Annotated in this window: 89 protein-coding genes and 9 pseudogenes; 62 read left to right on the forward strand and 36 right to left on the reverse strand. The window is 69.8% G+C overall.

All coding sequences use genetic code 11. The features are described 5' to 3' along the window. Nucleotides 1-135 precede the first annotated feature (135 nt). The 4 genes from AB0I83_RS28230 (at nucleotide 136) to AB0I83_RS28245 (ending at nucleotide 4,650) form a co-directional block, all read left to right on the forward strand. On the forward strand, nucleotides 136-1,479 hold the full coding sequence (locus AB0I83_RS28230; RefSeq protein WP_363306636.1) for a sensor histidine kinase: 1,344 nt from the start codon (nucleotides 136-138) through the stop codon (nucleotides 1,477-1,479). Next, a complete protein-coding gene (locus tag AB0I83_RS28235) occupies nucleotides 1,464-2,144 on the forward strand; it encodes a response regulator transcription factor (RefSeq protein ID WP_356533572.1) in 681 nt (226 codons plus the stop codon). The genes AB0I83_RS28230 and AB0I83_RS28235 overlap by 16 nt, the downstream gene beginning before the upstream one ends. A 257-nt stretch (nucleotides 2,145-2,401) precedes the next feature. Next, the gene (locus AB0I83_RS28240) at nucleotides 2,402-3,445 is read left to right on the forward strand and encodes an alpha/beta hydrolase (protein ID WP_363306637.1); all 1,044 of its coding nucleotides are present in this window, start codon (nucleotides 2,402-2,404) and stop codon (nucleotides 3,443-3,445) included. Continuing rightward, on the forward strand, nucleotides 3,442-4,650 hold the full coding sequence (locus AB0I83_RS28245; protein ID WP_363306639.1) for an acyltransferase: 1,209 nt from the start codon (nucleotides 3,442-3,444) through the stop codon (nucleotides 4,648-4,650). The genes AB0I83_RS28240 and AB0I83_RS28245 overlap by 4 nt, the downstream gene beginning before the upstream one ends. 30 nt (nucleotides 4,651-4,680) lie before the next feature. Here AB0I83_RS28245 and AB0I83_RS28250 read toward each other — a convergent pair whose 3' ends face one another. Next, nucleotides 4,681-5,700, reverse strand: coding sequence for an aldo/keto reductase (locus AB0I83_RS28250; protein WP_363306640.1), 1,020 nt, complete (start codon nucleotides 5,698-5,700; stop codon nucleotides 4,681-4,683). A 3-nt stretch (nucleotides 5,701-5,703) separates the two neighbouring features. Next, nucleotides 5,704-6,159: a MerR family transcriptional regulator gene (locus tag AB0I83_RS28255; protein ID WP_363306641.1), complete on the reverse strand. Its 456-nt coding sequence runs from the start codon at nucleotides 6,157-6,159 to the stop codon at nucleotides 5,704-5,706. Nucleotides 6,160-6,245: 86 nt separating this feature from the next. Here AB0I83_RS28255 and AB0I83_RS28260 point away from each other — a divergent pair, with 86 nt between their 5' ends. After that, entirely contained in the window at nucleotides 6,246-7,067 is an 822-nt protein-coding gene (locus tag AB0I83_RS28260) for a serine hydrolase domain-containing protein (protein ID WP_363306642.1), read from the forward strand. 2 nt (nucleotides 7,068-7,069) lie between these two features. Here the strand turns inward: AB0I83_RS28260 and AB0I83_RS28265 are convergent. Next, nucleotides 7,070-7,414: pseudogene (locus AB0I83_RS28265) on the reverse strand (ATP-binding protein); the annotation flags it as partial. Between the two features lie 148 nt (nucleotides 7,415-7,562). On the opposite strand from AB0I83_RS28265, the gene AB0I83_RS28270 reads away from it, so the two are divergent. Beyond that, complete coding sequence (locus AB0I83_RS28270; RefSeq protein ID WP_363306643.1) at nucleotides 7,563-8,411, forward strand: helix-turn-helix transcriptional regulator; 849 nt, start codon at nucleotides 7,563-7,565, stop codon at nucleotides 8,409-8,411. Then, complete coding sequence (locus AB0I83_RS28275) at nucleotides 8,371-8,649, forward strand: DUF397 domain-containing protein (RefSeq protein WP_363306644.1); 279 nt, start codon at nucleotides 8,371-8,373, stop codon at nucleotides 8,647-8,649. Before AB0I83_RS28270 ends, AB0I83_RS28275 begins: the two co-directional genes overlap by 41 nt. A 244-nt stretch (nucleotides 8,650-8,893) precedes the next feature. On the opposite strand, the gene AB0I83_RS28280 is transcribed toward AB0I83_RS28275, so the two are convergent. After that, complete coding sequence (locus AB0I83_RS28280) at nucleotides 8,894-9,292, reverse strand: VOC family protein (protein WP_221354536.1); 399 nt, start codon at nucleotides 9,290-9,292, stop codon at nucleotides 8,894-8,896. A gap of 92 nt (nucleotides 9,293-9,384) precedes the next feature. On the opposite strand from AB0I83_RS28280, the gene AB0I83_RS28285 reads away from it, so the two are divergent. Then, complete coding sequence (locus AB0I83_RS28285) at nucleotides 9,385-10,374, forward strand: YafY family protein (RefSeq protein WP_363306645.1); 990 nt, start codon at nucleotides 9,385-9,387, stop codon at nucleotides 10,372-10,374. A gap of 100 nt (nucleotides 10,375-10,474) precedes the next feature. After that, entirely contained in the window at nucleotides 10,475-11,197 is a 723-nt protein-coding gene (locus AB0I83_RS28290; RefSeq protein ID WP_363306646.1) for a VOC family protein, read from the forward strand. 24 nt (nucleotides 11,198-11,221) lie between these two features. Here AB0I83_RS28290 and AB0I83_RS28295 read toward each other — a convergent pair whose 3' ends face one another. Continuing rightward, nucleotides 11,222-12,022, reverse strand: a complete 801-nt coding sequence (locus tag AB0I83_RS28295) for a CPBP family intramembrane glutamic endopeptidase (RefSeq protein ID WP_363306647.1) — start codon at nucleotides 12,020-12,022, stop codon at nucleotides 11,222-11,224. Nucleotides 12,023-12,443: 421 nt separating this feature from the next. Between AB0I83_RS28295 and AB0I83_RS28300 the strand changes: the two genes are divergently transcribed. Then, nucleotides 12,444-13,076 (forward strand): DUF4232 domain-containing protein, encoded by a 633-nt coding sequence (locus AB0I83_RS28300; protein ID WP_363306648.1) that lies wholly within the window; start codon nucleotides 12,444-12,446, stop codon nucleotides 13,074-13,076. Between the two features lie 70 nt (nucleotides 13,077-13,146). On the opposite strand, the gene AB0I83_RS28305 is transcribed toward AB0I83_RS28300, so the two are convergent. Both AB0I83_RS28305 and AB0I83_RS28310 read right to left on the reverse strand, forming a co-directional pair. After that, nucleotides 13,147-13,731: a hypothetical protein gene (locus tag AB0I83_RS28305; RefSeq protein WP_363306649.1), complete on the reverse strand. Its 585-nt coding sequence runs from the start codon at nucleotides 13,729-13,731 to the stop codon at nucleotides 13,147-13,149. Nucleotides 13,732-14,486: 755 nt separating this feature from the next. Then, nucleotides 14,487-15,158 carry a pirin family protein gene (locus AB0I83_RS28310; protein WP_363306651.1) on the reverse strand — a complete coding sequence of 224 codons (672 nt, stop codon included), beginning with the start codon at nucleotides 15,156-15,158 and terminating at the stop codon, nucleotides 14,487-14,489. Between the two features lie 78 nt (nucleotides 15,159-15,236). Here AB0I83_RS28310 and AB0I83_RS28315 point away from each other — a divergent pair, with 78 nt between their 5' ends. From AB0I83_RS28315 to fabF, 5 genes are all read left to right on the forward strand, one after another. Then, entirely contained in the window at nucleotides 15,237-16,436 is a 1,200-nt protein-coding gene (locus AB0I83_RS28315) for a helix-turn-helix domain-containing protein (protein ID WP_356533554.1), read from the forward strand. Nucleotides 16,437-16,525: 89 nt separating this feature from the next. Next, nucleotides 16,526-17,440, forward strand: a complete 915-nt coding sequence (locus AB0I83_RS28320; protein ID WP_363306712.1) for an ACP S-malonyltransferase — start codon at nucleotides 16,526-16,528, stop codon at nucleotides 17,438-17,440. Between the two features lie 13 nt (nucleotides 17,441-17,453). Further along, entirely contained in the window at nucleotides 17,454-18,485 is a 1,032-nt protein-coding gene (locus tag AB0I83_RS28325; RefSeq protein ID WP_356533550.1) for a ketoacyl-ACP synthase III, read from the forward strand. Between the two features lie 64 nt (nucleotides 18,486-18,549). Then, nucleotides 18,550-18,798, forward strand: a complete 249-nt coding sequence (locus AB0I83_RS28330; protein WP_356533548.1) for an acyl carrier protein — start codon at nucleotides 18,550-18,552, stop codon at nucleotides 18,796-18,798. A gap of 79 nt (nucleotides 18,799-18,877) precedes the next feature. Further along, nucleotides 18,878-20,140, forward strand: coding sequence for a beta-ketoacyl-ACP synthase II (gene fabF / locus AB0I83_RS28335; RefSeq protein WP_363306652.1), 1,263 nt, complete (start codon nucleotides 18,878-18,880; stop codon nucleotides 20,138-20,140). Nucleotides 20,141-20,324: 184 nt separating this feature from the next. On the opposite strand, the gene AB0I83_RS28340 is transcribed toward fabF, so the two are convergent. After that, nucleotides 20,325-20,819 carry a DUF3145 domain-containing protein gene (locus tag AB0I83_RS28340; RefSeq protein ID WP_356533545.1) on the reverse strand — a complete coding sequence of 165 codons (495 nt, stop codon included), beginning with the start codon at nucleotides 20,817-20,819 and terminating at the stop codon, nucleotides 20,325-20,327. 361 nt (nucleotides 20,820-21,180) lie between these two features. On the opposite strand from AB0I83_RS28340, the gene AB0I83_RS28345 reads away from it, so the two are divergent. Further along, the gene (locus AB0I83_RS28345) at nucleotides 21,181-22,098 is read left to right on the forward strand and encodes a GDSL-type esterase/lipase family protein (RefSeq protein ID WP_363306653.1); all 918 of its coding nucleotides are present in this window, start codon (nucleotides 21,181-21,183) and stop codon (nucleotides 22,096-22,098) included. Nucleotides 22,099-22,103: 5 nt separating this feature from the next. After that, nucleotides 22,104-23,102 carry an aldose epimerase family protein gene (locus AB0I83_RS28350; RefSeq protein ID WP_356533541.1) on the forward strand — a complete coding sequence of 333 codons (999 nt, stop codon included), beginning with the start codon at nucleotides 22,104-22,106 and terminating at the stop codon, nucleotides 23,100-23,102. Nucleotides 23,103-23,138: 36 nt separating this feature from the next. Here the strand turns inward: AB0I83_RS28350 and AB0I83_RS28355 are convergent, their stop codons facing one another. Beyond that, nucleotides 23,139-23,933, reverse strand: coding sequence for an EI24 domain-containing protein (locus AB0I83_RS28355; protein ID WP_363306654.1), 795 nt, complete (start codon nucleotides 23,931-23,933; stop codon nucleotides 23,139-23,141). A 111-nt stretch (nucleotides 23,934-24,044) separates the two neighbouring features. Between AB0I83_RS28355 and AB0I83_RS28360 the strand changes: the two genes are divergently transcribed. From AB0I83_RS28360 to mmsB, 6 genes are all read left to right on the forward strand, one after another. Next, nucleotides 24,045-25,199 carry a mandelate racemase/muconate lactonizing enzyme family protein gene (locus AB0I83_RS28360; RefSeq protein WP_356533538.1) on the forward strand — a complete coding sequence of 385 codons (1,155 nt, stop codon included), beginning with the start codon at nucleotides 24,045-24,047 and terminating at the stop codon, nucleotides 25,197-25,199. Further along, nucleotides 25,196-26,215 (forward strand): alcohol dehydrogenase catalytic domain-containing protein, encoded by a 1,020-nt coding sequence (locus AB0I83_RS28365; protein ID WP_363306655.1) that lies wholly within the window; start codon nucleotides 25,196-25,198, stop codon nucleotides 26,213-26,215. Before AB0I83_RS28360 ends, AB0I83_RS28365 begins: the two co-directional genes overlap by 4 nt. A gap of 99 nt (nucleotides 26,216-26,314) precedes the next feature. After that, nucleotides 26,315-27,298, forward strand: a complete 984-nt coding sequence (locus tag AB0I83_RS28370; protein ID WP_363306656.1) for a hypothetical protein — start codon at nucleotides 26,315-26,317, stop codon at nucleotides 27,296-27,298. Between the two features lie 128 nt (nucleotides 27,299-27,426). Further along, entirely contained in the window at nucleotides 27,427-28,536 is a 1,110-nt protein-coding gene (gene chvE / locus AB0I83_RS28375; protein WP_363306657.1) for a multiple monosaccharide ABC transporter substrate-binding protein, read from the forward strand. A gap of 32 nt (nucleotides 28,537-28,568) precedes the next feature. Continuing rightward, nucleotides 28,569-30,119, forward strand: coding sequence for a multiple monosaccharide ABC transporter ATP-binding protein (gene mmsA, locus AB0I83_RS28380; protein WP_363306658.1), 1,551 nt, complete (start codon nucleotides 28,569-28,571; stop codon nucleotides 30,117-30,119). Then, nucleotides 30,116-31,360: a multiple monosaccharide ABC transporter permease gene (gene mmsB, locus AB0I83_RS28385; protein ID WP_363306659.1), complete on the forward strand. Its 1,245-nt coding sequence runs from the start codon at nucleotides 30,116-30,118 to the stop codon at nucleotides 31,358-31,360. The genes mmsA and mmsB overlap by 4 nt, the downstream gene beginning before the upstream one ends. Nucleotides 31,361-31,488: 128 nt before the next feature. On the opposite strand, the gene AB0I83_RS28390 is transcribed toward mmsB, so the two are convergent. Both AB0I83_RS28390 and AB0I83_RS28395 read right to left on the reverse strand, forming a co-directional pair. After that, nucleotides 31,489-31,917 carry an organic hydroperoxide resistance protein gene (locus AB0I83_RS28390; RefSeq protein WP_356533527.1) on the reverse strand — a complete coding sequence of 143 codons (429 nt, stop codon included), beginning with the start codon at nucleotides 31,915-31,917 and terminating at the stop codon, nucleotides 31,489-31,491. A 90-nt stretch (nucleotides 31,918-32,007) separates the two neighbouring features. Then, complete coding sequence (locus AB0I83_RS28395; protein WP_356533525.1) at nucleotides 32,008-33,030, reverse strand: NADP-dependent oxidoreductase; 1,023 nt, start codon at nucleotides 33,028-33,030, stop codon at nucleotides 32,008-32,010. A gap of 115 nt (nucleotides 33,031-33,145) precedes the next feature. Here AB0I83_RS28395 and AB0I83_RS28400 point away from each other — a divergent pair, with 115 nt between their 5' ends. Then, nucleotides 33,146-33,580, forward strand: coding sequence for a MarR family transcriptional regulator (locus tag AB0I83_RS28400; RefSeq protein ID WP_356533523.1), 435 nt, complete (start codon nucleotides 33,146-33,148; stop codon nucleotides 33,578-33,580). Between the two features lie 13 nt (nucleotides 33,581-33,593). Here AB0I83_RS28400 and AB0I83_RS28405 read toward each other — a convergent pair whose 3' ends face one another. After that, nucleotides 33,594-34,313: a hypothetical protein gene (locus AB0I83_RS28405; protein WP_363306660.1), complete on the reverse strand. Its 720-nt coding sequence runs from the start codon at nucleotides 34,311-34,313 to the stop codon at nucleotides 33,594-33,596. A 123-nt stretch (nucleotides 34,314-34,436) separates the two neighbouring features. Between AB0I83_RS28405 and AB0I83_RS28410 the strand changes: the two genes are divergently transcribed. The 3 genes from AB0I83_RS28410 (at nucleotide 34,437) to AB0I83_RS28420 (ending at nucleotide 37,702) form a co-directional block, all read left to right on the forward strand. Next, nucleotides 34,437-35,009 carry a hypothetical protein gene (locus AB0I83_RS28410; protein WP_363306661.1) on the forward strand — a complete coding sequence of 191 codons (573 nt, stop codon included), beginning with the start codon at nucleotides 34,437-34,439 and terminating at the stop codon, nucleotides 35,007-35,009. 132 nt (nucleotides 35,010-35,141) lie between these two features. Then, a complete protein-coding gene (locus AB0I83_RS28415) occupies nucleotides 35,142-36,179 on the forward strand; it encodes a rod shape-determining protein (protein WP_363306662.1) in 1,038 nt (345 codons plus the stop codon). 17 nt (nucleotides 36,180-36,196) lie between these two features. Next, a complete protein-coding gene (locus tag AB0I83_RS28420) occupies nucleotides 36,197-37,702 on the forward strand; it encodes a GAF domain-containing protein (protein ID WP_363306663.1) in 1,506 nt (501 codons plus the stop codon). Here AB0I83_RS28420 and AB0I83_RS28425 read toward each other — a convergent pair. Then, the gene (locus AB0I83_RS28425; RefSeq protein ID WP_356533514.1) at nucleotides 37,680-38,111 is read right to left on the reverse strand and encodes an Lrp/AsnC family transcriptional regulator; all 432 of its coding nucleotides are present in this window, start codon (nucleotides 38,109-38,111) and stop codon (nucleotides 37,680-37,682) included. The two genes, AB0I83_RS28420 and AB0I83_RS28425, sit on opposite strands and share 23 nt — an antisense overlap. 271 nt (nucleotides 38,112-38,382) lie before the next feature. On the opposite strand from AB0I83_RS28425, the gene AB0I83_RS28430 reads away from it, so the two are divergent. The 3 genes from AB0I83_RS28430 (at nucleotide 38,383) to AB0I83_RS28440 (ending at nucleotide 42,124) form a co-directional block, all read left to right on the forward strand. Continuing rightward, nucleotides 38,383-39,840 carry an acyl-CoA synthetase gene (locus AB0I83_RS28430; protein ID WP_363306664.1) on the forward strand — a complete coding sequence of 486 codons (1,458 nt, stop codon included), beginning with the start codon at nucleotides 38,383-38,385 and terminating at the stop codon, nucleotides 39,838-39,840. Nucleotides 39,841-39,859: 19 nt separating this feature from the next. Next, nucleotides 39,860-41,188: a carboxyl transferase domain-containing protein gene (locus AB0I83_RS28435; protein ID WP_363306713.1), complete on the forward strand. Its 1,329-nt coding sequence runs from the start codon at nucleotides 39,860-39,862 to the stop codon at nucleotides 41,186-41,188. Nucleotides 41,189-41,326: 138 nt separating this feature from the next. After that, nucleotides 41,327-42,124: a VOC family protein gene (locus tag AB0I83_RS28440; protein WP_363306665.1), complete on the forward strand. Its 798-nt coding sequence runs from the start codon at nucleotides 41,327-41,329 to the stop codon at nucleotides 42,122-42,124. A gap of 51 nt (nucleotides 42,125-42,175) precedes the next feature. On the opposite strand, the gene AB0I83_RS28445 is transcribed toward AB0I83_RS28440, so the two are convergent. The 16 genes and pseudogenes from AB0I83_RS28445 to AB0I83_RS28520 form a co-directional block, all read right to left on the reverse strand. After that, nucleotides 42,176-43,471, reverse strand: coding sequence for an MFS transporter (locus AB0I83_RS28445; RefSeq protein WP_363306666.1), 1,296 nt, complete (start codon nucleotides 43,469-43,471; stop codon nucleotides 42,176-42,178). A gap of 205 nt (nucleotides 43,472-43,676) precedes the next feature. Next, nucleotides 43,677-43,817, reverse strand: a pseudogene (locus AB0I83_RS28450) (VapC toxin family PIN domain ribonuclease); the annotation flags it as partial. Nucleotides 43,818-43,952: 135 nt separating this feature from the next. Next, on the reverse strand, nucleotides 43,953-45,014 hold the full coding sequence (locus tag AB0I83_RS28455; protein ID WP_363306667.1) for a 2-aminoethylphosphonate ABC transporter substrate-binding protein: 1,062 nt from the start codon (nucleotides 45,012-45,014) through the stop codon (nucleotides 43,953-43,955). Between the two features lie 42 nt (nucleotides 45,015-45,056). Then, nucleotides 45,057-45,854: an ABC transporter permease subunit gene (locus tag AB0I83_RS28460; RefSeq protein WP_363306668.1), complete on the reverse strand. Its 798-nt coding sequence runs from the start codon at nucleotides 45,852-45,854 to the stop codon at nucleotides 45,057-45,059. Beyond that, nucleotides 45,841-46,695: a 2-aminoethylphosphonate ABC transporter permease subunit gene (locus AB0I83_RS28465; protein ID WP_363306669.1), complete on the reverse strand. Its 855-nt coding sequence runs from the start codon at nucleotides 46,693-46,695 to the stop codon at nucleotides 45,841-45,843. Before AB0I83_RS28465 ends, AB0I83_RS28460 begins: the two co-directional genes overlap by 14 nt. After that, nucleotides 46,688-47,791 carry an ABC transporter ATP-binding protein gene (locus AB0I83_RS28470; RefSeq protein ID WP_363306670.1) on the reverse strand — a complete coding sequence of 368 codons (1,104 nt, stop codon included), beginning with the start codon at nucleotides 47,789-47,791 and terminating at the stop codon, nucleotides 46,688-46,690. The genes AB0I83_RS28465 and AB0I83_RS28470 overlap by 8 nt, the downstream gene beginning before the upstream one ends. After that, entirely contained in the window at nucleotides 47,788-48,495 is a 708-nt protein-coding gene (locus AB0I83_RS28475) for a phosphonatase-like hydrolase (RefSeq protein WP_363306671.1), read from the reverse strand. Before AB0I83_RS28475 ends, AB0I83_RS28470 begins: the two co-directional genes overlap by 4 nt. Next, nucleotides 48,492-49,616 carry a TIGR03364 family FAD-dependent oxidoreductase gene (locus tag AB0I83_RS28480; RefSeq protein WP_363306672.1) on the reverse strand — a complete coding sequence of 375 codons (1,125 nt, stop codon included), beginning with the start codon at nucleotides 49,614-49,616 and terminating at the stop codon, nucleotides 48,492-48,494. Before AB0I83_RS28480 ends, AB0I83_RS28475 begins: the two co-directional genes overlap by 4 nt. A gap of 135 nt (nucleotides 49,617-49,751) precedes the next feature. Then, a complete protein-coding gene (locus tag AB0I83_RS28485; RefSeq protein WP_363306673.1) occupies nucleotides 49,752-50,516 on the reverse strand; it encodes a GntR family transcriptional regulator in 765 nt (254 codons plus the stop codon). Between the two features lie 134 nt (nucleotides 50,517-50,650). Continuing rightward, nucleotides 50,651-52,147: an alkaline phosphatase family protein gene (locus tag AB0I83_RS28490; protein ID WP_363306674.1), complete on the reverse strand. Its 1,497-nt coding sequence runs from the start codon at nucleotides 52,145-52,147 to the stop codon at nucleotides 50,651-50,653. Nucleotides 52,148-52,470: 323 nt separating this feature from the next. Then, nucleotides 52,471-53,061, reverse strand: a complete 591-nt coding sequence (locus AB0I83_RS28495) for a hypothetical protein (RefSeq protein WP_363306675.1) — start codon at nucleotides 53,059-53,061, stop codon at nucleotides 52,471-52,473. After that, the gene (locus tag AB0I83_RS28500) at nucleotides 53,062-55,473 is read right to left on the reverse strand and encodes a glycoside hydrolase family 3 C-terminal domain-containing protein (protein WP_363306676.1); all 2,412 of its coding nucleotides are present in this window, start codon (nucleotides 55,471-55,473) and stop codon (nucleotides 53,062-53,064) included. A gap of 576 nt (nucleotides 55,474-56,049) precedes the next feature. Next, nucleotides 56,050-58,644 (reverse strand): family 78 glycoside hydrolase catalytic domain, encoded by a 2,595-nt coding sequence (locus AB0I83_RS28505; protein ID WP_363306678.1) that lies wholly within the window; start codon nucleotides 58,642-58,644, stop codon nucleotides 56,050-56,052. Between the two features lie 63 nt (nucleotides 58,645-58,707). Continuing rightward, entirely contained in the window at nucleotides 58,708-59,616 is a 909-nt protein-coding gene (locus AB0I83_RS28510; protein WP_363306679.1) for a carbohydrate ABC transporter permease, read from the reverse strand. A 5-nt stretch (nucleotides 59,617-59,621) separates the two neighbouring features. Further along, on the reverse strand, nucleotides 59,622-60,506 hold the full coding sequence (locus AB0I83_RS28515) for a sugar ABC transporter permease (protein ID WP_363306680.1): 885 nt from the start codon (nucleotides 60,504-60,506) through the stop codon (nucleotides 59,622-59,624). A 107-nt stretch (nucleotides 60,507-60,613) separates the two neighbouring features. Further along, complete coding sequence (locus AB0I83_RS28520; RefSeq protein WP_363306681.1) at nucleotides 60,614-61,933, reverse strand: extracellular solute-binding protein; 1,320 nt, start codon at nucleotides 61,931-61,933, stop codon at nucleotides 60,614-60,616. Nucleotides 61,934-62,186: 253 nt separating this feature from the next. Between AB0I83_RS28520 and AB0I83_RS28525 the strand changes: the two genes are divergently transcribed. Continuing rightward, nucleotides 62,187-63,236 carry a LacI family DNA-binding transcriptional regulator gene (locus tag AB0I83_RS28525; protein WP_363306682.1) on the forward strand — a complete coding sequence of 350 codons (1,050 nt, stop codon included), beginning with the start codon at nucleotides 62,187-62,189 and terminating at the stop codon, nucleotides 63,234-63,236. Between the two features lie 87 nt (nucleotides 63,237-63,323). Beyond that, on the forward strand, nucleotides 63,324-64,349 hold the full coding sequence (locus AB0I83_RS28530) for a LacI family DNA-binding transcriptional regulator (protein WP_363306683.1): 1,026 nt from the start codon (nucleotides 63,324-63,326) through the stop codon (nucleotides 64,347-64,349). A 273-nt stretch (nucleotides 64,350-64,622) separates the two neighbouring features. Here the strand turns inward: AB0I83_RS28530 and AB0I83_RS28535 are convergent, their stop codons facing one another. Continuing rightward, nucleotides 64,623-65,552, reverse strand: a complete 930-nt coding sequence (locus AB0I83_RS28535; RefSeq protein WP_363306684.1) for a LysR family transcriptional regulator — start codon at nucleotides 65,550-65,552, stop codon at nucleotides 64,623-64,625. Nucleotides 65,553-65,679: 127 nt separating this feature from the next. Between AB0I83_RS28535 and AB0I83_RS28540 the strand changes: the two genes are divergently transcribed. The 14 genes and pseudogenes from AB0I83_RS28540 (at nucleotide 65,680) to AB0I83_RS28605 (ending at nucleotide 79,393) form a co-directional block, all read left to right on the forward strand. After that, nucleotides 65,680-66,678, forward strand: a complete 999-nt coding sequence (locus AB0I83_RS28540) for a fumarylacetoacetate hydrolase family protein (RefSeq protein WP_363306685.1) — start codon at nucleotides 65,680-65,682, stop codon at nucleotides 66,676-66,678. Further along, the gene (locus AB0I83_RS28545; RefSeq protein ID WP_363306686.1) at nucleotides 66,675-67,637 is read left to right on the forward strand and encodes a cyclase family protein; all 963 of its coding nucleotides are present in this window, start codon (nucleotides 66,675-66,677) and stop codon (nucleotides 67,635-67,637) included. The genes AB0I83_RS28540 and AB0I83_RS28545 overlap by 4 nt, the downstream gene beginning before the upstream one ends. Nucleotides 67,638-67,665: 28 nt before the next feature. Continuing rightward, the gene (locus AB0I83_RS28550; RefSeq protein ID WP_363306688.1) at nucleotides 67,666-68,796 is read left to right on the forward strand and encodes an FAD-dependent oxidoreductase; all 1,131 of its coding nucleotides are present in this window, start codon (nucleotides 67,666-67,668) and stop codon (nucleotides 68,794-68,796) included. Further along, nucleotides 68,793-69,791, forward strand: coding sequence for an amidohydrolase family protein (locus AB0I83_RS28555; RefSeq protein ID WP_363306689.1), 999 nt, complete (start codon nucleotides 68,793-68,795; stop codon nucleotides 69,789-69,791). Before AB0I83_RS28550 ends, AB0I83_RS28555 begins: the two co-directional genes overlap by 4 nt. A 4-nt stretch (nucleotides 69,792-69,795) precedes the next feature. Further along, a complete protein-coding gene (locus AB0I83_RS28560; protein WP_363306690.1) occupies nucleotides 69,796-70,728 on the forward strand; it encodes a VOC family protein in 933 nt (310 codons plus the stop codon). Nucleotides 70,729-70,924: 196 nt separating this feature from the next. Then, a complete protein-coding gene (locus tag AB0I83_RS28565; RefSeq protein ID WP_363306691.1) occupies nucleotides 70,925-71,896 on the forward strand; it encodes a fumarylacetoacetate hydrolase family protein in 972 nt (323 codons plus the stop codon). 80 nt (nucleotides 71,897-71,976) lie between these two features. After that, nucleotides 71,977-72,647 (forward strand): annotated as a pseudogene (locus tag AB0I83_RS28570) (SDR family oxidoreductase). Nucleotides 72,648-72,851: 204 nt separating this feature from the next. Next, nucleotides 72,852-73,610 (forward strand): CoA transferase subunit A, encoded by a 759-nt coding sequence (locus AB0I83_RS28575; protein ID WP_363306692.1) that lies wholly within the window; start codon nucleotides 72,852-72,854, stop codon nucleotides 73,608-73,610. Beyond that, nucleotides 73,607-74,266 (forward strand): CoA transferase subunit B, encoded by a 660-nt coding sequence (locus tag AB0I83_RS28580; protein ID WP_363306693.1) that lies wholly within the window; start codon nucleotides 73,607-73,609, stop codon nucleotides 74,264-74,266. Before AB0I83_RS28575 ends, AB0I83_RS28580 begins: the two co-directional genes overlap by 4 nt. A 188-nt stretch (nucleotides 74,267-74,454) precedes the next feature. Continuing rightward, nucleotides 74,455-75,669 (forward strand): FAD-dependent monooxygenase, encoded by a 1,215-nt coding sequence (locus AB0I83_RS28585; RefSeq protein ID WP_363306694.1) that lies wholly within the window; start codon nucleotides 74,455-74,457, stop codon nucleotides 75,667-75,669. Nucleotides 75,670-75,698: 29 nt separating this feature from the next. Further along, on the forward strand, nucleotides 75,699-76,739 hold the full coding sequence (locus tag AB0I83_RS28590; RefSeq protein WP_363306695.1) for a cupin domain-containing protein: 1,041 nt from the start codon (nucleotides 75,699-75,701) through the stop codon (nucleotides 76,737-76,739). A 35-nt stretch (nucleotides 76,740-76,774) separates the two neighbouring features. Then, complete coding sequence (locus AB0I83_RS28595) at nucleotides 76,775-77,641, forward strand: fumarylacetoacetate hydrolase family protein (protein WP_363306696.1); 867 nt, start codon at nucleotides 76,775-76,777, stop codon at nucleotides 77,639-77,641. A 100-nt stretch (nucleotides 77,642-77,741) separates the two neighbouring features. Beyond that, the gene (locus AB0I83_RS28600) at nucleotides 77,742-78,191 is read left to right on the forward strand and encodes a MarR family transcriptional regulator (protein WP_363306698.1); all 450 of its coding nucleotides are present in this window, start codon (nucleotides 77,742-77,744) and stop codon (nucleotides 78,189-78,191) included. 863 nt (nucleotides 78,192-79,054) lie between these two features. Next, on the forward strand, nucleotides 79,055-79,393 hold the full coding sequence (locus AB0I83_RS28605) for a MerR family transcriptional regulator (RefSeq protein ID WP_363306699.1): 339 nt from the start codon (nucleotides 79,055-79,057) through the stop codon (nucleotides 79,391-79,393). 192 nt (nucleotides 79,394-79,585) lie between these two features. On the opposite strand, the gene AB0I83_RS28610 is transcribed toward AB0I83_RS28605, so the two are convergent. Continuing rightward, entirely contained in the window at nucleotides 79,586-80,608 is a 1,023-nt protein-coding gene (locus AB0I83_RS28610; RefSeq protein WP_363306700.1) for a LacI family DNA-binding transcriptional regulator, read from the reverse strand. 166 nt (nucleotides 80,609-80,774) lie between these two features. Between AB0I83_RS28610 and AB0I83_RS28615 the strand changes: the two genes are divergently transcribed. From AB0I83_RS28615 to AB0I83_RS28625, 3 genes are all read left to right on the forward strand, one after another. After that, a complete protein-coding gene (locus AB0I83_RS28615) occupies nucleotides 80,775-81,587 on the forward strand; it encodes a phytanoyl-CoA dioxygenase family protein (protein ID WP_363306714.1) in 813 nt (270 codons plus the stop codon). A 401-nt stretch (nucleotides 81,588-81,988) separates the two neighbouring features. Further along, nucleotides 81,989-82,303, forward strand: coding sequence for a hypothetical protein (locus AB0I83_RS28620; protein WP_363306701.1), 315 nt, complete (start codon nucleotides 81,989-81,991; stop codon nucleotides 82,301-82,303). 181 nt (nucleotides 82,304-82,484) lie between these two features. Then, a complete protein-coding gene (locus tag AB0I83_RS28625; RefSeq protein ID WP_033300540.1) occupies nucleotides 82,485-82,877 on the forward strand; it encodes a hypothetical protein in 393 nt (130 codons plus the stop codon). A gap of 470 nt (nucleotides 82,878-83,347) precedes the next feature. On the opposite strand, the pseudogene AB0I83_RS28630 reads toward AB0I83_RS28625, so the two are convergent. From AB0I83_RS28630 to AB0I83_RS28645, 4 genes and pseudogenes are all read right to left on the reverse strand, one after another. After that, nucleotides 83,348-83,460 (reverse strand): annotated as a pseudogene (locus AB0I83_RS28630) (MerR family transcriptional regulator); the annotation flags it as partial. Between the two features lie 60 nt (nucleotides 83,461-83,520). Beyond that, nucleotides 83,521-83,685 carry a hypothetical protein gene (locus AB0I83_RS28635; protein ID WP_363306702.1) on the reverse strand — a complete coding sequence of 55 codons (165 nt, stop codon included), beginning with the start codon at nucleotides 83,683-83,685 and terminating at the stop codon, nucleotides 83,521-83,523. After that, complete coding sequence (locus AB0I83_RS28640; protein ID WP_145801666.1) at nucleotides 83,686-83,889, reverse strand: cold-shock protein; 204 nt, start codon at nucleotides 83,887-83,889, stop codon at nucleotides 83,686-83,688. 607 nt (nucleotides 83,890-84,496) lie between these two features. Next, on the reverse strand, nucleotides 84,497-85,636 hold the full coding sequence (locus AB0I83_RS28645) for a helix-turn-helix domain-containing protein (RefSeq protein WP_363306704.1): 1,140 nt from the start codon (nucleotides 85,634-85,636) through the stop codon (nucleotides 84,497-84,499). Nucleotides 85,637-85,722: 86 nt separating this feature from the next. Between AB0I83_RS28645 and AB0I83_RS28650 the strand changes: the two genes are divergently transcribed. The 6 genes and pseudogenes from AB0I83_RS28650 (at nucleotide 85,723) to AB0I83_RS28675 (ending at nucleotide 91,817) form a co-directional block, all read left to right on the forward strand. Beyond that, on the forward strand, nucleotides 85,723-86,778 hold the full coding sequence (locus AB0I83_RS28650) for a ferredoxin reductase (RefSeq protein WP_363306705.1): 1,056 nt from the start codon (nucleotides 85,723-85,725) through the stop codon (nucleotides 86,776-86,778). Nucleotides 86,779-86,785: 7 nt separating this feature from the next. Further along, nucleotides 86,786-87,904: an acyl-CoA desaturase gene (locus AB0I83_RS28655; protein WP_363306706.1), complete on the forward strand. Its 1,119-nt coding sequence runs from the start codon at nucleotides 86,786-86,788 to the stop codon at nucleotides 87,902-87,904. Between the two features lie 993 nt (nucleotides 87,905-88,897). Next, entirely contained in the window at nucleotides 88,898-89,179 is a 282-nt protein-coding gene (locus AB0I83_RS28660) for a type II toxin-antitoxin system prevent-host-death family antitoxin (RefSeq protein ID WP_164493698.1), read from the forward strand. Next, complete coding sequence (locus AB0I83_RS28665) at nucleotides 89,176-89,439, forward strand: Txe/YoeB family addiction module toxin (protein ID WP_185301023.1); 264 nt, start codon at nucleotides 89,176-89,178, stop codon at nucleotides 89,437-89,439. The genes AB0I83_RS28660 and AB0I83_RS28665 overlap by 4 nt, the downstream gene beginning before the upstream one ends. A gap of 417 nt (nucleotides 89,440-89,856) precedes the next feature. Next, nucleotides 89,857-89,967 (forward strand): annotated as a pseudogene (locus AB0I83_RS28670) (WD40 repeat domain-containing protein); the annotation flags it as partial. Nucleotides 89,968-91,067: 1,100 nt separating this feature from the next. Further along, nucleotides 91,068-91,817: pseudogene (locus tag AB0I83_RS28675) on the forward strand (transposase family protein). On the opposite strand, the pseudogene AB0I83_RS28680 reads toward AB0I83_RS28675, so the two are convergent. Continuing rightward, a pseudogene (locus AB0I83_RS28680) lies at nucleotides 91,736-91,924 on the reverse strand (ISL3 family transposase); the annotation flags it as partial. The pseudogenes AB0I83_RS28675 and AB0I83_RS28680 sit on opposite strands and share 82 nt — an antisense overlap. 368 nt (nucleotides 91,925-92,292) lie before the next feature. On the opposite strand from AB0I83_RS28680, the gene AB0I83_RS28685 reads away from it, so the two are divergent. The 7 genes and pseudogenes from AB0I83_RS28685 to AB0I83_RS28715 form a co-directional block, all read left to right on the forward strand. Further along, the gene (locus AB0I83_RS28685; protein WP_363306707.1) at nucleotides 92,293-92,487 is read left to right on the forward strand and encodes a hypothetical protein; all 195 of its coding nucleotides are present in this window, start codon (nucleotides 92,293-92,295) and stop codon (nucleotides 92,485-92,487) included. Nucleotides 92,488-92,690: 203 nt separating this feature from the next. Further along, nucleotides 92,691-93,950, forward strand: a complete 1,260-nt coding sequence (locus AB0I83_RS28690) for an AarF/ABC1/UbiB kinase family protein (protein ID WP_363306708.1) — start codon at nucleotides 92,691-92,693, stop codon at nucleotides 93,948-93,950. A gap of 653 nt (nucleotides 93,951-94,603) precedes the next feature. After that, nucleotides 94,604-94,978 (forward strand): annotated as a pseudogene (locus tag AB0I83_RS28695) (UbiA family prenyltransferase); the annotation flags it as partial. 305 nt (nucleotides 94,979-95,283) lie between these two features. Then, on the forward strand, nucleotides 95,284-97,155 hold the full coding sequence (locus AB0I83_RS28700) for a 1-deoxy-D-xylulose-5-phosphate synthase (protein WP_363306709.1): 1,872 nt from the start codon (nucleotides 95,284-95,286) through the stop codon (nucleotides 97,153-97,155). Continuing rightward, on the forward strand, nucleotides 97,152-98,291 hold the full coding sequence (gene ispG / locus AB0I83_RS28705) for a flavodoxin-dependent (E)-4-hydroxy-3-methylbut-2-enyl-diphosphate synthase (RefSeq protein ID WP_363306710.1): 1,140 nt from the start codon (nucleotides 97,152-97,154) through the stop codon (nucleotides 98,289-98,291). The genes AB0I83_RS28700 and ispG overlap by 4 nt, the downstream gene beginning before the upstream one ends. Further along, complete coding sequence (locus tag AB0I83_RS28710) at nucleotides 98,288-99,202, forward strand: polyprenyl synthetase family protein (protein ID WP_363306711.1); 915 nt, start codon at nucleotides 98,288-98,290, stop codon at nucleotides 99,200-99,202. The genes ispG and AB0I83_RS28710 overlap by 4 nt, the downstream gene beginning before the upstream one ends. Then, a pseudogene (locus AB0I83_RS28715) lies at nucleotides 99,199-99,563 on the forward strand (4-hydroxy-3-methylbut-2-enyl diphosphate reductase); the annotation flags it as partial. The gene AB0I83_RS28710 and the pseudogene AB0I83_RS28715, both read left to right, overlap by 4 nt.

Here is a 99,563-nt window from a genome sequence, read left to right on the forward strand (position 1 = left end):
CTGGCCGGGCCGTGCGGGCCCGCGGGGGGCCGCCCCCGGCCCCCCCCCCCCGCCCCCCGCGGGGGGGGGCCCGCGCGGCGCCCCGCCCCCGGTATGACGCGGGACGGCACCCGCCGCGCCTACGCTGACCCGACCATGTCCCCTTCTCACGCCGACGGTCCGCCGGGCGCCGCCCGCCGCGAGCTGCGCGAGCTCGCCCACGGGCTGTTCCACCCGTCCCATCCGCCGACCGCGCTGTTCGCCGGGTCCCCGAGGCGCTGGCTGCGGCTGCTGCCGTACGCCGTCGTACTCGCCCTCGTCGGCGTCTTCCTCCCCGTCACGATCCAGGTGCTGACCGGCGACTACGGGGTGGGCGGCGGGGTGGCGGGCGCCCTGGCCGTGGGGCAGGCCGCCCCCCTCCTGATGCTGGCGCACCACCCGCTGCGGGCCTGGTGGATCGTGTTCACCGCGGACATCGTGGGCGCCCTGGTGCTGCTGGGGCGGCCCGACCAGGGGAGCATCTGGCCGTGGACCCCGCCGGCCGTCGTCGGTTACCTCTTCGTGCTGCTCGCCCTCGGACTGCGCGAGAGCCGGCGGACCGTGATCGGTGTCGGGCTGGCGACGGGCGCGGCCGGACTCCTCCTGCACCTGATCGCTCCCTCGCGCAGCGACGGCGGCGCCCTCCTGCTGTTCGTCCTCGGCGGGGTGGTGCTGGTGATCGGGGCCGCGGTACGGGAGCGGAGCGAGGCTCAGCGCCGACTGGCCGAGCAGGAGTCGATCAGCGAGGAGGAGCGGGCGCGGCGGACGCTGCTGGAGGAGCGCACCCGGATCGCCCGTGAGCTCCACGACGTGGTCGCGCACCACATGTCGGTGATCACGGTGCAGGCCGACTCGGCTCCGTACCGGGTCGGCGGGCTCTCCGAGGAGGCGCGGGCGGAGTTCGCGTCGATCGCGGCCGGTGCCAGGGAGTCGTTGGCCGAGATGCGCCGGCTGCTGTCGGTGCTGCGCAGTGACGGCAGCCCCGGCGAGCTGGCCCCGCAGCCGGGCCTCGACCGGGTGCAGCAGTTGGTGGAGGCGACGGTACGAGCGGGTCTCCCCGCCGAGTTGTCGCTGGCGGCCGACGTGGTGGAGGCGCTGGAGCGGGGCGGTGTGCCGCAGGTGGTGAACCTGTCGGCGTACCGCATCGTGCAGGAGGCACTGGCCAATGTCGTCCGGCACGCGCCGGGGGCGCGGACGCGGGTGTCGGTCACGGCTCGCGACGGCCGTCTGACGGTACTGGTCGTCAACGGCGCTCCACCGGAGGAGGGTTCGCCGCTGGAGACGTCGGGGACGGGACACGGGCTGGTCGGCATGCGGGAACGCGTACGGTTGACCGGCGGCACACTCGACACGGGCCCCCTGCCCGACGGGGGGTTCCGGGTGGCCGCGCGGCTCCCGCTGCCGCCGCCCCAGCCGCCCTCGGCATCCCTGACTCCGGAGGAACCGTGGCCATCCGCGTGATCATCGTCGACGACCAGGCCATGGTGCGGGCCGGATTCGCCGCGCTGCTGGCGGCGCAGAGCGACATCGACGTGGTGGGCGAGGCCCCCGACGGGCGCAAGGGCGTCGAGGTCAGCAGGACCGCGCACCCGGACGTGGTCCTGATGGACGTGCGGATGCCGGAGATGGACGGACTGGCCGCCGCACGGGAGCTGTTGAGCCCGCCGGTGGGTGTCGTCCACCGCCCGAAGGTCCTGATGCTCACCACGTTCGACGTCGACGACTACGTGTACGAGGCGCTGCGCGCGGGGGCGTCCGGGTTCCTGCTGAAGGACGCCCCGCCGGCGGACCTGATCTCGGCCGTGCGGGTCGTGGCGGCGGGTGACGCGCTGCTGGCGCCGTCGGTGACCCGGCGGCTCATCGCGGACTTCGCGCGTCAACGGCCGGCACCGCCGTCGGGCGGTCCCGCCCTGCGGCTGAACGGCCTGACGCCGCGTGAGACGGAGGTCCTGGAGCTGATCGCCCGGGGCCTGTCGAACCAGGAGATCGCGACGCGGCTGGTGTTGGCCGAGCAGACGGTGAAGTCGCACATCGGCAGGGTGCTCGCCAAGCTCGGGCTCAGGGACCGCGCACAGGCCGTGATCTTCGCGTACGAGTCGGGGCTGGTGGCTCCCGGGGAGGCCTGAGGACCGACCCGGCGTCCCCGGACGCGGTGCGGGTCTGCCCCGCTGTCCCTGTCGCCTGTCCCCTGCCCCTCTCCCCTGCACGGTGTGAGGCTGTCCCGGTATCCCCCGACGTGGCGTGGGGCCGGCCCCCGGTACACCCCCTACCGCGGTATCACCGGCAGGTTGGCTCCGAGGGGTGACGCCCCGCCACCCCTCGTCCTCCTACTTTCCTCCCCGGCACACCGAACGGCGTGCACAGGTCATACGGGGAGGGCACCATGCGCCGATTCACGAGGACGCTGGCCGCGGTCGCGCTGGCGACCACGGTGGTGGCGGGGACGGCCGGCTGGGCGTCCGGAACCACTCAGCGGGCGGTGACGGGGCCGCCGCCCGGCAGCGCCTCGTGGCGCGCCGACGGGGTGCTGGGGCGGGAGCTACCCGACCCCGCTTCGGTGACTGCCCGTCAAGTACACGTTTTCTTCTCAGGGTTGAGCACCCTCGAACAGCAGGAGCTGCTCGAACGGCACCCGTTGGTGGTCGGCAATCTGGACGGAGTGCCGCTGGAGCTCCGCTACCGCGCCAACGCCCGTGCCCTGCGGGCCTTCCACGACTCCCGGTACGCCTCTCTCGCAGCACCCGGCCGGCAGATCCTCGCGTTCGACCCGCGAGGGCGCGGCCAGGTCGCCGAGGTGTTCGGGGACCTGCGCTCCGCACGTCACGTGTCGGTCGTGGTGCCCGGGTCGGACATCGACGCCGGGACCTTCGACCGGCGCGGCGACGTGTACGGCACTCCGGCGGGCATGGCGAGGTCGCTGTACGCCGAGACGGGCCAGGGCGGCGCGGTGATCGCCTGGGCGGGCTACACGACGCCGGTCGGTGTCGGCCTGGACGCGGCGACGGGAGATCTGGCCGAGGCGGGTGCGCACCGTCTGACCCGCTTCACGGCGGGGCTGGCGGCCGACGGGCTGCCCTCGCCGGTCGTGTTCTGCCACAGCTACGGCTCGGTGGTGTGCGGACTCGCGGCCTCCGGGCTCGGGGCCACGGACCTGGTCGTGCTCGGCTCCCCCGGCATGCGCGCCGACGACGTGGCGGATCTGCGTACCGGGGCGCGGGTCTGGGCGGCCAAGGACGACTCGGACTGGATCGACGACGTGCCGCACGTCGAGGTGGCGGGCCTCGGGCACGGTCCCGACCCCACCGACCCGGAGTTCGGCGCGCGCCGGGTGCCGGCCGAGGACGCGGCGGGCCACACCGGCTACTTCGCTCCCGGCACGGACTCCCTCCGGGCCTTCGCCGCCATCGCCGAGGGGGAATCCCGATGAGCGTGCGGCAGTCGGCCTCCCGGATCGACGCGGCCACCCCGGCCCACCGGGACCGTGCGGTCGACGGGTTGCGCGCCCTGGCGCTGATGGCCGTACCGGCGGGTCACTGGCTGCTCGGTGGTTTCGACCTGGACGGTGCGGGCGGTCTGCACAACGCCAGCCCGCTCTCGACGTTCGCGGTGTTCTCGCCGGTGAGCTGGGTGCTCCAGATGCTGGGCGTCTTCTTCCTGGTCGGCGGCTACGCCTCCGTCCTCTCCTACGACCGCAGGCCGTCCACCACCGGGGCGTGGCTGCGCGGCCGGATGACCAGGCTGGGCAGGCCGGTGCTCGGCGTGACCGCCGTGTGGGCGCTGGTGGTTCCGGTGCTGTACGCCGTGGGCGTGCCCGAGGCCACCCTGCGCACGGGGGCGAAGCTGGTGATCCAGCCGCTCTGGTTCGTCGGGGTGTACGCCGTGGTCACGGTCCTCACGCCGTACTGCGTGCTGGTGGCCGGGCGGCTCGGCGGCTGGGCGGCGGCTCCGCTGCTCGGCTCGGTCGCCGCGGTGGACTTCCTGCGCTACGGACCGTACGCGGACGCCGTGCCGTCCTGGCTCGGCGTGCTGAACATCCTCCCCGGCTGGCTCTTCGCGTACCAACTCGGCGTCTGCTGGGGCCGGGGCCGCCTCTCCCCGCGCGGCGCCCGGTTCCTGCTCGTCGGCGGTACGGTCCTGTTCGCGGTGCTGCTGGCGGTCCTGCACTACCCGGCGTCGATGGTCGGCGTGCCGGGTGAGGCGCGGACCAACTCGCATCCGCCGTCGCTGCTGGTCCTCGCGCTGGCCTCGGCGCAGAGCGGTGCGGCGATCCTGCTGCACGGGCGGATCGGCAGGGTGCTGCGCCGCCCCGTGCTGTGGGCGCCCGTGGTGGTGGTCAACCTGTCGGCGATGACGATCCTGTGCTGGCACCAGACGGCGATGCTGGCGGCGGCGGTCCCGGCGGCGTTCACCGGCGTGGTGCCGGGCCTGACGACGAGCCCGGACTCGGTCGGCTGGATCCTGGCCCGGCTGGCGTGGATGCCGTTGTTCGCCGCCGTGCTGGTGCTGATCTCCCGGTACGCCCGGCGGTTCGAGGCGCCCTGGGAGACGGGCAGCAGTGCCGGGAAAGCCCGCCGGGCGGTGGCGGGGCTGCTCGCGGCGGGCTTCGCGGTCTTCGCGCTCCGGCTCGCCTGAGAACGCGAAGACCGCACCGGGCCACGCCGGCTACTCGCGTGCGGTGGCCGTGCTGCTCATGTCCGGGTAGCGGTCGCCGGCCACCTGGCCCGCGATGGGCTCCAACGCGCCGAGTTCCCGCTCCGTCAGCGTCAGCCGGGTCGCCGCGACGTTCTCCAGCAGACGGCTGCGCTTGCGCGTTCCCGGGATCGGCACCACGGTCAGGCCGTGCACCAGCGCCCGCTGCTGCACCCAGGCAAGAGCCACCTGCGCGGCCGTCGCACCGTGCGCGGCCGCGATCTTGTGCACCGGCTCCAGCAGGGCCGCGTTGGTCTTCGCGTTCTCACCGCTGAAGCGGGGCTGGTTCCTGCGGAAGTCACCCTCGCTCAGCTCCTTGCCCGCGTCCGCGAACGCGCCGGTCAGGAAGCCCCGCCCGAGCGGCGAGTACGGGACGAGCGCCACCCCGAGCTCGACGGCGGCGGGGACGGCGCTGTGCTCCACGTCGCGGCTGAACAGGGACCACTCGGACTGGAGGGCCGCGATCGGGTGTACGGCATGGGCCTGACGGAGTTCGGCCCCGGTCACCTCGCTCAGCCCGAGCTGCTTGACCTTGCCCTCCCGCACCAGGTCGGCCATAGCGCCCACCGAATCGGCGAGCGGCACGAGGGGATCGCGGCGGTGCATGTAGTAGAGGTCGATGACATCGGTGCCCAGCCTGCGCAGGCTGGCCTCGACGGCCTGGCGGATGTACGCCGGGTCGTTGCGCACCGCGCGGTGGTTCGGGTCGGTGTCGCTCCGCTCGATGGCGAACTTCGTCGCCAGCGTGATCTCGTCGCGGTGCGCCCCCACGAACGGTGCGAGGAACGTCTCGTTGGCCCCGCTCCCGTAGATGTCAGCGGTGTCGAAGAGCGTCACGCCCGCCTCCAGGGCCGCCTCCAGGGTGTCCCGGGCGGCTGCCTCGTCCGTGTCCCCGTAGAACTCGCTGATCCCCATGCATCCGAGTCCCTGCACACCGACCCGCGGACCGCCGCCGCCGAGCTCCGCTGTCGCGATCTTTCCGGTGTCACTCATGGTTCAGACCCTTTCCGACGCCGCACGGGCGCCGCCATAAAAGTCGATCTTGAAGTCGAGTACGGCCAGGGTTCCCTGGAGTTCGGCGATCCGCGTCTTCACGTCGCGCCGGGTCGCCTCCAGCAGCTCCTGTCGTTCGGCGAAGGTGTGGTCGCCCTCGCGGAGGAGTTCGGCGTACCTGACCATGTCGGCGACCGGCATTCCGGTCAGCCTCAGCTTGCCGACGAAGGCGAGCCAGTCCAGGTCGCGGTTGCTGAAGCGGCGCTGGCCCGTGTGGGAGCGGTCGACGTGGGGCATCAGCCCGATCCGCTCGTACCACCGCAGCGTGTGGGCGGTGAGCCCGCTGTGGGCGACGACCTCGCTGATGGTGTAGCGGTCCTGGCCCTCGGGGCGCGGATGCGCCTTCGGGGCGGACGCGCAGGCGTCCGTCCGTGCGGAAGTGCTGTCCATCACCGTCATGCCTCCACGCTAGAACCTTGGAGTGCACTCCAAGCAAGCGCGAACGGGTGGCGATCTCGGTTTCGGGTCCCGTTAGGCTCGTACGCATGCAGAGCCTGGCGATGATCGAGAACTGGCCCGTCCCCACCGCGGCAGCCGCCGTCGTCACCTCGGACGGCACGCTCCTGGGTACCCATGGTCCCACCGCGCACCGCTTCCCGCTGGCTTCGGTGACCAAGCCGCTGGCGGCCTACGCGGCACTCGTGGCGTACGAGGAGGGCGCCGTCGAGCTGGACGAGCCGGCCGGACCCGAGGGCTCGACCGTCCGCCACCTCCTCGCGCACACCAGCGGCCTCGCCTTCGACGAGCACCGGACCACGGCGGCTCCGGGCACCCGCAGGCTGTACTCCAACGCCGGCTTCGAGGTGCTCGGCGACCACATCGCGAAGGCGACGGAGATCCCGTTCCCCGAGTACGTCCGCCAGGCGGTCCTGGAGCCCCTGGGCATGACGGCGACGACCCTGGACGGCTCCCCCGCCAAGGACGGAGTCTCGACCGTGGACGACCTGGTGCGGTTCGCCGCGGAGGTGCAGGCCCCGCGGCTGCTCGACCCGCGTACGGTCCTGGAGGCGCAGACCGTCGTGCACCCCGGCCTCAAGGGCGTGCTCCCGGGCTACGGCCATCAGAACCCGAACGACTGGGGACTCGGCTTCGAGATCCGCGACTCCAAGTCCCCGCACTGGACGGGGCTTTCGTCGTCCCCCGCCACCTTCGGCCACTTCGGCCAGTCCGGCACGTTCCTGTGGATCGACCCGGCGGCGGGCGCGGCCTGCGTGGCACTGGCGGACCGCGCCTTCGGGCCGTGGGCGGCCGAAGTCTGGCCGCCGTTCACCGACGCCGTGCTGGCGGAGCTCGCCGACGCGCGCTGAGCGCACTCGAACCACACCGTCTTCCCGCGACCGTCCCCGCGCACCTCCACACCCCAGGCGTCGGTGACGGCGTCGACCAGCAGCAGCCCGCGCCCGCCTTCGTCCAGCGCGTCACGGGCGACCGGGCGGGGCAGCCGGGGACAGGCGTCCGCGACCTCGACACGGACGCCTCCGCCCGGGAGGCGGATGATGAGCGTCTGGCAGCGGCGGCCGGGAACATGCCGTACGACGTTGGCGATCAGCTCGGTGAGGGCGAGTTCGGCCGCGTCCACGACCTCGGGTAGACCCCAGCCGGTGAGGTACAGCCGCAGGATGCGGCGCAGATGGCGGGCGGAGTGCTCGCCCATCGCGAGCTCGGCGCGGTAGACCGCGGCCTCGGCGTCACCGGTCCGGGTGCCGGATGCGTGATTCATGCCATCAGCGTGCAGTGCTTTGACTACTCTCGGCCACGACCTGAAACGAACGCCACCAGGCGTTGAGCGAGAGGCCCCCGCCGTGGCCAACGTGCAGTCACTCGACCCCAGCGCCTCGCCACTGGACTACTACGGCTGGGAACTGCGCCGCCAACGAGAGGCCAACGGCCTTCGGCAGGGCCAGCTCGGCGAGATCATCTTCTGCACGGGCTCGCTGGTCGGCCAGATCGAGACCACGAAGAAGGTGCCGACCCGCGACTTCTCTGAGCGCCTCGACGCGGCACTGGGCACGGACGGGGTCTTCTCGCGACTGGTCGGCCTGGTGCTGCGGAGCCGACTGCCGACCTGGTTCCAGCCTTACGCGGAGATGGAGGCGCGGGCGACGTACATCTCCACGTACCAGGCGCAGTTGGTGTACGGGCTGCTACAGACGGAGGAGTACGCGCGGGCCGTCCTGGCCACCGGTATGCCCGACGACCTGGAGGGGCTCGTCGCGGCCCGGATGGAGCGCCAGCGCATCCTGGAGCGCGAACAGCCGCCGCTGGCCTGGGCGATCCTGGACGAGGCGGTGCTGCACCGGCCGATCGGTGGCCGCGAGGTCATGCGTGACCAACTCGCCCGCTTGTTGGAGTTCACCAGGCACCGCTGGATGCGGATCCAGGTGTTGCCCTTCGCGGCGGGTGAACACTCAAGCCTTGCTGGGTCGTTCACGGCGATGCGCTTCGAAGGCGACCCGGACCTGATCTACACGGAGGACCTGATCTCCGGCCACATGACTGCGAACCCCGAGACCACGAGAGAGGCCGCGCGCCGCTACGCTCACTTGCAGGCCGCAGCCCTCTCCATCGAGGACTCCGCGGCACTGATCGCCCGTGTGACGGAGGAGCGTTATGGCAACCGGCCCGAATCTGAAGAGCACGGCATGGCGTAAGTCCAGCTACAGCGGAAACACCGGCGGCGAATGCGTCGAGTGCACCGTCACCGGCGGCGCGACGTGGCGGAAGTCCTCCTACAGCGGAACCAACGGCGGCGACTGCGTAGAGGTGGCCGACGGCTGCTCCGCGTCCGTCCCCGTCCGCGACAGCAAGAACCCGGCCGGTCCCGTGCTGCTCCTGGGCGCGGGCGCCTGGCAGGCTTTCGTGGACGGGCTGTGCCGACCCGCACGGTAACCCGGGTGCGGGCTCCACGCGGACACGCCCAGGTGTGGTGTCTCAGGACGTTGGTTCCACGGCGTCCTCGAAGGTGAGCTGCTGCGGGATCGTGTCGAGTGGCTTCGGCGGCTGGTCGAACACGATGCGGTAGTCGCTGCCGGAGGTCCGGCTGATGTGCTGGTGGCGCTCCTGGACTCGGCGGCCGCGTTCACCGGGAGCCCCTGAGACTTCGGGGCTCCCGCGTGAGCGGCTGTGCGTGGCGTCAGCGTGCGAACTTCTCGATGGCCTCCGGGGTGACGGGGGTGAAGAAGTTGACGAGGTTGCCGTCGGGGTCGCGGAACAACAGCGACCGGTTGCCCCAGGGCATCGTGGTGGGCTCGTTGACGAAGTCGGTGACGAAGCCGGTCAGGTTCTGGTGAACGCGGTCCACGTCGTCGACGAGGAACTCGATGATCACGCTGTGGTTGTCCGCCGGGCGGGCAGAGCCCGGGGCGAACAGCGGGACGGTGCGGGTGCCGGCGATCGCGAGGGTTGCGCCCGCGGTCTTGAGTTCGGCGAAGTCCTCGGTGGCCCGTATCGCCTGCATCCCTGTAGCTCGCTCGTAGAACTCGACGAGGCGTGCGACGTCGCTGGTGATGATGCGGATCGAGACGAAGTCCATGGGTATCTCCTTGGCTGTGCTGGGGGCGTGCAGCCTCAGGCTAGGAGAAATAGTGGACAGAATCGGTCCTGTATTCGCGTTAGGCTGCGGACATGTCACGACCCACCGGCCGCGTGCTGAGACTCCTGGAGCTACTGCAGTCGGGCGGCACCCGGACTGTGGCCGAGCTCGCCGACCGTCTCGGCGTCGAAGGGCGCACTGTGCGGCGGTATGTGGACCAGCTGATCGACCTGGACGTGCCCGTGGAGTCGGTGCGCGGCCGCTACGGCGGGTACCGGCTGGCTCCCGGGTACCGCTTGCCTCCGCTCATGCTCAGCGACGACGAGGCGCTGGCCGTGCTGCTCGGCCTGGTCGCCGGCCGCCGGGCGGGGCTGACGACGACGGAGCGCACGGCAAACGAGACGGCGTCAGCGAAGATCCGGCGGGTGCTGCCCAAGCACATCGCCCGCCGGCTCGACACACTCCTGGAAGCTCTCGCCTTCACGGATCAGCCCGGCGAGTTGGACCACCCGGACGCCGGGCTCCTGCTCACCATCGCCGATGCGGTGCGCCACCGCCGACCGGTCTCGATCCGCTACACCGACCGCGACGGACGGCGCAGCGAACGCACACTGCACGCGTACGGGATCGTCGCCCATGCGGGCCGGTGGTACGTGACGGGCAAGGACGCCCAGGTCGGCGAGGACCGAACCTTCCGGCTCGATCGCATCGCAGCCGCGAGGGCCCTGCCCGGCTCATTCGAAGCGCGCGTGGGTCCCGGTCCGGCACAACGCGTGTTGTCAGGATTCGCCACGGCCGAGTACAGGCATCAGGTCACCTTGCGGATCCACGGGACAGTTGAGCAGATCCGCGCCCACCTCCCCGCCGGCGTCGCGAGCCTGGCGGAACACGAGCCCGCGGCCGGCCAGGACCCGGAGGCCGAGCACTGGCTGCGCGTCGAGCTACGGGCGGAGCGGCTCGACTGGTTGCCTCCGGTACTCGCCTCACTCGACCGGCCGTTCACCATCGAGCACCCCGATGAACTCCGCGCCCTCGTCATCGCGCTCGCCGATCGCTTCACGTCCTATGCCCGCCAAGCCTGACAGGCGAAGAACCAATGTCATGAGACGGCACGCCTAGGCTGCACCCGAGGGCAGTGCGAGCCGCCGCATCGGCCGTCAGTGGATCGGAGACGCACCGGGTATGACAAGTCAACTGTTCGCGATCTGCTTCAACGCCACCCGACCGCCGGACCTGGCGCGGTTCTGGTCCGGTTTCCTGGGCTGGGAGTTGGACGCCGGTCAGGAGGGCGATCTCGCGATCCTGCCCCCGGACGGCAAGGGGTTCCGGATCCGCTTCCTGCCGGGCCGGGAGCCGAAGACCGGCCAGAACAGGGCGCACTTCGACCTGACGAGCGCCTCCCCGGAGGCCCAGGCCCGGACGGTGGCCAGGGCACTGGAACTCGGCGGGTCGCACATCGACGTGGGCCAGCTCCCGGAAGAGGGGCACGTGGTGCTCGCCGATCCGGACGGCAACGAGTTCTGCGTCATCGAGGCAGGCAACAACTTCCTCGCCGACACCGGCTTCGTCGGGGCACTGGCCTGCGACGGTACGCGGGAGGTCGGTCACTTCTGGAGCGGGGCGCTGCGGTGGCCGCTGGTCTGGGACCAGGACCAGGAGACCGCGATCCAGTCGCCGGACGGCGGTACGAAGATCACCTGGGGTGGTCCCCCGGTGGCTGCCAAGACGGGCACGAACAGGCTGCACTTCGAGCTGGCGCTCCCCGCCGGCGCCGACTGGGAGGCGGAGGTCGACCGCCTGGTCTCGCTCGGCGCGACGCGCACCGACATCGGTGAGGGCGACGGCGTCCGGGCGCTGATGCTCGACCCCGACGGCAACGAGTTCTCCGTACGCAGGCCCCGGTAGCGGCAGCGGACTCCGGGCAGGGGGTCAGCTCGGGAGGCCCGGGGGCGCGGTCTCGATGCTGCGGCGCCTGACGAGCAGCACCACGATGAGCACGACCTGGAGGACGATGACGAGGACCATGCCCAGGGACGCCTGGGGCTCGTCGCCCACGAGGTTGGAGATCAGGCTGACGTCCCAGAGGCCGTGGACGAGCATCGGCAGCAGGATGACGCCCCCGACGCGGAGGCACAGGTAGAAGAAGTAGCCCGAGGTGGACACCACCAGAGCCTGCACGAGGGCTTGCGCTCCCTGGCCGAAGGCATTGCTGACGTGCACGAGGCCGAAGACGAGCGAGGAGTAGAGAGCTACCTTGCCCTCGGTGAGTCCGGCCCGGCGGAAGACATGCACGCCGATACCTCGGAACATGAGCTCTTCGCCGACGCCGACGAACAGCCCGAGCAGCAGCAGGCAGGCCACGAGAGAGGCACTCTGATCGGCGAGGTGGCCGTAGTTCAGGCCGATCAGGGCGACGGCGATCATCGAGACCGGCACCCAGCGAACCCAACTCCGCACGGGCGCACGGTAGTGGAGGACCTCGCCCCACCAGCGGAGCCAGGTGACGACGGCCGCGGCGAAGACGATCGACGCTCCGATCGGGATCAGTGCGTTCCGTACCAGGGACTCGGTGGTCGGGAACTGGCTGTCGGAGTAGCTGGTGTCCACACCGGTCAACCGTCCGACACCCTGGATGACGGCGGCGTACACGATCACCACCACCAGGAACCAGGGCCACGACAGTCTGCGCCCCGGCAGGCTGTCCTGCGTCGGTTCCTTCCCGTCCTGCATGAGCGTCTCCTTCGTCCGGTGACGGGATTCCCCGCCCTGCCGGCCCGGCCACACGTCGCCTCGGCTTCCCGCGAAGAATCTCATACGGAATAGAACAAAAGTCACGGACCGCCCTGACCGGCGCTACGTCGGGAGAGGTGTGGCGCAGGTGAAGGGGTTGTGCCGCCGGTGATGTTCAAGGGTCGGCGGGTCACAGGTCTGTCGCAGCCGTCGGCCGTGACGGAAAGCCGTGGCGGGGCCGCGACGGGGTGGTGCGCCCGGCGGTTGCACCACCGCACCACCGCCCCACACCGAAGATCGCTTGTAACAGGCATGTATTAGGCGGCGATCAGGAGCAACGTCCCGCCGTCCGGGGCCGGTCCTCTCGGTCAGCAACGCTCACCGTGCCGGGCAGACGGCACCGACCGCAAGGGAAGACACGATGCGCCGCAAGAACCTCAGCCTCGCCGCCCTGGCCCTCGCCGCAGGCCTCTCGCTCACCGCCTGCCAGGGGAACGAGGACTCCGCCGCGAGCACGGACGACTCCGGGGCCGCGTCCTCCTCGTCGGCCTCCTCCGGCAACTCCGACGACAGCGGTGCGGCCGACGAGAACACCTCTGCTGCCGACAAGGACACGACAGCCACGAAGTCCGTCGAGGGCAGCGGAGGCGGGCAGGTCAACACCGGCCCGTGCAAGACGGCGAACCTCGAGTTCAGCAGCTCGCACGGCATGGGCGAAGGTGACCTCCTGGTCAGCCTCAAGAACACCGGCGACGCGTGCTCGCTCAAGGGCTTCCCCGGAGTCGACCTCAGGTCCCAGGACGCCTCCGGCCCCCTCAGCGCCAAGCGCAGCGACCGCGCCGCGCCGGCCGTCGTCGTCAACACCGGCGAGTCGACCCGCTTCACCCTGCACTACCCGCCGGCCGAGGGATCGGGCACATACGTCAGCGCAATCGAGGTCACCCCGCCCAACGAGACCCACTCCAAGGTCCTGTCGGTCTCCCTCCGCCTCCAGGTCTCCGACGGCGCCGACCAGGAGGTCGTGGTCGACCCCGTCGGCACCGGCAAGCAGTGACGCGCGGCCACCGACCGGCGCCCGGTCCGTACTGGCCGCTGCAACCCACCTCCCGTCTCGGTCTTGTTGTTCAGCGGCCGTGCTTCTTCTTCTTGTGGCCGTGCCCGCGGGTGCTCGGGTCATGGCGACGGCTGGATGAGGGCCCGCCCGGGTCGTGCGAATTGTCGCCGGGTAGGTAGTTGCGCGCGTGCCCCGCGAGCCTGTCCTGCTTCGCCATCTCTCTCTGCCTGGATTCCTCGGCCAAGATGTTGTTTCTCACCGCTTCTACATAGCCTTGCTGCACTGCTTCGTGGCGACGCATGTTGCGCTCGTGGGCACGGGCGGCCTCCACTGTTCCCGCCAGGGAAGTGACGTACTGTGTATGGACTTGCTGTACGTCTGCCATTGACGCGCCTCCCTGCTGGTAGGACTGCCGCCATTGTTCGTCGCGCTCACGCAGAACACCGGTGACGCTTCTGGATTCACCATATGTTTGACCGGTGGCCTGTTCCGCATCGTAAGCCTGGCGGAGCTGGCCGTTTCCCTGGTAATCGAAATACTGACCCATTTGTGTAATCGCATCGGCATGGTTTTGCTGCCATCCGCCGACGCGGTCCATGTCGTCTTCAATGTTTTCCAACTTCTGTTCCAGTTCCCTGGCGCGTTCTGACGCCATCTCACCTCTCCTGACCGAATACGCTGACGGGCATGACGTGAGCTGCAACGGTCTCGTCGTGCCAACGGTTCACACATCGACGGCAACCCGTCCCGCCCCTGCCCCCGAGACCGGCCGGGCACGGACTTCGGGCCCCGCGGACCGCCAGGTGGACCGGGACGGCCGTCCGGAATCCCGCACCGGCACCCGGGCCGGCCATGGAACCGGGCCTGTGGTGCGGTGCCGACGCCGCAACCGGATCCCGCCGATGCCGGACCGCCCGCATGATCCGGGCGACGCACTGTGATCGAGTGCTTACCGCACCCCGGGCCACGCCGCGAGGACCGGCTTCGTCGTGTGTGACCGCGCGGGTGGCGGAGCCAGGCTCCGCACCGCACCTCCGGCGATCCCGGCAGCGGGTCGAAGGCCCCCGACGAGGCGCTCGCAGGCGCCGACGGCGAGCGGTGCTTGGTCAGCCGTCATGGCCGGAAGGCTTTCGGCCTTCCCGGGTAAAGATCGAACCGGCCTGTCCGCAGGGACCGCATGCGCCGTAGTGATTTACGAATATCACTGTCCAGATTGATGGAGTGGACTGATCGTGAAACGGAAAATCAGTGGGATCGCACGCATTCCGGTAGTCGGTACGGTGGCTGTGGCCCTGGCGTTATCCATGAGTTCATCGGCTTCCGCCGGTGCCCGTAGGAAGCAGCGGGGCGCGAACACCGGGATCCCCCGGCGGGTGGGCGGTATCGCCGGCCACCCGGGGCCCGGCGCCCTCACACCGCGGCGAGCTCCCAGAGCAGGGTCTCGGCGGGCTCCAGCGCCTCCAGCTCCAGCCCCCGGGACTCCGTGATCCTCGCCGAGTCGCCCGGCCCGAGCTCCTCGCCGCCGACGAGTACCCGGCCGCGTACGACATGGACGTAGACCCCCACCGCGTCCGGCACCGCGGTGCGTTCGCCCGCCGACTGGCGCCGCACGTGGAGCATCGCGCCCGCCTCGGGAAGGGCGTACGGCGTCGAGTCGGCGATCCCCGCGACGTGCGTGTACGAGGGCTCCCCACCGGGCGTCAGCGGTGCCAGCCACATCTGAATGAACGTCAGCGGCAGTTCCCCGTCGTTGCGTTCGACATGCCGCACCCCGCCGGCCGAACTGAGGTGCTGGACGTCACCGGCCCGTACGACCGTGGTGTGCGCGGCCGAGTCCCGGTGCGTGAGCTCGCCCTCGACCACCCAGGTGACGATCTCGGTGTGGCTGTGCGGATGCTCGTCGAAGCCGGCGCCCGGGACGAGACGCTCCTCGTTGCACGCCAGGATCGGCCCGAAGCGCAGATTGTCCGGATCGTAGAACCGCCCGAAGGAGAATGCGTGCAGCGTCTCGATGCCCGCGGAGTCACCCGTGGCCGGGTCCCCGCCCCGGAAGCGGTCGGCGGAGCGGCGTACGTCCATCACGTCCCCAAGGTATCCCCGCCGGGTGGTCGCCCGCCCCGCCCCTCCGGGTTCCTGTCACGATAAGGCAGTCTTGTGTGCGTGCCCCGATCCGATCCTGAGCAGCCCGCAGCGAACGACGCCCATCTCCACGCCGCGACCCTGAAACGGCTGGAGCAGTCCTCCGGCAGACTCGCCGCCAACGCCATCGCCCGCATGGACGAGACGCTGCCCTGGTATCGGGCGATGCCACCGGAGAACCGGTCCTGGATCGGCCTGGTCGCCCAAGCGGGTATCGCCGCGTTCACGGAGTGGTTCCGGTACCCGGAGGCACCGCAGGCGATCTCGACCGACGTGTTCGGCACCGCTCCGCGCGAGTTGACCCGGGCCATCACCCTGCGGCAGACGGTGGAGATGGTGCGTACGACGATCGAGGTCATGGAGACCGCGATCGACGAGGTCGCGGCTCCGGGCGACGAGTCGGTGCTGCGCGAGGCGCTGCTCGTGTACGCGCGTGAGATCGCCTTCGCGACCGCCCAGGTCTACGCCCAGGCCGCCGAGGCCCGCGGTGCGTGGGACGCCCGGCTGGAGTCGCTCGTGGTGAACGCGGTGCTGTCCGGCGAGGCGGACGAGGGCGCGGTGTCCCGGGCCGCCGCGCTCGGCTGGAACTCCCCCGAACACGTCTGCGTGGTGCTCGGCACGGCTCCGGAGGGGGACAGCGAGCTCACCGTGGAGGCCATCCGGCGGGCCGCCAGACACGCCAAACTCCAGGTCCTGACGGGGGTGCTGGGACACCGGCTGGTGGTGATCGCCGGCGGCAGCGACAACCCCCTGAACGTCGCGAAGTCGCTGATCGGCCCGTACGCGGCCGGCCCCGTCGTCGCCGGACCCGTGGTGCCCGACCTCCTCGCGGCCACCCGGTCCGCCCAGGCCGCCGCGGCCGGTCTCAAGGCCTGCTCGGCGTGGCAGGACGCTCCGAGGCCCGTCCTGTCGGACGATCTCCTTCCTGAGCGCGCGATGGCCGGAGACCCCGCCGCGCGCGATCAACTGGTGGAGGAGATCTACAGACCGCTCGAAGAAGCGGGATCGGCACTTCTGGAGACGCTGAGTGTGTATCTGGAGCAGGCGAGCAGCCTGGAGGGCGCGGCAAGGATGCTGTTCGTCCACCCCAATACCGTGCGCTACCGGCTCCGACGTGTGACCGACGTCACCGGGTGGTCGCCCTCGGACGTGCGTTCAGCGTTCACGCTGCGGATCGCCCTCATCCTGGGGCGCTTGGCCGACGGCGACTCCCAGCCCTAGACTTTTGTCGAACTTCAACAATTCCCCTGACGGTTCTTCGTCCTTGTCCCCACGGGCGTCCGGGGCCGTCCACAAGAGAGAGTGTGAGGGTGCTCGTACTCGTCGCTCCCGGCCAAGGCGCTCAGACGCCCGGCTTCCTGACTCCCTGGCTCGAACTCCCCGGTGCCGCCGACCGCATCGCGGGATGGTCCGAGGCCATCGGGCTCGACCTTGCCCACTACGGCACGAAGGCCGACGCGGACGAGATCCGCGACACGGCGGTGGCCCAGCCACTGCTGGTCGCCGCGGGTCTCCTCTCGGCGGCCGCGCTGGACGCCTCCCCCGGCATCGTCGCGGGCCACAGCGTCGGTGAGATCACCGCCGCCGCGCTCGCCGGTGTCATCGAGGACGAGGCGGCGCTCCGTTTCGTACGAACCCGGGGGCTCGGCATGGCCGAGGCCGCCGCGGTCACCGAGACGGGCATGGCCGCCCTCCTCGGCGGCGAACCCGACGTGACGGTGGCGCACCTGAAGAGGCTGGGGCTCACCCCGGCCAACGTCAACGGCGCCGGTCAGATCGTCGCCGCCGGCACCGCGGCGCAGATCGCCGCACTGGTCGAGGACAAGCCCGAAGGCGTACGCCGGGTGGTGCCCCTCAAGGTGGCGGGCGCGTTCCACACGCACCACATGGCTCCGGCCGTGGACAGGCTGCGTGAGGCCGCCGCCTCGCTGACGGTCACGGACCCGACGGTGACGTACGTGTCGAACGCCGACGGCAGGACGGTCGCCACCGGTGACGAGGTCATCTCGCGGCTCGTCGGCCAGGTCGCCAACCCGGTCCGCTGGGACCTGTGCATGGAGACCTTCAAGGAACTCGGTGTCACGGCCCTCGTCGAGGCCGCGCCCGGTGGCACGCTGGTCGGGCTCGCCAAGCGCGCGCTGCCCGGTGTGCGGACTCTCGCGCTCAAGACCCCCGACGACCTCGACGCCGCCCGCGCGCTCATCTCCGAGCACGCGGGTGCCTAAGGAGCCCGAGAGCATGTCGAAGATCAAGCCCAGCAAGGGCGCCCCGTACGCACGGATCATGGGTGTCGGCGGCTACCGCCCGACCCGTGTCGTGCCCAACGAGGTGATCCTCGAGACGATCGACTCGTCCGACGAGTGGATCCGCTCCCGCTCCGGTATCGCGACCCGGCACTGGGCCTCCGACGAGGAGACCGTGTCGATGATGTCCGTGGAGGCCTCCGGGAAGGCGATCGCGGACGCCGGGATCTCCCCCGAGCAGATCGGTGGGGTCATCGTCTCCACCGTCTCGCACTTCAAGCAGACTCCCGCCGTCGCGACCGACATCGCGCACAAGGTCGGCGCGGGCAGGCCCGCGGCCTTCGACATCTCGGCGGGCTGCGCGGGCTTCGGCTACGGCCTCACCCTCGCCAAGGGCATGGTCGTCGAGGGTTCCGCGGAGTACGTCCTCGTCATCGGCGTGGAGCGGCTCAGCGACCTCACCGACCTGGAGGACCGCGCGACGGCCTTCCTGTTCGGCGACGGCGCGGGCGCGGTCGTGGTCGGCCCGTCCCAGGAGCCGGCCATCGGCCCCTCGGTCTGGGGCTCGGAGGGCGACAAGTCCGAGACGATCAAGCAGACCGTGGCGTGGAACGACTTCCGCCTCGGCGACGTCTCGAAGCTGCCGCTCAACGAGCGGGGCGAGGTCAAGTTCCCGGCCATCACGCAGGAGGGCCAGGCGGTCTTCCGCTGGGCCGTCTTCGAGATGGCGAAGGTCGCCCAGCAGGCGCTGGAAGCGGCCGGGATCACCTCGGAGGACCTGGATGTCTTCATTCCGCACCAGGCGAACATGCGGATCATCGACTCGATGGTGAAGACGCTCAAGCTGCCGGACCACGTCACGGTCGCCCGTGACGTGGAAACCACCGGTAATACGTCGGCCGCCTCGATTCCGCTCGCGATGGAGCGGCTTCTGGCGACCGGCCAGGCCAAGAGCGGCGACACGGCGCTCATCATCGGCTTCGGGGCGGGTCTCGTCTACGCCGCGACGGTCGTTACCCTCCCCTAGGCACACCGGACCTTTCGGTCCGCTCACCCGAACCCACGCAGAAACACATAGAAGGAGCGCCAACATGGCCGCCACTCAGGAAGAGATCGTCACCGGTCTCGCCGAGATCGTCAACGAGATCGCCGGTATCCCGGTCGAGGACGTCCAGCTGGACAAGTCCTTCACCGACGACCTTGACGTCGACTCGCTGTCCATGGTCGAGGTCGTCGTCGCCGCCGAAGAGCGCTTCGACGTCAAGATCCCCGACGAGGACGTCAAGAACCTCAAGACGGTCGGCGACGCAGCCGGCTACATCCTGAAGCACCAGGGCTGATCCCAGCCCGTCCCGTGTGTCGCCACCCGGCGGTGGCGCCGCTGATTCACGACCCTCTACACGTGGAGAAGATTTTCCAGTGAGCCCGACCAATCGCACCGTGGTCGTCACCGGTATCGGCGCAACCACTCCGTTGGGTGGCGACTCCGCTTCGACCTGGGAAGGTCTGATGGCCGGTCGTTCCGGCGTCAAGCCTCTCGAGGGCGAACGTTTCGCCGAACTGCCCGTCCGGATCGCCGCCCTCGCGGCTGTCGACCCGAGCGAGGTTCTGCCCCGTCCGCTCGCCCGCAAGCTGGACCGCTCGGCGCAGTTCGCGCTGATCGCGGCCCGCGAGGCGTGGGCGGACGCGGGATTCACCGGCAAGGCCGGTGAGGACGAGAAGATCCAGCCCGAGCGTCTGGGTTCGGTCATCGCCTCCGGCATCGGCGGCGTGATCACCCTGCTCGACCAGTACGACGTGCTGAAGGAGAAGGGCGTACGCCGCGTCTCCCCGCACACCGTTCCCATGCTCATGCCCAACAGCCCGGCGGCCAACGTCGGCATCGAGGTCAACGCCCAGGCCGGTGTCCACACCCCGGTCTCGGCCTGCGCGTCGGGTGCCGAGGCCATCGGTTACGCCGTCGAGATGATCCGCACCGGCCGTGCCGACGTGGTCGTCGCCGGTGGCACCGAGGCGGCGATCCACCCGCTGCCGATCGCGGCGTTCGCCAACATGATGGCGATGTCCAAGAGCAACGACGACCCCGAGAAGGCCTCGCGTCCGTACGACACCGGCCGGGACGGCTTCGTCCTCGGTGAGGGCGCCGGCGTCGTGATCCTGGAGTCCGCGGAGCACGCAGCCGCGCGGGGCGCCAGGGTCTACTGCGAGGTGCTGGGGCAGGGGCTGTCCGCCGACGCCCACCACATCGCGCAGCCCGAGCCCAGCGGGCGCGGTATCGCCGCGGCGATGCGGAACCTGCTGGACTCCACCGACCTGAAGCCGTCGGAGGTCGTGCACCTCAACGCGCACGCCACCTCCACGCCGCAGGGCGACGTCGCCGAGATCAAGGCGCTGCGCCTGGTGCTGGGCGACGACCTGGACCATGTCGCCATCTCGGCGACGAAGTCGATGACCGGTCACCTGCTGGGTGGCGCGGGCGGTATCGAGACCGTGGCGACCGTCCTGGCGCTGCACAACCGGATGGCGCCGCCCACCATCAACGTCGACGACCTCGACACCGAGGTCGACGCGGATGTCGTGCGCGGTGAGCCGCGGGCGCTGCCGGAGGGTTCGATCGCCGCGATCAACAACTCGTTCGGCTTCGGTGGCCACAACGTCGTGCTGGCGTTCCGTTCGGTCTGACCGTCCGTCCTGCCGCGAGGCCCGTCTCCCTTCCGGGAGGCGGGCCTTCCGCGTTCCGGGACCCGGGTGCCCCTCTCGGCGCCCGCCCAGGCCACGGAGCGGGTGGATCAGACCCGGCGAACGGGCGACGCCGGGCGTGCCAGGGCGTGCGCCGGTACGGACGCGAGCGCGGCCCCGCGCGCGGTCACACGACCTGGTGCAGCCAGCGGACCGGCGCGCCCTCTCCGGCGTGGCGGAAGGACTCCAGCTCGTCGTCCCACGGCTTGCCCAGGAGTGCCGCGACCTCGGCCTCCAGGTCCGTCTCGCCGCGCAGGGACCGTGCGAGCGCGGCCCGCAGCCGGTCCTCCGGGACGAGGATGTCGCCGTGCATGCCGGTGACGGCGTGGAAGATGCCGAGGCCAGGGGTGGAGCTGTAGCGCTCGCCCTCCGCCGTGGGGCACGGTTCCGCGGTCACCTCGAAGCGCAGCAGGTCCCAGCCGCGGAGGGCCGAGGCCAGCTCCGACGCCGTACCCTCGCGGCCCTTCCAGGAGAACTCGGACCGCCAGGTGCCGGGCGCGGCCGGCTGTCTGGTCCAGTCGAGCTGGACCCGCACACCGAGAACGCCCGCTACCGCCCATTCGACATGGGGGCACAGCGCGCGCGGTGCTGAGTGGACGTACAGGACTCCGCGTGTCGTCACCAGGACCTCCAGTGTGGGACGAGGTTCGCCTTCACCTGCGGCCTCGCGCCCGTACCGCCTCTTCCCGGCCGGCTCCCGAGGTTGTCATCAGTAAACAGCATCGGGAGTTAATCTCCTGAAAAGGGACAGTATGTGACGTGAGTTAACTTACCGGACCTGCCGACTCGTGCGAGGGCCGGTCGGGCGCCACTGGTTCGACGGGGAAAAGCTACCGTGCGCCGGGGCCGGGCGTGTGACGTACCGTCGGTCCCGGGCCCATGATTCGCCGAGCATTCACCCGCGAGGGCGCGAGGGCCCGCCACCTGGGACGTCGGGTTGTGCCAGGGGCACAATCACCCGTGCGAGTGGAGGGGAAGCAGGGATGCGCGAGCATGCGCCACGCCGCCGTGTACGTGGCGCCGGAGCCACTCTGACGGCGGTAGCCATGGCCGGGGCCCTCGCTCTCACCGGCTGCACGGCGTCGGGCGGGGACGGCGCGGTCCGGAGCGCCTCCGGCTCCCCGGGCCCCTCCCCCTCGCCGACGCCGGCGTGGGACGCGAGCCCGGCCTCGGTCGCCGCCGTCGGGGACTCCGTCACCCGGGGCTTCGACGCCTGCTCGGTGCTGGCCGACTGCCCGGAGGTGTCCTGGGCCACCGGGACCGACCACGGGGTGCGAAGTCTCGCCGTACGTCTGCTGGGGGCGGCGAAGGCGTCCTCGCACAGCTGGAACCACGCCGTGTCGGGCGCCAGGATGGCCCAGCTGCCGGAGCAGATGGCGCTGGCGGCGAAGGAACGGCCGGAGCTCGTCACCGTGATGATCGGCGCCAACGACGCCTGCCGGGACTCGGTGGGCCTCATGACCCCGGTGGCGGACTTCCGGGCCTCGTTCGAGGCATCGGTACGGCGACTGCGCGCAGCCGCCCCGAAGGCGCAGCTCTACGTGTCGAGCGTCCCGGACCTCAAGCGGCTCTGGTCGACCGGGCGTGAGAACCCGCTGGGGAAGCAGATCTGGAAGCTGGGGATCTGCCGGTCGATGCTGGGCGACGCGGACGACATGGGCGCGGCGGCGGTGGCGCGGCGGGACACGGTCCTGGCGAGGGTCGTCGCGTACAACGAGGTCCTGCGGGAGGTCTGCGCCGGGGACGAGCTGTGCCGTGACGACGGCGGAGCGGTGTTCGACTACCGCTTCACCGGGGAGCAGCTCAGCGAGTGGGACTGGTTCCATCCGGGCAGGAACGGCCAGGCCAGGCTGGCGGAGATCGCTTACCGCAATGTCACGGCGGCCGGGCCGCCCGCGTAAGGTCCTTGATCGTGACGACGGGTACAGCGGTGCGCAGCGAAGACTTCTCCACCCTCACGGACGGCACGCCGGTCCGGCGCTGGACCCTGGAACGCGGCGGCACCCGGGTGCGTGTGCTGACGTACGGCGCCGTGGTCCAGTCGGTGGAGGTGCCCGGGAGGGACGGCGCACGGGCCCAGGTGGCCCTGGGACTGCCGGACGCCAGGAGCTACGAGGCGTGCCCCGGACCGTACTTCGGCGCCCTGGTCGGCCGTTACGCGAACCGGATCGCGGGCGGCGCCTTCGAACTCGACGGACGCGCGCACCGGGTGACGCGGAACGAGGGCCGCAACCAGGTGCACGGCGGCGCACGCGGCTTCGACAAGCGTGTCTGGGACGCCGACGAGGTGCCGGACGGTGTGCGGCTCTCCCTGGTCGCCGAGGACGGCGAGGAGGGCTTCCCCGGCCGGCTCGCGGTCACGGTGGCGTACACCCTGGACGAGGACGGCGCCCTGCGGATCGGCTACCGGGCGACGACGGACGCGCCGACCGTGCTGAACCTGACGAACCACACCTACTGGAACCTGGCCGGGGCGGGCAGCGGCAGCGCGCTCGGGCAGCGACTGCGGCTCGCGGCCGCGCGGATCACGCCGACGGACGCGGAGTCGATCCCGACCGGAGAGCTGGCGCCGGTGGACGGCACCCGCTTCGACTTCCGCGAGCCGAAGCCGGTGGGCCCTGGGTACGACACGAACTACGTCCTGGAGGAGACCGGCGGGGAGCCGGTCGCCGAGCTCCACGACGCCGCGTCCGGGCGGCTGCTGACCGTCCGCACGACGGAGCCCGGGCTGCAGCTGTACACCGCCGACCACTTCGACGGTGACCCGTTCGGGCCGTGTGCCGGGATCGCGCTGGAGACGCAGCACTTCCCCGACTCGCCGAACCGGCCGGAGTTCCCGAGCACGGTACTGCGGCCGGGCGGGGAGTTCGTCTCCACGACGGTGTACGGCTTCTCGGTGCGCTGACGTCACCGGGAGGGGGCCGCCGGCTCCCCCGGCGTCTCAGGCCTTGCGCAGGGAGTGCGGAGCCGGGACCGGCGACGGCTCCGGGCCGTTCCCGGGGGTCGCCGTGAGTTCGCGGACCATCAGCGTCGCCCCGGCGACGGCGCCCGGCATCAGGAACACGGCGACGAGCGGGACGAGGAACGCGAGCACGAGCGGGACCCCGAAGCCGAGGACCATTGTGCGGCGCCCGCGCAGCAGGACGAGCCGGTCCTTGAGGACCATGCCCCGGCGCTGGAGGGCGACGGCGGTGAGCTCCTCGGCCAGGAAGTAGCCGGAGACGCAGAATCCGAGGGCGGGGATCACCGTCTGCCCGATGACGGGTACGAAGCCGAGGGCGAAGAGGAGCACCCCGTACACCGCGACGCGCACCAGGATACGGACGGAGTCGCGGGCGGAGATCCAGAGTTCGCGCCAGAGCGGCAGGCCCGACTCGGGCACCTCACCGCCCTCGCTGCGGTCGACCTCCTCGGAGAGCGACTCGTAGAACGGCTGGCCCACCAGGAGGGTGACCGCGGTGAACGTGATCACCGCGAGGAACAGTCCGAGGACGAAGACGAGGACGACAAGGGTTCCGCGCAGGAGCGACTGCCAGGGCGAGGACCAGTCGTCGGCGAACGGGGTGACCCAGCCCGCGAGGTCGTCGGCGCCGTATCCGAGTCCGACCAGCGCGCCGGCGTAGAGGACGAGGGTGACCAGGGCCGGCAGGAGGCCGAACCCGAACCACCGGCCGTGCCCGAAGGCCCAGCGCTGCCCTTTTATCAAGTAGCCGAAGCCCGCCCCGAGATCGCTCATGGCGTCAGCGTACTTGCGCGAACCATTGACACCGCCCCTGGCCCGTCATTACGGTCACGCCAGCATTTCGAACGAGGGCCGAAATACCGAACACCAGGAGAGGCAACACCCGTGCGCATCACCGGAATCAGCACGCATGTCGTCGGCACACCTTGGCGCAACCTCACCTACGTCCAGGTGCACACCGACGAGGGCCTGACCGGGGTCGGTGAGACCCGGATGCTGGGCCGCACCGACGCGCTGCTCGGCTATCTGCGGGAGGCGTCGGCCAACCACATCGCCGGCTCGGACCCGTTCGCGATCGAGGACCTGGTGCGCCGGATGAAGTACGGCGACTACGGGCGGGCCGGGGAGATCGTGATGTCCGGCATCGCGGTGGTCGAGATGGCCTGCTGGGACATCAAGGGCAAGGCGCTCGGCGTCCCGGTCTGGCAACTGCTCGGCGGGAAGGTGACCGACCGGGTCAAGGCGTACGCCAACGGCTGGTACACCACGGAGCGCACCCCGGAGGCGTACCACAAGGCCGCGCAGGGGGTCGTCGAGCGCGGATACCGGGCGCTGAAGATCGACCCCTTCGGAACGGGCCACTTCGAGCTGGGCCAGGAGGAGACCCGTTACGCGGTGTCCCTCATCGAGGCCGTGCGGGACGCCATCGGCCCCGACACCGAGCTGATGCTGGAGATGCACGGGCGGTTCAGCCCGTCGACGGCGGTACGGATCGCACGCGAGATGGCGCCCTTCGAGCCGGCCTGGCTGGAGGAGCCGGTGCCGCCGGAGAACCTCAAGGCGCTCGCCAAGGTCGCGGAGAAGGTGGACCTGCCGATCGCGACCGGTGAGCGCATCCACGACCGGATCGAGTTCCGCGAGCTCTTCGAGTCACAGGCCGCCGACATCATCCAGCCCGACGTCGGCCACATCGGCGGCATCCTGGAGACCCGCAAGCTCGCGGCGACCGCGGAGACCCACTACACGCTGATCGCCCCGCACAACGTGGGCGGCTCGGTGCTGACCGCGGCGAGTCTCCAGGTCGCCGGCTGCACCCCCAACTTCAAGATCCTGGAACACTTCAACGACTTCGCGGACGCGGACATCAAGAAGGTCGTCAAGGGCGCCCCGGCCGTCGACCCCGCCACCGGCTGCTTCGAGCTCTCCGACGCACCCGGGCTCGGTGTGGAGCTGGACGTGGACGCGGCGGCCGAGTTCCCGCAGCAGCAGGCGCGATTCGACCTGTGGGCGGACGGCTGGGAGAAGAGGCAGCCCAAGTGACCTCGCCATCGCGCTCGTTGACCATCGAGAGGCCCGGCACCCACACGCTGACCGAGGGACCGGTCCCGCAGCCGGGCCCCGGTGAGGTCCGGGTGCGCGTCGCCGCGGCCGGGATCTGCATGAGCGACCGCGAGGTCTACGACGGCCACCGCGACCCGGCCTATGTGCGCTACCCCGTGGTGCCGGGCCACGAGTGGTCCGGGACGGTGGAAGCGGTGGGCGAGGGCGTCGACCCCGAGCTGACCGGACGGCGCACGGTCGCCGAGGGCTTCCGGGCGTGCGGGCGCTGCGAGCGGTGCAGGTACGGGGAGACCTCCCTGTGCACGGCGGGCTACGACGAGACGGGCTTCACCCGGCCCGGCGCGTTCGCCGACCACGTGGTGGTCCCGGCGCGGCTGCTGCACCCGCTGGCCGACGACGCGGACCTGCGGGCGGCCGCCCTGCTGGAGCCGGCCGCGGTGGTCGCGGCAGCGGTACGGGCCGGGGCGCCCGAGCCGGGTGAGCGGATCGCCGTGCTGGGCGCCGGCACGCTCGGGCTGCTCGCGGTCCAGCTGCTGGCGGCGGTGTCGCCCGCGGAGCTCGTCGTGATCGACCCGCGGGAGGGGCGGGCCGCCCGGGCCCTGGACTTCGGCGCGGACGAGGCACGGGTCCCCGAGGAGGCGAAGGAGCTCCGGGGCCGCTACGACCTGGTCGTGGAGACGGCCGGAGCTCCGTCCACCGCGGCGGACGCGTGCCTGCTGGCGCGGCGCGGCGGACGGGTGGTGCTGACCGGGATGTTCACGCCGGGTGCCGTGGGGATCGACCCGGTGCACCTGTCGCTGAGCCAGCTCACCGTGCGCAGCGTCTTCGGCGCTTCCTCGGCGGCCTGGTCCCACGCGGTGCGGGCGTTCACGGCGGGGCTGCTCGATCCGGCCCCGCTGATCACCCACGAGTTCCCGCTGGAGCGGTTCGCCGAAGCGGTGGCACTGGTGGGGTCCGGTGATCCGGACACCGGGAAGGTGCTGCTGCGGCCGTGACCGCGCCGCCCTGATCCGCAGGGCGCCCGACCGCCTCCGCGCCGGCGCCCACCCAGAGATCCGAACCTCGTCCGAGATACCGAACGCGAAGGACCTGCCGTGACTGACGCCCCTGCCCCTACCCCCGGTGAGGCCGGCCCCCGCCGCCCCGGCGGCGCCGCGCTCACCGCGCTGGGCCTCGGCCCGGCGCCGCTCTCCCCGGCCGACGCCTCCGCGCACTCCTTCCCCGACGGCGGGAGCTGGCGCACCGAGGTGCCGTCCGTGGAGGGCCCCGAGGCCCTCGGCGTCGTACTGAAGGAGTCCGCCAGGCTCGACGTCCCCGTCCACCGCATCAGCCAGGGCAGCGGGATCTGGATGCTGACCGACGCGGAGATCACCGAGATGGTGGAGGGCTGCGCCGAACGGGACATCGAGCTCTGCCTGTTCACGGGGCCGCGTGGCACCTGGGACACCGGCGCCTCGGTCCGCACCGACTCCGGCGGCGCCGGGCTGCGCTCCCGCGGCCACGACGCCCTGGCCGGCTGCGTCGAGGACGCCCTGCGCGCGACCGGGCTGGGGGTCAAGTGCCTGCTCGTCGCCGACGAGGGGGTGCTGTGGACGCTGCACCGGCTCCGCGGGCAGGGCGCCCTGCCCGCGGACACCACCTTCAAGGTGTCGGCGCTCATCGGGCCGGTGAACCCGGCGTCGTACGCCGTGTTCGAGCAGCTCGGCGCCGACTCGATCAACATCCCCTCCGACCTGACGCTCGCCCAGCTCACCGAGATACGCCGCGCCTCCCGGGCCCCGATGGACCTCTACATCGAGGCCCCGGACGACCTCGGCGGCTACGTCCGGATGTACGAGGTCGCCGAACTGATCCGGCGCGGTGCGCCGTTGTACCTCAAGTTCGGCCTCTCCAGGGCGTCAGGGATCTATCCGTACGGCCAACACCTCCGGGAGTTGGCCCTGTCCACCGCCAAGGAGCGGGTGCGGCGCGGCCGGCTCGCGCTGGACCTGCTCGCGCGGCACGGGGCGGACGGTGGCATGGCTTCGCTCGGCAGCCGGCTGCCGGGCCCGCTGAACCGCTTCGAGATCTCGTCATAACGTTCCGGAAACCTTCTCCCCAAAAGAAGACACAGCCGCGCACAATCCCACACACCTGTTCGGCCCGATCCGCCATCGGGATCCGGCGCCACCGGACCGAGCCCTGACCCACAACAAGGATGATGACCATGCGCAACCGCAGAGCCGCACTCGCCGCCGTCGCCTCCGCCGCATCCCTCGCCCTCACCCTGACCGCCTGCGGCCAGAGCGGCGAGGGTGGCAGCGAGGAGAAGAAGGGTGGCTCCGAAGACGCCACCATCGGCATCGCGATGCCGACCAAGTCCTCCGAGCGCTGGATATCCGACGGCGCCAACGTCGTGAAGGAACTGAAGACCAAGGGCTACAAGACCAAGCTCGCCTACGGCGAGGACGACCCGGACCAGCAGGTCTCGCAGATCGAGAACATGATCACGCAGGGCGTGGACGCCCTGATCATCGCCGCGATCGACAACAAGTCCCTCGACAACGTGCTGCAGCAGGCCAAGGACGCCGACATCCCGGTGATCTCCTACGACCGGCTGATCCTCGGCACGGAGAACGTCGACTACTACGCCTCGTTCGACAACGAGAAGGTCGGCGAGCTCCAGGGCACGTACATCGTGGACAAGCTCGGCCTGGAGGACGGCAAGAAGGGCCCCTTCAGCATCGAGCTGTTCGCGGGTTCCAACGACGACAACAACACCAAGTACTTCTTCCAGGGCGCCATGAACGTCCTCAAGCCGTACGTGGACAAGGGCGACCTGGTCGTCAGGTCCAAGCAGACCGCCCTCAACCAGGTCACCACCCTGCGCTGGGACGGCGGTACCGCCCAGAAGCGCATGGACGACCTGCTGACGTCCAGCTACCGCAGCGCCAGGGTCGACGCCGTGCTGTCGCCGTACGACGGCATCTCCATCGGCATCCTCTCCGCCCTGAAGTCGGACGGCTACGGCTCCGGGGCCAAGCCGATGCCGGTCGTGACCGGCCAGGACGCCGAGCTCGCGTCCGTGAAGTCGATCATCGCGGGTGAGCAGACGCAGACCGTCTACAAGGACCTGCGCAAGCTCGCCAAGGTCGCGTCGAACATGGTCGAGGCCGCCCTGAACGACAAGAAGCCCGAGGTCAACGACACCAAGTCCTACGACAACGGTGTCAAGGTCGTCCCCGCCTTCCTGCTGCAGCCGGTCAGCGTCGACAAGGCCAACTACGAGAAGGCCCTCATAGACGACGGCTACTACACCGCGAACGACCTCAAGTAACCGGGCTCCCACAAGGATTGGAAGGCAAGACCATGGCGGGACCCGTCCTGGAAATGCGCTCGATCGTCAAAACCTTCCCCGGCGTCAAAGCGCTCTCGGACGTCACACTGACCGTCCGTCAGGGCGAGGTCCACGCCATCTGCGGAGAGAACGGCGCCGGCAAGTCGACCCTGATGAAGGTGCTCTCGGGTGTCCACCCGCACGGCAGTTACGAAGGGGACGTCCTCTTCGAGGAAAGGACCTGCCGGTTCAAGGACATCAGGGCCAGCGAACAGCAGGGCATCGTGATCATCCACCAGGAGCTGGCGCTGGTGCCGTACCTCTCCATCGCGGAGAACATCTTCCTCGGCAACGAGCACGCCAGGCGCGGACTGATCAACTGGAACGACACCCTCAGGCACGCGGGCGAACTGCTGCGCAGGGTCGGTCTCGACGAGCACCCGGAGACCCGCGTCGCCGACATCGGCGTGGGGAAGCAGCAACTGGTCGAGATCGCCAAGGCGCTGTCGAAGAAGGTGAAGCTGCTCATCCTCGACGAGCCCACGGCGGCGCTCAACGACGAGGACAGCGGCAAACTCCTCGACCTGATCCGCTCACTCAGGGACCAGGGCATGACCTCGATCATCATCTCGCACAAGCTGAACGAGATCCGCCGGGTCGCCGACTCGGTCACGATCATCCGCGACGGGCGCTCCATCGAGACGCTCGACGTGAAGGCGGCGGAGACGACCGAGGACCGGATCATCAGCGGGATGGTCGGCCGCGACCTGGAGAACCGCTTCCCGGAGCGGACACCGCACCAGCCGGAGGAGGGCACCGCGCCCGCCCTGGAGATCCGCAACTGGACCGTGCACCACCCCATCGACCAGCAGCGCAAGGTCGTCGACGACGTATCGATCGAGGTGCGGCGCGGTGAGATCGTCGGTATCGCCGGGCTCATGGGCGCCGGCCGCACCGAGCTGGCGATGAGCGTCTTCGGCCGCTCCTACGGCCGGTACGCGGGCGGCACCGTGCTTCGGGACGGCACCGAGATACGTACCAGGTCCGTCCCGGAGGCGGTCGGACACGGCATCGCGTACGCCACCGAGGACCGCAAGCACTACGGCCTCAACCTCATCGACACCATCAACCGGAACATCTCGCTGACCGCGCTGGGCAAGGTCGCCAGGCGCGGTGTGGTCGACGAGCACGGGGAGCGGCAGGTCGCCGAGGGCTTCCGCAAGTCCATGAACATCAAGGCGCCGACCGTCTTCGAGCCGGTGGGCAAGCTGTCGGGCGGCAACCAGCAGAAGGTCGTCCTCAGCAAGTGGATCTTCGCCGGTCCCGAGGTGCTGATCCTCGACGAGCCCACGCGCGGCATCGACGTGGGCGCCAAGTACGAGATCTACACGGTCATCGACCGGCTGGCCGCCCAGGGCAAGGCGGTCGTCTTCATATCCTCCGAACTGCCGGAGCTGCTCGGCATGTGCGACCGCATCTACACGATGGCCGCGGGACGGCTGACGGGTGAGTTCTCGCGGGCCGAGGCCTCGCAGGAAGCGCTGATGCGTCAGATGACGAAGGACAAAGAGGTAACCCGATGAGCACGGACGTGACCGCCAAGACCTCGGCCCCCGCGCCGCCCGGCAAAGGCGGGTCGGCCGCCGGGGAGAGCCTGCTGCAGCTGATGCTCGGCGGAATGCGCCGCAACATGCGCCAGTACGGCATGCTGATGGCCCTGGGCCTCATCGTGGTGCTGTTCGCGGTGTGGTCGGGCGGTGACCTGCTGCTGCCGCGCAACGTCTCCAACCTGGTGCTGCAGAACAGCTACATCCTGATCCTCGCGATCGGGATGATGCTCGTCATCATCGCCGGCCACATCGACCTCTCGGTCGGCTCGCTGACCGCGTTCATCGGCGCGATGGCAGCCGTGCTGATGGTGGAGCACCATCTCGCCTGGCCGCTCGCGGTGGTGCTGTGCCTGGCCATCGGCGCCGTGGCGGGCTCGGTGCAGGGGTTCTTCATCGCCTACCTCGGCATACCGTCGTTCATCGTGACCCTCGCGGGCATGCTGCTCTTCCGGGGGCTGACGGAGATCTTCCTGAAGGGCCAGACCCTCGGCCCCTTCCCGAAGGACCTTCAGAAGATCGCCAACGGCTTCCTGCCCGAGGTCGGCCCGAACACCAACTACCACAACCTCACCCTGCTGCTGGGCTTCGCCCTGATCGTCTTCGTGGTCCTCCAGGAGGTCCGTGACCGCAAGCGGCAGCAGGAGTTCGCCCTGGACGTGCCGCCGGTCAAACTGTTCGCGCTGAAGCTGGTCGCACTGGTCTCGGCCGTCCTGGTCGTCACGCTGCTGCTCGCCAGCTACAAGGGCGCCCCGGTGGTACTGCTCATCCTCGGCGTGCTGGTCGTCGGGTTCGGCTACCTGATGCGCAACGCGATCATCGGCCGCCACATCTACGCCATCGGCGGCAACCTGCCCGCGGCCAAGCTGTCGGGCGTGAAGGACAGGAAGGTCACTTTCCTCGTCTTCCTGAACATGGGCATGCTCGCGGCCCTGGCGGGCCTGGTCTTCGCGGCCCGCTTCAACGCCGCCTCGCCGAAGGCGGGCCTCAACTTCGAACTGGAGGCCATCGCCGCCTCGTTCATCGGCGGCGCGTCGATGAGCGGCGGCGTCGGCACGGTCCTCGGTGCGATCATCGGCGGTCTGGTCCTGGGCGTGCTGAACAACGGCATGAACCTCGTCGGCATCGGCACCGACTACCAGCAGGTCATCAAGGGGTTCGTCCTGCTGGCGGCGGTCGGCTTCGACGTCTGGAACAAGCGCAAGGGCGGCTCGTGACAGCTCGCCCCACGGGCTGAGCGGTTCACTTGCGCGGACACGGCCGAGGGCCGCACCCCTGTGACGGGATGCGGCCCTCGGACGCGTACTACCGGGCTTCCGGGCTTCCGGGCTTCCGGGCTTCCGGGTCAGCCGACGGACAGCTCGACCTTGATGTTCCCGCGGGTGGCGTTCGAGTACGGGCACACCTGGTGCGCCTTCTCGACGAGCGCCTGGGCGGTGGCCTTGTCGACGTTCGGGATGGAGGCGCTGATCGCCACCTCCAGGCCGAAGCCGCCCGCCTCCGTCTTGCCGATGGAGACCGAAGCGGTCACCGTCGAGCCGGAGATGTCGGCCTTCTCGCTGCGGGCGACCACTCCGAGCGCACCCTGGAAGCAGGCGCTGTAGCCGGCCGCGAAGAGCTGTTCGGGGTTGGTGCCCGCGCCGCTGCCGCCCATCGCCTTCGGCGGGTTGACGACGACGTCGAGGTTGCCGTCGTCGGAGGAGACACGGCCGTCACGGCCGTTCTCCGCGGTGGCGACGGCGGTGTAGGCCACGTCGATGTGCTGGATGGTCATACCGGTGATTCCTCCTGCTGATACGCCGCGGCTCGCGCCCACGACCGCGACGGCCTGTGCCGAGCCTAACGGGTGGGGGTTCGGGACCCGTCAGGCGTCCAGCGAAACGATCATCTTCCCGGTGTTCTCGCCGCGCAGCAGACCGACGAACGCGTCGTAGGCGTTCTCGATGCCCTGGACCTTCGTCTCGTTGTACTTGAGCTCACCGGAGGCGAGCCAGCCGGCCACCTCCTGGACGAACTGCGGCTGGAGCGCGGCGTGGTCGCCCACCAGCACGCCCTGCAGGCGGAGCCGCTTGCCGATGACGAGGGCCAGGTTGCGCGGGCCCGGGGTGGGTTCCGTGGCGTTGTACTGCGCGATCATCCCGCAGATGGTGGCGCGGCCGTGCACGTTGAGCGCGGAGATCGCCGCCTCCAGGTGCTCACCGCCGACGTTGTCGAAGTAGACGTCGATGCCGTCGGGCGCGGCCTCGGCGAGCTGCTCCCTGACGGGACCGTTCTTGTAGTTGAAGGCCGCGTCGAAGCCGTACTCCTCGACGAGGAGCTTGACCTTCTCGTCGGAACCGGCCGAACCGATGACCCGGGACGCGCCCTTGAGCTTCGCCATCTGGCCGACCTGGCTGCCGACCGCGCCGGCCGCGCCGGAGACGAAGACCGCGTCGCCCTCCTTGAAGGAGGCGACCTCGAACAGGCCGGCGTAGGCGGTGAGCCCCGTCATGCCGAGCACACCGAGGTAGGCGGAGAGGGGGGCGAGCGAGGCGTCGACCTTGACCGCGTGCTTGGCGGGGACGTCGGCGTACTCGCGCCAGCCGAGACCGTGCAGGACGTGGTCGCCGACGGCGAAGCCCTCGGCGTTCGAGGCGATGACCTCGCCGACCGCGCCGCCCTCCATGGGGTGGTCGAGCTTGAAGGGCGGGGTGTACGACTTCACGTCGTTCATCCGGCCCCGCATGTAGGGGTCGACCGAGAAGTGGAGGTTGCGGACGAGGACGCGGCCCTCACCGGGCGCGGTCACCGGCGCCTCGCGCAGCGCGAAGTCCTTGGCCTCGGGCCAGCCGTGCGGGCGGGCGACGAGGTGCCATTCGCGGCTGGTCGTGGGAAGTGCTGCAGACATGGGCTCGGGTTCTCCTCGAAGTCGTACGGTGCGGGAAGCCGAAAAGCTTCAGGACGTGAAACAACCATGCGTCGACATATTTCATCTTGTCAAGTAATTCGGTAGGCTGGCCGTCATGGCCACCTCGCGCACGGACCCACTCACCCTCGACGTCATCGAGCTCATCGGCGGCGTCGTGGCGCGCTACCACGAGGAGTACGACCGGGCCGCGGCCGCCCACACCCTCACCGGCGCGCAGGCGCGGGTGCTCGGGCTGCTCTCGCTGGAGGCCATGCCCATGCGCAAGGTCGCCCTCAAGCTGAAGTGCGAACCGTCCAACATCACCGGCATAGTCGACCGGCTGGAGCTCCGCGGCCTGGTGGAGCGCCGCCCGGACCCGGCCGACCGGCGGGTGAAGCTCGCCGCCCCGACCGAGGAGGGCATCCGGACCGCGCGTCAGCTGCGGGACGCCCTGGACTTCGCCCGGGAGCCGCTCGCCGAGCTGTCGGAGGCGGAGCGGACGGTGCTGCGCGACCTGCTGCGCAGGATGCTCGGCGAGCAGGCGGCCTGAGGCGTCACAGGCCTCAGACGCACCACCACAGCCACGGGGTGCACGTCGCGGAGGGGGACGGAGCGGGCTCCGGATCACCGCTGGGCTCCGGCTGCGTCGGCTCCGCGGGCGGCTCCGTGGAACCCGACGGCTCCGCGGGCGCCACGGTTCCGCCAGGATCGGCGGGCCCGTCCGGTTCGGCGGACGAGGACGACGGCCGGGGGTCACCTGGGGCGTCGGCCGACACGGACGCCCGGGGCACCCCGGGCGCCGTCGAGCCGGAGGGTCCGTCCGTGGCCCCGGCGGAGTGGGAGTCGGTCACCCGTACGACGGTGGGCGTGTCCACAGGTCCGGGCTCGTCGTCCGCCTCGCCCGCCGAGGCGGAGGGAGGAGGTTCGGCCGCGGTGGTGGCCTCGCTCACGTAGTCGGAGGCGCCGCTGTCGCCTCCGGGCTCGATGGCCAGCTCCGCCAGGCTCAGCGCGCCCACGGCCAGCACCACGCCCGTGGCCGTCAGCAGCAGTGTGCGGCCACGCCTGCGGTGCCCGCGGCGCCCTCGGCGCCGCGAGGCGGTCTCCCGGGCGCGTCTGCGGTGTCCTGAGACGCCTGCGGTCCCGGCGGCCGCGTCTTCGGGACCGGCGTCATGGGCGGGGTACTCAGGGGCGGCGTAGGGGACCAGCGCGTCGGCGGGGGTCCCGCAACCGGCGCAGGCCAGAGCCCCGTTGAGGTGCCGTCGGCACGGGTGGCAGTAATCCATGGCGCCCGCAGACTAGACGCGCGGAGAACGGCACCGGAAGCCGCGCAGGTGAGGATCCTGTGTGGAATCACAGACTCCGGGGCGCTCCGTCCGATACGCGGGACACGCGGGAGGATGGGTCCCATGACCGCTCCCGCCCCGTTCGGGCCGCTCCAGTTCCAGCTCGTCCTGCTGCGCCGGATGGCCGACCACCAGCCGGACCTGGTCGAGGACGCACGTATCGAACTGGGGGCCTCCCTCGCGGAGATGCGGGAGGCGAACCGCCGCTGGCAGGCCATGCTGCGCGCCCCGCGCGGCCGGGGCGCGCTGCGCCGCTACCGCACGGTGCTGGGCGCACCCGAGACGTCCGTACGCCGCACGGTCGGCGACCTGGAGTGCGACGCGCTGCTGTGGCCGCTGCCGCTCTGGCCGGACCTGCGGTTCGAGGTGATGGCGGGACCCGGCGGGGCCGTGTGGAACGAGTGGCTGGTCCGCGCACCCGGCGCCACCGGCCCCGAGCCGGGCGGCGCCGGGGACCTGGCCCCGTGGTCCTGCACCGTGGACGAGGTGGCCAGGGCCTTCGCCCCGGCGCGGCCGATGGAGGGCAGCGCACCGACCCGCTGGGCACTGGCCTTCACCGACCCGACCGACGGACGGCCCTGGGTCGCCGAGTTCACCTGGGGGCTGTTCCAGCGCCTGCTTCCCGGCCACGCCTGACATCTGTCGCGCCGTCAGCTCCGGGTCCCCCCTACGGCTCACCCAGCGCGCGCCGCACCGGCCTCGGCGCGACGATGCCAGGAGGGCCGGCTGCCGCCGGTGCCGCCGCCAGCGCTCTCGGGAGACCCTGCCGTGACCGTCAGTCTCGATCAGTTGCGCCGTTGCCATGTCGCCGTCGATCTCGGGGCCGCGAGGACCCGTGTGTACATCAAGGGAGTGGGGCTCGTCGTGGACGAGCCCAGTGTCGCCGCCGTGAACACACGCACCGGCTCGCTCATCGCCGTCGGCGCGCTCGCCGAGCAGATGACCGGCCGTACACCCGCGTACATCCGGGTGGCCCGCCCGGTGTCCGGCGGCACCGTCGTCGACATCGACATGGCCCAGCGCATGCTGCGCCACCTCCTCGGCGAGAAGCTCCGGCGCCAGCTGCGCCACAAGCCCAGGCTGCGGGCTGCCGCGTGCACCCCGCACGACGCCGACCCGCTGGCCCAGCGGGCGACCGTCGAGACCCTCGTGGGACTCGGGGCGCGGCGGGTCGAGCTGGTCGACACCCTGATCGCGGCGGCCATCGGCTGCGGGCTGCCGGTCGAGCAGCCGACCGCCACCATGATCATGATGTGCGGGGCCGCGTCCACCCAGATCGCGGTGCTCTCGCTCGGCTCGATCGTCACGGCCGTACGCATCCCCATCGGCGGCGAGGCCATCGACCACGCGGTGATCCAGCACCTGCGCCAGCACCACGAGCTGATGCTGGCCAGCCAGTCCGTGCGCCCCCTGCAGCTGGCGCTCCGGGGCAACGGCCTCACGCTCAGCGGACCCTCGATGACGGAGATCCACGGCCGGGACGTGGCCACGGGTCTGGCCCGTTCGGTGCAGGTCGACACCGCCGCCGTACGCCAGGCGATCCACACCCCGCTCACCGCCGTGCTCGACGGACTCGGCAAGGTGCTGCGCGACTGCCCGCCCGACCTTGTGGCCGACATCGCGGACTCCGGGATCATGATGGTCGGCGGCAGCGCCCTGCTGCCCGGCCTCGACCAGATGCTGCGCGAGGCCACGGGCGTGCCCGTGCACATCGCCGAGCGGCCGGACGTGTGCTCGGTGCTCGGGCTCGGCGCGATGCTCGACGGATCGGTCCAGCCGCTGGTCCTCGCCCCGATCGCGGGCTGAGGGCCGCAGGCTCGCCGGTGACCGGGACAGGGCTCGACCTGCGGACCACCCTCCAGCACATCGTGGACACCGCCACGGCGCTGGCCGGTGCGCGGCACGGCGCGCTGGCCCTCCTCGCCCCGGAGGACCGCCGCGTCACCGACCTGTTCACCACCGGCATGACCGACGCCGAGCGGCTGGGCGCGGGCCCGCTCCTCGACGGCCGGTCCGGGGCCCTGGGGGTCCTGGTCGACGACGCGCAGGCGGTGCGGCTCGACGACCTGCCGGCCGGTACCGCCTCCGAGGACACGGCGTCCCCGCTGCTGAGGACGCGTTCCTTCCTCGGTGCCCCTGTCCGGGTGGGTTCGGAGGTGCTCGGCAGTCTGTGCCTCACCGCGGACGAGCCGGGGCGCTTCACCGACACCGATCTGGCGCTGCTGAGGCTCCTCGCCTCCCAGGCCGCCGCGGCGATCGGCGGTGCCCATCTCTCGGAGGCGGCACGGCAGCGCGAGCGCTGGATCGAGGGGGCCGCCGCCGTCACCCGGGCGCTGCTGACCGGCGCCGGCCCGACCGACGCCCTGACGACCGTGGCCGAGCGGGCCCGGGTACTCGCCGGCGCTGCGGCCGGGGTGATCCTGCAGCCGACCGGTGACGGCGGGATGGAGATCGTCGCGGCCTCCACCCTCGACGATCCCGCGGGGCTCGTCGGCACGGCCATCGAGCCGGGCTCCCCCGTCCTCGTGCAGCTGCTGAGCGGCGAGGAGGTCTTCATCGACGACTCGTCGACGGACCCCCGGATGACGACCCCGGTACGCTCCCGGTTCGGCCCCAGCATGATGCTGCCTCTGGAGAGCGGCGGGCGGCTCATCGGCACGCTGGCCCTGCCCCGGCGGCGGGGCGGACTTCCGTACACGGCCATGGACCGGCTGCTGGCCTCGCAGTTCGCCTCCCAGGCCGCGCTGGCCCTGGTGATGGCCGACGCGCAGCACTACCGGGAGCAGCTCGCGGTGTACGAGGACCGCGACCGTATCGCCCGTGACCTGCACGACCTCGTCGTACAGCGGCTGTTCGCGACGGAGATGATGCTGGAGTCGACCCGCCGCAAGGACGTGTCGGGCGACGCGGAGACCGCCGAACTGCTCGCCAGGGCCGTCGACGAACTCGACTCCACGATCCAGGAGGTCAGGACCGCGATCTTCGCCCTCCAGCAGCCGCCCGCCGAGGCTCCCGCCACTTTCCGCGGACGGGTGCTGCGGGAGACGGGGGGCGCCGCGGCCGTCCTTGGCTTCCAGCCGTCGGTGCACTTCGTCGGCGCGGTCGACACCCTGATCGGGAAGCCGGTGGCGGGCAGGCTGCTCGACGTACTGCGCGGGGCGCTGGCCACCGCGCACCGGCGGGCGGGTGTCTCGGCCATCGAGGTGGAGGTGGACGCGACGGCGAAGGAGGCCGACGGGCGGGCCGCGGTGCGGCTGGTGGTCGCGGACGACGGACGCGCCGAGGACGGCGCGCGGTCGCCGACAGTCATCTGGCAGGTGCCGCTCTGAGCGCGATGCGGGTGTTGGAGTGGGCGACGCCCGCGTCCTTCTTCAGCCGGCGCAGCAGACTGTCCAGGGAGCCGGGGTCGGCGGCCGTGGCCCGCACGAGGTAGTCGTGGCCGCCCGTCACGTGCACCACCTCGGTGATGCCGGGCAGTGTGAGCACCGCGCGCTCGAACTCCTCGTTCGAGGTGTCGAGGCGCAGTGACACGTCGATGAAGACGACGAGGCCCGAGCGGGTGTCGGCGGCCGGGTCGACGATGACCGTGAATCCGCGGATCACCCCGTCGCGGCGCATGCGACGCACACGGTCGCCCGCCGCGTTGGCGCTGAGCCCGACGCGTACACCCAGATCGCGGTACGAGATCCGGGCGTCCTCCTGGAGGATTCCGAGGATCTCTCTGTCCAACCGGTCCATACCGGCGATTGTGGCAGCCCCGGACCCGAAGCGGCGGTCGAGCGGCGTCCGGTGGGGGTGCCCGGGCCCCTTCCGCCTAGGGGCGTCTGTGGTGCGGGGGCCTTACCCGGATGGCCCAGTCCGCCGCGCCCCGCCCTGCGGTAAGGCGCCGGGCAGAGGTTCCCGTCGTCCCGACACCGACGATCGTCCCGGTCCTCGTGCTCACGCGTCGCGACGGCTGAAGTGGCGGGCTCCAGGGAGGGTCAGGCAGGGACGCCCTAGGCTGCACCGGGTGACCTCTCTACTGCCCGCGCTGAGCGGAGCGTCCCGTCGGCCGGACTCCCCCGAAGCCGTCCGGTTCGGCGAACACGTCCTGACCTACGCCCGGTTGGACGAGGCCTCGGCCTCACTGGCCGCCCGGATCTCCGGTTCCGGAAGGGTCGCGGTCTGGGCCACGGCGACCCCGGAGACCGTGGTCGCCGTCGTGGCGGCCCTGCGGGCCGGGGTGCCCGCCGTACCCCTCAACCCGAGGACGGGCGAGCGGGAGCTCGCGCACATCGTCGCCGACAGCGCGCCCCGGTGCGTACTGGCCGGGGCGGACGACGAACTGCCGCCCGCGCTCGGCGGCACGGAGCGGCTGGATGTCGACACGGCCGCCCTTGCCCCGGAGCAGGCGCTTCCCGAGCCCGCCGCGGACTCCCCCGCCCTGGTCGTCTACACCTCGGGCACGACCGGCGCGCCCAAGGGGGCGGTCCTGCCGCGCCGGGCGATCGCCGCGTCGCTGGACGCGCTGGAGGACGCCTGGCAGTGGACGGGCGAGGACGTCCTGGTCCATGCCCTGCCGCTCTTCCACGTGCACGGTCTGATCCTCGGCGTGCTCGGCCCGCTGCGCCGGGGCGGTTCCGTGCGCCACCTGGGCAGGTTCTCCGCCGAGGGTGTGGCGCGGGAGCTGCTCTCCGGCGGCACGATGCTGTTCGGCGTGCCCACGATGTACCACCGGCTGGCGGGCGCGCTGGAGGAACCGGAGGGTTCCGGAGCCCTCCGGAAGGCACTCGCGGGGGCCAGGCTGCTGGTCTCCGGATCGGCGGCGCTCCCGGTCCACGACCACGAACGGATCGCGTCCGCCACCGGGCGGCGGGTCGTCGAGCGGTACGGAATGACGGAGACCCTGATGAACACGGGCGTGCGGGCGGACGGCGCACCGCGCGCCGGCACGGTCGGTCCGCCGCTCCCCGGCGTGGAGCTCCGGCTCGTCGAGGAGGACGGGAGCGTGATCGGGGACACCGCCTCCATCGGTGAGATCCAGGTGCGCGGCCCGAACCTGTTCACCGGATACCTGAACCGGCCGGACGCCACGGCGGCGGCCTTCACGGACGACGGCTTCTTCCGTACCGGTGACATGGCCACGGTTGATTCGGACGGGTACGTGAGGATCGTCGGGCGCAAGGCCACCGATCTGATCAAGAGCGGTGGCTACAAGATCGGGGCGGGCGAGATCGAGAACGCGCTGCTGGAGCACCCCGGTGTGCGGGAGGCGGCGGTCACCGGTGAGCCGGACGCGGACCTCGGCGAGCGGATCGTCGCCTGGGTGGTGCCTGCGGATCCCGGATCGGTGCCTGGCGAGAGGGAGTTGGCTGACCATGTGGCGGGTCTGCTGGCCCCGCACAAGCGGCCGCGCACGGTGCGCTACCTGGACGCGCTGCCCCGCAACGAGCTCGGCAAGATCATGAAGAGGTCGCTCGGTGTCTGACGGCCGCGGCGGCGTCCGCATGTCGGCGCGGGAGGCCGTCGCCTCCGTCACCGGGAGCTTCACGGAGCACCGCCCGGCCGTGCGCCCGGCGGCCCCGGACGGGCCTCTCGACTGGACGGGCTACGCCGAGTCCAGGGCACGTGCCTCCGCGAGGACCGGCGAGGAGGAGTCCGTCCTGTACGGGACCGCCTGGATCGGCGACCGCGAATGCGTCCTGGTCTCCTTCGAGTTCGGCTTCCTGGGCGGCTCGCTGGGCGGGCGGACCGGGGACCGGCTGGAGGCCGCCTACGCACTGGCACGTGAACGGCGGCTGCCTCTCGTCTCGCTCGTCGCGACCGGGGGCAGCCGGATGCAGGAGGGCATGATCGCGCTGATACAGCTCCAGCGGGTCGCCCGTGCCTCCACCCTGCTCAGGGCCGCGGGGCTGCCGCAGATCGCGGTGGTGCGGGACCCGACGACCGGGGGTGGCTGGGCCACCGTCGGAGCGGGCGCCGACGTGGTGCTGGCGCTGCCGGGCGCGCAGATCGGCTTCGCGGGGTCCCGGGTGCGCCCGGCCGACGCGGACCCGTACGCGTACACCGCGGAGGGGCAGCTGGCTGCGGGCCAGGTCGACGCCGTCGTCCCGCCGGACGAACTGCCCGGGACGCTGAACCGCTGGCTGACCGCGCTGACGGTGACGGGCCGGACCGAGGCCGCCGCCGTCCCGCGCGCGCTGTCGGCCACGGGGCTCCCGGCGACCGGCTGGGACGCGGTGGAGCAGGCCCGCTCCGCGGCGCGCCCGCGGGCCGAGGCCTATCTGGACGCCTACTTCGAGTACCGGCTGCCGCTGAACGGCGACCGCTGCGGCGGCACCGACGCGGGGCTGCTCGCCGGGGTCGGGCTGCACGACGGGCGGCCCGTGGCGTACGTCGCCCAGTGCGGCACGGCGACCCGTCCGGCCGGCTACCGCACGGCGGCCCGGGTCGTCCGGCTCGCGGACCGGCTCGGCCTGCCCGTGCTGACGCTGGTGGACACGCCGGGCGCGGCGAACGACGCCGAAGCCGAACGGGCGGGCGCGGGTGCGGCCATCGCCGACGCCTTCGCGGCGGTCGCCGCCGCCGGGGTGCCCGTGACCACGCTCGTCATCGGCGAGGGCGGCTCGGGCGGTGCGCTGGCCCTGGCGGCCCCCGGCAACACCCATGTCACCTCGGACAGCTACTTCTCTGTGATCGCGCCGGAACTGGCGGCGGCCATCCTGAAGCGCGGCCCCGACGAGGTGCGGTCCACCGCCGACCAGCTCGGGCTGCGCCCGCAGGACCTGGTGGACCTGGGGATCGCCCGCTCGGTGGTCGGCCCGGCCGCCGCCTGATCCACGCGCGGCCGGTCGGACGCACCGGCGCGCGGCACCGAAACGGGAAGGGTGTGACGACGCGTTCGGCGCGACGTTCGGGCGGTGGTTGGTTAGCGTGACGAAAGGGACATCCACCGAGTGAGGAAGGTCCGAGCCATGGCCGCAGAATCCGAGGGCACTCCGTGCTGGGCCGACGGGACGTTCGGCGACCTCGAAGGGGCGAAGCGCTTCTACGGCGAGCTCCTGGGCTGGTCGTACGCCGACTCCATGCCCGAGTACGGCGACTACACCCAGGCCTACGTGGACGGGAAGGCGGTCGCCGCCCTGTCGCCGCCCATGCCGGGCCAGGAAGTGCCGTCCGCCTGGTGCCTGTACCTCGCGACACCTGACGCCGCCGCGACCGCCGAGAAGATCCGCGAGCAGGGCGGGCAGGTGCTGGTGGAGCCCATGCAGGTCGGCGACTTCGGGACGATGGTGCTGGGCCTCGACCCCGGCGGGACGCCCTTCGGCGTGTGGCAGGCGGGCAGCCACGAGGGGTTCGGGGCGCGGACGGTGCCCGGCGCCTACAGCTGGGCCGAGGTCTACACCCGCGAGCCGGAGAAGGCGGACGCGTTCTTCTCCGCCGTCTTCGGGTACGGGGTGAAGCACCTGGAGGACGACGCGATCGACTTCTCGCTCTACGACCTGGGCGCGGACCCGGTGCTCGGCAGGATGAAGATGACGCGGGACTTCCCGCCCCAGGTGCCGGCCCACATGAACGTGTACTTCACCGTGGCGGACTGCGACGCGGCGGTGGAGAAGGCGAAGTCGCTCGGGGCCGAGGTCCGGTTCGGCCCGATGACCATCCCGTACGGGCGGTTCGCGTCCCTGACGGACCCGCAGGGCGCCGTGTTCTCGGTGATCGACAGCACGACGACGGCGGGCGAGATGCCCAAGATCTCGAAGGTGTCCTGACCGGCCCGCCCCGGCCCCCTGGGACCTGGTGCCCCCGGAGGCGCCGGGTCCCTACGGCTGCGGGTCCCGCGCGTCGTACCGGGCGAAGCCGCGCCAGCGCAGCCCCAGCAGGCAGACCACCAGGACGCACGCGATGCCGCCGCCGGTCACCGCCACCGCCGGGGACGTCAGGTCGGCCACCGAGCCGGCCACCAGGTCGCCGAGCCGTGGCCCGCCCGCCACGACGACGATGAACACACCCTGTAGCCGGCCGCGCATCTCGTCGGGCACCGCCGCCTGGAGCATGGTGTTGCGGAAGACCATGGAGATGGAGTCGGCGCATCCGGCGAGGGCCAGCAGGACCAGGCCCGGCCAGAGCTGCCGGGTGAGCCCGAACGCCGCGATGGCCGCACCCCAGCAGGACACCGCGATCAGCACCGCGAGTCCGTGCCGCCGCACCCGGCTCAGCCATCCGGAGAAGACGCTGCCGAGCAGGGCTCCGAGCGCCGGTGCGGCGACCAGCAGTCCGGTGGTCTTCGCGTCGCCTCCGAACCAGACCACGGCGATCACGGGGAAGAGCGCGCGCGGATGGGCCAGCACCATGGCGCTCAGGTCGCTGAAGAAGGTCATCCGCAGGTTCGGCCGGGTGCCGAGGAAGCGCAGGCCGTCGAGGACGGAGGCCCGCCCGGCGGTCCCCTTCTCCCCCTTCTCCTCACCCTGCTCACCCTTCTCCCCACGGCCTGGCAGCATCGAGGGCAGCCGCCACATCGCGTACAGCGAGGCGGTGAAGGTGACGGCGTCGACGGTGTACGCCGCCCGGTAGCCCCACCAGCCGACGATGAGTCCACCGAGCATGGGCCCGGCGAGACCGCCCGTGGTGGAGGTCATCGCGTTGAGCGCGTTGGCGGCGGGCAGTTGTCCGGCCGGCAGCAGCCGGGCGATCATCGAGCTGCGCGCCGGTGAGTTGAGCGCGAAGCACACGGCCTGGAGGGCGACGACCGTGTAGAGCAGCGCCACGTTCTCCACCCCGGCGAAGGTGACCGCCGCCAGCCCGACGGAGAGCAGGAACGATCCCCCGGCGCTGAAGAGCCCCAGTTTGCGGCGGTCGACGGTGTCGGCCACAGCCCCGCTGTACAGGCCGAGGAGCACCAGGGGGACGAGCGAGCAGAGACCTATCAGGCCGACGGAGAACGCGGACCCGGTGATGTCGTACACCTGGAGGGAGACGGCCAGCGCCGTCATGCCCTGCCCGATCCAGGAAACGGTGTTCCCGAACCAGAGCCGCCGGTAGTCGGGTGAGGTACGCAGCGGCGTCAGGTCGGCGAGTATGCGCGTGCGGGGTACACGCTGTTCGGCGGTTTCGGTCACAGGGGATGGTAACGGGACGGGTCCGCGCACCGGTCGGCCGAGGGTGGGTGGTGTCGGCGGAGAAGTCGACATGGGCCCGGCCGAATCCTCTGGTCCCGGCGCGCCGGCCTGAGGTACGCGTGGAGGGGGAGCCTGCGGGCTCCTCTCCCGCACGGAGCCCTGGGGGCGCTCAGGCGCCTACGTCACGTTGCTGCGCCTCCTTGGGGACCGCCGTCGCACAAACCAGGAGGTCGATGGCTCCGGCGGCGCGGTGCTGGGCTCGCTGGGTGAGCTTGTACTGATCATCCAGCTCTTCGGCCAGCTCGTCCCGATGGGCCGGGCTTGTGGCCGGGTGGAGGAACTCCGCCCCCGCCCGTGCGGTCACCACCTCGGAAGACGTCGCGCTCGGGAGCAGGAGCGACGAACACGATCTCTCAGGACTGCACGGTGCTGCCCGGGTCCAGCACCGTCAGCTCCTCTCGGATCAGATGGTCCATGCCGGTCAGCTGCCGGTCGCCGACTTCCAGGCGTCGATGTACTCGTCGAGACCGGTGCTGATGGCCGACCAGTCCGGCTCGAAGATCTCCACGCCCTTCATCAGCCCGGCGAGTTCGACGGCGTTGGCGTCGGTCGCCTCGATGTCCCTGCGGGCGCTGAAGCCGCCGCCGATCGCGCTGACGTCCTGCTGGGCCTGTTCGGAGAGCATGAAGTCGAGCAGCTTCTTGCCGTTGGCGCTGTGCGGGGCCTTCTGGACGAGCCCCGCGGCGTACGGGAGGGCGAAGGTGGTGGGCTTTCCGCCGTCCTTGGCCGGGAACCATATGCCGAGGTTCGGCATGTCCTTGGCCTGGGCGAAGTTCATCTGCACGTCACCGTTGGCGACGTACAGCTCGCCCTTGTCCACCTTGGGGGCGAGCTTGCCGGTGGAGGCGGACGGGCCGACGTTGTTGGTCTGCAGCTTCTTCAGGTAGTCCATCGCCGGCTTCCGGCCGCCGAAGTCGTGCACGGCCTTGATGAGCACGGCGGTGCCGTCGCCGGCGACTCCCGGTGTGGAGTACTGGACCTTCTCCTTGTACGAGCTGTCCAGGAGCTCCTCCCAGGTCCGGGGCGGGGTCTTCAGCGCCTTCGTGTTGTAGACGAACCCGAAGTAGTTGTTGACGACCGAGGTCCAGGTGCCGTCGGTGGCCTTGTCCGCGGCGGCGACCTGGTCGGAACCGGCCGGTTCGTACCTTTGGAGCAGGCCCTTGGCTCCGGCCTGCTGGATGAACGGCGGCAGGGTGACGAGGACGTCGGCCTGGGTGTTGGACTTCTCGCGGACGGTGCGCTGCACCACCTCGCCGGAGCCGCCCTCGACGTATTCGACCTTGATGCCGGTCTTCTTCTCGAAGTCCTCGAAGACCTTGTCGTACCAGCCCTCACCGTTCTCGCCCTTGAGGCCGTCGGCGCTGTAGACGGTGACGACCTTCTCGTCGGAGGCGGCCGAGGAGCCGCCGCAGGCGGTGAGGGTGGCGGCCAGGGCGAGGGTTGCGGCGAGTGCCGTCGCCGGCTTCAGGATGTGGGTGCGCATGGGTGTCGTGTCTCCTGGAAGTACGGGTAGGTCCGGGGTTGTTCAGCGGTAGGAGGCTCGCGTCCGGATGCGGGAGACGGCGAGCAGGACGAGCAGTGTGGTGGCCATCAGGACCACGGAGACGGCCGCACCGGTGAAGAGGGCACCACGGTCGGTGGCCGCGAAGATCTGCACCGGCAGGGGTGTCCAGTCCGGCGGGTAGAGCATCATCGTGGCGCTCAGCTCGCCCATGGAGAGGGCGAAGCAGAGCCCGGCCGCGGCCGTGAGGGACGGGAGCAGGAGGGGCAGCTTGATCCGCCACAGGACGTATCCGGGCCGGGCGCCGAGGCCGGCCGCCGCCTGCTCGTACACCGGGTCCAGGCGCCGGATCGCGGCCGACACCGACTGATAGGCGAACGCCGTGACCAGGACGGTGTGGGCGAGGACGACGATCCACCGCGTCCCGTTGAGGAGCACCGGCGGCCGGCTGAACGCGACGAGCACGGCGAGGCCGACGACGACGGACGGCACGGCGACCGGCAGCATGAACAGGGCGTCCAGCAGCCTCCTGCCGGGCTTGCGCAGTGAGGCGGCGGCGACGGCGGCCCAGGCGCCGAGTGCGAGGGCCAGCAGGCTCGCGCACAGGGCGGTGACCAGGCTGGTGGTGAGGGCCTGGAGCGAGTCGCCGCTTGTGGCGGCGGCGTAGTGCTCGGCCGTGGGTCCGGACGGGAAGGCGCCGGACCAGTTCGTGGAGAAGGACGCGGCGACGATGACCAGGAGCGGCACCGCGAACAACGGGACGAAAAGGAGGAGGAAGAGGGCCCAGGTGGCCCATTTCCCGGCTCGGCTATGCACCAACACGGCGGCTCACCGTCCGATACAAGATGTAGAGGCCGACGGAGAGCGCGATGTTGACGACGGCGATGGCACAGGCGGCCGGGTAGTCGGACTCCAGGATCGCCTTGCCGTACACGAGCATCGGCAGGGTGGTGACGTCCTTCGCGCCGGTGAACAGCACGATGCCGAATTCGTTGAGGCACATGACGAGGACGAGGCTGCCGCCCGCCGCGAGTGCCGGCAGGGCCTCGGGGAGGATCACCTTCCGCACGATCCGGGCAGGCCGGGCGCCAAGTGAGGAGGCCACTTCGATCTGTGCGGTGTCGAGTTGGGAGAACGCGGCGAGCAGGGGCCGCATCACGAACGGGGTGAAGTACGTGATCTCGGCGAGGAGTACGCCCCACGGTGTGGTGAGGAAGCGGAAGGGCCCCTCGGAGGCACCGGTGGCTTCGGTCCACACGCCGTTCGCCATGCCGACCGTGCCGTAGACGAACAGCAGGGCGAGCGTGATCAGGAACGACGGGAAGGAGAGGAACACGTCGATGAACCTGGCGACCGCCTTTCCGCCGGGGAAGGGCACGAACGCGATGACGAGCGCGAGCGCGAAGCCGAGCACGAGGCAGCCGACCGTGCTGCCGACGGCGAGCCAGACGGTCGTGCCGAGTGCCGAGCGGAAGGACTCGGAGGCGAATACGTCGGCGTACGGGGTGAGTGAGGTGCCGCCCTCGTCGGGGGTGACGGACTGCTGGAGGACGAGGGCCAGCGGGTAGAGGAGGACGAGGGCGAGGACAGCGACGGGGGGCAGCGCCCAGATCCAGCCGGTCCGGCCCCGGCGCAGGCCGGTGGTGGCGACGGCGCTAGCCATGGGCCGCTCCCGCCACCGTCTCGGCCTCGTGGTCCGCCGCGGGAAGGAGGACGGCGTCCTCGGGTGCGAAGTGCAGCGTGACCTTCTCACCCAGCGCCGGGGGTTCACGGAGTTCCCGGAGGTCGGCCTTGAAGCGGTGGCCGCCGATGTCGACGTAGAGCCGGTGCGTGGAGCCGCGCCACTGGATCTCCGCGACGGTGCCGGTGAGGGCGTTGGGCCCGTCGCCGAGGCCGACCATGTGGGGGCGGACGCAGAGTGTGGCCGTGGCTCCGGTGGCCGCCTCGCCCGTGGAGAGCTTCACTTCGTGTCCGGCGAAGGCGACGGAGCCCGAACCGACCGTGACCGGCAGCAGGTTGGCGTTGCCGACGAACGAGGCGGTGAACTCCGTACGGGGTGCGCGGTAGAGCTCCTGCGGGGTGCCGCAGTCCTGGAGCCGCGCCCGGTCCATGACGGCGATCCGGTCGGCGAGGGTGAGGGCCTCGACCTGGTCGTGGGTGACGTAGAGGATGGAGACGTCGGGTAGTTCGCGGTGCAGGCGGGCCAGTTCGGCGAGCATGCCGGAGCGGAGCTGGGCGTCGAGCGCGGAGAGCGGTTCGTCGAGCAGCAGGACGCCAGGACGTACGGCGAGGGCGCGGGCGATGGCGACGCGCTGCTGCTGGCCGCCGGAGAGTTCGCGTGGGTAGCGCGCGGCGTAGGCGGACATGCCGACGAGTTCGAGGGCTTCGGCGACGCGGGCGGCGATCTCGGCCTTGCGCACCTTGCGGGCCTTGAGGCCGAAGGCGACATTGTCCCGGACGCGCATGTGCGGGAAGAGGGCGTACTGCTGGACGACCATGCCGATACCCCGCTGGTGCGGTGGCAGCCCGGTGACGTCCCGGTCGCCGAGGTAGACCCGCCCGGAGGCGGGCCGCACGAAGCCGGCGACGGCGCGCAGGGCGGTGGTCTTACCGGACCCGGAGGGGCCGAGCAGGGCCATGACCTCTCCGGGTTCCACTGTCAGGTCGAGCTGGTCCAGGACGGTGTTCCGGCCGTAGGCGACGCTGACCTGCTCGAACCTGATGCCTCCGGTCTCCGGTTCCGCTGCCGCGCCCGTCATGCCTCGGCCCGCGCTATCAGGTCCGGCAGTTCGGCGACGGAGCCGATGACGTGGGTGGCGCCGCTGCGGGTCAGCTGATCCTTGTCGTGGGCGCCGGTGAGGACGCCCGCGACGACGCCGGCTCCGGCGCGTACGCCGCTGAGCATGTCGTACAAGGTGTCGCCCGCGACGGCGACCTTCTGGACGCTGTCGACGGCGCCGGTCCGCAGAAAGGCGGCGAGGACCATGTCGGGGTAGGGGCGGCCCCGGCCGCCCGCGTCGGCGGGGCAGAGGGTCAGGTCGGCCAGGCCCTGCCAGCCGAGTGCTCGGAGGATGGCGTCCTGGGTGGTGCGGGCGAAGCCGGTGGACAGGACCACGGTCCGGCCCTCGCCCCTGAGCCGCTCGATGGCTTCGCGGGCGCCGGGAACAGGGGCGATCAGACCGCTGTCGACCAGCCTGCCGTACGCCTCCTCGAAGGCGGTGTTGGCCTGCTGGGCCCGGGACTCCCCACCGAAGAGGTGCCGGAAGACGGAGATCTTGGACTCGCCCATGGTGGCGCGTACGTAGTCGAGCTTCTCGGCGTGGTCGGCGGAGCCCGGCTCGACGCCCAGGCGCCCGGCGGCGTCGGAGAAGGCCTGCTCGACGAGGCCGCCGTCGGCGACGGTGGTGCCGGCCATGTCGAGGACGATCAGGTTCAGCTTGGCGTCGTGGGTCAACGTCTTCACCAGTTCAGTTCGTTGGCGGTTGTCTCGGCGATGGCGGGTGAGCAGGTCATGCCGCGGCCACCGGGCCCGGTGACCAGCCAGATGCCGTCGCGCACCTGCTGCCGGTGGACGACCCTGCTCGTGTCGGTGCACTGGGCGTAGACGCCGGCCCAGCGGTGGCGGACGCGCGGCAGCGGGCGGCCGAGGAAGGACTCGACGACCCGGGTGAGGTGCTCGTAAGGCTCCTCGACGGTGTCGAAGGCGAAGGGGTGCTCGTACTCGTGGGTGTCGCCGATGGTCAGTCCGCCGTCGCGGCGCTGGACCATGAGGAGCTGCATCCTGTGCTCGGCGGCGGTCGGCGCCTGGGCCTGTCCGGTGTTGAGCGTGTCCAGGGCCTCTCCGGCGTAGGCCGGGTAGTAGCGGAAGCTGTCCGCGTCGGCGACCGAGGTGGTCAGACTCTCGCCGAGCGGGTCGGTCTGCATCATCTGGAGGCGGACGCGGCGTACGGGGAGGTCGGGGCCGGCGAGTTCGCGGACGAGGCCGCCGAGCCAGGCGCCGGTGGCCAGGATGACGGCATCGCCGGTGTGCACCTCGCCGTGGTCGTCACGGACCGCGTTGTCGCCGATGACCTCGCGGACCTCACGGCCTCCGAGGTAGGTGTAGCGCCCGGAGGACAGGAGAGCCTGCTTCAGGGCGAGTTGGGCGGTCCTGGGCTCGACGGCGGCGTCCCGCTCGCACCACAGGGCCGCATCGAAGTCGCCGCGCAGCGCGGGGTTGACGGCCCGTGCCTCGTCGGCGGTCAGCAGCTTGTAGCCACGGGCGTCGGCGTCGGGCCGGGCGACGGCCGCTTCGGCGACCGCCAGTTCCAGTGCGCCGCGGACCGGGGTGAGCGATCCGCAGGCGCGGAATCCGAGCTCCGGCACCTGCCGCCCGATGTCCTCCCAGAGCTCGCGGGCCCGGAGCGCGGTGTCCAGCTCCTCACCGCCCGCCCGGCCGCTGACCCATATCTGTCCGAAGTTTCGGAGGGACGCTCCGCGGGCCTCGCTCTCGCGCTCGATCTGTACGACCTCGTGGCCGCGGTTCACTGCGTGCCAGGCGTGCATGGTTCCCACCACGCCGGCTCCTACGACGATGACTCTCACGCCGGTCACGTTCCTGGGAGCGGGTGACCCGCAAAGATCCGCGCGGCAACGGGAAGGTGAACGACCCCCCAAACTTGGACCAGACCCGTTATCTTCTCGTTATCAAACGGTGTGGTCCACCGCTCCGAGTCGCGGTCAGTCGTGCGCACCCAGTTGCGTGGTGAAGGAGAACCGGTCACCCCGGAACAGGGTGCGTACCCGCTCCAGCGGCTGCCCCTCGGTGTCCCGCGAGATCCGGTGGATCAGCAGCATCGGCAGAGCGGGGGGCGTGCCGATCAGCAGCGCCTCACGCGGGGTGGCCAGCACGGTCTCGATGCGTTCGTCCGCACCGCCGAAGGCGATCCCGAGCCGGTTGCTGAGATAGGAGTAGAACGACGAGTCGGGGTCGAACTCATCACCCAGGCCGGGAACGCGGGCCACGGAGACGTAGGTGCTCTCCAGCCCGACCCGCTCGTCGTCGGCGAGCAGGACCCGCTCCAGGTGCCAGACGGGTTCGCCGCGCCCGATGCCGGTCTCGGCGGCGAGCGCCTCGGTACAGGGGAAGCGGTCGAGCGCGATGAGGTGACGGCCTGGCGTGCGGCCCTGACGGCGGACACCCTCGGTGTAGCTGGCGAGGGAGAGCGGCTGTTCGAGCTTGGGGCCCGCCACGACAGTCCCCCTCCCCTGCCGGCGCAGCCGCCCCTCCAGCAGCAGTTCACGCAACGCCTGGCGCACGGTCTCGCGCGACACCTCGAAGCGCAGCGCGAGGTCGCGCTCCGTGGGAAGGGTGCCGCCCTCACCCAACTCGCCTATCAGGGCCGAGACATGCGCCTTCACCACGTAGTACTTGGGAATACGGCCGTGCTCCGGGATGCCGGAACGGATCGGTGCGCCAGGTGCCTGGTCGGTCGGAAAGTCCACTCATGAATGGTCGCAGACACACTCGCCCCCTCTCCCCCCGCGAACGAGGGACCCGACGATCCTGCCGCCGGTGCGAGAGGGGGCGGTTACCCACCGATACCTGGCCGAGAGACCCCCGACGCGGGGTCTCTCGGTCAGGAAGCGGTGAGGGACACGGCGTCGACGGTCCAGAACCAGTTGTTCCCGCCTGTGTAGCGGAAGCGGATGCGCGCGGTGGTGGCCCCCGCCGGCACCTGGAGCGTGATGCTCTCGGTCCTCGACGAGGTGTCGGCGGTGTACGTCTTCACGGCTACGGGAGTTCCGCCGTCGTAGGCGACGAGGACCTCTCCCTTCTGCGGGGCTTCCTGGCGGTAGTACGTGGTGTAGCGCAGGACCGCCGTCGAGCCGCCCTTCACCGGCCAGGCGGGCGTGAGGAGGGTGGAGTCGAAGGTGCCGCTGTAGCTCTTGTCGACCCACTCGTCGCCGTCGGCGACGGCGAAGACGTTCCGGGCCCGGATGTTGTTCTCACGCCCTTGCCCCCTTTCGGCAGCGGTCCAGAACTCGTCGGTGGTGAAGCTCCAGCCGCGCCACTCGGTCACACCGCCGGTACCCATCGCGTTGTTGACGACGCTCCATCCGGTCGGGGGCGTGTGGGTGAAGCCCAGGACGGCCGCGCCGACTCCGGTCTCGTCGACGCGGGTCCCCAGCTGGGAGCGCAGGGCGTCGAACGCGTCCGGAGCGGGCTGCTGGAGGGGGCGGCCGTCGAGGTTCCAGGACGGGTCGACCGGGATTCCGAGGTGGGCGAGGGCGGAGACCGCCACATCGGGCATCTTGATGTCGTGGCGGGTGGAGCCTGCGGTGATCCCTCCACCCGTGGCGATGAGGAAGGTCTGCCTCTCGGGGGCGCTGGAACCGCCGTGGCCGCCTGCGTCGGTGTGGCCGTGATCGGCGGTGACCATGATCAGCCAGTCCTCGGACGCGTAGGAGGGCCGAGCCCGGACCGCTGCGACGATCCGGCCGACCTGCGCGTCGGCGTCGTGGATCGCGGCCAGGTACCGGCTGCTGGCGGCGCCGTCGCTGTGTCCGGCGTGGTCGATGTTGTCGAGGTGGACGAACACGGCGTCCCGGTTGCCGCTGCCCAGCTCCGCCACGGCACGGCTGGTGGTGCCGGTGTCGTACTCGGCGGAGGGCGTGGAGACGCGGGTGTCGACCTTCGCGGAGAAGATGGTGGTGGTGACGGGTGCCCAGGAGGCGACGGCGTACGTCGAGAGGGTGGGCTTCGCCGTCTCGATCCTGGTGAGGAAGTCCGGGTACCGGGCGAAGGCGTTACCGGTGAAGGCGTTGTCCTTGACCAGGTGCTTGTCGGGCCAGACACCGGTGATGATCGTCGACCATCCGGGGCCGGAGAGCGTAGGAGCCAAGGGGTCGGCATAGAGCGAGCTGACCGAGGTGAGTCCGCTCGCCATGAGGCCGTCGAGGTTGGGCGCGTCGGCGTCCCTGATCCGGCCGAGCAACGCGCCGTCGAGCCCGATGACCAGGACCTTGGGGGTGCGGGCGGCGGCCCGCGCGGTGCCCGCCGCGAGCGGGCCGGAGGCGGCGGCAAGAGCTGCTGCGGCGATCAGCAGTGAACGGCGTGACGGTCCTGCGGACATGGGGGTCTCCCTATCGACGACGAGCACACGGTCAACTCCCACTGCCTGCGGGAGGTTGAGCATGGGTCCAGACCCGTTATCTTTTCGCTATGCGAGTCCGCCGGTCCAGCGCTCTGCGATGAACCATCCGGCAACTTTCGGCTTCCGGTGACCGACTTCCGGGCGTCCGCCCGGCCCTCGGGACCGACGGAGGTGACCGCCCCGGGCGGCTCGCCGTCCCGCTCGGGGATCGTCGGGCGAACCACAGGTGCGAACCGGAATGCTGTCCGGTCCGTGTGGGACTGCAGGACCCGGAGCTGCTGGACCCGAGAGCTGCTGGACCTTCACCGCGTATCGGCGACACCCGCGGTGTCGAGGCCCGCGAGTACCAGGCCGACCCGGTGGCGCCAGGTGTGGCGGTGGAGGAACTGCCGACGGGCCGCGTCGCCGAGCACGGCCTCCGGGGCCACGACGATCGGAAGAGCGCCCGGGTGGCCGTAGGCGCGCCGGTAGTCCCGCCCGAGCGCGTGGGCGATCACGACGATGCGTGCCGGCGGGGTGTCCCCGAGCAGGACCTCCTCGATGCGCAGGGTGTCAGGGTCGTCCCGAAGGCGGCGGGTTTCGTAGACGAGCGGTGCCGCCGCGGTGAGGGCGTAGAGGTCGTGACCGTAGATCAGGTCCGGTGGGTCGCGCGTCAGCAGGGACCTCCCAGGAGACGGCCTGCGGGTCCTCGAGGTGATCAGTCGTCGCGCCCCGTCCTCTCCGTCGATTCGCTTGGGATGTTCCGCGTACGCCTGGTCCGCCCGGGGTACCGCAAGGCGGTACCCCGGGCGGACCAGTTGCCAGCCTTGTCGCCACCGATCAGGATCACGGCCTGGCGGTCCGGATCGAACACGAACAACAACCGCACCAGCGCCGGAGGGAAGCACCGACACTCAGCGGATGGTCAGGGTCCGCTGTGCTGTCAGGTCACGGGTGGAGTGTGCGGTGGCGAAGGTGTAAGAGCCCGGCACGAGGACCCAGCCACCCGGCTGCCAGACGGTCAGGTCCTGCGCCGGAACCGTGAAGGTCAGGCGCTGTGAACCCGCCGCCTCCAGCACGACCTTCCGGAAGGCGACCAGGCGACGTGGCTCCGCGGCTGCCGCGCCGGGCAGCGTGACGTAGACCTGGACCACTTCGGTGCCCTTGCGTCGGCCCGTGTTGACGACGTTGACGGAGAGAGTGACGTTCCTGGACACCGGGTCGTAGGCGGCTTCCAGCGAGCCGTGGGCGAAGGAGGTGTAGGACAGGCCGTGCCCGAAGGGGAAGCGGGGCCGCTGTCCCTTGGCGTCGTAGTAGCGGTAGCCGACGGCGATGCCCTCGTCGTAGGAGACCGCGCCGGCCTTTCCGGGGTAGGTCGCGGGGGTGGTGCCCGGCCCCTGGGCCGCGTCGACGGGGAAGGTGACGGGGAGGCGACCCGAGGGATCGCTGTCACCGAAGAGGACCGCGGCAAGGCCGGTACCCATGCCGCGGCCTCCGTACCAGGTCTGGATCACGGCTTCCACGTCGTTCAGCCAAGGGGTGGCGACGGGGCCGTCGGTGTTGAGGACGACGATCGTGCGTGGGTTAGCAGCGGCCACGGCGGTGATGAGCTGGTTCTGGTCCCCCGGCAGGTCCAGTCGCTCGTGGTCCATGGCCTCGCCGGCAACCCGGTTGACGAAGACGACGGCCGCGTCGGCTGCTCCTGCCGCTGCAACCGCGGCAGGGATGAGGGACTCGGGCTGCCAGCCCAGGGTCAGGCCGCAGGTGCCGGCCTCGGCGGTGGCGTTGGTATAGGTCAGTTCGATGCCGACCTCGCGGCCTGCGGTCAGCTGTGCGGTTCCCTGGAGCGGGTAGTCGAACGGTCCGAGGAAGAACCGGCGCATCTGCCGGGTGCCGGAGACGACCGTCACACCGTTGATCTTCAGCGTGGTCGTACCGGCGGGCAGCAAGGAGAAGCGGTGGAGGCCCGTGGTGGTCGGTACGAGGGTGCCGGTCCACTTGGCCGACCAGATCGCGGGCAGATCCGCCGCGGGTGCGGTGGTGAAGTCGACGGTGGCGTCGGTCCGGGTCACGACCGGGGTCCCGGTGGCGTCGGCGCCCGCGAAGTACGTGCCGGTCAGACCGGCCTTGCCTGTGCCGTCACGAAGCGCGGCCGACGGCACCACGGCCAGAGGCAGGTCTCCCTTGGTGCCCTGGGAACGAGTGACCTTGACGGAGCTTCCTGCCCGGGTGCGAACAGCCTGCAGAGGAGTGGTCCAGTTGCCGGGGTCGACGTAGGTGGAACCAGCGACACCGGTGAACACGTCGGTGTCGGCCGGGCCGATGACGGCCAGCGACTTCACAGAGGCGGGCAGCGGAAGGGCTGAGGAGCGGTTGGCGAGCAGGACCGTCGAGGCGATCGCGGTCTCGTGGGCGAGGTCCCTGTGCTCCTGGGTGCTGACGTCGTCGGCGGGCGCGGGGACAGGGGCGTCGAAGAGGCCGTTCGCGAACATCGTGATGAGGACGCGTCGCGCGGCGTCGTCCAGCCGCGCGCCCGGGATCGCTCCCCCCGTGAGTCCGCCCGGGGGGATCTTCACGGCGCCGGGGCCGAGTCCGGCCAGGTCCATGCCCGCACGGGCGGCTGCGACCTGGTCGTCGCCGGCCCAGAAGTCCGGCACGGTGTAGCCCTGGAGTCCGAGTCCCTCCTTCAGGTCGTCGAAGAGAGCCGGGTTCTGCGTCGCGAAAGTGCCGTTGATCTTCGGGTAGGCCATCATCACCGAGGTGGTCGGCGCGGCGGCGACCACACGCCGGAAAGGCGCCTCGTAGATCTCGTGCAGGGCCCGGTCGGAAACCTTGGCGTCGATGAAGAACCGGTCGGACTCCTGGGTGTAGGCGGCGAAGTGCTTGACGGTGGCGGCCACCTGCCGGCTCTGCATACCGACCGTGACGGCTGCTCCCAGGTGCCCGGCGAGCAGTGGGTCCTCCCCCATGCCCTCGGACTGGCGGCCGAAGTGCCAGGTCCGCGTCAGGTCGACGGTGGGGCCGAGCATGTTGTTGTACCCCTTGCCCCTGCCCTCCGCACCGATGGCCCGGCCGATGCGGCCCGCCAGGTCCGCGTCGAAGGTCGCCGCCTGGGCGACGGGAACGGGGAAGGCCGTCACCCCCTTCTCGCCCCGGAGGCCGGCGGACGCATCGACCATGGTCAGGGCCGGGATCCCCAGGTGGGCCACGGCCGCGAAGTCGCAGCGTACGAGCGCTTCCTTCTCCGTCGCCGACATCGTGGACAGCAGGGCGTCGGCCCGGTTCCGTGGGGCGGCGCCGGACGCGGCCGCCGCCTGAGTGGTCATGACCGGAGCCATGCTCACCGCCAACGCGGTGAAAGTGGCGGCAGAGAGGAATTTTCGTCTGTTCACAGCGGCTCTCCGGATACGTTCTGGCGGCTGCGTGACACGCCACCGCAGGGGGAATGGGGCCGACCAGGAGGTCAGGTTCCTGGCCGACCCCAGCTGACGGGCAGCGCATTGGCGCACGCGTGACGCACATACAAAAGTGAGTCCCATTTGCAGATTCCACCGAGATGACTCCGCCGCGTCCCACGACAGCGATTCTCGATATGCATCGACATCTACGCGCTAAGCTTTCTACCCAACACGCGGAAAACTATTGCCTGTTCATTCCTAGGTCAACCCTCCGGCAAGATCTCTTCAAAGAAGTCTTTGACCAGCGAAAACAACCCCCTCCAAGCTGAAAGGAATTGAAATTTTCAATCGGACACGAGAACGGAACGGACCCTCCATCACTCCGCTGGATCCCACTCATTCACGAGAGAAATACAAACCCTACGAAGGCAGCAGGACAACCGCGAACGGCTCGGCGCAGAAAGAACCTGCGCCGAGCCGTTCGCGGTTATGCCCCTCAATACTTCAGGCAGTCGCCCCAAGAATTTCGGCAGTATCGAGGAGGTGCTCACCCGCGTGCAGGGTGAGCGGCGCGCAGCCGGGCAGCTCGGCAACGGCCCGGCAGCCCTCAGGAACGGTGCAGCGCGCTGTGATACCCGTGGCTGTCACCTCCCAGGACAGGGAAGCGGCCCCGTAAGGGGTCTCATGCCGGGTGCGGGCCCATGTCACACCCCCGCCGGGCCGTGGTCGGAAGGCGATCTCGCGATAGCCGGGAGCTGTCGCCGTGATGCCGCCGACGACCCGGTGCAGCCAGTCGGCGACGGCACCCAGCGCATAGTGGTTGAAGGAGGTCATGCCGCCCGGATTGAGGCTGCCGTCGGGCCGCAGGCTGTCCCAGCGTTCCCAGATGGTGGTGGCGCCCCGGGTGACGGTGTAGAGCCAGGACGGGCACTCGGTCTGGAGCAGCAGGCGGTAGGCGACGTCGAGGTGGCCTGTGTCGGTGAGTGCGTCGCAGATCAGCGGGGTCCCCACGAAGCCGGTGGCGATCCGGGCGTCGTCCGCGAGGACGAGCTCGGCGAGCCGGTCCCCCGCGTCCTGCCGCTGCCGGGGGGTGAGCAGGCTGAACACGATTCCCAGGGCGTAGGCGGTCGGACTGTCGCTGGTCATACGGCTGGACGGCAGCACGTACCGGCAGCGGAAGGCTTCGGCGACCTCGTCGGCCAGGGCGGCGTACCTCTCGGCGTCCGCGTCCTCTCCCAACTCGGCTGCGGACAGTGCGAGGTGACGGGCGGAGTGGGCGAAGTACGCGGTGGCGACGAGATATCGGTCGGTGACGCCGGCCGCCGGGTCCTCCGGTGGGGCGGCGGGGTCGAGCCAGTCCCCCAGCTGGAAGCCGGTGTCCCACAGGCGGCTCGGCCCTGCGAGCCGTTCCATGAGGTCGACCCACGACTTGGCCATGGGGTGGTGGCGGCGGAGGAGTTCGACGTCTCCGAAGCGCTGGTGGAGGGTCCAGGGCGTGAGCGTGGCGACATCGCCCCAGGCGGCTCCGGGCTGGATCGGCGTCCACATCGGCTCGCCGGGTATGACGGGTACGTACCAGGGGATGGTGCCGTCGGGGAGCTGTTCGAGACCGACATCGGTGAGCCAGGAGTCGAGCATGCCGGCGCAGTCGTAGAGGTAGCTCGCGGTGGGGGCGAAGACCTGGATGTCGCCGGTCCAGCCGAGGCGTTCGTCGCGTTGGGGGCAGTCGGTGGGGATGTCGACGAAGTTGCCGCGCATACTCCAGACGACGTTGTCGTGGAGACGGTTGACCAGTTCGTCGCTGCACTCGAACCAGCCGGTTCGCCTCATGTCCGTGTGGTACACGCGTGCGATCACCGCGCCGGGGCCCAAATCGCCTGTCCAGCCGTCGACTTCGGCGTAGCGGAAGCCGTGGAGGGTGAAGCGGGGTTCCCAGGTGAGTGGACCCTGGCCGGAGAGGATCAGGGTGTCGGTGGCGTAGGCCTCGCGCAAAGGGCGCGTGGCCAACTCGCCGTCCTGGAGGACCTCGGCGTGCCGGAGGGTAACCGCGGTGCCGGCCGGACCGTCGAGGGTGACGCTGAGGCGGCCGACGAGGTTCTGGCCGAAGTCCAGGAGGTGGCGGCCGTCGCCGGTACGGGTGACGGATACCGGAGCGATCTCCTCGGTGCAGCGCACCGGTGGCGCCATCGGTGCGACGAGGGTCGCGGGGTCACGATGGCCGATCCGTACAGGGGCCCACGCGTCGGAGGCGATGGGCGACGGTGTGCACCAGTCCGGGTCGTGCAGCCGGGCGTCGAACGTCTCGCCCTCGTAGAGGCCGCTGGCGAGGATCGGGCCCGGGGCGGCACTCCAACTGCCGTCCGTGGCGACGACGACGGTGGTGCCGTCGTCGTACGTCACCTCCAGCTGGGCGAGCAGGCACTGGTCGGTGCCGTAGATGTTGCGGGTGCCGCCGTCGAAGCCGTACTTGCCCCGGTACCAGCCGTCACCGAGCCATGCTCCGATGGTGTTGGCACCCACGGTGAGGTGGTCGGTGACGTCGTGGGTGCGGTACCGGAGGCGGTACGGGTAGACCGTCCAGCCCGGGGCCAGCGCCTCGTCGCCGACCCGGCGGCCGTTGATCTCGGCCTCGTACAGGCCATGCGCCGAGACGTGCAGGCGGGCGTGGCTCAGGGGTCTGTCGAGCGGGAAGCCCTTTCGGACCCGGGCCGGACGCCGCTCGGCCTCCGGGTCCTCGTGCCATCCGGCGCCCACGGGGACCGCCTGCCAGTCGGCCGGGTCGAGGAGACCTGCTTCGACGACACGGGGCTCGCTCCAGGCCGACGGCTCCCCGTCGGCCGAGGACCAGACACGGACCCGGACGGTCGCGCGCTCCCGCGAGGCCAGCGGCTCACCGGGCCAGGGGGCCAGTACCTGGCAGGCGTCATCGACGCGTCCCGTGCGATGGACCGCGCCGGAGCGGTCGACTTCCAGTTCGTAGGCGTGCTGTCGGCCGGCACCTGAGGGCAGTGTCCAGGTCAGTCGGGGGGCGGCGACTCCGACTCCGAGTCCGTCCGGAAGGTGCTCGAAGGACACCGGTGAGGGCTGAGGGGGGAGCAAGGGGGGGGACCTTTCTTACACGTGCGGCCGTACGCGTGCGGCAGCCGGGGTGGCGGTCGGGCCTCAGCCCTTGACCGCTCCCGAGGTGAGGCCCTTCATGACCTTCTGGTTGAGGAAGAGATAGATCAGGAGGGTGCCGAACACGTTGATGCAGATGGCCGCGAACAGCGGACCGTACTGGGTCGCGCCGAAGTCACCGGTGAAGTTGAGCAGGCCGACCTGGATGGTCCGCAGGTCCTGGTCGTTGGTGAAGGTCAGCGCGATGAGCAGGTCGTTCCAGATGAAGAAGAACTGGACCAGACCGACCGTCAGCAGGGCGTTGCGGACCAGGGGAACGCTGATGGTCCAGAAGGCGCGCAGGATGCCGGCGCCGTCGATGGTGGCGGCCTCGAACAGCTCGCGGGGGACGGTGCGGTAGTAGGTGGCCATCATGAAGACGGTCAGCGGCAGGCCGGTGCCGGTGTAGGTGAGGATCAGCGGCCACAGGGTGCCGGACAGCCCGGTCTGGAAGTACACGGTGAACAGCGGCAGGAGGATCATCTGCGGGGGCACCATCATGCCCGCCAGGAAGACCAGCAGAGTCAGGCTGCGCCCCTTCCACACCATCACCTGCAGGGCGAACCCCGCGGCCGTTCCCAGGAGCAGCATGAGTGCCAGGGCGGGCAGGACGGCGAGGAGGCTGTTCTGGACGTACAGACCCAGGTGACCGGTGGTCCAGGCCTCGGAGTAGTTGCCCCACTCCCATGTCGTCGGCAGGCTCCAGGTGGAGTTGTCCAGGTAGTCGTCGTTGGATTTCAGGGATGTCAGGAACATCCATATCAGCGGGTAGATCTCGACGACCAGCAGCAGGGCGACGACGGTCCTCACCCACAGCCGGCGCGGTGGCCGGGCCCTGCGGACAGGCCCGGCGGCTGCGGAGGGCCCCCTGAGCCGGCGGCCCGCGGAGGTCTTCACAGGTGTGTCGATGGCCATGGCGCTCAGCCCTCCGTGAGGTCGCGCTGCGAGACGCGGTAGACGGCCAGGCTCACCAGCAGGCAGACCACGGTCAGCAGCAGGGCGACAGTGCTGCCGTAGCCGTAGTCGCTGTAGGTGAACGACGTCTGGAACATGTACAGGGTCAGGGGGGTGGTGCCGTTGCCGGGGCCGCCGTTGGTGAGGGCGACGACGGAGTCGAAGACCTTGAGGGTGCCGTTGACGCTGAAGATGAGTGACGACATCAGCACCGGCAGCGACAGCGGCAGCACGACGTGCCGGATCAGCCGGAGCCCCGAGGCCCCGTCCAGCCTGGCCGATTCGAGGACCTCGTCGGGGATGTCGACCAGACCGGCGAACAGCAGTACGGCGTAGAAGCCCATGGAGCGCCAGATGTCCATGCCGATCAGGACCCAGAACGCGCTTCCGGCGCTTCCGAAGAAGTCGACGGAGTCGAGCCCGACCGCGTTGAGCAGCGAGTTGACCGGGCCTGTCTGAGGTGCGACCTGGAAGAACTTCTGGAAGAGCAGGCCGACCGCGACCGTGGGCAGCACGACCGGGAAGAAGGCCAGGGTGCGGATGAGCGCGGAGGACTTCTTGAGGAAGAACACGTACAGCAGGGCCAGCAGGTAGCCGGCGACGACCTGTCCCACCGTCACGACGGCGCCGTACTCGAGGGTGAACCAGAGGGCGTTTCTCACGGCTTCGTCGGTGAACAGGCGCTGGAAGTTGTCCAGGCCGTTGCCGGTGAAGCCGTCGATGGTGTTGCCCTTGGTGAAGGAGTAGCCCAGCGACCACACCATCGGGACGAGCATGATCAGGGAATAGACGAGGAGAGCGGGACCGAGCAGGATCAGGATGGCCCTGCGGTCACCGAGGACGCGGTGCATGGGTGGTGTCCACTTCGTTTCCGTTGAAGAGACCTGCCGTGCGGGACCGGGGCGGCACACGCGGGGTGCGGGGCGTGCGCGGAGGCCGGTGGGCCGCCCCCGTCAGGTCACTGGGCGGTCAGGGCGTCCTGCACGGTCTGCATGAACTTCTGCGGGGTCATACTGCCGCTGACCAGGGATGCGGCGTTGGTCTGGCTGACCGTGGTGGCCTTCGTGCTGAACAGCGCCTCGAACCACAGCACGTTCTGCCTGGAGGCGCCGATGGTCTCCCTGACCTGCGCGGTGACCTCGTTGGCGTCCTCGAACTCCTCGTTGACCTTGAACCCGGAGATGGCGCCCTGGTCCTTCAGTACGGTGGCGCCGTAGTTCTTGGCGATACAGGCCGTCCAGTCACCGGTCCTGCCGTCGAAGGACTTCTTGGCGAGCGTGATGCCCAGGCCGACGTTCGAGGGGTACTGGTCGATCGCGCCCTTGCCGCCGGCGACAGCGGGGAAGGGCATGAAGCCCACGTTCTCGGCGCCCCCGATCTTGTTCTGCCCGGCGTCGGAGATATTGGTCAGCGCCCAGCTGCCCATGTAGAACATGGCGGCCTTGCCGCTGAGGAACTGGTTGATCGCCGTGTCGTAGTCGATGGAGCCGAGCCCCTTGCCGAAGTAGCCCTTCTTGCCCAGGGCCGCGACCTCCTCGGCGGCCTTCACGTACTCGGGGTCGGTCAGCTTCGCCTTGCCGTCGGCCACCTTCTGCAACGCGTCCGGTCCCAGACTGCGGTAGAGGTACCCGCTGATGAGGCGGGTGAGGGGCCAGCCCTGCTGACCGGAGGCGGAGAACGGCTGCACGCCCTTGCCTTCGAGCTTCGCGGACGCGGCCACCAGGGCATCCCATGTCGAGGGCTCCTGCAGGCCGTTGTCGGCGAACAGCTTCTTGTTGTAGAAGATGCCCTCGATGTTGTACTCGTACGGCAGGACCGCCAACTTGCCGTTGTAAAGGGCCTTGACCGTCGAGACGGCGGCGGGCTCGATCTGGTCCAGAACGCCGAGGTCCTTCAGCTCCTTCTCCAGGTCGGCGATCTTCCCGGACTTGTTGAGCTGGATGGTGAGCGCCGGCGCGTTACCGGCGGCGAACTGCACCGGCAGAGCGTCCTGACCGGCCAGCAGTTGGAGCTTCTGGTCGAGACTTGCCTGCGGAACCGTCTCCACCTTCAACGGCAGTGCCTCGTTCTGCGCCTTGCAGGCCCCCTTGGACAGGGTGGTCAGCACCGTCTTGACCGCGGTGTTCTCCGTGACACCGAGATAGCTGAAGTCCTTCGGCTCGGACGGGGAGTTGGCGCCGCTGCCGCCGCAGGCAGTGGCCAGCAGCGACAGGGAGGCGGCCCCGGCGGTGAACAGACTCAGGCGTGCGCGGTGGGCACGGGACATACGAGGGGACACGGAAGACTCCCAAGGAGTATGGAGAGGAAGGTGAGGGTGCGGGGCGGCACGAAGGGCGACGTTTGGGCCCTGCCACGCGGAGAACGTGTAAAACGTTCTCCACTAAGATTGGGCAACACCCTGCACCTCTGCTTACTTCTCCGTCAAGACACAGAGCTGTAACACTGTCGTGTTGCAGCGGACCTCTTGACGACGCGTGGGACCATTCGTGTAGACCGTTGCACTCATCCCCACGAGATTCGGAGCGCTGACGATGGACCGGGCTGCGACACCCAGGCAGAACAAGCGTGTAACCATCACCGACGTCGCTCGGTACGCGGGCGTGTCCACGGCCGCCGTCTCCAAGGTGATGCGCAACGCCTACGGCGTGAGCCCGGCCATGCAGGAAAGGGTCAGAGCGGCGATCGCCGAACTCGGCTACCGGCCGCATGCGGCGGCACGTGGCATGCGTGGCCGGACCTACACCATCGGCGTACTGCTGGACAACGTGCGCAACGCGTTCTTCGCCGACATCCTCGACGGCATCCAGGACGAACTCCGCGACGGCGAGTACACCGTGCTGATCGGCGCGGCGGGATTCTCGCCGGAGGAGCAGGCCAAGACCATTCGCTCCATGGTCGACCGCCAGATGGACGGCCTGATCCTCATCGCACCGGGGACTCCGCGCGACGAGGTGCTGGCGACGGCCGCGGCAACGCCCACCGTGGTCCTCGGCCATCACGACGGATCCGACGCACATGACTCCGTGGTCGACGCGGATGACGTCGGGGCCGGCCTGGTCGTCGACCGCCTGGTCTCGCTGGGCCACCGCGACATCGCCCTGGTCTCGGCCCCGGGCACCAAGGCCAACCGGTGGAAGCGCACCCCCGAGATCGTGCTGACCGCCGGATACCTCGAAGCCATGGAACGGCACGGACTCTCCGAGCACGCGCAGGTGCTGCATGCCGCGTACTCGGACGAAGGCGGGTTCAAGGCGGGAATGACCCTGCTGGCGAACGCGCACCGACCGACCGCCGTCATGACCGGCGCCGATGTAGCGGCTCTGGGGATCTACCGTGCTGCCCACGAACTCGGCCTGCGCATCCCCGAAGACGTCTCTCTCGTCGGCTACAACAACACCGCTCTCGCCGCCTTGGCCACCGTCCAGCTCACGAGCGTCGACCAGGCCGGACACACCATGGGCTCCACCGCCGCCCGCATGCTCATCGAGCGAGTGGAAGGCAGGCGGGACCGGGCCATGCGGACGACCATGACCCCACGCCTTGTGCAACGCGGCAGCACCGCAGCCCCGGGGAGCCGTTGAACCATGGCCCGGCGCGCGCCCGCAACCGCTCCCACGGTGGTCCCCGCACCGGGGCGCGGGCCGGACACAGGGACGGTTCGACCCGGCGTGGCGGCCCGCAGGACGGGTATCAAGGACGTCGCACGCGAGGCAGGTGTGTCGCTCGGCACCGTCTCGAACGTCCTCAACCGCCCGGAGATCGTTGCCGAGTCCACGCGCAGGCGCGTCCTCGACGTGATCGGCTCGATCGGTTACGTACGCACAGAAGGGGCGAGGCAGTTGCACGGCCTGGCCTCCCGTGTCATCGCAGTTCTCGGACTGGACACGGCGGGACCCGACTTCACTGCACTGGCCACCGGCGTCGAGCAGGCCGCACGCGAGGCGGACCTCGGCGTCATGGTGTTCACCGGCGCCCGTGACCTCGCGGAGGAAACCCGGCACCTCGCACTGATCACCTCGCACCAGCTCCGCGGGGCCGTCCTGATTTCCGGTGTCGGAGCAGGCCGGACAGTGGCTGCGTTCCGCCGGCACGCCGTGCCCTTCGTCATGGCCGACCAATGCCTGCCCGAACCGGCCGCATGCTCTGTGGGCGTCGATGATGTGGCCGGGGGCCACGCGGCGGTCCGTCACCTGCTCGCACAGGGACACCGCTCCGTCGTCTACGTCGGTGGCCCCGACCGGCTCGCACCGATACGGGACAGGCGCACGGGTGCGCGCAGAGCCGTCACCCGGTCCGGACACCCCTCGGCCTCCCTGCACGAGCTCTCGTGCCCGGCACTGACGGTGAGCGCGGGCAAGGACGCCGGACAACGCATCCTCGGCCTGCCGGCCCGGCCGACCGCCGTCTTCTGCGCCGACGATCTGCTCGCGCTGGGAGTGATGCAGGCTTTGTACGAGGCCGGGCTGAGGGTGCCGGACGACATCGCGCTGGTCGGCTACGACGACCTCGGTTTCGCCGCGTCCGCCGTCGTGCCGCTGACCACGGTGCGGAGGCCGGCGCTCGCCATGGGACGCCAGGCCGGCCGCCTTCTCATCGAGGACACGGCGCATGACACCGGTCACGGGCACACCCAGGTCGTCCTGCAGCCGGAACTGGTTGTACGCCGGTCCACCTTGGCCACGCCGGCACGGTGACCGGGAAGTCTCGCCTGAAGGTCCGGGGGATCGTAGTCATGGGAGGGAGGGGCAGCGGGAGCGGGCACGGCGGCACTCCAGAACGCCAGGAGGGGCGGGAGTGCCCGCGGCGCCCGGTCCGTTCGGCGAGGACGTCGGTACGCGGGCACAGTGCTGTGACACGACTATGAGGTCCCCCTCGATGGCCTGCCCAGCCCTGCCGTGATCCGGTTTTCCGATGCCTGGCATCCATTCCGTGGATGCCGCGCAATCAGCCGTGCGCCACCGCGGCCGTCAGGACGAACCAGGCCTCTCGCGTACGTCGGCCATGCGCCTGCCGACCCGGGCAGCCGTTTCACGCAACCAGATGTGTGCGGCGTCATGCGTGTGTACGGGGTGCCACCACAGCGCCTCCTGCAGCGGCACCGCTTCGTACGGCGGCTCCAGTACGCGTACGGCGGCGAGCGGCGCCAGCAGGCGGGCGAGGCGTTCCTGGATCAGGGCGATGCGCCGGGTGCCGGCGACCATCAGCGGCAGCAGCTGGAAGCTGTCGACGGACACCTCCACGCGCGGTTCGACACCGAGCATGCCGAGCTGGCGGACGGCGGGGGCGTCGTACGTGCGCTGGTAGGTGACCCACGGCAGCCGGGCCAGGTCCTGGCGGGTGAGGTGGTCCTCGACGCTCGGGTGGTCGTCGGAGACGAGGAAGACCCAGCTGTCCTGGTAGAGGTCGGTGGCGGGGAAGTCGCTGACGACTCCGTGGGGCATGAGCAGGCCGTCGGTGGTACTCAGCAGCGTGGCCGTGTCGTCGACGACGGTGGTCGGCGGCTGGGTGAAGCGCAGCCGGATGCCGGGGGCCTCCTCGTGGACGACCCGGGCGAGCTCGGTGCCGAAGACGGCGACGGCGTAGTCGGAGGCGACCAGTTTGAACTCGCGGCTCTCGCTCCCCGGGTCGAAGTCGGCCTGGCTGGCGAAGAGCCGCTCCAGCACGTCGTAGGCGGTGGAGGTGCGGTCGAGCAGCACCTGCCCGAGGGCGGTGAGTTCGTAGTGGCCGCCGACCCGGGCGAGCAGGTCGTCGTCGAAGTGGCGGCGCAGTCGGGCCAGCGCGGCGCTCATGGCCGGCTGGCTGAGCCCGACGCGCTGCCCGGCGCGCGTGACGTTGCGCTCCTCCAGCAGGGCACGCAGCGCGACGACGAGGTTGAGGTCGAGACGGGACAGATTCACGGGCTTTCCCCTTGCGATACGGCGCCGAACAGGATGAATAAATTTCATGGATGACAGGCATCCACATAATCGATTTCCATGATTGCAGGCGGCAGGTCCAGATTAGTCGGACAGCAATCAGGAGGACATGTTCGTGAAACCTGCACCCGCATCCGCGCTCTTCGCCGGACCGTTCGCCCTCGCCACGCTGTCGGTCCCCGACGGATCCGCTTTCCCCGCTCTCGTCACACCCGACGCCCGGGTACTCGATCTGCGAGCCGCTCTCGGCGACGGCCGGCTGACCGTCCGGAGCCTCCTGGAGGACTGGGAGGCGGCCCTACCCCGCCTGGAAGCACTGGCGGACGGCGGCGCAGAGCAGCGAAAGCCGCTGGCGGACTTCCGGGTGCACGCTCCCGTCGAGGCACGTCAGGTGTTCCAGTCGGGCGCGAACTACCGGCAGCACGTCATCGACCTGCACGTCGCTCACCGCGCCCCGGACGACGACCGTTCCGAGGAGGAGCGGCGCGCGGAGGCGGCGGAGATCATGGACCGGCGGGCGGCGGAGGACCTTCCGTACGTGTTCATCGGTCTGCCGAGCGCGATCACCGGCCCGTACGACGACGTGGCACTCCCCGCGTGGGCCCAGAAGCCCGACTGGGAGCTGGAGCTGGCGGCGGTCATCGGCCGTCCCGCATACCAAGTGTCCGTCGAGGAGGCGCTGGGCCACATCGCCGGCTACACGATCGCCAACGACCTGACCGACCGGGCGACCGTGTTCCGCCGGGACATGCCGCAGATCGGAACGGACTGGCTGCGCAGCAAGAACGCTCCCGGTTTCACCCCGCTCGGCCCCTGGATCGTGCCCGCCGCGTCGATCACCGACCCGGACGACCTGCAGGTGACGCTGAAACTGAACGGCGAGACCATGCAGGACGAGTCCACCAAGGACATGATCTTCGACGTCGCACGCGTGGTGTCGTACGCCTCGCAGACCGCGCGCCTGCTCCCCGGCGACCTCGTGCTGACCGGCAGTCCGGCCGGGAACGGCATGCACTGGGGTCGGCTGTTGCGCGACGGGGACGTCATGGAGGGTTCGGTCACCGGGCTCGGCGTCCAGCGCACCCGCTGTGTCGCGGAGGAATCATGACCTTGGACCGCACGAATCCCGAGGGTGAGATCGCCGCGGCTGCCAAGGCGTTCTCCAACTGGGGCCGTTGGGGCGGGGACGACGTGCTCGGCACCCTCAACTTCCTCGACGAGGCCAAGCGCCGTGAAGGCTTCGCGCTGGTCCGGCGGGGCGTCAGCTTCTCGCTCTCCCAGCGCTTCGACATGAACGGCCCTCAGAAGGGCTGGCGCCGCCGCACCAACCCCGTGCACACCATGCTGGACACCGGTACCGACGCCGTCGTCACCGGGCAGGGCTTCCCGCACGGCCTCGGCGGCGCCGACGACGTCATCGCGATGCCGCTGCAGTGCTCCACCCAGTGGGACGGGCTCGGGCACATCTTCGACCACGGCAAGGCCTGGAACGGCCGCCCGGCCGAGAAGGTCGTCACCTCCGAGGGCGACCAGGTCACTGGGATCGAGCACATGGCACAGCACGTCGCGGGGCGCGGAGTGCTGCTGGACGTCGGCCGCGTGATCGGTGAGGACGGAGAGCTGCCCGACGGCTTCGCCATCTCCGGGGAGCACCTGTCCGCCACGGCCGAGGCCCACGGCGTTGAGGTGGGGCGGGGCGACATCGTGCTGGTGCGGACCGGTCAGCTCGCCCGGGCCCGCCGCGACGGCTGGGGCGAGTACGCCGGCGGCCCGGCCCCCGGCCTGTCCTTCACCACGGCGGGCTGGCTGCACGGCACGGAGATCGCCGCGATCGCCACCGACACCTGGGGATTCGAGGTGCGGCCCAACGAGTTCGATCACGCCTTCCAACCACTGCACCAGGTCGCCATCCCCAACATGGGCCTGCTGATCGGCGAGATGTGGGACCTCGACGCCCTCGCCGAGGACTGCGCGACCGACGGCCTTTACGAGTTCGCGCTCACCGCCGCCCCGCTGCCCATCACCGGAGCGGTCGGCAGCCCGGTCAACCCGATCGCCGTCAAGTAACCCCGCCCAGGAACAAGGGAGTTCCCTCATGAGCGAAACCCGTTCGGTCCTGGTGATCGGCGGTGGCGCGGCCGGCAACGCCGTCACGGTGCTGCTGCGCAGGGCCGGCTTCGGCGTCGACCTGATCGAGGCCAAGGACGACTGGAACGCCACCGCGGGCTCCGGCATCACCCTCCAGGGCAACGCCCTGCGCGTGCTGCGCGAACTCGGGGTGTGGGAGCAGGTGGAGGCGTCCGGTTACGGTTTCGGATCGGTCGGCATCACCGCCCCCGACGGCACCGTCCTGCACGCACAGGACGACATCCGCAGCGGAGGCGACGACCTCCCCGCCACGGTCGGTATGCAGCGCCCCCGCCTCCAGCGCGTCCTCATCGACGCCGTCCGCGCGAGCGGAGCCCTTGTGCGCCTGGGGATCCGGGCCACCACCCTGGACCAGGACGACGACGGCGTCACCGTGTGCTTCACCGACGGCACGCAAGGCCGCTACGACCTGGTGATCGCCGCCGACGGCCTCGGCTCCGCCACCCGCGCCGCCCTCGGCATCACGGCGAAGCCGGAACCGACCGGCATGGCCATCTGGCGCGTTGCCGCCCCGCGTCCGGCCGGGGTGTCCCGCACGGACCTCGCCTACGGCGGCCCGGCTTACATCGCCGGGTACTGCCCCACCAGCGAGACGACGCTCTACGCCTACGTGGTCGAGGCCAACCGCGACCGCGCCTCCATCCCGCCGGAGTCGTACGCCGAGGAGATGCGCCGCCTGGCCTCCGCCTACGGCGGTTTCTGGCCGGAGATCACCGAGACGATCACTGACCCCGGAGAGGTCAACTACACCTGGTTCGACCGGATGCTGGTCGAGGGCTCCTGGCATCGCGGCCGGGTCGTCCTCGTCGGTGACGCCGCTCACTGCTGCCCGCCCACCCTCGCGCAGGGGGCGGCTCTGTCCCTGGAGGACGCCTGGGTGCTCGCTCAGATGCTGACGGGGGCCGAAGTCTGGGACGACACCCTGCTCCAGGCGTACTACCAGCGCCGTATCGCCCGCGTCCGGCCCGTCGTGGAGGCATCCGTGCAGATCGGGCAGTGGCAGCTCGACGGGGTACGCGACGCCGACGTCCCCGGGCTGATGGGCCGCACCATGACGATGCTCCGGGAGCTGCCGTGACCACGCCGACGATCGATGTCCACGCCCATGTCCTGCTCCCCCGGATCGAGGCGCTCGTCGCGGGGCTGCCCGGCCACGCGGAGGCCAGGGAACTGGACGCCCGCCGCAACGGCACCGACGCGCTCGCCGTCAGCGGCCCCATGGTCCGCGAACGGATCCCGAGGATGACCGACGCCGCCGTACGTCTCGCGGCGATGGACGCGCAGGGCGTCGACATCCAGCTCGTCAGCCCCTCCCCCTCGCACTACCACTACTGGGCCGACGAGCCGACCGCCGAGAAGGTGTACCGGACCGCCAACGAGGCGACGGCCGAGCACTGTTCGGCCTCCCCCGACCGGCTGCTCGGACTCGGCCTCGTACCGCTGCAGCATCCGGACCTGGCGGTGCACGCCCTCGACCACGCCCTGGCGCAAGGGCTGCGCGGGGTGGAGATCTCCAGCCACGCCCCGGGGCTGGAGCTGTCCGACCCGGACTACGAGCCCTTCTGGTCCCGGGCCGAGGACACGGGCGCGATCGTCTTCCTGCACCCCTTCGGGTGCACGCTCGACGAGCGCCTCGACCGGTGGTACCTGTCCAACACCGTCGGCCAGCCCACCGAGAACGCCGTCGCGCTCTCCCACCTCATCTTCTCCGGGGTCCTGGACCGGCACCCCGGCCTGAAGTTGGTCGCCGCACACGGCGGCGGCTACCTGCCCACCCACATCGGACGCTCCGACCACGCCTGGTCCGCACGCTCCGACGCCGGGGCCGGCTGTGCCCACCTGCCGAGCAGCTATCTCACGCGGCTGTACTTCGACTCGCTCGTCCACGACCCGCACGTCCTGCGCGAGCTGATCCGCGTCGCCGGGGCGGACCGTGTGCTCCTGGGCTCGGACTTCCCCTTCGACATGGGCTCCGAGGACCCGGTCGGCGCCCTGCGCGCCGCGCGGCTCACCGATTCCGACTTCCACGCCGTCCGAGGCGGCAACGCCGCCGCCCTCCTCCGGAAGGACTGACCTCATGCGCCTGCTCACCCACCTGCGCCACGTGGACCTGGCCGTACCCGACTACGACAAGCAGCTCGACTTCTACGCCGGGGTCTGGGGCCTCACCAAGGTCACCGAGGACTCCGGGATCTCCTTCCTCGCCGCCGAGGGCTCACCCGAGCAGTACGTCGTACGGCTGCGCAAGGCCGAGGAGAAGCGCCTCGACCTCGTCTCCTACGGCGCCGCGAACGCCGCCGACGTCGACACTCTCGCCGAGCGGCTCCTGGCCGACGGCGTGCGACTCATCTCACGCCCCGGCTCCGTGGACACCCCAGGCGGCGGGTACGGCTTCCGCTTCTTCGACGTCGACGGCCGCACCATCGAGGTCTCGGCAGACGTCGAGGTCCGGCAGCACAGGAAGATCGAGGAGAAGGAGGCGATCCCGGTCAAGCTCTCCCACGTCGTCCTCAACTCCCCCGACCTCAACCGCACCCGGCAGTGGTACGAGCGCCACCTCGGCTTCGCCCTCTCCGACACGCTCTCCTCGCCGCACATGGGCGAGGTCATGCACTTCATGCGGATCAGCAACCAGCACCACTCCATGGCCATCGCGCAGGGCCCGCACACCGCCCTGCACCACGTCTCCTTCGAGATGCGCGGCATCGACGAGTACATGCGCGGCTCCGGCCGCGTCATGCGGGCCGGATTCCGCAAGATCTGGGGGCCGGGCCGGCACATGGCGGGCGACAACACCTTCACGTACTTCCTCGACCCGCACGGCAACACCGTCGAGTACACCACCGAGCTGGAGAACCTCGACGAGGACACCTGGCACCCTCACGTCTACGACTTCTCCGAGCCCGAGGTCACCGACCAGTGGGGAACCGCCAACGCGATGAACGAGATCGTCGCCAAGGAGTCCTTCAACGACCCCGACCGCGGCGTCTTCGTCGCCCCGCCGGTCTAGCCGGTCGGTAACTGCCGGTCAGCCCGAGAGCCGACTCTCGGCCCCGGGAGGTGGCAGCCGTGTCCACGCCCTGGCTCACTCCAGCCGCGCCCCCGGTTCTCAGCCCGTAGTACGAAGCGGCACCCGGGGCCGCGTCACGGTGGACCACCACCTGACGCGGATCCCTGTCCGCCCCTTCCTCCTTCAGGAGCCGCACATGCGATTCGCCGCCTACGAACATCAGCACCGCCACCGCGTAGCCGTCGTGGAGGAGGAGGGCACCCTCTTCCCCCTGCCCGGTGTCAGCTCTCTCACCGCGCTCCTCAAGGAGGTCGACGGCCTGGCGGGGCTGCTCGCCGCCGGGGCCGCGGCCCTGGACGTCCCGCCTGGCCCGCACGTCTCCCAGGTACGGCTGCTTCCTCCCCTGCAGCCCTCTTCCATAAGGGACTTCGTGACGTTCGAGGAGCACGTCGAAGGCGTCCGCCGCGCCGTCGGCGGAGTCGCGGGCGTACCCGAACAGTGGTACGCGGCGCCGACCTTCTACTTCACCAACCCCCATGCGGTCTACGGCCCGCACGACGAGGTGCCGATGCCTCCCGGGTCGTCCGCGCTGGACTTCGAACTGGAGGTGGGCGCCGTCATCGGCCGCGAGGGGCGCGACCTCACCCCCGAGCGGGCCCGCGACCACATCGTCGGCTACACCGTCTTCAACGACTGGTCCGCCCGCGACCTGCAGTCCGCGGAGATGAAGGTCGGCCTCGGCCCCTGCAAGGGCAAGGACACCGCCACGACGCTCGGCCCTTACCTGGTCACCGCGGACGAACTGGATTCCCACCGGGACTCCGAGGGGATGCTGCACCTCGCGATGACGGCCGAGGTCAACGGGAAGGTGGTCGGCACGGACCTGCTCTCCCACATGAGCTGGACCTTCGAGGAGATGACCGCATACGCCTCCCGCGGCACCCGTGTCGTACCCGGGGACGTCCTCGGATCCGGCACGTGCGGCAACGGCGGCTGCCTCGCCGAACTCTGGGGCCTGCGCGGCGAGCAGACACCTCCCCCGCTGAAGCCCGGCGACACCGTCACCCTCACCGTGGCGGGCCTCGGCACCCTGACCAGCACCGTCGTCCCCGGGGTGGCGCCCATCGAGCTGCCGGCCGGCCGGCGTCGCGGCCGGGAGCGGCCGTGAACGGGGCCTACGCCCAGAGGCTTCTGGGCAAGGTCGTCGTCGTCACGGGCGCTGCCCGCGGCCAGGGTGCCGCGGAGGCCGTGGCCCTCGCCCGCGAGGGTGCCCATGTCGTCGCCACCGATGTCGAGTCCGCGGACGGTTGCCGCCGCCTCGATGTCACCTGTGAGGCGGACTGGGCGGAACTGGCGGCCGAACTGAGCGAGACGTACGGACAGGTGCACGGCCTGGTGAACAACGCGGGCATCACCTGGCGCGCCAGGATCGGCGATGTCCGGCCCGAGGACATGGCGCGGGTCCACGCGGTCAACGTGACCGGTCCGCTGCTCGGCATGCAGCACCTCGCACCGCTCATGCCCCCGGCTCGTCCATCGTGAACGTCGGCTCCTCGGCAGCGCTCACCGCCCACTACCCGGTCGCCTACACGACCAGCAAGTGGGCGTTGCGGGGGCTGTCGAAGACGGCCGCCCTGGAGCTCGGCCCGCGCGGCATCCGGGTCAACACCGTCCACCCCGGCTACATCGAGACGGAGATGACCGCGTCGGCCGCCCCCGCCTTCCGGGAGGCCAACATCCGCGAGACGCCGCTCGGCAGGACCGGGAACGTCGAGGAGGTCGCCCCGCTGGTCGTCTTCCTCCTGTCGGAGGGGTCGTCCTTCATCAGCGGTGCCGAGATAGCCGTGGACGGCGGTATGACCGCCCACGGCGGCGTCAAGTCCCTCTCCGACGCGCTGCGGCCGGAGAGCAGCGCGTGAGACGGCTCGAAACCGACGTGGCTCCGCTCTCCGGCACAGCCCCCGGGTTTCCGGCGCGAACGGCCGGGTGTCCCGGACGACGTCCTGAACACAGCCGCCTTCCTCACCTCCGAGGAGACCGCCCACGTCGCGGTGCGAATCCCGTCGTCGACGAGGGCTGACCGACGATCCCGACCGGCGTCTCCAGCCGAAAGGAAATCCACTGTGGACAAGGTGCACGGCAGCGCCGCCGAGGCGGTCGCCGACATACCGGACGGCGCCTCACTCGCCGTCGGCGGCTTCGGCCTCTCCGGCATACCCGCCGTCCTCATCGACGCCTTGCACGCACAGGGCGCAACGGCCCTCGAAGTCGTCTCCAACAACTGCGGCACCGACGGCCGTGGTCTCGGGGTACTGCTGGCCGCCGGACGCATCACCCGCGTCACCGGCTCCTACGTCGGGGAGAACAGGGAGTTCGCCCGCCAGTACCTGTCCGGCGAACTGGAGGTGGAGCTGACCCCTCAGGGCACGCTCGCCGAGCGGCTTCGCGCGGGGGGTGCGGGCATCCCCGCCTTCTACACCCCGGCCGGCGTCGGCACCCAGGTGGCCCAGGGCGGCCTGCCGTGGCGGTACGGGCCGGGGGGAGGACCGGTGGCCGTGGCCTCCCCGCCCAAGGAGACCCGGCAGTTCCACGGACGCCCCTACGTCCTGGAGCAGGGCATCACGACCGACTTCGCCCTCGTACGGGCCTGGCGCGGTGACCGGCACGGCAACCTCGTCTTCCGTCGCGCGACCGCGAACTTCAACCCGCTCGCGGCGATGGCAGGTCGTATCACCGTGGCCGAGGTCGAACAGCTCGTCGAGCCCGGCGAGCTGAGCCCCGACGAGGTCCATCTGCCGGGCATCTACGTGCAGCGGGTGGTGGAGCTGACCCCGGCCGAGGCCGCCGACAAACAGATCGAGAAAAGGACCGTCCGCGCATGAGCACCACAGGATGGAACCGCGACCAGATGGCCGCGCGCGCCGCCGCCGAACTCACCGACGGCTCATACGTCAATCTCGGCATCGGCCTCCCCACCCTCGTCCCCGGCCATCTCCCGCCGGGGGTGCACGTCGTCCTCCACTCCGAGAACGGCATTCTCGGTACCGGCCCGTACCCCACGGAGGGCGAGGTGGACCCCGACCTGATCAACGCCGGCAAGGAGACGGTCACCGTCCTGCCCGGGGCGAGTTACTTCGACTCGGCGCTCTCCTTCGGGATGATCCGCGGGGGCCACATCGACACCGCCGTGCTCGGCGCCATGCAGGTGTCGGCTCATGGAGACCTCGCGAACTGGATGATCCCCGGCAAGATGGTCAAGGGCATGGGCGGCGCCATGGACCTCGTCCACGGCGCCCGCCGTGTCATCGTCCTGATGGAGCACACCGCGAAGGACGGCACAGCGAAGATCGTTCAGGACTGCACCCTGCCGCTGACCGGCCGGAGATGCGTCCACCGCGTCATCACCGATCTCGGTGTCCTCGACGTCACCGACGAGGGCCTCGCCCTCGTCGAAACCGCTCCGGGGGTGACCGTCGAGGACATCACCGCGCTCACCGGCGCTCCCCTGCGCCTGGACAGCAGCACCGCCGTCTGCTGATCGAGACCCCGGACCGACACGCGGAGCAGCGGCTCGCGGCATGCGAGCCGCCCGGTCCGTTCGACCACCCGTTGACATCAGGGAAACACCATCGCAAACTAATCAGTACACCAATGATTGGTGTACTGATCATCTGCACCGATCTCCTTCCCCGGTGTCCTCCACTTCCTTCCGCACCAGGAGGCCGTATGTCCGTCACCCCAGAACATCTCCGTATCGCCGTGGTCGGTGGCGGCATCGGTGGACTGGCCGCGGCGTTGGCAGTCGCCCGCTCCGGACACCACGTCACCCTCGTCGAACGAGCCGCCCGGTTCGGCGAGATCGGCGCCGGCCTGCAGCTCGCCCCGAACGCCTCTGCCGCCCTTGAACGACTCGGTGTGCTCCCGGCTGTGCAGCGCACAGCGGTCGCCCCGCCGCGGCTCGTCATGATGGACGCGCTGACCGGCGACCAGGTCACGTCGCTGGACCTGCGCAGTGCGGCCTACACCGAGCGCTTCGCCCACCCCTACCTCGTCACGCACCGTACTGATCTCCACGCCGCACTGCTGGCCTCCTGCCAGGAGCACCCCTCGGTCACCCTGCGCACCGGCCACACCGTCACACACGTCGACCAGGACGGATCGGGGGCCCGGCTTCACTTCGCCGAGTCCCACGCGGCCCTGGCAGCAGACGCGGTCGTGGCCGCGGACGGCCTCCACTCCCGCCTGCGCCAGGCCCTGGTGGGCGACGGAAAGCCGGCCTGTTCCCGCTACGTGGCCTTCCGCGGGGCCCTGCCCACGCAGAAGATGACCGGCCGCATGTCGCAGCACGCGGCGTCGGAGGCCGTGATGGTGTGGGCCGGACCCCGCATGCACCTGGTGCAGTACCCCGTGCGCCGAGGCGAGCTGTACAACCAGGTCGCCGTCTTCGAGAGCGACCACTACACGCCGGACTCCGACGACTGGGGCACCGAGGCCGAACTCGAGGAACGCTTCGCCGGAACCTGCCGGACCGTGCACGACGCCCTGCCGCTCATCTCGCGCGACCGGCGCTGGCCCCTCTACGACAGGTCGCCCATCGACAACTGGGCGCACGGCCGGATCGTCCTCCTCGGCGACGCCGCCCACCCGATGCTCCAGTACCTGGCCCAAGGGGCCTGCCAGGCCCTGGAGGACGCAGTCGCCCTGGGAGAGGCCCTCGGCCGCTCCAGTGACCCCGCCGACGCCTTCACCACCTACGCCGCACAGCGCACGGAACGGGCGGCACGCATCCAGACGAACGCCCGCCGCTTCGGGGAGATCTGCCACCTGGAGGGCACGGGCGCCACCTTCCGGAACCTGTTCCTCGCATCCCGCAAGCCCGACGACTTCGACGACATCGCATGGGTGTGGACGCCGACCGCCACCGCCGGTCCCGCCCGATGAGCCCGACACCGAAGGAGCGAGAGAATTCCATGACGACCGACGACCCCGTCTACAAGGCCCTGGAGTCAGCGGGCGCCGCACCACTGTGGCGCTTCTACGGCAACCTGTTCCCCGCCCAGCCGAAGAGCCGGGCCGTACCGTACCGCTGGAGCTGGCAGGAACTGCGCCCGCACCTGCTGCACTTCTCCGGGACACTGTCGCTGGACGAGGCGGAACGCCGCGTACTCATGCTGGTGAACCCCGGCCTGACCGATCCCCCCGCCACCGTCAACACCCTCTACGCGGGCCTCCAGATCATCCTGCCCGGCGAGACGGCCCAGGCCCACCGGCACACGTCCAACGCCTTCCGCTTCATCCTGGAGGGCAGCGGCGCCTGGACGACGGTCAACGGCGAGCGCGTCTTCATGTCCCCGGGCGATCTGCTGCTCACCCCCGGTTGGCACTGGCACGACCACACGCACGAGGGTGTCGCACCGATGATGTGGCTCGACGCCCTGGACTACCCGCTCGTCAACGCGTTGGAGGCCGGGTTCTACGAGCAGTACCCGCAGCGTCTCCAGCCCGTGACCCGCCCGGACGACGCCGGCAGCAGGCAGTACCTGCACGGCCGGCTCAACCCGGTCTGGCTCTCCCATGACGGGCCCAGCTCCCCTGTGACGCGCTACACCTGGGAGGAGACCCGGCACGCCTTGGAGAGCATCGCCGACACCGCCGAGGGCAGCGATGTGGACGGCATCGTCCTGGAGTACACCAACCCGTGGACCGGCGGCCCGGTCATGCCCACCATCGGCTGCCGCGTCCAGCGGCTGCGACCAGGCTTCCAGGGAGCCGGCCGCCGGCACACCGCCTCCACCATCTTCAGCGTGGTCCGTGGCGAAGGCACCACGATCGTGGACGGCGAGCGGCTCGAGTGGTCGAAGAACGACACCTTCGCCGTGCCCGGTTGGGCTTCCTACCGGCACCTCAACACCTCCGCCTCGCACGACGCCGTCCTGTTCTCCTACAGCGACGAGCCGGTCATGCGCTCCCTGGGCCTGTACCGCACCGAAGACGCCGATCCCGGCGCCTGACCGCCACCCACCTGCTACCTCACAAGGAGGCCCTGATGCGTCTGGCACTGTTCAACAAGGGGCGGCTCGGCGTCGTCGACGGCGACGACCTCGTCGACGTGACCGAGCAACTCGCCGGCTCCGGCACACCCGGCCCCGCCGGAGCGCTGCACCACTACATCGAGGCCACTGCGCGGGGCGAGGCCGCTCAGCTCAGCCTCTCCGGCCTCCCGCGCGCCCCCCTCACCGAGGTGGAGCTGGAAGCCCCGCTGCCCCGCCCAGGCAAGATCGTCGGCGCACCGGTCAACTACCTCGACCACAAGGCCGAGATGGAGTACACCACCTCCATCGCCGACCTCGGTGTCTTCCTCAAGGCCAACTCGTCGGTCATCGGACCGGGCCAGGACGTCCTGCTGCCCTACACGGACAGGCGCACCGACCAGGAGGGCGAACTCGGCGTCGTCATCGGCCGCACCACCGCCCATGTCAGCGCCGACGAGGCACTTGACCACGTGTTCGGCTACACCTGTGTGCTGGACATCACCGTCCGCTCCGGCGAGGACCGCTCCACGCGGAAGTCCTTCGACACCTTCACCCCCCTCGGCCCGTGGATCGTCACCGCCGACGAGATCCCCGATCCGGACACCCTCGACCTGCGCTGCGACGTCGGCGGCGACACCCGGCAGCGGACCAACACCGCGGACCTGATCTTCGGTGTCCGTGAACTGATCGCCTACACGTCCTCCGTCATGACCCTCCACCCCGGTGACGTGATCGCGACCGGCACGCCCGCGGGTGTGGGACCGCTCAGCCACGGCGACAGGATCGTCCTGGACATCGAACGCGTCGGCCGTCTGGAAGTGGGCGTGGACGGGGACCGGGCCGTCCCCTATGAGCAGCGCCCCGGGTGCCGGGTCCGCTGACAGCACCACGGTCCCGACGTGGCGCCGGGCACTCGTAGACTCCCAAGGCCCCGCCGGCGCCCTGACCGGCACCTCTCGGAGGCTGGACGAACGGAGCATCGTGGCGAACGGACTGGAGCTGCACAACTACGTCGGACATCTGATCCGGCGAGCGGAACAGGTCCACACCGGCCTCTGGTTCCGCCACGTGTCCCGGGACATCACCTCACAGCAGTTCGCCGCCCTCAACGCCCTGCGCCAGGAACCGGGCATCGACCAGCGCACCCTCGCACACCACACGTCCCTGGACCGCTCCACGATCAACCAGATGGTCCGGCGCCTGACCGACCAGGGCCACGTGAGCCAGGCGCGGGACGAAGACGACCGCAGACGAACACTGCTCTGCCTCACGGATGAGGGAGCCGAGCTGCTCGACTCCCTCATCCCTGCCGCGAAACGCATCAACGAGCAACTCCTGGAGTCACTGCCGGAGAACGAGCGGGGCCTGGCCACGGGCATTCTCCGCAAGATCGCTTCCATGGACGACGCCCCGCTCGGGGACACGGGGTAACGCCGCCGCCCTGCTGTCCGCCGCGCGCAAGGGACGCACGCACGAGGACAAGGCGAAGTCCGCCTTGTCCTCGCTGCGCACCGAGGCCGCCCGCAGCCAGACCTCTGCCAAGGTGCCGCGCACAGCAGGACATCGCTCTCAGCCCTCGCAGGAAATCTGTCACGGCCGGGGTAGACATCTGGTTGTTGCTGGGGTTAGTGTCTTGTCCGTAGCCAAGAGATCGAGCAGGCCCGGCAGAGATGAACTGCCGGGAAGCAGTACACGTAAGTGCAGTTCGGTGCGGTGGTGGAGTTCCGAAGCCAGGTTTGTTGCAGGAAGGCGACGGGACTGACCCCGGACCGGGTGGCCCGCAGGTTCAGGGGCCGCCGCGAGCGGTATCGCAGTACGCAAGTGCAGTCGGCGGTAGCAGTGTCACCTCGGTAAATGGCGTCAGGCTGCGGCGCGCGTGCCGGGAGGTTCGGCAGTGGGGTTCCAAGCCAGAGCAGACGCAGGACAGGCAACGGGGCTGGCTGCCGAAAGGAGTGGCGCTTCACGGGCCACAGAGCAGTACGCACCACCAGTAGTACGCAGTGAAGCAGTACCAGCAGCAAGTGATTCAGAGGGTAAGAAACGGAGGAGCCAGTCGCCATCAGGATCGCCCGGACGTAAGTCTGAGTCCGGGTACCGCAGGACATCGATAGTGAGGTGGTCTCCGGTCGAGCAACAGCGATCCCCGCAACCCCCGGACCTCTTCCCGGCAGGTATGCGGAAACACAGAGCCGGCACAGCCGATCCAAGCCGGCTGATGGTGTAGCAGTTCCTTCGGGGCCCTGGTGCCAATGGCACCAGGGCCCCTCCGACGCGTGCTCCACAGGAAGGTACAGATGACAGCAGACGACACCTTCGGCCGTCTCGACGACGACGACTACCCCGCCTACACCATGGGCCGGGCAGCCGAGATGCTCAACACCACCCAGGGCTTCCTCCGCGCCATCGGCGAAGCCCGCCTCATCACACCGCTCCGCTCCCCGGGCGGCCACCGCCGCTACTCCCGCTACCAACTGCGCATCGCAGCCCGCGCCCGCGAACTCGTCGACAGCGGGACCCCCATCGATGCCGCGTGCCGCATCGTCATCCTCGAGGACCAGCTCGAAGAAGCCCAGCGCATCAACGCCGAAACCCGCCGAGGAACCAAGCTGACAAGCACACCGCCGGCGGCCTGAGCTTGTTTTTTGTCAATCAAGATCTTCGGGGTTTGCCGTGGCGGTTTCGAGGGCCCGCCTGGCCGGGTGCCACTGACCTGCCCCGCGGTCTTCCCCGACCCGCTCCTGGACCGCTACGCACGCATGCGCTGATCCGACCGCAACGACCTCCGGCGCCGCGCCGGCGGCTTTCCGTCCGGCGGGAGGCAGTGCTCACGTCCCCGCTGGACGACTGCTGGCCCGGACGCAGAGTTCATGGCGTACGACGATGTCCAGAGGTGGCACCGACGCGGCAGCGGGGCTGTAGATACGGTCCCCGAGGCACTGCAGAGCCCGTTCGGCGATCTGCTTCTTGTCCGGCGCCACGGTGGTCAGCGGAGGGTGCGAGTATCGCGCGTCCTCGACGCCGTCGAACCCCACGATCGCAAGGTCCTCCGGGACCCGGAGACCGTGTTCGTGCGCCACGTGCAGAACCCCGAGGGCGAGTTCGTCACTGAACGCGAAGACTGCATCGGGCCGCACATCGGTCTCCAACAAGGAGGCCATCGCCTGCGCTCCGTCCTGGCGGTGCAGTGCTTCCACCGGCCGCTCCAGCGCCGGGTCGAAGGCCAGCCCGGCCCGGCGCAACGCCCGGTGGTACCCCTCAAGCCTCTGGCGGGCCGTCTCGTTGCGCAGATGAGGCTGCACACCGATCGCCGCGATGCGTCTGCGCCCACCCTGGAGCAGATGAGTCGTCGCCTCGTCGGCCGCGAGAACGTTGTCGACGGCCACCCGGTCCGCCAGTCCCTGCGGGTGGCGCTCCCCCAGGAGGACCACCGGCATGCTTCGGGCGTCGGCCCTCAACTCCTGCGGGCCGAGGGCCCAGGGGCTGATGATGAGTCCGTCCACCAGCCTCCCCCCGGCTCCTTCGAAGAACCGCCTCTCCGCTTCGGGATCGCCGAACGTCTGCTCGATGACGACCGTCCAGGACCGTTGCTGAGCAGCGGCGACCAACAAGCTCGCGAGTTCACCGAAGTAGGGCGAGTACAGCTCGGGGATCGCCAGCCCGATAAGTCCCGTACGGCCGGCACGCAGATTGCGAGCCGCCAGGTTCGGGCGGTAGCCGAGCTCGTCCAGGGCCGCCTGGACCCGCACCCGGGTCGCCTCTGCCACCGGCGCCGAGCCGCTGACCACGTTGGAAACGGTACGTACTGACACCCCGGCCCGGGCTGCCACGTCCTTCAGGCGACTGCTCACGGCGGCCATCTTGGCACGGGGCCAGGCTGCGATCCAATGCCGAAAGAAGATGACCAACAGGTATTGCAACGTTGCATGCGACGCTGCAACATGAAGTCGCCAAGCACCCGTCGCAAGGAGGCGCAACGTGACCACGCCCGCATCTGATGAGTTCGCTGCCCACGGTCTGGAGGTCGACGTGTCAGCGGATGTCGAGGCCTTGTACACCGATGGCATCACCGCCCGGAAGGGCGCGTTCACCAAAGAATGGGCGGACCGGCTTCGGGAAGACGTCGACACGGCCTTCGCCGAGGCCCGCACACGCCCCGGCGGCGCAGTGGGGCGCGGACCGAACCGCTACTACGTCGAGATCCACCCTGAACAGATCAGGGGTTTCGTCGAGTTGGTCGATCACCCCTGGGTCCGGTCGCTCTGCGCGGCTGCACTCGGTCCGGACTACCGCATCGTGGAACTCGGCTTCGACGTTCCGCTTGAGGGTGCCGTCAACCAGCCGTGGCACCGGGACTTCCCTCTGCCGGAGGAGACGCGCCGCGAGCGGCGTCTGACCTCGCTCGCCTTCAACGTGACCACCGTGGACACCGCAGAGGACATGGGTCCCTTCGAGATCGCACCGGGCACACAGTGGGACGACAGTCCGGAGTTCAGCAACGGGATGTTTCCACCGAAGTCGCACTACGACCGCTACCTGGGCCGCGCCGTGCGCAAATACCCCCAGCGAGGGGACATCTCCGCCCGGACAGCCCTGACCATTCACCGCGGTACGAGGAACGAGTCCACCAAGTCCCGCCCCGTCCTGGTACTCGGCGTCGACGGGCCGGAAGCCAACAACGGAGACCGGCACGACACCGCCGTCACCACCGCGTTCTGGGACTCCCTGTCCGAGCGGGTCCGCAAGCACCTCGACTGCCCCCGGGTGAGCGAATTGGTGCCCGTTACGCAGAAGCACACCATCGAAGGTCTGGTCATGGGCGATGCCTGAGGCCGCCACGTCCGCTCCGGCGGCCCGACCCGCTACGGGTCGCCAGCCGGCCAGGTCTACGCGGTGGCGGCCGTGTCGGCCTTGGGTGGGCTTCTCTTCGGGTACCACACCGGGATCATTTCTGTTCAGTGTCATCCTCGTGGGAGCGATGATCGGCGCGGTCGCTTCCGGACGCCTGTCGGGGCGGCCTGGCAGGCGGCGCCTCGTGCTCTGGGCAGGTCACCGGAATCGGGATCGGAGTGCTGCTCGGTCTGGGCGCACGCGCTGGCGTCGGGGTCTGAGCATGGAGGTTTCTGAACCCGGTCCAGGCGGGGGTCGGGTCACCCGCGCATTGCGGCGCCCGGCCTCGGCGGTCCGGGCCGGTTCACCGGCAGTGACAGTGGCTTGACCGCTCTGTTCTGGTGACCAGCCTGGCACTGCCGGCCAGGGCCGGAGCACTGTCACCGCTGATAGCGGCCTGGCCCAACCCGCAGGGCAGGACCTGGGAGACCAGGGATCATGAACCGACCGTCGACCGCTCTCCCCTGCCCGCCTTCTCAGAGCCCGCTTCCGACGCTCCCGTACCCGCCCAGGCGGGTGGGCGCCGGCTGATGCCGGTCGAGCAGGGCGCCGACTTCCGCCGGCCGCCCGGCGAGCCCGAGCCCGCACCCGCCCCGGCCCGACGTCCGCTCGCCCCCGGCGACCTCACCTTCGCAGCCCCGGACCGCCATATCTGAGCGCTACCACCACGGGTTGCGCCACGTCCAGGACCAACTGACCACTCAGCTCCACCGCCCGGTGGGCCAGCGCCTCCACCTGGACAGTGGTCGTACCCGGCCCGGCTCCCGCCTCGGATACCGTGTTCCTCTACGGGGTGCCATAACGGATGTGACGCCCCCCACCGGAGGTAGTCAGCGTATGAGTTCAAAGCGCAGCAAGAATCCAGCCCTGCCCGTACTTGACGACGCATTCCGACTCGCGTCGGTCAAGGACGCCGAAGAGTCCACCCGTGACTTGGCCGCGCGGCTGGCCACCACCGAGCTGCGCCGCGTTTCCCACCCGGGCCGGGTCACCTGGGAGCCCACCGATCAGGCCGAGCCCGTACCGGTCCCGCCGACTGTGGTCGACGGTGACGGGGACCTGTGGCTGCGGGACCGCGGCACCGGCACCTGGACCATGCCCGAGTTCAACCCGAAGGAGTTTCCGGCCCGCTGCGGCGAGGTTCTGACGTGGAACCAGCTTGCCTGCGAGTTCGGCCCGCTTACCGCACTGGCCGACGACCGCCGCATCGGCGGCGGCCGCCGGCGCTGACCGCGCGGCCTTCTGGGATGACCGCGCCCCCGAAGCGCCCATTACGGGTAGCTGGGAGCTCCAGCTCACCGTCGAGCTCGACGATGGCGATGAGCGGATGAGCGTGGTGGTGGCGTGCGACGGCCTCGAGCAGCGTGGTGCGGGCCCGGCCCCACCCGATGTCCTCGGTGCGGTCGGCATCGGTGGACCAGCCGGGTAGCGGTCGGCCCATGCGTCCGTGACGTGCCTGGCGGATATGTCGTAGCGAGAGACCGTCGCCCGGGTCGGGGGCAGCCCGGGCCCGCCTTCCGTCTCGGCGCTCCGCCGGCGCAGGTGTCCTACGGCGTCGTGGTGGTAGTTCTGCATCATGATCTGGCGCAGGGCGTGGATACGGGGGCCGGGCGCGCGGTCTGCTCCGTGCCGATGGAGGTGTTCCAGGAGCCGCACGGCGTCGTTGCCGGTGGCGAGGATCCTGGCCTGTTTACTGGTTCGGAGGCACGGCGGTGTTCGGCGTTGATGCGCTGGGCTCTTCGAGTTGATCCTCGAGGTTGGCGATGCGGCAGGCGGCCTCGATCGGGGTCCCGTTGTCGACGAGCTCGCGGGCGGTGCGCCTGGCACGCTCCACGACCGGCGCGGCGATGACGCACGGGACGCCGCTGGGTGCCTACGCTCCGGTGATCCGGGTCAGGTCCGCCTCGTCGGGGCGGACCTGAGCGGTCTGCGGGGTGACGACCAGGCCGCAGGCCCGGTACGGGGATTGACGGGTGCGGCGACAGGCAGGGCCCGCGACCTTGCGGTGCGGGCCCTGCCTGGTGGTGCGCGTCAGCACTTAGGCGGGAACGATGTTCTCCGCCTGCGGGCCCTTCTGGCCCTGCGTGACGTCGAAGGAAACCTTCTGGCCCTCCTGAAGCTCACGGAACCCCTGGGCGGCGATGTTCGAGTAGTGGGCGAAAACGTCAGCGCCGCCACCGTCCTGCTCGATGAAGCCGAAGCCCTTTTCCGCGTTGAACCACTTCACGATGCCAGTAGCCATGTGTATCTCCTCAAGACAAGGGGCAGAACCGAAAACCGCACTGTGCGGAGTCCGCGTCGCCGCGATGAGCCCATCCGGAGATGACCGGCCAAACAAAAAGTGCACCCGCGGATCATGCCCGTCGAGTGCACACAAGTTTATGGGTACCACAACTGCAACTGCCCACAACGTAGCACGAACACCCGCCCCCTTACCGGATCCCGGTAGCGATGCCGGGCACCCGCGCCTACAACTGACCATCCCCACCACTGGCCCGAAGCAGTCACAGCCCCGGCCTCTCTGAGACGACTGGCGCCAGGCAAGGGCATCCCGTTCCACGATGCCCTCACACCGCAACCGTCCCCTGGACGCCGCGACGTGGCCGAGCGCCTTCCGAGGGCATCGGAAGCGATCCACGCTGCTCCACCACGCCCCTCACATGGCGTCCTGGCCCACGGACCATCTGCGTCTGCGCGGCCTGGATCCGCGGGGTGGACGGCTCCAGGCACGGGTAGCGAACCGTCCCGGGCCCACCGGTCGGCCGACGCCGGAGACGCCCGTGCGTGGATGATCTGCGCGACCTCGGAAGTTGCAACCGTCCTGCTCGCGGACGCGGTCGAGGAGCACGTCAGCCGACCCGAAGACCGACCGCAAGGGTCAGTTCAAGGACCCGGTGTGGCGATGCGAGTGCCGGAAACAGCTCTCGCAGCTGCGACATCCGGTACCGGACTGTCTGGGGATGGACGAACAGCGCCGCCGCCACCTCCTCCCGCCTGCCCTGGTGCAGCAGCCACGCACGCAACGTCTCCTCCAGCCGCCGGGCGGTCGCGACAGGCAAGGTCTGCAACGGTGCGAGGGCTCGGGCACGCAGGTCCGCGAACGCCTCCAGGTCCGCACTCAGCACCAGTTCGGGCAGGTGGTCCTCGGTGTCGCGAATATCAGGGGAGAGGGAGCGCGCGCGTGCGGCTCGTGCGTACGAGGCGGACGCACGGGTCCATGGCCGTGCCGGGCCGACCACTGCGGTGCGGTCGGTCAGCTGCCGCAGGAGATGTGATCGGTCGGCGTCGGGGACGAGCAGCAGACCGGTGCCATCCGGCAGATCGTCGAGGACGAGGGTGCTCGGGTCGAGCGCGCGGTAGGCCGGCCGGGCCTGGGCGGCGGGCAGCAGGACCGCGGTCAGTGAAACCGGAGGCTGCCACCCGGCCCGCTGAACAGAGGCCAGCAGCACGTCCGGGCTCGCGCCGGCGAGAAGGTCGCGGGCCAGGTGTTCCAGGTGGCGCTCGTGGGCCCTGCCCCGGGCGGCCAGTTCGTCGGCGTGGCCCGCGGCGCTCGCGGCGGAGAGCTCGTCGATGTAGGCGAAGGTCAGCTCGGCGAACTTTGCGACCTCGGCGGCGGGCAGACCTGCGGGTACGGCGCCCGCTGCCAGACATCGCCAGGCCACGCGGGCGCCGACGCGGTAGGCGCTGAGCAGGGCGTCCATCGAGCGGCCGTCGCGCACCTCGCCGCGGCCCAGCTCGTAGGCCGCGTCACCGGCGTCGCCGCCTGTGGCGTTCCCGCTCGCGAGGTCCAGGTAGTGCCCCAGAGCGGTGCGGACGGCTCGGCGGATGGTGCCGCCCATCCGGCCCGAAAGAGCGTTGGCGTAGGAAGGGACCTCGTCGATGATCGCCTGGACCACCTCGTCGGCGGTGGTCTTCAGCTCGGCCCGAAGTGCGGTGACCGTCGCCTCGTCCAGCGCCAGTTCTCTGGCCCTCCGGATTGCATGACTCACGTTTTGTTCCTTGCGAACAATTCTGCCGACCAGATTTACGTCCTGTGGTCAGGACTTTACGCCTTGAGGCACAGCAAGCTGGAGTTATGACGAGTGCAGCCCTCCGCAGCAGGGCGTGGAAACTGCTGGAGATGGTCACGACGCCGCTGCTGCCGTCGGACTACCTCGACCTGGTCAGCCCTCTGCGTGCGGGCGCTGACCTGCGTGGGCGCATCGAGGCCGTGCACCCCGAGACGGGTGACGCAGCGACCATCGTGATCAGACCGGGACGGGGCTGGCGCGGCCACACAGCCGGCCAGTACGTGCGGATCGGGGTGGACGTCGAGGGGACGCGCCTGTGGCGTGCCTACTCCATCACCTCGCCGACAAGCCGTCAGGACGGCCACGTCACGATCACTGTGAAGGCGATCCCGGACGGCAAGGTCAGCAACCACCTGGTCCGCAGGGCGAAACCGGGCACGCTGATCCAGCTCGACCAGCCGGCCGGTGACTTCGTGCTGCCGGGAGCCAAGCCCGCCAAGGTGCTCTACCTGACGGCCGGCAGCGGCATCACGCCCGTGATGGGCATGCTGCGCGACACCGAGTTCGACGACGTCGTCATGGTCCACTGCGCGCCACAGCCGCAAGACGTGATCTTCCGCGAGGAACTACACGAACTGGTCGCGGACAAGAAGCTGCGGCTCACCGAGGTGCACACCGACACCGACGGAGTGCTCGACATCGCCCGTCTCGACGAACTCGTGCCCGACTGGGCCGAGCGCGAGACCTGGGCCTGCGGGCCCGCGGGCCTGCTCGACGCCGCCGAAGAACACTGGGCCGAGTACGGCGTACAAGAGCGCCTGCACACTGAACGCTTCCGCCCGAGCGTCGTCGTCGTCGGCGCCGGTGGCGAGGTCACGTTCAGCGTCTCCGGCAAGTCCGTCGACGCGGACGGCGCCACGCCGTTGTTGGACGTCGGCGAGGAGGCCGGCGTGCTCATGCCCTCCGGGTGCCGCATGGGCATCTGCTTCGGCTGCGTCACGCCGCTCAAGGCGGGCGCCGTCCGCGACCTGCGCACCGGCGAGATCACCGAGGCCGAGCCGGGCGTCCTCATCCAGACCTGCGTGTCCGCCGCGGCGGGCCACTGCGACCTCGAACGATAGGAGCGCCTTGACCGCCATCGACCCCACTGCCCACCTGACCGCGGAGCGGATCGAGGAGCTGGGCCGCGAGCTGGACGCGATCCGCGACGAGGTGATCGCCGGCCGCGGCGAGAAGGACGCCGCCTACATCCGCAAGGTCATCTCGGCGCAGCGGAAGCTCGAGCTGGTCAGCAGGGGCGTGCTGCTGTTCTCGTTCTTCCCGCCCGCCTGGCTGCTCGGCACCGCCGGTCTGTCCGTGGCGAAGATCATGGACAACATGGAGATCGGCCACAACATCCTGCACGGCCAGTGGGACTGGATGCGGGACCCGAAGATCCACTCCACGACCTGGGAGTGGGATCACGTCTCGCCGGCCGAGCAGTGGAAGCACTCGCACAACGAGCTGCACCACACGTACACCAACGTGATCGGCAAGGACAACGACCTCGGCTACGGCATCATGCGCGTCGACGAGGACCAGAAGTGGCACCCCTTCCACCTCGGCCAGCCGCTGTGGAACTTCCTCAACGCCTGCTTCTTCGAGTACGGCATCGCAGCGTACGACCTGGAGCTCGGCAACAACCTCGGCAAGCGCAGCCGCAAGAGCCCGGAGTTCCGCGCGCGGGCCAAGGCCGTGGGCCGGAAGATCCGCAAGCAGGTGCTCAAGGACTACGTGATCCACCCGCTGCTGTCGGGCCCGTCGTTCCTCACCACACTCGGCGCCACGTTCACCGCCAATCTGGTCCGCAACATCTGGTCCCACTCGGTGATCATGTGCGGGCACTTCCCCGAGGGCGTGCAGGTCTTCGAGCGCCAGTCGATCGAGGGAGAGACGCGCGGCCAGTGGTACCTGCGCCAGATGATGGGCTCGGCGAACATCAGCGGCAGCAGGGCCATGCACTTCATGACCGGCAACCTGTCACACCAGATCGAGCACCACCTGTTCCCGGACCTTCCGAGCAACCGGTACGCCGAGGTCGCGGTGAAGGTGCGCGCACTGTTCGACAAGTACGAGCTGGAGTACGTCACCGGGCCGCTGCCCAAGCAGGTGGTCTCCGCGTGGCACAAGGTCTTCCGGCTCTCGCTGCCGAACAAGAAGCCCAAGGTCAAAGCGCCGGGCCACGAGCAGGAGCTCGTCGCGACCTGAGGGCCGTCGCTCCATCAGCCGCACTCCGCGCGGCCCCGGAAAGCCCGCCCCGGTCGGTGACGGGGAAGTCGGACACCAGGGGATCGAGAGCGCATGCGGTTCCGGGCAGAAATGCTTCAGGCCGGCCGGAGAGCAACCCACGTACGGAGGGGCGATCTCGATGAGGCAAGGGGTGAGCCGTCTCGTTCTACGGCCGTGGGACCGCCCTTGGCCTCCCACGGCTCCGAGACTTGAAAAGTCCAGGTCACAGCCATACGGGAAGCGCCCTCGACGCGCGAAGACGCAACGTCCGCCACACCACCATGAGGCGAACACCTAACGCGGAATGACCCCAGAAAACGCGTTTCCCCAGGTCAGAACGATTCTGCCTGGGGATGCCGGGTGGGGCGGGTGGGACTCGAACCCAAATCGGTGACGCGTCTCACCTGCGGTTATCTCAAAGGTCCGACATACCCACCTGTTTCCATCCGGCTGCACCCTGCTCGATCCGACTCCAGCGGGTTGCGGTGCAACGTTCGCTGCACCGACCCGAGAGACACATGAGGCCGCATCCCGGTCGTCCGTCCACGTCCCTCTCAACCGCACTGAGCGGAAGTCTCGCTTCCAGCCGGCAGGGCGACCAGAGAATCTGAGACATCGGTCAGGCGAATGTCCGGCATAACCATCAGTAACGGTTCATCGAACGCCACCGAAGACTGCCGCAGGCGCGGGTCGAGGAGCACGCCGCCCAACCGGGCCCGCCTCGAACGCCGCCAACTCCGCGCGGGCGAAGTCCGCTACCACCATGTCCGTAAGTGATCATTCCCGAGTTCGCGACGATCACGCTCATGAAGCGGGTCGACCGCGAAAACGACGAGGCCACCACACCGACTGAGCCGCCCGACGGGCTCTGCCGCACCCCTGACGTCACCGAAGGCGGAGCCGCATGGCCGTCCGGAGGCGGATCGCGATCAGCCTTACGGGGGATCCCCTCTGTACGTTATCGTGTACGTCATGAAGACGATGAGTGTCACCGAGCTACGCGCGGGCATCGCCGACGCCCTCGACGCGGTGGAGAACGACGCCGAGGAGCTGGTCATCACCCGGACTGGCCATGAGCCGATGGTCGTCGTCTCGCTCGCCGAGTACGAGGCACTGAAAGAGACCGACTACCTCCTGCGGTCGCCCGCGATGGCCGAACGCCTGCGCAGGTCCATCGAGCAGGACCGGGCCGGCCAGGGTGCACTTCGCGAGCTGGTGGATCCCGATGACGAGGCCGGGCGTGGCGCCGCGTGAAGGTGCTGTTCGTCGACGACGGCTGGAACGATTACCTGTGGTGGCAGGGGAACGACCGCAAAATACTGAAGCGCATCAACCAGCTGATCGCCGACATCGACCGGGGCGGCCACGAAGGAATCGGCAAGCCCGAACCGCTGCGGAACGACCTCTCCGGCTACTGGTCGCGGCGTATCAACTCCGAACACCGGCTGGTGTACCGCATCGATGAGAACGCCATCATCCACGTGGTGGCGTGCCGCTTCCACTACGAACGGTGAACCAGGCGCATACCCACGGGCCATGCCTCGGCTCTTGACCGCGCCCATCAGCCTTCGCAGGACGCAGGCACGGGCTCGCGATCCACGTGTCCAGGGCGCGACCGTTTACTCGGGGGCGTATCGGACGCTGGGCATGGTCGTGATCCCCTGCTCCATGATGACCTCGCGGGCATCCGCTCCTGGGAGCGAGCAGCGCCCCTACACGCCGTGGGGGTCAGGAATCCAGGCGACGCGCGCTCAGCCAGGCGACCATCTCCGGGTCGCGGTGGTCGAAGAAGAGCTACGTGCCGGCTTCCGGGGTGGCGATGGCGTCCCTCTGGGCCTCGGTGAGCTCAAAGTCGGGGGCGTCGATGTTCTCCGGCGTCCAACGAGAACCTCCCCGTCGGCAGGAGGCGTTCGACAACCTCATGCACCAAAACCCTCACCGGGCACACCGGTGAGCTGCGCTCAGTGGCGGTCTCGCCTGACGGAACCCAGCTCGCCACTAGCAACATGGACCGGTCGGTGCGGCCGTGGGACCGTCCTTGAACACGAGGGCAACAAAAGACCAGGTCACAGCCGTGCGGTACATGCTTGGAAAGACCGAAGCCTCACGTTCGCTGCACCTACGTGCGGCGAACGCCACACGCAAAAACGCCACGAAAAACGCGTCTCCCCAGGTCAGAACGATTCCGCCTGGGGAATCTGGGTGGGGCGGGTGGGACTCGAACCTAAAAGCGTGACGCCTCTCACCTGCGGAAACGCCACAGAGGCGGACATTCGCATCCTGCCGCGTCCCGCTCCGTCCTCCTCGATCCCCGTCAACTACGGTGCCGTGCGGTACGTACCGCACCGCGACGCCATGTCTGAGCGAGCAGCGCGAGGAGATCCAGCTGGGCCCGTCCGGCGGTCCGCTCCCGCCTACGGCCCCGCCCGCAACGCACCGCGGCAACTCCGCTCTGGCCTCATCCCCTGCAGTCGGCGACAGTCACAGTTCGCAACGACCACGCATAGGGCCTAGCCGGTCCCTACACGCCGCGCCAGCTCACGAACTCATGCTCTTCCGCTCGCCGAGAGCCGTTCGCTGAGCGGGTGCACCTCGCCCGCTCAGAGCCGCCACGCACAACGCCGCCACTCCGCCGTCGAGCACGGTCCAGCGGCTCGTCCCGTTTGTCCGCGACGGGTGAATCGTGCCCCCTGACGGCGGATTAAAAATGGTCCGAACGCCCTCGAAATCACACCGACTGCGCTGGCACAAGCCGCATAGCCCGTGTTCGGTATTCGGGGTCAGGGCCCCGCGGCGGATGGCCTCGGCGTAGGTCGCCGAACCGTCACGGAGACGATCTCGACGCCCGGGTGCTCGCTCAGCCAGGCTTCCAGGGTGTCAGCCACTCGGTCGGGCAGCACGTCGAACGGCTCATGGGCCTCGGCGTCGATCACCCGGTGGCATAGCGGTGCCGACGCGACAGACCCACGGCGAGTACCGCCAGCACGCGCGCCTCCGCCCGGCCCGCTAACTCATTGAGCATTTTCAGCGTGGCCACTGATCGGGTGAGAGGGCGGTGTGGGATCGGAGTGCGCAACGGACAGAGCTCCCGTGTCGTTGAAAGAGGTGTTCGACGTCTCAACTCAACAACGCAGGAGCCCTGTTGGTTCCGTATCCTGCCGCACTCGACCTGCCTTACTCCCTGGTCGAGTGGGTCACGATGCTCATCGTCACCCGTGAAGGTGACCGCCGGTGCAAACTCCCGCCGCACCTTCGTGCGCTGATCGCACTCGTGTACCTGCACCGCCACGACACGCTCGCCCGTATCGCCTCGGCCTTCGGGATATAGGTCGGCACCGCCCATGCCTACGTCACCGCGGTCACCGGACTGCTCGCCGAGCAGGCACCGGGCCCACTGAAGACGCTGCGCACACACGATCCGGACTTCGTTCTCCTGGACGGCACGCTCGCGGAGTGCGACCACGTCGGTGACGGCAGGACCTACTACTCCTCGAAGCACGAGCGGCACGGGGTGAAGGCGCAGGTCGTCACAGACCCCAGCGGGGACATCCTGTGGCTGTCGCCGGCCCTGCCGGGCCGGACCCACGATCTGACGGCAGCCCGCACCCACAAGATCCTTCGAATCCGCGAACGGCAGGGCGTCCCGATCCTGGCCGACATGGCCTACATCGGTGCCGGCGACTGGGTCACCACCGTCAAGCGGCGCCAGCCAAGTGGCGAACTCACCACCACCGAACAGACCGCGAACCGGGCCCCGTCCGCAGACCGGGCACCCGTCGAACGAGGCATGGCACGACTGAAGTTCTGGCAGATCTTCCGCAGATCCTGCATCAGCCCCAACCGCATGACCGTCATCGCCAGAGCCATCCTCACCCTGGAGAGGCAACGCTGAAAACGCTCGTTGACTACCGCCTTGACCTGCGCGGTCAGACGAGTAGTGCGTCGCTGATAACGCTCCAGCACCCCGGGCAGCTGCTCGCGGAAGGTGTGACGGCAGCCGCAGACGCCCCGAGCTGACGGGCTAGGGCGGGCAGTCCGGTCCGGTCCGGTCCGGTCCAAGCGATGATACCTCCCCAGGTGATGCTATTCCAGGACATTTGAATACCCGTGAGGCTGGGGCAAGCGAGGCCAGATGGGCTGTCGGTGGATATTTTTCCCACGGCACGCGTGGGTTTATTGGTGCCGATGGATATTGATGCTCAATCATGAGACGGCAGATGTGATCCATCAGGAAGATTCCCAGATTTGCCGACGGATCACGCATGCTGAGATAGGTGGGGGGGTACTCGCCCGTTACGGGAACAACGACAGAAGCCGATTGTGCGCTTCACGGAAGAAGAGGTTCCGAGATGCCTAGGAAAAAGGGCTTGGGGAACGACCTCGTGACAGTGCTGGACGACACCAGTAAGACAACAGTCAAGGCCCTGCGGAGGAATGTAGGAGGAAAGAAGAAGGGTAAGAAGTCATCGAAGAAGAGGCTTCGGCGGATAGAAAGCCAGATCAGCGAACTGAACACGATGCTCCATGCGCTCGCGGCGGAAAGGGCCGCGAAGAGGCAGTGAGCGGATCCCCTGGTCCAGCTCGAGAATCACATCACCCTTCGAGAATACCCTTCATGAGGCCGTCTCGCGGACGGGCAGCGTTCTCTGCGATAGCCCGGGCAGGCTGGAATGGGGCAGTAGGGAGCAAGTTTCAGCAGCGCTCGCGGTCCGGAGATGTGGAGCAGGAATCACGCGCCGTAGCACTTCGGAAAATGCTTGAGTCCATGGGTCCGCTTTACATCAAGGTCGGACAGATTCTCGCCACTCGCCCAGATTTCGTCTCGGAAGCGACACGTGACGAGTTGGCGCGCCTGAACGACAGGGTCGAAGAGCAGCCTTTCGAAGAGTTCGAGCCAGTCCTCGCCGAGGAGCTGGGTGAGGACTGGCGGTCGATCTTTTCGTCGGTCGAAACGCGTCAGCCGCTCGGGACAGCCTCATTGGCACAGGTCTACAGTGCCACCTTGCACGACGGGACCCCGTGTGTGATCAAGGTGCAGCGGCCCGAGGCGGGTGAGGCCGTTCGGGGCGACATGCGCGTGTTGCGTCGAACTGTTGGCTGGATTGCACGGATGACCCCTCGCTTCAGTGAAGTTGTGGACCTGCCGGCGATGGTCGATCTCCTTTTCGACGTCATGCGCGACGAACTGGACTTCACACGTGAGGCAGCGAACATGAAGAAGGCCCGCAAAGCAACGAAGGCCTACAAGAGAATCAGTGTCCCAAAAGTACTCCTCGCCAAGCCTCGCGTCCTTGTCCAGACGTTGGCTGAGGGCGTTGCGATCAACAGGCTTGAAGTAGATCAGCTCACACGCAAGCAGCGGAAGAGGCTAGCGGAGGAGCTCATGGATTTCATGCTGAGATCTTACTTGATCAGTGGAAGGTTTCACGCGGACCCCCATCCGGGAAACATTCTGGTGAGCCCTTCCGGCAAGGCCCACATCATCGACTGGGGCATGGTCGGGAAAATTGACCGCAGTACTCAGCATGCCGTGCTCGGAATTTTTCTGGGGTTGGCCGCAAATGACGGCGAGATCGCTGCTGCCAACTGGATCTCACTGGGATACCCGACTCGTCGGGCGCAAGTGCGTGGATTCGCTCGGGATGTGTCCCGCGTCATTCCCAGATGGTCGCATTCCACGCTCGGTGAACTAAACTACGGGGTCGCACTGCTAGGTGTCCTGAAGTCCTCCACGCGGCGCAGAATTCAGACTGCCCCCGTCATATCGATCCTCGGTAAATCGTTGGCGAACATGGAGGGGTCGGTACGGTTCATCTATCCCGATCTGAAGTTGAGCAAGAGCATCGCAGGGACACTCGAAGACGTCACTCGGCATGTGCTGGCTAGCAGCTTCAGCCAGGAACTCAATGCAGCCCGCCTTGTGGGATTGCTACGCGCGGGAGAAAAGGGGGGACTGCAAGGACAGTCCCTTCTCGACGAATTGTCGTCCGGTGGCGTCAGAGTGCAGGCCCGAGGTGGCTCCTGACGAAGATCCCCTACACGTCCTACTCGCCAGTGCCTCCCTCTCGAAAGGAGCTGGAAGTGAATATCAACGCTCGCCTGACCGACACGACCGACCGACCGCAACGTCCCGCCTACTGACATGGCCGGGCACTTAGTTGCACCCCAGAACCATCGGGCGACATGGCTGGTCCGGGAGGCCCGACTGACGTGGGGGATGGTCGCCGACAACCTACCGTTGTGCGTGCTGCCGCCCATCCTTTTCGCTCTGGCCCCCTCGGTGCACGTGCAGGCAGACGTACCCCAGGCACTTCTGGGAATCGTCAAGGCGGCCGTTCTCAGTCTGTTGTTTCTCTACGTCTTCGACTCCTCCAACCAGGCGGGAGCTGAAGAGGAAGACAGGCGGGACAAGCCGTACCGGCCCATCCCGGCGGGTCTGACCGACGCCAAGGGGCTCACCACGCGCTTCTGGTGCGTCATGCCCCTTTTACACGGTGGCCGCGTGGCTGCTGGGCGCTCTCGCCTGGGTCCTGCTGCGGCAAGTCACCATCCTTCTGGTCTACACATGGGCGTCCTCGCGCTTCTACCCATGGTGGAAGACACCCTCCACGATGAGCGGAGCCTTCACGCAACTCGGCACAGGCTGGATGGTCGTGGCCCCCCCTCGATCCCACGGCCTGGCGGTGGATTCTCACCATCGCGCTCTACATGCCGGTCGCCTGCGTCTACGAGGATGTCCGCGACATGCCTGGCGATGAAGCCATCGGCCGCAGGACTCTGCCTATCGTCTTGGGTGCTCGCCCGGTGCGCCTGGGGTTCTGCGCTCTCGCCGTTCTGCTCCCGGCAGTGTGCTACTTCCTCCTGATCGTGCCGGCACACGCCTCCCCCCACCGCACCGTCATAAGCGTCGCCATGCTGTGCGTGCTCGCCTGGACGTGCGCCGTCCGGGCACTGATGAAATCCGGCAGAAGGGAGGACCGGATCACCTACCAGCTGTTCACCCTCACCTGGGCGGCAGTCCTCGCCACAGCCGTGCTTCTGTGGTGGCCCTGAAAACCCCCTCCCCGTGGCGGGCCCGGACACGGCCGTACACGAGACAGAGGCCCTCGCCGTTCAAGCGATCCCGCTCAGCGGTGGATCACACGGACCAAGCCCCCCCACACCGGCACATGTCTCTACCCCTGTTCAGACGCTTGAGCAGGCGGAAGGAAACGCCATGATCACCTCTCCGTCAGCTTCGCTCCATGGTTGCCACCTGACACCGCCCATCACCTCAACGCGACGGTGCAGCCCTGTAGGCCCGCCACCGAAATACGAGGCGGGAGCTCCTGCGGCCGCGCCTGGAACAAGGAGGAGCAATGCCTGAACTACGACGGGGCATCGCCGTGGAGGCACCCTCACCGCTGGACACGGGGCAGCTGGCCTCCTTACGCGGGCCGCACGATGTGCGCGCACTGCCATCCGATCAACTGCCTGGTCTGGCGCATGAGATACGCACATTCCTGATCGACAAGGTCTGCGCCTCGGGTGGGCATCTGGGACCGAACCTGGGCGTGGTGGAGTTGACCATCGCACTGCACCGGGTCTTCGAATCACCCCGGGACGTGATCCTTTTCGATACCGGCCACCAAGCCTACGTCCACAAGATTCTCACCGGGCGCGCCGTTGGCTTCGACCGGCTGCGCCAGGCCAGGGGATTATCCGGCTACCCCTCGCGCAGCGAGTCGGTGCACGACTGGATTGAGAACTCGCACGCTTCCGCCTCCTTGGCATACGCCGATGGCCTGGCCAAGGCCAACGAACTAGGCAGCCGTCAAGGACGGTCGGTGGTGACTGTCATCGGCGACGGTGCCATGACCGGCGGAATGGCCTGGGAGGCACTGAACAGCATCGGTGCCAGTCGGCGGCCGGTGGTCGTGGTCCTCAACGACAACGGCCGCTCCTACGCCCCCACCACCGGAGCTCTTTCCGATCACCTGGACAGTTTGAAGCATCCCCGGTTCCGGTCAGGTGTGCCGGAGGCCGCAGGGTCGAACGTATTCACCGGGCTCGGTTTTGCCTACATGGGTCCCGTCGACGGCCACGACACCGGAGCCCTTCAGGCCGTTCTGGAAGAGGCCCGCGACCTGCGGAGGCCGGCACTCGTCCATGCGGTGACCGTGAAAGGCCGAGGATTCGGTCCCGCTGAGGGCGACGAGGCAGACTGCCTGCACGCTGTCGGCACCGTGGACGCGGTCACCGGCCGCCCCGCACCCGGCCCAACCGCCCCTTCGTGGACCAGCCTCTTCAGCCAGGCCCTGCTCGAGCTGGCCGATGAACGCGAGGACCTGGTCGCCGTCACAGCCTCCATGCTCCGTCCCACCGGCCTGTATCCGATGGCCGCGAAGCACCCCGAGCGGGTGTTCGATGTCGGGATCGCCGAACAGTACGCGGTCACGTCCGCAGCCGGCCTGGCCCTGGGTGGCTTCCACCCTGTCGTCGCGCTCTACTCCACCTTCCTCACCCGTGCCGCGGACCAGGTCCTCATGGACGTGGCCCTGCACCGGCTGCCGGTCACCCTCGTACTGGACAGGGCCGGCGTCACCGGCCCCGATGGCGCCTCCCACCACGGCATGTGGGACGGTTCGCTGCTCACGCTCGTTCCTGGTCTACGGCTGGCCGTGCCACGCGACGGCAGCCAATTGCGCTCGCTGCTACGCGAAGCCGTCGCCTACGACGCAGGACCCAGCGCCGTGCGCTTTCCCAAGGGAACAGCGCTTCAGCCCATGGAGCCCGTACGCCGGGAGGGGAGCGTGGACATCCTGGCGCAGTCCGGGATCTGCGACGTGCTCCTGGTGTCGTACGGGCCGTTGGCGCCCATGTGCCTGGAGGCGGCCGCACAGCTGGCAGCCGACGGCGTCGGGGTGACCGTCGCCGACCCTCGCTGGGCGGCGCCGATCGCCCCGGAGGTGCTCGACCTGGCTGCCCAACACAGGCTGGTGATCACCGTCGAGGACAACTCCCGTGCTGGCGGAATCGGCAGCGCTCTCGCCCAGGCTCTGCGCGACAACGCCATCACCACCCCCCTCTTCACCCTGGGGCTGCCGTCGGCGTTCCTCTCCCACGGCCCGCGCGATCAGATCCTCGCCGACGAAGGCCTGTCAGCTGGGCGGATCGCCTCCGCGGTGCTGAACGCCCGCGCCGGCAAACCCATCGAGCACGCCACCACCACTCGCGGAAGGCCGCAATGACCGCCGTCAGCGTTCCCCTGCCCTCGGTGCCCCCCTCCTCAGCGCGTCGCCGCTCCCGCCAACTTCACGTCGGCACGGTCGCGGTCGGCGGCGGCGCCCCCGTCTCTGTACAGTCCATGACCACCACGCCCACCGCGAACGTGGATGCGACCCTGCAACAGATCGCGGAGCTGACTGCGGCCGGCTGCGAGATCGTCCGTATCGCGGTGCCCTCCCAAGACGACGCCGACGCCCTGCCGCAGATCGCAGCGAAGTCGAAGATCCCTGTCATCGCCGACATCCACTTCCAGCCTCGCTACGTCTTCGCCGCCATCGACGCAGGCTGTGCGGGGGTGCGCGTCAACCCGGGCAACATCAAGGCCTTCGACGACAAGGTCAAAGAAATCGCCAATGCCGCCTCAACGGCCGGGGTCCCGATCCGGATCGGCGTGAACGCAGGAAGTCTGGACCAGCGGCTGCTGGCCAAGTACGGCAAGGCCACACCGGAGGCCATGACGGAATCAGCACTGTGGGAGTGCGGCCTGTTCGAGGAGCACGGCTTCACCGATCTGAAACTCTCCGTCAAGCACCACGACCCGATGACGATGGTCGCCGCCTACCAGCGCCTCGCTGCCGCATGCGACTATCCGCTGCACCTGGGGGTGACCGAGGCCGGGCCCCCTCCCCAGGGCACCGTCAAGTCCGCAACCGCCTTCGCGATCCTCCTGAACTCGGGCATCGGCGACACGATCCGTGTCTCCCTCACCGCGCCCCCCGTGGAAGAGGTCAAGACTGGTATTCAGATCCTGCAGTCACTGGGCTTACGCGAGCGACAGCTGGAGATCGTCTCCTGCCCCTCCTGCGGACGCGCCCAAGTCGACGTATACCAGCTGACCGAACGGGTCACCGCAGCCCTGGACGGCTTCCCCTACCCTCTGCGCGTCGCGGTGATGGGCTGCGTCGTCAATGGACCCGGCGAAGCAAGGGAAGCCGACCTCGGGGTCGCCTCCGGAAACGGCAAGGGACAGATCTTCGTCAGGGGCGAAGTCGTCAAGACCGTCACCGAGTCGAAGATCGTCGACACCCTCGTCGAGGAGGCAATGCGGCTGGGCGAACAACTCACCCCCGTCGAGGAAGAAGGGAAGAGCGAAACGTGAGCACCCAAGCCCCGTCCACCCCCTTCGATCAAGACACCGTGCGCCGCGCGGTGGATACCCTGTGCGTAGCCGGCTGGGAGGCCGCTGGCGGCACCGGCGCCCCCGAACCGGTCCTCAGGGCCGCCGCGTCCCTGGAGATGTTCCATGCATTCGCCCTCATCCACGACGACATCATCGACGCCTCCGACACCCGTCGCGGCCGGCCCACGGTCCACCGCCAGGTCAGCACCGAAGCTGCCATTCTCATCGGTGACCTCGCCCTCGTCCTCGCCGACGACCTCCTCCACAGCGGGGGTCTCACCCCCGCCCAGCTGGCCGCGGCCCTGCCCATCGCCAACACCCTGCACGCCGACACCGTCTACGGGCAGTACCTCGACATCTCCCACGCAAAACAACACACCATCAGCTTGGACCAAGCGCTCGCGATCACCCGGTACAAGACTACGAAGTACACCATCGAAGGCCCCTTGCTTCTGGCGGCAGCACTCGCTGGGGCGGATGACACCCTGCTCAGCACTCTGACCGCGTACGGCATCCCCGTGGGCGAGGCCTTCCAGCTCCGCGACGACCTCCTGGGCGTCTTCGGCAATCCCCACCACACCGGCAAACCCTCTCTGGACGATCTGCGGGAAGGCAAAGCCACCGTCCTGATGGCCCTCGCGCTGCAGAGAGCCGACCAAGCCCAGCGTCGGATCCTGCGTCACCACGTTGGCAAACCGAACCTCGACCATGACGGCGCTGACCAGGTCAGGGGCGTACTCACCGACACCGGCGCCCGCACCGCCGTAGAGGAAATGATCACCCAGCGCCGCCAGAGCGCTCTGACCACTCTGGACACCTCAGCCCTGCCCACCCACATCACGGCCGCACTCCGGTCCATGGCAGTCAGCGCAACGTCGAGGACAACATGAGCTCCACACTCCGATCCCAGTCAGCACCTCAGCCCCGCCGTGTCCTGCTCGCCGCGCCCCGTGGCTACTGCGCGGGCGTGGACCGTGCCGTGATCGCCGTCGAGAAGGCCCTGGAGCAGTACGGGGCCCCGATCTACGTCCGTCACGAGATCGTGCACAACAAGTACGTCGTGCAAACGCTCGAGAAGAAGGGCGCGATCTTCGTCGACGTGACAGCGGAGGTGCCCGAGGGCTCCATCGTGATGTTCTCCGCCCACGGAGTCGCACCGACGGTCCACGCCGAGGCCGCCGAGCGCAAGCTCGCCACGATCGACGCGACCTGCCCCCTGGTCACCAAGGTCCACAAGGAAGCCGTGCGCTA

The organism is Streptomyces sp. NPDC049970 (assembly GCF_040660235.1).
Lineage (GTDB): Bacteria > Actinomycetota > Actinomycetes > Streptomycetales > Streptomycetaceae > Streptomyces.

Excerpts from the sequence above, each read along its gene's own strand:
- AB0I83_RS28230 (WP_363306636.1), top strand. The coding sequence starts at position 136 with ATGTCCCCTTCTCACGCCGACGGTCCGCCGGGCGCCGCCCGCCGCGAG.
- AB0I83_RS28240 (WP_363306637.1), top strand. The coding sequence starts at position 2,402 with ATGCGCCGATTCACGAGGACGCTGGCCGCGGTCGCGCTGGCGACCACG.
- AB0I83_RS28245 (WP_363306639.1), top strand. The coding sequence starts at position 3,442 with ATGAGCGTGCGGCAGTCGGCCTCCCGGATCGACGCGGCCACCCCGGCC.
- AB0I83_RS28250 (WP_363306640.1), bottom strand. The coding sequence starts at position 5,700 with ATGAGTGACACCGGAAAGATCGCGACAGCGGAGCTCGGCGGCGGCGGT.
- AB0I83_RS28255 (WP_363306641.1), bottom strand. The coding sequence starts at position 6,159 with ATGACGGTGATGGACAGCACTTCCGCACGGACGGACGCCTGCGCGTCC.
- AB0I83_RS28260 (WP_363306642.1), top strand. The coding sequence starts at position 6,246 with ATGCAGAGCCTGGCGATGATCGAGAACTGGCCCGTCCCCACCGCGGCA.
- AB0I83_RS28275 (WP_363306644.1), top strand. The coding sequence starts at position 8,371 with ATGGCAACCGGCCCGAATCTGAAGAGCACGGCATGGCGTAAGTCCAGC.
- AB0I83_RS28280 (WP_221354536.1), bottom strand. The coding sequence starts at position 9,292 with ATGGACTTCGTCTCGATCCGCATCATCACCAGCGACGTCGCACGCCTC.
- AB0I83_RS28285 (WP_363306645.1), top strand. The coding sequence starts at position 9,385 with ATGTCACGACCCACCGGCCGCGTGCTGAGACTCCTGGAGCTACTGCAG.
- AB0I83_RS28290 (WP_363306646.1), top strand. The coding sequence starts at position 10,475 with ATGACAAGTCAACTGTTCGCGATCTGCTTCAACGCCACCCGACCGCCG.
- AB0I83_RS28295 (WP_363306647.1), bottom strand. The coding sequence starts at position 12,022 with ATGCAGGACGGGAAGGAACCGACGCAGGACAGCCTGCCGGGGCGCAGA.
- AB0I83_RS28300 (WP_363306648.1), top strand. The coding sequence starts at position 12,444 with ATGCGCCGCAAGAACCTCAGCCTCGCCGCCCTGGCCCTCGCCGCAGGC.
- AB0I83_RS28305 (WP_363306649.1), bottom strand. The coding sequence starts at position 13,731 with ATGGCGTCAGAACGCGCCAGGGAACTGGAACAGAAGTTGGAAAACATT.
- AB0I83_RS28325 (WP_356533550.1), top strand. The coding sequence starts at position 17,454 with ATGTCGAAGATCAAGCCCAGCAAGGGCGCCCCGTACGCACGGATCATG.
- AB0I83_RS28330 (WP_356533548.1), top strand. The coding sequence starts at position 18,550 with ATGGCCGCCACTCAGGAAGAGATCGTCACCGGTCTCGCCGAGATCGTC.
- AB0I83_RS28345 (WP_363306653.1), top strand. The coding sequence starts at position 21,181 with ATGCGCGAGCATGCGCCACGCCGCCGTGTACGTGGCGCCGGAGCCACT.
- AB0I83_RS28355 (WP_363306654.1), bottom strand. The coding sequence starts at position 23,933 with ATGAGCGATCTCGGGGCGGGCTTCGGCTACTTGATAAAAGGGCAGCGC.
- chvE (WP_363306657.1), top strand. The coding sequence starts at position 27,427 with ATGCGCAACCGCAGAGCCGCACTCGCCGCCGTCGCCTCCGCCGCATCC.
- mmsA (WP_363306658.1), top strand. The coding sequence starts at position 28,569 with ATGGCGGGACCCGTCCTGGAAATGCGCTCGATCGTCAAAACCTTCCCC.
- mmsB (WP_363306659.1), top strand. The coding sequence starts at position 30,116 with ATGAGCACGGACGTGACCGCCAAGACCTCGGCCCCCGCGCCGCCCGGC.
- AB0I83_RS28390 (WP_356533527.1), bottom strand. The coding sequence starts at position 31,917 with ATGACCATCCAGCACATCGACGTGGCCTACACCGCCGTCGCCACCGCG.
- AB0I83_RS28395 (WP_356533525.1), bottom strand. The coding sequence starts at position 33,030 with ATGTCTGCAGCACTTCCCACGACCAGCCGCGAATGGCACCTCGTCGCC.
- AB0I83_RS28400 (WP_356533523.1), top strand. The coding sequence starts at position 33,146 with ATGGCCACCTCGCGCACGGACCCACTCACCCTCGACGTCATCGAGCTC.
- AB0I83_RS28405 (WP_363306660.1), bottom strand. The coding sequence starts at position 34,313 with ATGGATTACTGCCACCCGTGCCGACGGCACCTCAACGGGGCTCTGGCC.
- AB0I83_RS28410 (WP_363306661.1), top strand. The coding sequence starts at position 34,437 with ATGACCGCTCCCGCCCCGTTCGGGCCGCTCCAGTTCCAGCTCGTCCTG.
- AB0I83_RS28425 (WP_356533514.1), bottom strand. The coding sequence starts at position 38,111 with ATGGACCGGTTGGACAGAGAGATCCTCGGAATCCTCCAGGAGGACGCC.
- AB0I83_RS28435 (WP_363306713.1), top strand. The coding sequence starts at position 39,860 with ATGTCGGCGCGGGAGGCCGTCGCCTCCGTCACCGGGAGCTTCACGGAG.
- AB0I83_RS28440 (WP_363306665.1), top strand. The coding sequence starts at position 41,327 with ATGGCCGCAGAATCCGAGGGCACTCCGTGCTGGGCCGACGGGACGTTC.
- AB0I83_RS28455 (WP_363306667.1), bottom strand. The coding sequence starts at position 45,014 with ATGCGCACCCACATCCTGAAGCCGGCGACGGCACTCGCCGCAACCCTC.
- AB0I83_RS28465 (WP_363306669.1), bottom strand. The coding sequence starts at position 46,695 with ATGGCTAGCGCCGTCGCCACCACCGGCCTGCGCCGGGGCCGGACCGGC.
- AB0I83_RS28470 (WP_363306670.1), bottom strand. The coding sequence starts at position 47,791 with ATGACGGGCGCGGCAGCGGAACCGGAGACCGGAGGCATCAGGTTCGAG.
- AB0I83_RS28490 (WP_363306674.1), bottom strand. The coding sequence starts at position 52,147 with ATGTCCGCAGGACCGTCACGCCGTTCACTGCTGATCGCCGCAGCAGCT.
- AB0I83_RS28500 (WP_363306676.1), bottom strand. The coding sequence starts at position 55,473 with ATGACCACTCAGGCGGCGGCCGCGTCCGGCGCCGCCCCACGGAACCGG.
- AB0I83_RS28510 (WP_363306679.1), bottom strand. The coding sequence starts at position 59,616 with ATGGCCATCGACACACCTGTGAAGACCTCCGCGGGCCGCCGGCTCAGG.
- AB0I83_RS28515 (WP_363306680.1), bottom strand. The coding sequence starts at position 60,506 with ATGCACCGCGTCCTCGGTGACCGCAGGGCCATCCTGATCCTGCTCGGT.
- AB0I83_RS28525 (WP_363306682.1), top strand. The coding sequence starts at position 62,187 with ATGGACCGGGCTGCGACACCCAGGCAGAACAAGCGTGTAACCATCACC.
- AB0I83_RS28540 (WP_363306685.1), top strand. The coding sequence starts at position 65,680 with ATGTTCGTGAAACCTGCACCCGCATCCGCGCTCTTCGCCGGACCGTTC.
- AB0I83_RS28545 (WP_363306686.1), top strand. The coding sequence starts at position 66,675 with ATGACCTTGGACCGCACGAATCCCGAGGGTGAGATCGCCGCGGCTGCC.
- AB0I83_RS28550 (WP_363306688.1), top strand. The coding sequence starts at position 67,666 with ATGAGCGAAACCCGTTCGGTCCTGGTGATCGGCGGTGGCGCGGCCGGC.
- AB0I83_RS28560 (WP_363306690.1), top strand. The coding sequence starts at position 69,796 with ATGCGCCTGCTCACCCACCTGCGCCACGTGGACCTGGCCGTACCCGAC.
- AB0I83_RS28565 (WP_363306691.1), top strand. The coding sequence starts at position 70,925 with ATGCGATTCGCCGCCTACGAACATCAGCACCGCCACCGCGTAGCCGTC.
- AB0I83_RS28580 (WP_363306693.1), top strand. The coding sequence starts at position 73,607 with ATGAGCACCACAGGATGGAACCGCGACCAGATGGCCGCGCGCGCCGCC.
- AB0I83_RS28585 (WP_363306694.1), top strand. The coding sequence starts at position 74,455 with ATGTCCGTCACCCCAGAACATCTCCGTATCGCCGTGGTCGGTGGCGGC.
- AB0I83_RS28590 (WP_363306695.1), top strand. The coding sequence starts at position 75,699 with ATGACGACCGACGACCCCGTCTACAAGGCCCTGGAGTCAGCGGGCGCC.
- AB0I83_RS28595 (WP_363306696.1), top strand. The coding sequence starts at position 76,775 with ATGCGTCTGGCACTGTTCAACAAGGGGCGGCTCGGCGTCGTCGACGGC.
- AB0I83_RS28605 (WP_363306699.1), top strand. The coding sequence starts at position 79,055 with ATGACAGCAGACGACACCTTCGGCCGTCTCGACGACGACGACTACCCC.
- AB0I83_RS28625 (WP_033300540.1), top strand. The coding sequence starts at position 82,485 with ATGAGTTCAAAGCGCAGCAAGAATCCAGCCCTGCCCGTACTTGACGAC.
- AB0I83_RS28640 (WP_145801666.1), bottom strand. The coding sequence starts at position 83,889 with ATGGCTACTGGCATCGTGAAGTGGTTCAACGCGGAAAAGGGCTTCGGC.
- AB0I83_RS28650 (WP_363306705.1), top strand. The coding sequence starts at position 85,723 with ATGACGAGTGCAGCCCTCCGCAGCAGGGCGTGGAAACTGCTGGAGATG.
- AB0I83_RS28660 (WP_164493698.1), top strand. The coding sequence starts at position 88,898 with ATGAAGACGATGAGTGTCACCGAGCTACGCGCGGGCATCGCCGACGCC.
- AB0I83_RS28690 (WP_363306708.1), top strand. The coding sequence starts at position 92,691 with ATGGGTCCGCTTTACATCAAGGTCGGACAGATTCTCGCCACTCGCCCA.
- AB0I83_RS28700 (WP_363306709.1), top strand. The coding sequence starts at position 95,284 with ATGCCTGAACTACGACGGGGCATCGCCGTGGAGGCACCCTCACCGCTG.
- ispG (WP_363306710.1), top strand. The coding sequence starts at position 97,152 with ATGACCGCCGTCAGCGTTCCCCTGCCCTCGGTGCCCCCCTCCTCAGCG.